Source organism: Lysinibacillus sp. COL-1 (assembly GCF_059814265.1).
In genome coordinates, this window is sequence record NZ_JCAWSJ010000003.1 from 1 (window position 1) to 115,343 (window position 115,343).

Consider the following 115,343-nt stretch of genomic DNA (forward strand, 5'->3'; position numbering starts at 1 on the left):
TACCATTTCCAGCACCACTTGAGCTTATAATTGTTTTGTTTCTTTTTGAGATGTTCCGTGAAGCTGGTCAAAGATTCCTTCCCCACTTGGTCAAACCCTTTCAGTAGTAGGCGGACTATTAATCATTCGGGATGCTGCAATCCGTTCGGGTTTTATTTCCCCATCTGTGATTGTTATTACTGCTTTATCTGCTATTGCGGGATATACCCTAGTAAACCAACTACTAGCAGGACCATATCCATACTCAGAGGCTTTGTACTATTATGTTCAATTTTAATGGGGTTATATGGTTTTATGCTTGGGGGATTTGTAATCGTTCTTTATCTTTCTAGATTGCGTTCCTTTGGGATACCTTACTTAGCTTTGGTTTTCCCCAAAATCTAGTTCTGATTTTTTCAAGGCATTATTTCGCTTACCGTGGAGAAGTTATGGGCATAGAGTAAGTTACCTTCGGACCAATGATAGTTCTAAAACTGATGAAGGAGAAGGGAAAGAGTGAAGCTGAACAAACTAAAACTAATAACCATGATACTCTTGTCTAGCACAATATTATCTGGATGCTGGAATATTAAAGAAGTACAAGATATTTATTATGTAGCAGCTCTTGGTATAGATTTTAAAGAAGGAAAATATATAGCCTATGCTCAGTTACTTGACTTTTCTAATGTTGCTAAGTTAGAAGGGGCAAGACCTGATAAACAACCACCAGTTTGGATAGGAAGAGGGGAAGGCATTACAATTACGGAAGCATTAAATCAATTATATAAAGATGCACAACAAAGACTTTTTTGGGGACATGTCTCTACGCTAATTTTGAGTGAACAACTCCTAAAACAAGATATTAAAGATTCGATTGATTTTATTAATCGATACCGAGAAATACGCTATAATATTCTCTTATATGCTACAAAGGAACCCATGAGAAATCTGTTAAAACAAAAGCGTTTTTTACATTGTCGGGATTGTAAACCATCTCCATGAACCATATGAAAGCTATAAACAGAGATCTTATATACAACCTAAACAGTTTCATCAATTTATTAGAGATAGCGATCCAATGGGACAAACAGCTTTAATTCCATCAGTTAAAATTTCGACGGAAAACTGGAAAGAAGAACAAAAAAAGCACCATTATTAAGAAATGATGGTGCTTTTTTCATAAGAAATAATCGCCTAGAAGGCTGGCTTTCTGAGACTGATTTAAACGGTCTAAGATGGATGGATGAAAAAACCGTTGGATCTCCTGTGTGGATTGTTAGAATGATAGCGCTGTTGTTTCAGTAGTGGTAGAGAAACCTAAGATTACCATTACCCCTATTATGAATAGTAAACCAATACTTTTTAATATTACAGTTGAAGTGCAAGCCGGAATCAATGAGAAAATCAAGGAAATTAATGATAAAGAGTTGGTTACAAAAACTGAAGATATTATAAAGTTAGAAATTCTAAACTCCTTTGAAAAAGGAATAGAAATAAATTCAGATATCTACAGATTAGGGGAATCATTATATCGACAAAACCCAAGTAAATGGAAAGAAGAAGTGAAAGCAGACTCGTTTTACTTAAATAAACATAGTATAAAGCATTTAAAAGTTAAAGTTAATTTAGTTAACTCAGGAAAGTTGAAGTACCAAGACGGATATTAATGTTAAACTTATAATTTTAGGGTGTTTTAACACATTCAAACTAGGTGATCCCTTATTAAATGATGGGTGATATACAGAAAGGCTTGTATATCACCCATTACTTCCAATTACCAATTAGGGAAAGCTCACTACTAAATATAAAGGAGCTCGCATACAAAAAATGACTTCTGACTTAGTTCGTTCATACCGAGGTGAATCTGCTGTATGATAAATTTTTATGATACTGAGAAATTGGACTTTTTTCTATTATAATTTCCTTAACGTTGTAAATCTGCATTTTCCTGACGGTACCCCAAACTATATATTAAATTTTACATATAGTATATCAGAAGCTTAGTGAACGAGGGGGGATATAAGTGTGTATAAATAACAACTTTATAGAAGATCAAGCTTTTCATATAACAGAAAAGATTTTGGGGAACTCCATATACAAAGTGGTGAGGATTGAAGGCTCGAGAAGCAATCTCATAATCAAAAATGGAACAGGGGAGAACCTTATAACAAAACTAATTTTAGAAGACGAGAATGGTGTATTTTATTCAATTAAACCTGATCAATTTGGTCTTATGTTCGCAAATGGAGAAGTTAGTTATAAAAAATACTGTCGATTGCAAAAAAAAGATGACTTAAAAGTAATTAGTTATTCAATCATAGGAATGGGAATCATAATTAGTATGATGATAGGTCTCATGAAGCTTCTCTTAGTTTAATAGGGTATTGGGATTTTATGGTGGAAAAGGGCTTATAAATCACCCCTCTCCAAATTCTTAATAAGTGTGGAAAAATCGACACCAAAGTTGTCTGTAATGTCGTGATCATTCACTTCATACCAATTGAAAGTATCGTATAACATAGCTTTATTGAAAGCACTTGAATTAAATCGTGGCTTACGCTTTTTATGGAGCTTCTCATTGAAAAGGATTTTGGCTCGTAAGGCATCAAACGAGTAACCTCTACCCATTCGCTCTACCTGCCTAATAATGCTGTTAATTGACTCCGTATAAGCATTAGTGAGCCTTTTATCAAAGTAGTTGAATATTTCGACATGCCAGTTGTCTACGGCTCTCACGAGGTCTTTATATGCGTCTTTAGAGTTGCTGGACATACAACGGTGTCTCCATTGACTATAACGAAGATGACCTTCATCTGGATCAGGAGTATCCCATATCCAGTAAAACTCTTCTTTGAGTTCATAGGCTTCTTTTAAAGCAGGAAGATTACCTAACCAAGTATCTAAGAGGAATGATTCACGTTCATTTAGATCGTGTTTACGCTTTAGAAGGATAAACCTTTCACGCATAAGGGTACGTCTTTCTTTTTGGCTCATATGGGCTTTCAAAGACTTTCTGACGTTATCTAAGGCTTGATTAGCCATTCTAACTACATGAAACTTATCTACGACAACTTTAGCGTGTGGAAGGATAGTGTTCACTGCGTCTTTGTAGGGCTTCCACATATCCATTGTGACGTACTCAATGTAAGTCCTGTCACTGATTTCTGAAAGACGTTGGATGACTGTTTCCTTGTTACGGTTAGGCTTGATGTCATAAATAGTCCTGCGTTCAATATTAGTCAATACAAGCCGAGGTCTACGGATAATATGTATCTCGTCTATCCCAAGCCACTTAGGAGTTTCAAACTGGTATTCACGTTCTTTGAGTGCCACATAGTCCTTAAAAACGTTCCTAATGGTTTTCTCGTCAACACCAACGCTTTCTGCGACTTCTACAAAGGTCTTAGACATGGATTGCTCTTGAATGGACTTTAAAAGCCTTTTGGTCATACTACGCTTTTCATCTACAGATATTAGGCGTTCCCAGAAGGTAGATCCGCATTCACGACACTTGTATCGTCTACGGTTCAATTGTAAGCCCACTCGCTTTAAACGAATGGGCAAATCCATAATTAGTTGATTTCTTGAACTGTGTTTGTACAACTTGTCAAAACCACATTCAGGACAACGTTCAGGTGGTCCGACTGCTTCAACTCATCATATCGGTTTCATTTTCTTGTGGCGGTTCTATTGTTTTAATGTCTGGTAGGGATAATAAGTCTGACATATTATTCATCCTTTATTACTCTGCGGTGTTAAGGTATCAATTATAGATTTGATGTCGAAATCATCAGTGTTAAATTATTTTTGTGACCACAAATGCACTTAGAAAATCCCTTAAAGCATTAGCTGGTTCACTTGAATAGGGAGTTGTAAAAAAACTTCCTTAGCCTGCACAACAAGATAATTTCGAAATATCTTTATCGAACGTAAGTGCAGCTAATTTTTAGCCCTTCAGCCATTGTTAAATATGGTGCTAGGGTTTCTGTTAAATCTTCTATCGTTAAGCCAAATTTAACAGCTAAGATGATGCTGCATAGATGACATCTCCTGCATTCTCAGATACAATATGAACCCCTAATACTTTTAGTGTTTCTGCATCTGCTACTAGTTTAAATACACCGGTTGTTTCACGGTTTACAATTGCTCTTCAAAGATAATCTAAAGGTAATACAGATGTCTTCACATCATACCCTTTCTCTTTTGCTTGTTCTTCTGTTAAACCAACCGTTGCAACCGTCGGATTCGTAAACGTAACAGCAGGAACTACCGATAAATCTATTTTTTTGTTTAATCCACCAATAGCATTATCAGTAATAATTCCACCTTCATAGGCTGCTACATATACAAATTGTGGTCCTAAAGTCACATCTCCTGCTGCATAAATCTTTTCATTACTTGTTTGACCAAAATCATTGATCAGGATTTCATTATTTTTTCCAGTTTCAACACCTGCACTTAAATTTAAAGAATCCGTATTTGGTTTTCTTCCAGTGGCAACAAGTAACTGATCTGATTCAATGACTTCTCTACTGCCATTTACTGTTACGTAAACCCTTTTTATCTCTCCACTTTGTTCAACACGCTCAAAAGTTGCCCCTTGACAAGGTTTATACCCTGTTCAATTAACGCTTTTTCAACTGACTCTGAATCTTAGGATCATACTCCTTTAAAAGTCGCTCACTTCTTTTCATAAGCGTTATTTCTGAACCTAAATGATGAAATAGTTGTCCAAGCTCCATTCCAATGTATCCTGAACCAATTACAGTTAATCGTTTTTGGTATTTTCTTTAACTCAAGAAGTGTTGTACTAGTTAAATAGTCCATTTTTTCAAGTCCTGAAATTTGGGGCAACGAAGGCGATGCACCTGTTGCAATTAAAAAGCGTTTTGCAGATAACTTTGCCCCATTGACCTCAACCGTACTAGCATCAACGAATTTTGCTTCACCTTTAATTAAATCAAAATTATATTCATCAATTAAATCCATATATTTTTGATTCCGAAGTTCGCTTCACCAATTTATCCTTTTGCGTGATTAAACTAGCTAAATCCACTTCTCCAGCGGATGTTTGTAAACCTATAAACGGATTGTCTTTTGATAAATGATTGATTTCCCCTGCCCTAAGAAGAGTTTTTGACGGAACACAGCCAATATTCACACAGGTTCCCCCAACCGTTCCACGCTCAATCATTCCAACTTTTGCACCGTATTCTATAGCTTTAATTGCCGAAGAAAAGGCAGCAGCACCAGAACCAATAATAAGAAGGTCATAATTGTCTTCATTAATTAACGCCACGTTTTCTAGTGATGATACTTCTTCAATTTCTCCGGCTTGGTAATTTGCTTCATCAATCGCCTTTCTGCACTTTCAACCTCAATATCATCGGGCAGTTCAAATACTGCTTCACCACGACGATAACTAGACTCAATATTTTTAGCACCTCTGTTTTCAAGTGCTGATTCTACGTGTTTTTCACAACCCGTACAAGTCATTCCTGAAATGTTTACCTTAAATTTATTCATAAAAAAGCTCCTTTCGTTAATTAATCTCTCATGTTAATGTTTCTATTATTGGACACGAATGTAATTGCTTTTCATCTGGACATCGTTGTTTTAAGTCGTCTAACATAGTTTCAATTCGTTTTAAATCCTCTATTTGTTTTTGCACTTCCTTTTGTTTTTTTAGAAACAAATTCGAACATATCTTGACAACAGACTCATCTTTATCTACAACACCAAGTAATTTATAAATCTCGCTTAAAGAAAAACCAAGTTCCTGTATTCGTTTAATAAACCCAACACGCTTAACGTCATCATATGAATATATCCGATAACCAGCTTCCGTTCGGTGAGGTTCTTGTAATAAATTTTTTCGCTCGTAATATCTGATCGTTTCTTTATTAACTCCACATTTATCTGCAAACTCACTAATGCGATAAATCATCTTATTTCACCCCATGAATATTATAAACCGTGTACCATAGTACACGGTCAAGTAAATTGGACTATTTTATTTTTTTCCCAAAGTATCACTCGTATGTGATTGATACTTTTATATAATACTATTGATTATCCTAACATCCCACCAGAAAATCCGATTTAAACACCAGTTGTTTTTAAACTATTAAGAAAGTAATTCCACTATATATTCCGAAGACCCGTTTAATATCAATAGGGAAGATTAGTTATGATTGAATGGGGTATATAGTAAATAGGAGTGGTTATAATAAGACAGACTAAATTAACAGGAGGTATTTAAAATTGAAAATGAGCTATGAAGAATGTATTAAAGCTTGTCTAGAGTGTATGAAGGAATGTAATAAATGTTATCATGAATGTCTAGAAGAAGATGATGTTAAAATGTTTAGTGCATTCGTACCCTTAGAGAATGTGCCGATATTTGTGCATTTTCTGCTAAATCGATGCAGTCTGGTAGTCCATTCGTAAAGCAAATTTGTCAATTATGTCTAGATTTGTCAGGCATGTGGTGATGTTTGTAAAAAACATGAACATCATAAACATTGCAAGAATGTGCAGAAACATGTTACCGATGCGCTGAAGTATGTAAAAAAATGGCTGTGTAGAAGATTTGATTTTATAAATGAAGAATCAATGATAAATAAAAGTAATTCTTCTAACACGAAAATGTTTTAAACTCTGCTTATTTAGGAGCAGAGTTTTTTGATGGACTGCTAAAAAATTTAATTAAGTCACAGTGTTTGAATGTTAAATAAACGTGATATTTAACATATACTGCATAATTAGTGACGCATATAGTAAATTAAAACACCACTTTACATACCTAACTGGGGTATGGTAACATGAATGTGTGTTTAGAGGAGGTTGATAATTTACGGTGATGATGTAATTACAAATTTATCGTTTAAAGAAAGCTTGTTTGATAATGATAAACTGCATTAAAAGTGATGAAGCCAATATAAGTTAAAATCACAATTCGAAAGTTAAAAGGAAATATAAAAAAATTATTAATACCCTTTTACATTTTATAAAAATATTTCAAAAGAGAGGGATTTTTATGGAAAATAGAATCTTAAAGGTAACTGGAATGTCATGTGGTCATTGTGTAAATACTGTTGAAAAAAGTTTAGGGAAATTAGAAGGTGTTGATCAAGTAAACGTGAATTTAAAAGATGCACAAGTTGAAGTATCGTTTAATGAATACCCAAGTATCGCTTGAGAAATTAAGGAAACAATAGAAGAACAGGGATATGAGGTAAAATAATATTTTTGAGAGTGCATAAATGCACTCTCTTGTTTTCAAAAATATATACCCCTATTGGGTATGAGGAAGGTGAACATCAGATATGAGTAATACATTAAAAGAAGCGAGCATTCAGATCACAGGAATGACCTTTGTAGCTTGTGCAACTCGTATCAGAAAGGTTTAAATAAAATGGATGGTGTGGAACAAGCGACTGTTAATTTAGCGCTTGAAAAATCATCTATTAAGTACAATCCAGCAAAATTAAGTGAAGAAGATTTCGAAAAAAAAATAGAAGCACTTGGTTATGGGGTTGTTAAACAAAAGGCGGAACTTGATATTACAGGTATGACATGTGCAGCTTGTGCAACTCGCATTGAAAAAGGGTTAAATAAGTTAAGTGGTATCTCTTCTGCCAATGTTAACTTAGCCCTGGAAAAAGCAATGATTGAGTTTAATCCATCTGAAGTGTCAATCGTAGACATCATTGCGAAGGTGGAGAAATTGGGCTATGGGGCTCATCAAAAGGCTGATGAACAGGAAACAGTGGACCATCGAGAAAAGGCCATTAAACAGCAACAACGAAAATTTATTTATCGGCTATTCTTTCTTTACCGCTGCTTTGGACGATGGTTGGACATTTTTCCTTTACATCATTTTTATATGTCCCAGAATTTCTATGAATCCGTGGATCCAAATGGTATTGGCTACTCCTGTGCAATTTATTGTTGGTAAGCAATTCTATGTAGGGGCATATAAAGCTTTACGTAATGGTAGTGCTAATATGGACGTACTTGTGGTCATGGGGACATCAGCAGCTTATTTTTATAGTGTTTATCAAGCGATTGTGACGATAGGGTCGCATCATGGTCCAAATCTTTATTTTGAAACGAGTGCTGTATTAATTACATTAATATTATTAGGTAAATTATTTGAAGCCAAAGCAAAAGGACGCTCATCTGAAGCCATAAAAAAACTAATGGGACTTCAAGCTAAAACCGCTATTGTTGTACGTGACGGTGTAGAAAAAAGAGGTTCCTTTAGAAGAAGTTATCATTGGCGATGTTATTCAGTGAAACCAGGTGAAAAGATACCTGTAGATGGTGAGGTAATAGAGGGAACAACAGCTGTTGATGAATCAATGCTTACAGGTGAAAGTTTACCAGTTGATAAAAAGCAAGGCGATCAATTATTTGGATCGACGATTAATAAAAATGGATTTATTAAAATGACAGCGACAAAGGTTGGTCGTGACACAGCGTTAGCACAAATCATTAAAGTGGTTGAGGATGCTCAAGGATCAAAAGCACCAATTCAACGCTTAGCAGATCAAATTTCGGGGGTTTTTGTACCAATTGTTGTTGGCATTGCAATTGTCACATTTTTAGTTTGGATCATTTGGGTTCGCCCAGGAGAATTTACACCAGCTTTAGAGGTCTTAATTGCAGTACTTGTAATCGCTTGCCCTTGTGCGCTTGGGTTAGCAACGCCAACCTCCATAATGGCAGGTTCAGGTCGTGCAGCTGAATTTGGTATTTTATTTAAAGGTGGAGAACATTTAGAACAAACACAAAGTATTGATACAGTGGTTGTAGATAAAACAGGTACAGTAACACATGGTAAGCCTGTTCTTACAGACGTTCTTTTAGATTCAGAGCAGGAGGAGCTCGTTCTTTATCATTAATTGGGGCTGCTGAAAAACAGTCAGAGCATCCGTTAGCAGAAGCTATAGTACAGGGCATAGAAAAACGTGGCATAGCATTAGGAGAAGTTCAATTTTTTGAGGCTATTCCAGGTTATGGTGTGCAGGCAACTGTGTCAGGTCAAGGAGTTGTCATTGTACACGAAAATTAATGCAACAATACGGAATCAATATTGATAATATTTTACCAACAATGGAGCAGTTAGAGCGAAAAGGTAAAACAGCAATGCTTGCTGCCATTAATGGTCAGTATGCAGGCTTAGTAGCTGTTGCTGATACAGTTAAAGATACGTCAAAAAGGCAATCCACCGACTACAGAATATGGGCATTACAGTCATTATGATGACTGGTGATAATGAACTTACAGCTCAAGCGATAGGAACAGAAGTAGGCGTGAATCAAGTTATCGCTGAAGTATTGCCTGAAGGTAAAGCAGACGAGGTGAAAAAGCTACAAGCACAAGGGAAAAATGTAGCGATGGTGGGAGATGGTATTAATGATGCTCCGGCATTGGCCACAGCAAATATCGGTATGGCCATTGGTACAGGAACGGATGTTGCCATGGAAGCTGCTGATATAGTATTACGTTAATTCGTGGCGATTTAGTAGTATTGCAGATGCTATTTTAATGAGTCGAAAAACAATGCGGAATATTAAGCAAAACCTATTTTGGGCATTTGCCTACAATACTTTGGGTATTCCTATTGCTGCAATAGGTCTATTTGCTCCATGGGTAGCAGGTGCGGCGATGGCATTTTTTTAGTTCTGTATCTGTAGTTTTTAAATGCATTACGCTTACAAAGAGTAAAATTAGATAATAAATAACCCTTTAATTCAATTGTAAACTTTACTCTATTGGGTTTACTTATAAAGAAATACGCAATAGTTTAACTGACATAATTTAACTTACTATTTCATCAGATAAACCATCCTTAGGTAGGTAAAGAGCAAAATTTAATTGTTTGGGAAAGTATGGAGGAAAATTGGTATGAGTAATGAAGATAAAAAAATTAAAATTGCCGTTAATGGGGGAATAGAATTTGGGGCAAAACTAAATTCTAAACAACTTTTAACGATCACCAAATATATGGAAGACGACGCACAGCTTGAGTTAACAACCTTCCAACAACTCTATCTAGAAATTCCGGAAAATAAAAAAGAAGAAATAATTGAAGAATTCAACCGTGTTAATTTATCTTGTTATCCAGTTGGCAACTTTGTAAAGAGTTTGAGAACATGTAATTTTTGCAAAGGAGAAGAAGAAGAGGGGATGCCAGTAGCAAAAGAAATAAATAATCGTATAGCAGGAAAAGCTGTACCATTCACTCTTAAAGTTGCATACACAGGTTGCCCTGTTGGTTGCGGTGAACCAATGTTAAGTGATATAGGGATTATGAAAATTAAAGACCATTACAATTTATATGTTGGAGGAAAAGCAAAAGGGAAAGATGCAGAGGTGGGATCTTTGTTGCAAGAGAATCTAACACCAGATGAATTGTACGATAAAATAGAAAAGATTATAAATGTATATTCACAGAATGGAAAAAAACGAGAAACGTTTTTCAAATTTTTAAAACGGATAGGAAAAGAAGAGTTAATAAATTAGTTTTACTCTAAGAAGTTCTGGGAAGGTTATAATGGCGGCTCTGAATAAATGAGCCGCCATTTTTAATTTAAGTCCTCGAACAAAATTTATCGAGTTAATCGTTCTATAAAGATATTTAATTGATTTAATGTTACTTTGTCGTTTACGCCAAATGTGCCATCACCTTTACCTTGCGTAATCTTATTTGATGAAAGAACTGCTATAAAATTTTTGGCCCAATGAGTACTCGTTACATCTGTAAAATTCTTTGGTTCTTTCCTTGTTGTTCTAAATCAAATGCTTCAACTAAAACCTTTGCTAATTGACCGCGAGAATCGGTGAATTTGGGTTAAATTTACCATTACTATCTCCATTAAAAATTCCAAGTTTTTTTAGTGCTACTATAGCTCCAGCTTGTTCAGAAGATGATTTAACATCAGGGAAACTTCGAGTTTGTATCACTTGTATCTAATGCTAAAGCTTTAGCAAGCTGTATGGCTACTGCTCCACGTGAGGCATAAATGGAAAAGTCTATCTCTTCACCTTTAACTTCTGCTTGAGCTATTTCATTTGTAGTAAAGTTTGCAATACGTTTTGCACCTATATAACGAGAACCCCAATAGTAAGGATCGTTTAATTTATCAATTCTAACACCGAACTTGGAGTAGCTGATATAAAATTACCATTCTCTATGTATATTCCAACGTGAGATATGCCGTTGCCTGAAGTATTAAAAAATACGAGGTCACCTGCTTTTAAACTATCTTTAGAAACAGAAGTACCTTGCTGATATTGGTCTTTAGATGTGCGCTCTAAAGAAATACCTAACTTAGAAAATATAAACTTTGTATATGCTGAACAATCTACACCTGTATTAATATCATTCCCACCATATTTATAAGGAGCTCCTATATAATCTTTCGCTGTACTCGTCAAATCAGTAACTGATGCTGCTTCAGCATCATTCATACCTATTCCTGAAAAAATTACAAATGACGCAAAAACCGGTAGTAACCATCTCTTTTTCACTAAACTTACTCCTTTCGAAAAGCAATCGCTTTTTTGATTAAAGTAAGAATAGCATGGAATAGAGATACTGAATTTTTCATTTATATTACTGATTTGTGCAGAATATTAAAATTGGTGACTTAATATACTCGGTGTAATCTCACTGCAATAATAACTAGGTGATGTTACTTGAAGATAAAATAAAACTTAAATCAAGTAATAATAAAATAAATACTCTCTTCGAGCATACCTATATAAGGTATACGGTGTGTATTTTAGACAGGCTAATTAAATTGTTAAAGGATGGATATGTGGGATTTTATCAAATGTTTGTCTTAGTATCACTAATGTTTTTATTGTTAATTGTCATAATGGTTTCAAGAATTATGAAAAAGACTATTAAGCCTATGCAAGGTATGACTATTTCAATGTTTTTTAGTATGAATGTAGGGCTAACATTAGGAATACTTTTTGGAGTTACCTTCAAGGGAACTTGTTTTACTCAACGATTATTTCAATTATTCTCGGTGCAAGCATTGGCTTTTTAAGTGGTTGCAACTTTGGATTATTACCTATGTTAGAAGGTTTAATGGCAGGTTTAATGGCTGGTATGATGGGGGCAATGTTAGGTGAAATGGTGGATGGCGGGCAATCCATTGTATTAATAAGAATTTTTCTGTTGCTATCAATTTTCACTATTTTTTTATTTGCGCTACTTCCAAGTAAAAGTCAAAAAACATTCCAAAGTCAAATGGGCTTTTTAACACCCTTCTTCTTTTCGGTTTTTATACTCTTCTACTTTTTTGGGGGCATTCCTTTTGCCGAAAAACAAATAAACTTTATTAAAGACTCTTCTTTAGTGGATCATAATCTACACTCGAACGCTCAAAATAAATTAGAAAAGAAAGAGATTAAGATTATTTCTATAGAAACAGAAAATATGAAGTATTCGCCCTCTGAAGTAATTTTGAGAGAAGAATGACGGTTTCATTAGAATTAATTAATAAAGATAATATAGAACATGATATTGAAGTTACAATACCAACATCAAATACTATTAGTAGTAATAATCATGTACATCACAAAAAGGAGGAGAATATGATTCATCTCCATGTTGGGCCTAAAAATACAGAAAAAATGAGTTTTACTCCCATTAATACAGGAGAATATCAATTTGTTTGTACTATTCCAGGACATAAGGAGCTTGGTATGGTTGGCAAGTTTATAATTAAGTAATTAGCTTTGATTTTGTAATTGATATACAAATGGAGTTGTCAAATTAAATACAATGATACTTATTTGAAAATGCCCAGTTATTATTAACAGGGCATAAGGTATATCTATATATTTAGATAAGCTCTATTTTTTGATAAATAAGATGACGGTGAAATAAAAAATGTTTAGTCTCAAAATAAAAGTAGGGTATTAATTTTGAAGCATATGGATACAATCACAAATATTATTTTGCTTCGTTTTCATTACTTTGTATAATTTCGTTTACCATTTTTAATTCAGAAATCAAATAATCTATCTGTTGTTGCAAGTAACTTGATGGCGAAGAAAAATCGCTTGTAAATTGGCCATCTTCACTACTTACAGTCTTTAAGACATTCAATGCAATTTCCACAGTTAATGCAAATAATTCATCACCTAGTTTTTCAATAGATTCAATTAATAATTGAGAATCAGAAAATGTTTTAAAAGCTTCGTTATCAATGGTTATACTGCTACCTTAAAAAATTGGTTAATCTCATTATATGAATTAATTTAAAAAAAGCCCTTACCCCTTTTGCTGTTTCAACATTTTTGACAATCCAGGTTTTAAAAATGAATAAGGAAGGTATCTTTAAAATGTATATATTAAATTTTCTTGGTGATTCTAAATAAAGAAAAACTGTATGAAATATCCCTAAAGTAAATTTATGATGATTGGGAATACAAAAATTCAAGCCTGCGAGTAGGAGGACTATGATGGAGAAAAAAATTATAATGAGTCTTGTTACTATAGTTGCTGCATTAATGCTTTCTGCATGTACAGGAAATACAAATAAGAAAGAAAGTCAACAAGAAATGCAGACAAATGAAATGGCCGAGAAAGATATGGAAGGTATGGACCATTCTGAAATGAATCCTTAGTTCAAATGAACTTCCTGAAGGTTTAAAAGAAGCTGAAAATCCTAAGTTTGGAGTTGGGACAAAAGCAATAATTCATGCAGATCACATGAAAGGCATGGATGGAGCTGAAGAACAATTGTAGGGGCATACGATACAATAGTCTATACTATATCTTACGCTCCTACAAATGGTGGAAATCCAGTAACAAATCATAAGTGGGTCATTCAAGAAGAAATAGAGAGAAGGTGCTGGTTCAGAGCCATTTGAACCAGGAACACAGGTTATTATAAATGCTAATCATATGGAGGGTATGGGAGGGGTAACTGCAAAAATTGATTCCGCAGAAGAAACTACTGTGTATGTGGTTGACTACACTTCTACTAATGGTGAAAAAATAAAAAATCATAAATGGCTAACGGAAAGTGAATTATCTTCTCCATAAAAATTAAATACTTAAAGATGTTCGACGAGTCAATTTTGACAAATTGGACATCTTTTTTAGTTTTGAATTCTATAATATCCTTTAATTTTAATCCATAATTTCTCATAATTATTCGTTATATTCATTTTTAATAATATAACAATAACTGAGGAGGCGTGGGAAATTAGAAAGAGAGGAATTATCTTCACTTTGGGAGTATTAGTAGTTTTTTTAAAGGGTTGTACAAAACGAAAATATCAATTCAAATAAAATAGCAGTTTTAACAGTTGATATTTTAGTGGAGATCCACTTAATGATCTATATGTGGAATTACTCGATGAAGAAGGGAAAGAAATAGATTCAACAATTAGTTTGGATAAAGGTGAGGCAGAATTTTATAATTTACAACCAAATGAAACTTATACAGTAAAAGTAGGGAGTCCAGACAATTTTACAACAGGGATGTATTTAACAGAAAAAAAATTTACTATACGTCATCTACACAATCCATATTGGTTCAAACATATGCAGTAAATCATAATAAAGGATTTGGAGTACCTGTAATTCTACAAAATCCTGAACTACCAAATGGGTGTGAAATAACTACTCTTACAGCAGTACTTAATTACTATGGTGCAGAAACATCTAAATTAGAAATGGATCAAAATTATTTACCTAAACAATCTTTTGAATACAAAATGAAAAAAAAAGTATGGGCCAAATCCTAATCAAGCATATGGCGGCGAGCCAAGTAATCTAGAAACGGGTACATATGTTTTTGCCGAACCAATTGTCAAAGCAGCTAATAATTTTATCACAGAGAGAAAGTTAGATTTACAAGCAAAAAATATTAGTGGAAGAACAATAAAAGAAATAACAAATTATATTAGACAGGAATACCAGTTATTACATGGGTAACATTGGACCTCACCACCAAAGGTTAAAGGGGGCTGATTATTGAAGAAACAGTAATACCATCAAATGTATCAAAATTTACATACAATGGTACTATTATCTGTGGGAGATACTACTGTGGAAGTAATGAGATCCACGTAAGGGAATTATAACATTGGATAAGGGAGCATTTTTTAATAGTTATGAAGCATTAGGCTAATAGGCAGTTGTTTTTATTAACAATAGTTCATTATATGCAAGTAATAGGTTAAAAAAGATAGCGTTTAATCATGGAAGAAAAATTACTTCATTTACTAGAACAATCTGGATTATTTGCAATTTTGGTTAGTTTAATGATAAATACTTTGGTTAGTATTATAGGTGTACTACCAAGTGTTTTTTTACAGCCACTAACCTTGTGTTTTTTGGAGTATTCAACGGTTTGCTGATTTCTATTATCGGTGAATCAATTGATGAAGTTATTAGCTTTATTTTATATAGAAAAGGAATCAATAAATGGAAAAGACCGTTCGTATTGCACCCTAAACTTTTAAAATTAAAGGAGTTGGAAGGTTCTGATGCATTTTGGATAATTGTCAGTTTAAGGATTTTACCTTTTATGTCATCAGGTCTTGTGACTTTTACTAGTGCATTTTCTAAGGTGTCTTTAGGCACATTTACGCTTGCTAGTACGATTGGAAAAATACCAGCTTTAATCTTTGAAGCAGGTGCAGTATATGGTTTTACTGCAAGTAAATTTAATATGGAAATTGTAATAAGTATCTTATTAATTTCAATTATCATTTTGATTTTGGAAAGTTAAGAAATAAAAAAAGTTATTCAAAGTTTTCTTAGATAGAGTGGTTAATATTTGTCTCATTTAATTTCAAATCCATAAATTCTCCATATTTATTTGTTATAGTGCCTATGTAAAGAATAAAAGGAGGAAACATAATGAAATCTAAACTTTTGATTACTTCATTATTAGTAGGCGCTATTATAATTGGAGGATGTAGTGCGGGTAATTCGGAATCTAATAATAATTCAAATATGGACCATTGTAATATGTCTGGTATGGACCATTCCAATATGAGTGATGAAGAAATGAAAAACATGGAGGGTATGGATAATAAAGATATACATGGAAAATGGTCATGCGAGTCATAACAATCCATTAGCATTAAATAATTCAAATGGGGAAAATGAGCTTGCGCTCCCACCTATTATTGAACCTAAAAATGGAATTGTTGATATTACTGCTCAACAAGGAACAACAGAAATCTTTAAGGGAACTAAAACAGAGACATATGGATATAATGGTTCCTTTTTAGGGCCAATCATTCGTATTAATAAAGATCAAACGGTAACGTTTAGAACTAAAAATGATTTATCTGAACCAACAACATTTCACTGGCATGGATTAGAAATCCCTGGAAATGGTGATGGCGGCCCACATCAAGTCCTAGAGCCAGGTGTAACAGAAGATGTAAATTTTACAGTTAATCAGGGAGCATCTACGCTGTGGTTCCATCCACATCCAGAAGGTGCTACAGCAGAGCAAGTATATAAAGGTTTAGCTGGTTTAATTTATATAGATGATGAAAACTACAAGAAATCAATGTACCAAATGAATATGGTGTGAATGATTTTCCATTAGTATTCCAAGATAGACAATTTACTGAAGAAAAGCAATTAAATTATCAAGCAGTCCTTAATGAGATGGTACAATTGGAGATACTTTATTAATTAATGGTACGTTGAATCCTAAACTTACAGTTGGTAAAGAAAAAGTAAGACTTCGTTTATTAAACGGTTCTAATGCTCGTAATTATATTTTAAATTGAATACCGGAGATAATTCCAACAAATTGCTACTGATGGTGGTTTCTTAAATCAACCAACTGATATGAAAGAAATTACCTTAACACCAGGTGGGAGCGAGCAGAGGTAATAGTGGACTTTTCAAAAATGGATGACAAGACTGATATAGCATTAATAGGTACAATAAATGATGAAGGTACTACCCTTTTACCATTTAAAATTGAACAAAAGACTACAAGTACAAGTAAAATTTCAGAAAAATTAAATGATTTTAGTGTTACTGAAGAAGAGAAAAATTTACCAGTTTCTAAGAAGCTTGAACTATTTGGTATGGACAATGGTTTCATAAATGGAAACCAGTTTGATATGAATCGCATTGATTTCACTCAAAAGCAGGGTGAGACTGAAATTTGGGAAATTTATAATAGAAACCTGATATGATGGGTTGGTATGACACATCCTTTCCACATACATGGCACTCAATTTAAAATCGTGTCGATTGATGGTCAAGAACCTCCTTTAAATTTAAAAGGGTGGAAGGATACTGTCTCGAATTGAAGCTGGTCAAACAGTTAAATTAGCAGTGAAGTTTAATAATAAGGGCATATACATGTTCCACTGCCATGTCCTTGAACATGAAGAAAATGGTATGATGGGGCAAGTTGAAGTAAATTAAATATAAATAGATTATTAAAACCTCCAAATACCATGGAGGTTTTTTTATTGGTTTCTATTACATAACTCTTATATCTAGGGTTATTGGTCGTGGTTCATATTAAATAACCTACCCTATAGAAATACTCAATCTTTTTTCTAAAATTTCAATTGAAATTTTTAACAACTTAACAACATTTTTATTTAGTTAATACAAAAGAATACCTTAATGATTTTATGTATTTTTTGTCCCTTTAATGGAAATGAATATAAATAAAATGAAAGGTAATATTTATGGAATTTTATAAAGAGATTGAAATCTACTGTTATAAGTGTCGTAAAAAGACCATTTTTACATGTCAAGGATTTGCATAATAAAATCGGTGTTGACAGTCATTGTAGTGAGTGTATTGGGATTTGGTTTGAATGGCAAAATCGAGCGGTAGAAAGAGAATTGGAGAAGTGGATTGTATATAATCAAGGGCTGTTAAAAACATAATGTGAATCGAAGAAAGTATAGTATTTTCTTTCTCTAAAATTAGCAAACGTCCACTCTTTAAAGGACGTTTTTTATGTGTAAACGATTGTAATATAAATACTTTTATAAAATGGAATAAATTAAACTACAATACAGCAAGTAAGTCAAAAAGTTATAATAATTTTAGAAATTATTTTTTTGAACCATAATTATGTCGACGAGGCGGTGCTTTACATGTCTAAAAGGAAATACGGTTGGTCTAGAAAAAAAGAAATGACTATATTAAAGAAGGACGAGGTCAAGGGGAACTATCAAATTATATACCTTGGATTAAAATACAAGATATATCGTCACAAGGAAATGCTTCTCATTAATAGGGTGGACCGCGAAGAGACAGCATGAATTGTTGTCTAACTTGGAAAGAGACTTTTTTCTCTTATTAGATTGGGAAGATACAGTGGTAGACATAAGAGAACAGTTTCCTTTAAATGTTGAAACAACTCATCGTATAGCTGAAGAGAAAGGAATTAAGCACTCTAAAGATAATAGTTCAGGTATACCGATAGATATGACAACAGATTTCTTTATAACAGTAGTAAAAAACTCTGAAAGAAAATATATCGCTAGAACTGTAAAACCAAGTGAACAACTTGAAGATAAACGAGTAATTGAAAAGTTTGAAATTGAACGAGAGTATTGGGAGATACAAGGAATAAGTTGGGGGGTCATAACTGAAAAGGAAATTCCTAAACAACTAGCAAACAATATTCTATGGATACATAAATCTTATTATTTAGCAGAAGAAGATATAAGCTATTCTACTTTATTATTGCATTTATTGATTTTAAAAAAAGATAGCGAAGAGAGTTTATTAGTATAGTTTGTAATAAATTTGATGAGGATTATAACTTAGAAACAGGCTCATCTTTAAGTTATATAAAACATTTTATAGCTCGAAAATATATTTCGATTGATATGAGTAAGAAAATTAACCCAAGCAATCTAACTTTAGATCAAATTATTATGAATGTTTCTAAGGAGGATAACATTGATTACAATATCAGTTAATGAATTAATTAAAGACTTGACGTGTAATAAAGTATATCGTCTACTTTGGATTGATGAAAGTAACATCGTTACATATGCAATTGATATAGAAGATTCCAATGCCTTACCATTCCTTTTAAAAGTTAAAGATATACATCAAGGATTTATAGAAAATTCATACTTCCAAATTGAATCTGATCACACAAACATACTAATTAACCACATTAATTTACCTGAGGGAATGAAACAAAAGAGAGACACAGCGTGGGCAATTATCAAAAACTTAGTGAATGATGAACCTTCAATTTATAAGAAAAAAGAACGTGGGCAGCTAATAAATGAACTTGTAAATAATAAAGTATGTACAAAAATGACTGCTTATAAATATTTGAGAAAGTACTGGCAGAGAGGGAAAAACTATGAATAGTTTGCTTCCGGATTATAGTAAAACTCTGGAGGTAAGGGAAGAAATAAAAAAGTGGTACTTTGAAAAGGGGAAAACCTAGAACCACTAACAGTGTAGGAATAAATGTAACCGATGAAACAAGGGAAATATTTCGTAAATCGATTAAAAGGTACTATTTTACAAGCAAGAGAAACTCATTGTCATTCGCATATAAAATGATGATAAAGGAGTTCTATGCAGATGAAGTTCGTTACGAAAACGGAACAAAATATATAGTAATACAGGATGAAAATAAAATTCCTTCATTAAGACAATTTAGATATTGGCACAACAAAGAATTTGGTATTGAACAAAAAATAGTAAGTCGAGAAGGTGAGAAAAAATTTGAACGAGATCATCGAGCAATATTAGGATCTTCAACTTATGAAGTCATGGGGCCAGGATCACGATATCAAATAGATGCGACTATTGGTAATGTGTATCTGGTATCTAGTTTTAATTCTGATTATATTGTAGGTAAACCAATTATATATTTTGTGGTGGACGTATATACACATATGATTACAGGAATGTATATCGGATTTGAAGGTCCTTCTTGGGCAGGAATGATGATGGCAATAGCAAATGCAGCATCAGATAAAAAGGAATATTGCAGTAGATATGGTATAGAAATTTCAAATGAAATGTGGCCATCTGCGCATCTTCCTGAAATTATTCTAGGGGATAGAGGTGAGTTGGAGGGATATAACGTGAATAGTTTAATTGAAGGGTTGGATTTGGTAGTGGAGAATAATCCTGCTTTTCGACCAGATTGGAAGGGAATTGTGGAAAAATTGTTCGATACTTCACAAAGTAAAATAAAGCCGTTCTTACCAGGTTACATACAGAGTGATTTTAGGGAACGTGGGGCTAGTGATTATCGTTTAGAAGCTAAGTTAACTATAGATCAATATACAAAAATTCTAATCAATTTTGTTTTATTTTATAACAAAAATCACTATATGAAGGATTATAAGAGATGAGCAGATGATACGGGAAAATGTAAAACCGACTCCTCTTAAACTCTGGAATTGGGGCATTAAAAATAGAGCAGGTAAGCTAAGGAAGGAACATCCTAATACTATAAAGTTTTACTTATTGCCACGAGATACAGCTACAGTAACCTCAAAGGGAATAAAGTTTAAAAATAGGTTATTTAGCTGTGAAACAGCTATAAAGGAATCTTGGTTTGTACAAGCTAGAACAAAGAAAAGTTGGACAGTTGATATTTCATACGATCCTCGAAACATGGACATTATTTATCTGCACATTAATGATAAATCACTTTTTGAAAGTTGCTTCCTTTTAGATCATCAGGAGAGATACAAAAATAAAGTACTTGAAGAAATTGAACAATTATTAATGATTGAACAAAACACATATAAAATTGAAAGTCATAGTTTGTTACAAGAAGAAATTAATTTTTATTCTAAAATTGAAGGAATAGTGGATGAGGCAATTAAGACACCAAATCAAGATGAAAATAATAAAATCACTAAAACGGAAAAAATAAAAAATATTAGAGAAAATCGGGAAGTTGAAAAAAGTTTACGAAGAGAGTATGAGGCATTTCAAATAGGTGTAACTGAGATTGATAATGATAAAAACATTATTTCTTTTGCACCTTCTGAGCAGAAAGATGAAAAAACTGAAACATCTACGATAATGGAATTATTTAAAAAGCAAAGAAGGAAGAAGAAGGAATGAAAAATGGGAAGACAATTGAATTAGAGAGTGGTATTGAAGTTCTATTGGCAGAGTATCGTGAACAAGAAATAATTGATTATAAAGGGAATCCCCTTATTGAAGCGTTACCTCCGATACTCTCTAAAGAAGAAGCGTTTGATCAACTTAGCTTTATACCTATGTTTCATAATAGTGAAAGAAATTTATCAAGTCATCATCGTTACCATGCTTTACTAAGATTATCAAGATTTTATCAGCCTATAAATCAAACCTTAAATCTAGAACAGCGTTTTTCAGGTTTCATTAGGTATGGATATGTTAATCGAAATCCATTACATAAAAAACATGTTCAAGCATTACTTGATTTACACAACAAGCTTGTTAATAAAGAGGAAATTGGATTACCGCCAGATATACGTTCTTCTGCTTCAAGTTTCACTTTAATGGGATATCCAGGAATAGGTAAAACATCTGCGATAGAAAGGGTACTATCTCTTTATCCGCAAGTAATATTGCATCAAAATCCAATCAATTTGATTCAAATTGTATGGTTAAAATTGGATTGTCCACATGATGGATCATTAAAAACTCTTTGTATGGACTTTTTCAAAAAAGTTGATTCGTTGACAGGTACTAATTATTTTGAAAAGTATGGTAAGCCATCAAATTCAGTTAGTTCAATGGTAACTCGTATGGGGCAAGTCGCTCGTTTACACTCAATAGGCGCTCTAATCATTGATGAGGTTCAGCACTCGTTATCTGCATCAGGTGCTGCATCAGAAATGATGATGAATTTTTTTGTAACGCTAGTGAATGAAATAGGAGTACCAGTAATGTTTATTGGAACCATGAAAGCCAAGGCATTATTACAAAAGGATTTCAGACAAGCACGTAGAAGCAGTGGCCAAGGCGACATGGTATGGCAGCAAATGAAACAAGATGATGATTGGGAAGTATTAATCACAAGTATGTGGGATTATCAGTGGACGAATGAATATACGGAACTGACAGAAGAATTATTAAACACGATTTACGAAGAGAGCCAAGGAATTGTGGATGTTGCTGTTAAGTTGTATTTACTCGCACAAGCGAGGGCAATCAATTCTGGCCTTGAAAAAATAACCCCTAAACTTATACAAAAGGTAGTGAAAGAAGATTTGAAACTTCTTCAACCTATGTTGGAGGCTCTTAAATCCGGAAATCAAAGCGACATTGCAAAATACGAAGATATTGTTCCAATGGATATTGAAGATTATATTCTAAATAGATTGCCAGTATTAGACCTTAAGGCCAGGGTTCAGGCGAAAAAAGAAAAGATGGCACAAGATCGTACAAATAAAGAACTTCCAATACTAGAAAAATTAATCCTATCCTTAATTAATTTAGATGTTTCAGAAAAAATTGCTGAAAACGCTGCTAAATATGCACTGAAAAATTCACCTGAGTCAACAATTCCACAACTAATGACTCTATCACTCCAATACATTGAGGGAAAGAAAGAAAAGAAAAATGAAGCGAAAGGCAATATTTCAGTAAATAAACTTCAATCAATAGTTGATATAGGAAAGAAGAATAAACGCTCTGCTTATGAGGCATTATGTGAAGAAGGATATATTAAAAATCCTTTAGATGACTTAATAATGTAAGGGTGTGTAAATAAAATAGATGTTAGCATTTTTTCCTTCAATTTATAAAGATGAACTATTATATAGTGTGTTGGCTAGATACCATAAACGTTCAGGGAATTTAAGTAATAAACATTCAACTTTAGATTTGTTTGGAAAAAAGAAAGCATATACTATTCCTGATTTACCTACTGATTTAGAGATATTATTAGAAAAAGTAAATCCTTTTTTAAATTCGAGTATTGATGAATGGATAAATTATCATACATTGTATAACTACTATACAAATTTTACTTCAAAAGAAATAAACAGAGTGTTCGAAATAAAATGTTATATGGCTGTGGCAATACTTCCTTGCATTATTCAACAGGTCAAATGGCTGGGACAGTAAAAGAGCCTATGTATTTTCGCTATTGTCCTAACTGCTTTGAAGAAGATATTCAAGTGAATGGAGAAACATATTGGCGGACATATCACCAATTACCAAGTGTATTTATTTGTTTAAAGCATTCTGTCTTGCTTGTAGACAGTTCAATCTTAATTAGGCAAGGAAACTCTTCGTATTTTTATTCAAACATTGAAAACAGTTTAGAGAAGGGCAATAAAAGTGATGTTTCAAAAGTAAACTTTGATTTGCTACGTCATTTTGCTGTAGAAAGTAGCAACTTAAATCAAAAGGATTATAAATTTGATCAGTTAAATTTATTAGAGATTTATCATTACCTATTGGATCGCGAAGGGTATGTAAAATCAAACGGCACAATCGACCAAAGGCGATTAGAAGAAGACTTTATTAAGAAGTTTAAGGTCGATTTTTTAATATTGATGCAATCATTTCCAAGTGGTGTAGAAGGACAGTGTTGGTTAAGGGCAATAACAAGAAAACATCGAAAGTCTTTTCATCCTGTACGGCATTTACTGTTCATTTATTTTTTAGGTGAATCGGTTGATACAATTGAACAGTATGCAAATAAACGATATAGTCCATTTGGTGAAGAGCCATATCTATGTTTGAATCCTGCGGCAGAACACTTTCTACAGCCTGTAATAACTAATTTAAAGGTTACTCGTTGCTATGATACTAAAAGGCCGGTAGGAACCTTCTCCTGTGCCTGTGGCTTTGTTTATTCTCGTAAGGGGCCAGATAAAACAGAAGAGGATAAAACAAATATAGGGCGTATTAAGATGTTAGGTGATACTTGGTTGAGCAAACTCCATCAATTGGTTGAAATAGAACAGTTGAGTTATAAAGCATGCTCAAAAATATTAAAAGTCGACACCAAAACAATTATTAAGTATTCTAAGCAAAGAAATAGTAAGCCTATGAACAAGGAAAATCATATTAAAAGTGATTTGAAGCAAAAATGGATTGATTTAATTAACCAATACCCCATATTATCAAGAACAGAACTTAGAAAAAAAGACCCATCACTTTATATGCGAATTTATAGAAATGATAAGGAATGGTTAAAGGAACATTCCCCAGTTGTTAAAGTAAATAGGGTTACTAATAAAAGAGTTGATTGGGTACAGAGAGACCTTCACATCTTGGGCATGGTAAAAAAAGCAGTGGAAGATATAAGTGCTAAAGAAAAACCAGTTAGAATAACCGTAAGCAGTATAGGTAAAATGATTAATAATAAATCGTTGTTAGAAAAAAGAGTAAATAAACTGCCCAATACGATGAAGTATATTGAGAGTGTTAAAGAAAATACGACCAATTTTCAAAAGAGGCGTATTAGTTGGGCTATAGATCAATTAAAAGATGAAGAACTTGAAGTTTGGAAAATAATGCGAAAAGCAGGAATCAGTGAAAGATTTTATTCTGGGTTAGAGATAGAAATAAAAAGGCAGATAATAAGTGCGAAGCAAAAATTCTGATATAAAGAATGATACCAAAAAGCCGTGTTCATAGCTGAAAACACGGCTTTTTTTGTTGTAGTCATAATGGTGTTGTTCATCTTTGAAATCGAAAAATTAAAATCCTGTGAATCCACCAAAGAAGGGAGTAAACCAAGCAATAATTTTTGTCATCATGTCAAAATAGAGTAGCACACCCATTACTATCATTAACCATCCACCAATGCTCATAATGAGATGACTTTTTGTCTGGAAAAAGACGTTGCATGCTGTGCAAATCATATTGACTAGAAGAACTTGAACAGTGAACAAGTTTGTAATCAAAGCAATATTTATTCTTCTATTTAGCAACAGAAGCACAGTAATTGAAACTACTGTGCTTCTGTTTTTTAGTTCAATACATACTATGCAACCTCTCATATTCATGTGGGGGGAGCATCTACAGAAGATTTTATAGATAATTGACATAACTATGTAACAAAATATCCCGAGGTTTATATTGATTATTCTAATTGCTGTAATAAAATGATGTTATATCTTGTTAAGTTATAACATTCAGGAGGAAACTATGCTTTCAGAGAGACAACAACTTATACGTGACATGATTCTATATAGACACAATTTGAAAATCTCAGAATTAAGTCAAACACTTGAGGTATCAGAGATGACAATACATCGAGATATAAAACCTCTGATTGAAGAAGGGCTTATTATGAAGACATATGGTGGGATTACACTTATAAGGGATCAATCTATACATCGTGTTGAGGAAGACGAGTGTGTGTATTGTCATCGTAAGTGTGATGATCGATTGGTTTACAGGATAATTCTTTTAAATGGAGAACGTGAAAATGCTTGTTGCAGCCATTGTGGAATACTGCGGCATCGACAGTTAGGTGATGAGGTAGCACAAGCAATTTGTACCGATTTTTTAACAGGGACAACGATTAGCGCTCATCTAGCTTGGTTTGTTTTAGACACTACTGTCCATATTCGTTGTTGTTACCCACAAGTGTTGGTATTTGAGACTAAAGAATATGCAGAGAACTTTGTAAAAGGATTCGGAGGTAAAGTCCTTACATTTTCCGAAATAATGAAATCATTTCCTCAACACCTTAAATTGTCCTGTAAGAACAGTTGAAGAGGGGAATTTAAATGAATGAGGTACTTCTTCAGATACATGTGTGGTTAAGTCAGTTAGCCAATTTAGTAGCAGAACCAATTTATACATTAGCACTAAAACTAGATGTATGGGGAATGAAGGCTTTCTTATTAGGGTTGGTTGGGGCAACTGCACCATGTCAACTTACATCTAATTCTACTGCTGTTGCTTTGATTACATATGAGACTGAAAAAAATAAAAGGTGGTTGAATGTAGGGAGTTATATTACAGGCAAATCTTTAGTGTACATATTGTTAGGCATAATGTCTGTATTCATCGGTAGTACAGTTGCTGATATTCCTTTCATTGGAACAATGTTTTTCCGTAAATTATTTGGCCTTACTCTTATTCTAATTGGATTAGCTCTCCTTGGAAATATTTCAGTACATTCCTCTGCATCACAACGTATCTTCCAAAAAGTCCAAAAAGGATTGAAATTGAAAAATACATCTCTTTCTTTTGGGTTGGCTATGGGTTTTTTATTCTGTCCTACGTTGTTTTGGTTATTTTTTGTCTTGTTATTGCCGACAGGAAATGGAGAATTTAATTTGATAGGTCCCATTTTTTTTGCAATTGGAACAGCAATGCCACTCATTTTATATGTGATACTACTGACTATTAGTGAACGGTTATTAAATCCAATGAAGAAGACTTTGTATTCATTCCATAATGTATCAAGGAATATTTCTGCAATCTTCTTTATATTGTCAGGATTATTCGAAACTTTAAATGCTTGGATAGGATAGAAGGGAATTTGTTTATGATATATATATTTAGTTTTAGTATTATTTTTTTGTTAACCGGTTACGTCATTTTTTCTACCTATCGTGCCAAATCGTTCTTATCAGAAATGACTGCTATGATGATTGCAATGGCTGTTTCTATGATGGCTAGCATAGTAGTAGGAACCATATTAGGAGTAATATTAGTAGGGAAAATGACTGTCCCAGTAATCTCCTCAGTACTTTTTGGCATGATAATTGGATATGTTATTGGGCGTCCCTTTAGTTTATTGGCTTCATTAGATGGACTATTAGCAGGTATCATGGGCGGCATGATGGGTGCAATGTTGGGGGTAATGGTTTTTTCTCAAGATCCTGTCGTTATGATGATATTTGTGGATGCAATTTTTATCATTGTCATGATTCTTATATTGAAATTAATTAGACAAGAAGTTAAGGGAACAGATACAATAACGGTAATATCAAATAAAAATAAATGGAGTAAAGTTATTTTTTGTGTAATTGCCGTATTATTAGTTGTTTCTGTTGTATTCTTTAAACCCATTTCTCATTACTTCAGAGATCTTTTGGGTGATACAACTCCGGTTTCAGACGATTCTTCTACAAAAATAAATGAAGTAAAAGCAGAGCAAAAAGACGGTTATCAGGAAGCCGTCATAATGGAAGAGCCATTTGGATATACACCTGAGAATGTAAAAGTAAAAGCTGGAATCCCAGTTCAACTTCATTTTCAAAAGAGTTTTTCAGGTGGATGCTTATCATACTTAATAATAGAGGATTTCCAAATAGAAAAAGATCTTGATAAAGGTGATAACTTGGTCGAATTCACACCAGAAAAACCGGGTATATATACGTTTCATTGTGGAATGAATATGTATTTTGGAAAGATAATAGTTGAATAATGGATAACAACGAAACAAAGCACAGCCATTAAGAGTCTGTGCTTTGTTTTAGTTTCACCTTTAAAATTTCTTTACTTATGTAGATTTAAAAAATAAGTATCGTGGGGTTTTATTCTTATACGAGAGATATTCTACTTTAAGCATATTCTCTAAGTGTTTTTCTTCTTGAAGAATAAGGTTATGAATTGAAACTATATTTAGTAAACAAATAATTAATGTAACTAAGTTAGGGAATGTCAAAAATAGACCTATAAACATTAAATTGAATCCAACAAATGCAGGATTTCGACTATATTTGTATAAACCATTGGTGATTAGCGAGGTTTTTGTTTCTTTATCTATACCAACTCTCCAAGAGGTTTTCATTGTTATCATTGATAAAATAAAAAACAGTAAACCAATGGTAATTGTCATTAATCCAAAGTAATGCATAACCTCATTGGTGAATAGTTTAGGTAAAATATTATCAATCGAATTATCAAATATTGACTCTAAAAGCCATGCAATTCCCCATACGAAAGTTGAAATTTTAACAAACATTTCGGAAGAATCGACGGATGTCCCCTTATTTCCTTTTCCTAACACATTTGCTTTTATCCCTGATTTCTTATTTAGAATAACTAGCTTTAATGAATAGGAAAATAAAAACAAAGCAAACAGAATCAATGAAAAAACATTTACCAGTTCCATTTTTATCTCTTCTTTCTATAATGAATTAAGTGCTATTTTAAGAAAGTAAAGTACTAGAAATAAAAAGATGGACTTTCATATAAAAAGCCCATCTATTGAATAAAGTGCGTTAATTCATTCTTTAACACGCATTAAACGTAAGCTGTTTAATGCTACTAACAATGTTGCTCCCATATCTGAGACAATGGCAATCCAAAGTGTTAGCCAACCTGGAATAACTAATAGTAATGCAGCTAGTTTAATTAAAATGGCAAATGCTATATTTGCCTTGATAATATTTAAGGCCTTACGACTTAGCTTTATTGTAAACGGTAATTTCCGTAGATCATCTGCCATTAAAGCAACATCTGCAGTCTCTAATGCAGTGTCTGTACCAGCACCACCCATGGCGATACCGACTGTAGAAGCTGCTAAAGCAGGAGCATCGTTGACACCATCACCGACCATCGCAACATTGCCATAGTCTTTTCGAAGTTGTTTTATATAGGAAAGTTTGTCTTCAGGCATTAATTCAGCTTGAATTTCAGAAACCCCTACATGATGACCAATTGCATTCGCAGTCCCTTTATTATCACCAGTTAACATGATTGTTTTCTTAACACCCATGTTATGCAATTTCTCAATAATTTCTTGGCTAGATTCACGTACCTCATCAGCTACGGCAATGATTGCTTGAATCTCTTTTTCAGTTCCTAATATCATGGCAGTTTTGCCTTCATTTTGTAACTTAAGGATGTTTCCTTCTAAATTCTCTGGAATAGGTACATTTAACTCTTGGAACAATTTTGGGCTACCGATGTAATACAAAGTACCATCTACTTCACCTTTTATTCCTTTGCCAGTAATGGCTGCGAAAGCATCAACGTTGATATTTTTGAATGAAACATTTTCTTCTTCGGCTCTTTTAATAATCGCAGAAGCTAAAGGGTGCTGAGATCGATATTCTAAAGCCGTAATTATGGCTAGAATCTTTTTTGAATCTTTTTGGGTATTCATTACATCAAAGTTTGTAACCACTGGAACACCTTTTGTAAGCGTACCTGTTTTATCAAAAGCAATTGCCTTAAGCGAACCCATTTCCTCTAAATAAATGCCACCTTTAATTAAAACCCCTTTTTTAGCAGCATTACCTATAGCTGAAACAATTGAAATTGGTGTTGAAATAACAAGCGCACATGGACATCCAACTACAAGTACTGATAAACCTTGATAAACCCAAGTTTCCCAACTACCATCGAAGAACAGTGGGGGAACAATTACTACAAGCCCTGCAATGACCATGATAATTGGTGTATAATATTTCGCAAATTTATCAACAAATGCTTGTGAAGGAGCGCGTTCACCTTGAGCTTCTTCAACTAGATGTATAATTTTTGAAATCGTTGTATCTTCAACGTATTTTGTAATTTTAACTTCTAATAAACCCTCTTCATTTAGTGTTCCAGCGAATACCTCATCATCTACTGTTTTTGAAACTGGTACTGATTCCCCTGTAATAGCTGCTTGGTTGACTGCAGAAAGACCGCTAACCACGATGCCATCCATTGCAATTTTTTGCCCAGGTATAACAATCATAATATCGCCAATCTCTATATCATCTACGTGTACCATGATTTCTTGACCATTTCGACGAATTAAAGCTTCTTTTGGTGCAATATCCATTAATGAGCGAATTGATTGACGTGCTTTATCCATTGAATAACGCTCTAAAGCTTCACTAATAGCGAATAGGATAACAACTATGGATGCTTCTGCCCATTCTCCTATAAATGCAGCACCAATGACAGCTACCGTCATTAATGTTTTCATGTCAAAATCAAAGCGAGTTAAATTTTTGAAACCAACTTTGAATAGATTGAAACCACCGATTACAATTGAAGCTATAAATAATAGGGAGGTAATAAGATTTTCTTCACCGTTTACGTATTGAGATAGATAACCGAATACGATAAATAAGCTTGCGTATAAAAGTGTGCTATGTTTTTTGTAAAATGGTACTTTCTTTTCAACTTGCCCCTCACTATTGTCAGAAGATGGAGCTTTAGATCTGTATGAAGGTGTATCCATTGATACTTTTAAATTTTCAAAAGCTCCAGCTTTTTCAAGTTCCGCAATAGTTGTTTCGCCAGTTACGGAAATTTTAGAAGCACCGAAGTTTACTTTTGCATCTTGAACCCCTGGAAGCTCTTTTACATTACGTTCAAATTTACCTGCACAGTTTGCACACGAGAAGCCTTCAATTCTATAGGTAGTATCTGTTTGGGGTGGAGTAACACGTTTTTGTTTTTCTGGCGTTACTTTTAAGTTTTCGAAAGCTCCAGCCTTTTCTAACTCCTCCACGGTCGCATCGCCTGTAACTGATATTTTAGATGCCCCAAAGTTCACCTTTGCATCTTGAACACCAGGTATTTCTTTTACATTACGTTCAAATTTACTTGCACAGTTGGCACAAGAGAAACCGTTCACGCGGAATACCTGTTTTTCCTCAGTCATTAATTTCACCTTCTTTATGTTCTTCAAATGCAACACTGATTAAATTCTTAAAATATGGGTCATGAATAGCGTAATAAACCAATTTCCCTTCTTTACGATATTCAGCTAATCCTAAATTTCGTAGTAAACGCAAATGGTGCGACGCAGTTGCTGTTGTTGACCCAATAATATTAGCGATATCGCAAACACATAATTCATCTTCTAGTGTTAGCGCATAGGCAATTTTTACACGTGTATCATCCGAAAGTGCTTTAAAAACTTTAGCAACATCCATTGATTTTTTTTCTTTTAACTTGTCTTGAACATAGTTTACTTTATCCTCATGAATACAGGTGATTTCACATATTTCTTTCATATATTTTCCTCCAGTTATCATTCAAACGTTCAAACGATTATTTGATTGTTTTTATAATAAACTTAAACATTCAAATAGTCAAACAGTTATTTGAATGTTTTATTTATTTAATGCAATTTATTATTTTTGACCAGAAAAGTATATGCAAAAGCCTAAGCTTGAAAAAAGTTAATTTTTTTGGATATGTATGGAAAAAGAAATGTAGATCATTAAATTAGAGGTTAGCTATTGAATATAATAATTATTAGTTTGAATAATAGTTGCAAATTGCAAATAAAATTGCTATATATATTTATTAAGGATAGAATATTTTTGTGTTTTACTTAGTTTTATTAATTACAGCTATTATTTTTAATGAATTTATATTTGCAAAATGCAAATAATGAAGGGGGATAAAAAATGAAAGGGATTCTTGATACAATCGTTATTGGGGGAGGGCAGGCTGGACTTGCAGCAGGCTATCATTTACTGAAAAAAGGTCTACGATTTTTAATATTAGAAGAAAGTAATCAGATCGGGGGTTCTTGGCCAAATTATTATGACAGTCTTAAATTGTTTTCTCCAGCAGGGTTTTCCTCTATGCCCGGCATGAAGTTTCCTGGAAACCAGAATCTCTATCCGAAAAGGGATGAAGTTATTCGATACTTACAAGATTATAAAAAAAAGTTCCAATTACCTGTTTTAATTAATCAGAGAGTAGATATGATTGAGAAAAATAACATAGGTTTTATTGTTCGAACTGTCACAGGCGATAAATTTCAAGTTAGAACAATCATAAATGCTACAGGCTCATTTAATAATCCTTTTATTCCTAACATTCAAGGAAGAGAAGTCTTTCAAGGGAAAACACTTCACTCTTCAGAATATCGAAATCCACAGCCATATCACAACCAAAGGGTAATCGTAATCGGAGGAGGTAATTCGGCTGTGCAAATTGCTGTTGAATTGTCTAAGGTTAGCCAAACTACTCTTTCAGTACGACAGCCAATAAAATTTGTAAAACAACGTCTACTTGGACGGGACATACACTATTGGTTGAAGGTATTTGGTTTTGATACCTTTCCTTTCTGGCGCTTTGGAAAAACGGCACCCAGATCAAATGCTGTGAATGATATAGGAGGATATAAAGATCGAATTAGTAAGGGGAGTCCGGAACAACGTTTAATGTTTACTTCTTTTTATGAAGATGGAGTTATTTGGCCGGACGGAGAAAGGGAGCCTGTAGATACCATTATCTATGCCACAGGATACAGACCACATTTACCCTATATGAAATTACTTGGTGCATTAGATGGGGAAGGAATGCCTTTACAAAAGGCAGGTATTAGCAGTATCCCTGGATTATATTTTGTGGGACTAGAAGGACAACGATCATTTGCATCTGCAACTTTAAGAGGTGTGGGAGAAGATGCCGAGTATGTTGTGAAAAAGTTACTTCACCACATGAAAAGTAGAAACTTTTGAAGTAGGAAAAACATCTTCAAAAAAAGTTAAATATATTTTAGTTGTATTTTGCAAATAAATAATATATATGTCTTTATAGGAGATGATTAAATGGAAAATAAACGTGAACTTTTTCAAGTTTTAACTCAAAAGTTTGCTCTACTAAATAAAACATGTTGTACTGTAGGATCAATTGACATCACACCAATACAGAGCCATATTCTATATGAGATCGACAAACAAAATAATCCTTCTATGCAACAAATAGCAGAGGCAATAGGTATGGATATTACTACATTTAGTAGACAGATTCAAACTCTTATTAAGATGAATCTTGTCAAAAAAACTCCTCTAACATCAGATAAAAGAGTGTACATTTTGTCATTAACTGTGGAGGGTACATTTCTCGCTACTACAATTGATGAAATGATAAACAATTATTTAAATGAAGTTTTTTCACATTTGAATGACTTCGAAAAAGAAACTGTTTTACGTTCAATTGAACTCTTAAATAAAGCTATGGCTAAATCAAATTTGTGTTGTACACCTTCTCCATAACTCGTTACTAAAGAAAAATTAATGGAGATAAATTAATCTTTATCATTATCTTTTAAAGCGTACGTTTAGGTAACTGAACGTACGCTTTTTACAAAGTATAAAAATTTTTTTAAAATGGGTAAATATCTGTTGCAATTCAAAACATTAAATCATAATATAAGAATATAGTTATATACTGATTATGTCACCTTCTTACGAGGTGATTTTATTTAAAATAATATATAAGAAAACAGTTATATAAGGAGTGCAGATAAATGGAAAACACACTAATTGAAAAACAACTAAAAGCAGCAGCGGATTTGAATCGCATTAAATTACTTGCATGCATGAAAAACGGGGAGGTATGTGTATGTGATTTTGTGGATGTGCTAGGAATATCACAACCAGCCGTTAGTCAACATCTACGAAAATTAAAGGAGGCAGGCATTATTACGGAACGGAAAGTAGGGACTTGGAAACATTACCGTTTAGTAGAGAATCAAACGCCACTGATGAAGGGCATTTTAGAACAAATTCAGCCTTTAAAGGGGTGCAATTGTGAAACCGATTGCTGCCATGTAGGGGGAAATATAAATGAGTAATGAATCTTTAACAAAACAGCTTTCTTTTCTAGATCGTTACCTTACCCTTTGGATATTCGTTGCGATGGGAATAGGTGTTGTATTAAGTATCACCATGCCTAATGTTGGGGAAGCGTTAGAGTCCATGTCTATTGGAACAACGTCCATACCGATTGCTATAGGGTTAATTGTCATGATGTATCCACCATTAGCGAAAGTAAAGTATGAAGAAATGTGGCGAGTGTTTAAGGATTGGAAAGTGCTATTACTATCACTTTTACAAAACTGGTTACTCGGCCCGTTCCTCATGTTCTTTTTAGCGATTATCTTCTTACAAGATTACCCAGAATATATGGCTGGACTCATTATGATTGGCTTAGCTCGATGTATTGCCATGGTGATTGTGTGGAATGATTTAGCGCGTGGAGATCGTGAATATGTAGCTGGTTTAGTTGCCTTTAACTCCATTTTTCAAATTGTGACGTATTCAATTTTTGCTTACTTTTTCTTAAATGTATTACCTGGTTGGTTTGGTTTAGAGAATTTCAATGTATCCATTTCTATGTGGGAGATTACAAAGAGCGTTCTAATTTACTTAGGGATACCATTTGCAGCAGGATTCCTCACACGATGGATAGGAATTAAAGCAAAAGGAAAACAGTGGTATGAAGAAAAGTTCTTACCGAAAATTTCACCACTTACTTTAATTGCACTGCTGTTCACGATTGTGTTGATGTTTGCTTTAAAGGGTGAGCAATTAGTAGAACTGCCACTTGATGTAGTGCGAATTGCTATTCCATTATTTATTTACTTTGTGATCATGTTTGCTGTGTCATTCTTCTCTTCCCGTAAAGTAGGTGCATCTTATCCTGTCACAGCAGCTCTTTCTTTTACAGCTGCAAGCAACAACTTCGAGTTAGCAATTGCTGTTGCAGTGGGTGTGTTTGGCTTGCATAGTGGCGTGGCATTTGCCGCTGTTATTGGACCACTAGTGGAAGTACCAGTCCTCATTGGACTTGTATGGGTTGCCTTACGTTGGCAGAAAAAATACTTTAAAACCATTAAATTATAAGGAGCAATTACTATGACAAATACACTTTATTTCTTATGTACAGGAAACTCATGTCGAAGTCAGATGGCTGAAGGATGGGCAAAGAAATTACTACCTACCAATTGGACAGTTAAAAGTGCTGGTATTGAAGCACATGGCGTAAATCCGAATGCTACTAAAGCGATGGCGGAGGTAGGGGTTGATATTTCAAATCATACATCCGATTTAATTGATTTTGAGACATTAAACAATGCAACATTAGTTGTCACTTTATGTGGGGATGCAGCTGATAAATGCCCAATGACACCTCCTCACGTTCGTCGTGAGCATTGGGGATTTGAAGATCCAGCGAAAGCGACAGGTACTGATGAAGAGAAGTGGGCTGTATTCCAAAATGTTCGTGATGCAATTGGTAAACGCATTGAACAATTTGTAGCTGAGGAGCTGAAATAAATTGAAAAAAATTCATATCTATGAGCCAGCAATGTGCTGTTCTACAGGCTTATGTGGACCTTCTATAGACCCAGAATTATTGCGAATGTCATTTATTATGAATAATTTAAAGAAAACAAACATAGAAGCTGAAAGATTTAATCTTACAAACGAGCCAAATGCTTTTGTAGAAAACGAAGCAATCAATCAACTATTAGTGTCAGAAGGAATGGATGCCTTACCTGCAACGTTTGTGGATGGAGAATTACTTTGCAAAGGAATCTATCCAACAAATGAACAATTTTCACAGTGGTCAGGACTTTCAGAAGACGAATTACTACAAAAGCCAAAAGTACGCTTGTCACTAAAAGGAGATGCGTAAGATGGAACGCTTTACAAGAATTCATTTCCCTGACACCCCATTCCTGTTTTTCACGGGGAAAGGGGGCGTTGGGAAAACATCGGTTGCTTGTAGCCTATCAATAGCCATTGCAAGGGAAGGGAAAAAGGTACTTTTAATTAGTACAGACCCCGCATCCAACTTACAAGATATTTTTGGCCAAACGCTTTCTAATAGTCCAACAAAAATTGAAGGCATAGACAATTTATTTGCGATAAATTTGGACCCTGAACAGGCAGCACAACATTACAAAGAGCAAATGGTTGGTCCGTACCGTGGAAAACTACCTGAAGTGGTATTACAAAATATGGAGGAACAACTTTCTGGTGCTTGCACAGTAGAAATTGCTGCCTTTAATGAATTTGCTTCACTATTGACTGATACTTCAGTGATTGGGAATTTTGACACTGTGGTGTTTGATACAGCCCCTACAGGGCATACGTTACGATTATTACAGTTGCCTTCTGCATGGTCTACGTTTCTAGACGATAACACGACTGGCACTTCATGTTTAGGTCCTTTAAAAGGGCTAGAACCACAACGTGAAGTCTATAAAGAGGCAGTTGAACGTTTAAAGAATGCTAATCAAACAACGTTAATGTTAGTGACACGCCCAGAAGAAAATCCTTTAAAGGAAGCTGCACGTGCTTCTCACGAATTGTTTGAAATAGGCATTCAAAATCAGACTCTACTAATTAATGGATATATGAGCAATGCCAATTCTACTGATGATATCGAAGAGGCTTTCATTGCGCGTCAAGCTGATGCAATAGCAAGAATTCCTGAAGAACTAAATCAATTTGAGCATTTCTACTTACCTTTTGTACCGTACTCATTATCAAGTATTGAGCGTATGCAAGCATGGATGACTGACAAAGAAGTTATACATGCAGATGAATCAAATGAAGAAACTAAGATTCCTGAGATAGAAGAAATGATTGCAGATTATTTAGAACGTAAACCGAAACTCATTTTTACGATGGGGAAAGGTGGGGTTGGAAAAACAACTGTGGCTTCTTATATTGCATTACGATTAGCAGAAGAGGATACTCATGTACATTTAACTACAACAGATCCCGCCGCACACCTCGATTGGACATTCGGAGATGACAACGTTAATAATTTAACGATCAGTCGTATTGATCCAAAAGCAGAAGTGGCAAACTATGAAGCAGAAGTGCTTGCAAAGGCAAGTGAAACGATGAATGAGGAAGGTTTAGCATTTGTGAAAGAGGATTTGGCTTCTCCTTGTACAGAGGAAATAGCTGTATTCAAAGCATTTGCTAACGTTGTAGAAAATCATCAAGATGAAGTCATTATTATTGATACCGCACCAACAGGGCATACGTTGCTTTTACTAGACGCAACAGAAGCTTATCATCGGGAAATAAGCCGTTCACAAGGGGATATTCCTCCAGCTGTTTCTAACCTGTTACCAAGGTTGCGTGATGCCTCTTATACGAGTGTTGCCATTGTAACTCTTCCTGAAGCAACACCTGTTTATGAAGCTTCGCGCTTACAAGAAGATTTACACCGTGCTGGATTATCTGTTGATTGGTGGGTTGTTAATCAAACGTTTTCATCTATCTATACAACAAGTCCAACATTAATTCAAAAACAACAAGCTGAAACGAAATGGCTAAAAGAAGTTAGATCCATCAGCAATAATCAATTTGTGGCCATTCCATGGGTAAAAACGCCACCGGTTGGAACACAAGGCTTACATGAATTAAAAGGAGAGAAAATCAAATGAAAATGAGTCTAGAAGGTAAAAATTATTTAGAACAGGTATTAGCTGATTCAGAGGTTAAAACGCTTCGTTTCTTTGGTATTGCAGGCTGCTGTGGGGTTAATTTAGGTGTAGGCTTAGAAGCACCAGCAGAAGAAGATGCAATTCAAACAATTGAAGGTATCGAAGTCGCAATTCATCCTGATATTGCACCGCAATTAACAGATGTTACGATCCATGCAGAAGAAGAGAATGGTGAGCTAGGTTTAGTATTAGTTGGATACTCACCGACATCTTGCTAACAAGTGATCCTAAATATACTGTCTGTCGTAGCAATTATTCAATCCGTTGAATGGAGGATGCAATAATGACAGTAAACCATGCTAGCGAATTAACTAAAGATTATTTTATCGCTTATTTAAAGTTAATAATGAATAGTAGAGAATACACATTGATACAGGCTAAAGAGTTTGCTTTTGATTTCTTCTTTAAAGGAGATATGGATCGTTACGGCACTTCTACATGGTTGCAATTTGAAAAAGCTATAAAAGAAATTGATAAAATCATGTGTGAAATGGAAGTGTGTTCATAACTATCACAAAAGCTTAAATAAATTACGTCTAGCTTACTGCTAGACGTAAAAAATATATTTTATATAAGGGAATGCTTATATAAAGAAAAAAGAGGAGAAGTTTATATGAAAACACTAAAAGTAATCAATCAAAATCAATCTTGTTGTACTCCTGTTCAGGACATTGAAGTCCAAGAGACTGTTAATAATTCCAATAAGAATTTACCGATTGTCATAATTGGTGCAGGTCCTATCGGGTTAGCTACTGCTGCTCATTTAGTAGAGCAAAACCAGTCATTTATTTTACTTGAAGCTGGCAATGAAATAGCACACAATATTCGTACTTGGGGGCATGTCACATTATTTTCTCCATGGCGTTATAACATCAATAGAGCTGCTAAATCATTATTAGAGGGGTCTGATTGGGTAGAACCTAACTTAGAAACAATACCTACAGGGCATGAGTTAATTGATCTTTATTTAAAACCTTTGGCAGAGTTAACACAAATAAAACCTAGTATCCGATTGAACTCAAAAGTAGTAGGTATTTCAAGACAATTAAATGATAAAATGAAATCAAAAAATCGATTAAATCAGTTCTTTAATATATATGTTGAAAAAGAGGATGACATCGATATTATTGAGGCAAAAGCAGTTATCGATGCAACGGGTACATGGGGGAACCCAAACCCAGCAAATTCTACAGGTGTTTGGCTGAAAAATGAGAAAGTATTAGCAGATCACATTGAGTATGGTATTCCAGATATAAATACGAATCCTAAGAGATATGCAAATAAGAAGGTTGCTGTCATTGGTGGTGGTCATTCAGCGATCAATACCTTATTAGCTTTGGCTGAATTACAAAAAGATAATCCTTCAACAAAGCTTGTGTGGATTATGCGTAAAAGATCTGTAGAAGAAGCCTATGGCGGGGAGGAAAAAGATGCGTTGGCAGCACGTGGCGCACTCGGTATTCGCATCCATGAATTAGTAGATACAGGAAAGATTGAGGTAGTAACACCTTTCTATATTTCACAGGTGAAAAAAGAAGAGAATATCCATATTGTAGGTACTATTAATGGAGAACAAAAAGTACTTACAGGATTCGATGAACTTATTGTTAATGCAGGAAATCGACCTGATTTTACCATGAACAATGAACTGCGTTTATCTATTGATACAGCAACAGAAAGTGTGCAAGCATTAGCGCCACTAATTGATCCTAATGAGCATAGTTGTGGCACAGTCAGAGCGCATGGTGAAGAAATACTACGCCAACCTGAAAAGGACTTCTATATAGTCGGAGCTAAAAGTTATGGACGCGCACCAACATTTTTAATGGCAACCGGCTACGAACAGGTTCGTTCAATAACAGCTTATTTATCAGGAGATGAAGAAGCGTCGAAACGTGTTGAATTAGAATTACCAGAAACAGGCGTATGTAGTATTAATCTTGTCAATCAATCAAATACATGTTGCTAATTGGGGGGATATGTTTTGTTAAATCAGTTATTTATAGTGGGAGTATATATATTAATTATCTTAATGTTATCATATATTACACATGAATATCTGGAAAATAAGTTTAGTAAGCAATGTTATTTAATATGGTTGATTTGTGTTTTTTTAACTGGACCTATAGCATTCACCATATATATTATTTGGGATAAGAAAAACAACATACCTAATACAAATGTAAAATAGGTAAGTCTAATGTGGAGAATTCTATAAAGTTTAATTAATTGACTGTTAGTGAAAGCTAGCAGTCTTTTTAAAATACTAAGGGAAATGGGATGGACAAACTTATGGAACAGATTTGGGATGACAGACATCATTACTAATTGAAATATACTTTAGGTAGCGTTTTTACTTATGAAAAAAGCTTTACTGAAAAAACATTGTAATAAATAAGAGGAGTAAGGATATGATAGGTTATTTTCCAACGCCATATGAAGATGAACTATATTACAGTATAATAGCTCGTTATCACATTCATGTAGGTAACTTGAGTAGAAAACATACAAATAAAGAACTATTTGGAAAGAAGGTAAATATTAATTTAGAATTACCAATGGGACTCGCTCATTTAGTATCCCAAATCAATATATTCTCGAAAGAATTTACTAAAGAGTATTTTATTAACCAGCATACAGTGATACCGTTTGTAAAACCCTTTAAAAGTGAAGAATGGAATGAGAAAATTTATAAAAGTGATTTTAAAAATTTATATATTTTTTTATTTAGTTACAGTAAATACAATGTAAAAAACAAGAAATATTTATATTATTGTGCAGAATGCTTAAAGGAACAGCTTAAGTCAAATGGTGAAGGATTTTGGAACAGGATTCATCAAATTCCAGGGATTTTTGTTTGTACTAGGCATAAGACTCCGTTATTAGAGTATTCGTTAAAAATATCCGAGATGGGCTTTATAAATTATTTAATTCCAACAATTGAAGATATTAGAGAACCACTTAGGAGCTATAGTGAGGAACTAATGAAATATTTGATCGATCTAGCAGAGGACGTTGAATACATTATTAGAATGAATTACAAATCGTTTTCTGAAGAGTATTATATTAGCAAATATGTAGATTTATTAGGTAAGAAAGGGTTTGCATATCCCATTAAAAAGCGAAGAGAATACTTACAAAAGTTAATAATTGAATATTATCCAACAGATTTTCTAGAGTTATTAGATTCATTTTTCAAGATAAGTGACAAGTTTTCTTGGGTTCCTAGTTTAATAAATATTGAAGAAAATAGGTCGTTACATCCGATAAGACACTTATTATTAATGAGATTATTAAGTGGATCAGCCAAAAATTATTTTGAAAAGGAGAACTCATTTAAACCTTTTGGTGAAGGACCTTGGGTTTGTATGAACCCGTTTTGCAAGAATTATTTAAAAGAGAATATAAAAAATGTGAATGTTAGAGTAAATAATTCAGATAGGAAAATTCAAGGTATCATAAAGTGTAATTGCGGTTTTGAGTACATAATTAAGGAAGGGGAAAAATCTCCTTTTGATATAAGGGATTTCCATAGAAGAATAGTAAAGCGAGGCCGAGTATGGGAACTTAATTTTAATGAATTACTTAAACAAGATCTAACACTGAACAAAATAGCGGAATTAGCAAATATATCTAGGGATACAGTAATAAGGATTAAGAATAGGGGGCATCTTTCTTCAGTTCAATTAAAAAACAAAGAAGGATTAATGAACAAACAAAAATTAAAAACGGAGTACTACAAAGAGGAATTTCTAAAAATCCGAAAAGAAAATCCAGAATATTCACGCTCTGACTTAGGTAAAGCATATACTAAAATATACGGATGGCTTTTACAATATGATAAAGAATGGTTAATTCGCAATTCTCCTTACTTGAGGAGTACTGGTAATAGAGAAAAAATAGATTACTTAGAGAGAGATAAAGAATTACTAAGCAAAGCAAAATTAATAATAGATAGTTGGTCAGAACATGAAGGAAATTTAAAGAGATTGGTTAGGAAAAGTAGGACAGGGATAATAAATTTACTTGATGTCAAAGCAAGTTATAGTTTGTTCAGTGGAAAATACCCACTTACTACTAAGTATATCAATTCGAATATAGAGACGGTTGAGGATTTTCGGCATAGAAGAATAAAAATTGTTATGGATACCAAATATAAAGACGAGATTGTAACAAAAAATATGGTTATTGAAGCAGCTAATCTTAAAAACTATATTAGAATTAATATAGAGAAACGAGAAAAATTACTAAAATATATAGAGGATTTAGTAACTATCCATAATAACAAATTCTTATAGAATAAAGCTGTGAAGAAACATATTTAAACTATAATGTAAGTACATAATTTTCGTATTGGTATACAACTTTTTTGTAACAGTTTATTGCAAAATAAGTTAATTTGATGAAAATAAGTATACGACTTTATTGTCATTTTAAAGATAAGAAAGACACAAGAATGCGGGTTTGAACATTTGTTAGTATACAACTTTATTGAAACTCTTCAGCTAGTGTAGTCTAATAAAAAATATTGATTGTTTATAACAAAGTTTGACCATTTGAAATAAAGTTTGGTTAAAAATGACCTCTTCGGATTTGGTATCCAGAAGAGGTCATTTTTGATTCTTTGGAAAAAGGTAATTTTATAGGAATGAATTTAATTGGTTAGAACATTAATATGGAAAAGGTTCTTGGTGTAGTTTTATAAAAAAGATTGATCATTTATAACAAAGTTCGCTTATTTAAAATAAAGATTGATTAAAGATCCTGTGTTGATACGTAGGATCTTTTCTTATTCCACAATCGGGCCAATATTGTTGCAGATATAAAAAGAGGCTGATATTACATCAACCTCTTTTTAATGATTTTTAGGATGCAGCGATTACTTCGCAAGATATATCAAAAAACGAATGAAGAACCTTGATATCCTATATTTAAAGGAGGTGCCTTCGTTGTATAACCATGAAATTATAATTAAGAAAATCATTTTGTATGTGGAAGAAAACCTACATGAACCACTTACTTTGGAAAATATAGCAGCACAATCAAATTTTTCAAAGTATCACTTTCATCGAATATTCCAATCCACGATTGGCATGACAGTAACTGAATATATTCGGTTAAGAAGATTGGCTAATGCTTCTTCCGCCTTACTTTATACAAGTGAACGCATTCTTGATATCGCTTTATATTATCAGTTTGAATCACAAGAATCATTTACAAGAGCATTTAAAGAGATTTATAAGCTACCACCTGGCAAATATCGCAGAATGATGTCAGACGTGCTTAAAATTAAGGAGGAAACATATATGGATACAAAGGTGAAAGGTTGGTTTTTAAGTGGATCAAATCCATTTAATTACGAAATGGGAATTGACCATGAAGTTGTTCATCAGGGGAAAGCATCAGGTTATTTAAAATCCAAAACAGTGTTAGATTCAACTGAATTCGCTACCATGATGCAAACATTTAAGGCTAATCAGTTTGTTGGAAAGCGCATTAGACTCTCTTGTTTCATCCGTACGGAAGAGGTAGATACGTACGCTGGGATGTGGATGCGAGTAGACGACACAATGGAAGATGTTCTTCAATTTGATAATATGAGTAATCGTCCCATTAAAGGAACAACAAACTGGAACCATTATTCTATTATTTTAGATGTTCCAACCCAAAGTGCTGTTATTTCGTTTGGTATCATTCTGTCTGGACAAGGAACTGTATGGGCAGATCAATTTACTTTTGAAGAAGTGAATGAAAGTATTCCAACAACTAATTTAGAGATGCATGGTGAGCTGCTGGACGAGCCAATAAATTTATCATTTGACGAGGAAATATGATTTAAGGAAGGGTGATAACATGGCTAATTTTGGTATAAAACATACCGGGGTAGTATTAAGTATTATAGTTATAATTGCAATTATGGCTGTAAAGTTTGTAGGAATTAACACACTTGTTCATTACTTAAAGTTTTGGTGAAAATATTGCTTAACTATACCGCAATAGGGCCATTTAATGGAGGAAGAATCACAAGTAATATTGAATATTTATGGTATCATTTAGTGAAAAAATTAAGGAAAGGTGATGTATGTAATGAGTACATCTGAAATATTTATGAAAAGCACCATACCAATATTCCGTATTTTTAATGAGGAGAAAGCGAAAGAATTTTATTTAACATTTTTGGGGTTTGCATTGGATTGGGAACATCGATTTGAGGATGATCTACCTTTATACATGCAAATTTCTTATGGAAATTGTATTATTCATCTTTCAGAGCATCATGGAGATTGCTGTCCAGGGGGTGCTATAAGAATTGAAGTAGAAAACCTAGAGTTACTCCATTCAAACCTTATATCAAAGAAATACAAATATACGCGTCCTGGCATCGAAACAACCCCTTGGAATTCTCAGGAAGTTTGCATTGGAGACCCATTTGGAAATAGAATTGTTTTTTTTGAGAACCTTCAAAAATAACATTGGGTAACTTATTTTGATGATACAAGTAGAAAGGATTCAAAAATACATTAAATATGGATGAAGGCACTTGGAATCGAGCAAGAGGTTGGGCTTTGCATAGTGTTGAAAAACAAAACCATCCATAGAATTTATGTGAAAGGTGAAAAAGGATTTCCGTTGCAGGCTACTTGCTTTCCTGTGGGCGAGCGCCGAGCCACTTCCTCTGCTACCACTCCGTTTAGAGGCTCGCCTGTCTCGCTATTCCCACGGGAGTCAAGTAGCCTTCCACTCCAATCCATAAAAAAGTGAAGGTATTCACTACTCTTTTGTGGAGGGGTGTTGTCACGCATCACTTCTCCAAATTGAAAGTAAGAGGCTATCCTCTCTTATAATATAAATAATGGGCTATTTTGTTCAGGAAAAGACACTTTTGCAGAATGGTTGATTGGAGTGGAGCCAGCGTCACTCCTAGGGGATTTAGCGTCACAGAGGAGACCCTGGAGCGAACGCAGTGAGTGAAGCGGCTCATCGGACGCCCCCTGGAAAGGACGCTGGCGGAACGGAAATCAACCCCTCGCCTTGCAAAATTGCTTATTATGCCGTTGACATTACCTTTTTTCAACAACATGAAAAGCATCGAATCATTTGATTCGATGCTTTGGTATTATAATCTATTATATGTTTCATCAAGAGTTCCAAAAACTCTGGAATACCTTCAATACCTTGTAAAGTATTGAAACCAGTTATCTTTTGTAGTCATTTTAAACCATATTCATAACATCGCTACCTTTTTATAAAGTATATCGCTCCATTAAAGAATTTAATTCACGATTTAATTCCGTTAGTTTTTCAGCAGCATTAGCAACATCAGCAATTGCTTTAATGTGCTCATCTATGGAAGCAGCAATTTCCTGTACGGAAGCGGCCGTCTGTTCTGATACGCTGGACGCACTTTCGATTCCTTCACTCATCAACTTATTATAGGAGGTCATAACGTCCATTTCTTTATTAACTGCTAATATCGATTCCACAATTTGCTTAACAGAATCAGACATTTGATTGAATTTACTTTGTGTTAGCACTACATCATCATTTAACTTTTTAGCAGTCTCCATTGTTCCTTCTACAGTTTCAACTGTTTTAGTTGTTTCTGAAACAATGGATGAAACCACTCCTTGTACTTGGTGAGTAGCATTTTTCGATTGTTCTGCTAGTTTCCTTATTTCATCGGCAACAACTGAAAAACCTCTACCATACTCACCAGCTCTTGCTGCTTCAATGCTTGCGTTTAAAGCGAGTAAATTCGTCTGTTCAGCGATTGTTTCAATTGTTTCCATTACCTGTGTGATTTGATTGATTTTACTATTTAAATTTTTAATCTCATAACTGACTTCTTCTGATGCTGCCAATGAATCAGTATTGGATTGTTGTAATTGATGAACTATTGCAATTCCCTCGGCTGATATTTTTTCAGCATGTTTTGTAATGTCGTACATCACTTTACTTTGTTTTTCCGTAGTTTCTATAGAACTTGATAATAGCTCTACTGTTCGGTTTATCTTGTCCAAATCATGGGCTTGTTCTTGTGTACCAGTAGCAATTTCGTTAACTGCTCTACCAACTTCATCACTACTAGCAGATGTTTCTTCTGAAATTGCTGATAAGTTGGTCGCTGAATCCAATAAATGTTCACTAGTATTTTTAGTCTTTTCGACGAGTGTACGTAATTGCTGTGACATTTTATTAAAAGCAGTCGCAAGTTGCCCAATTTCATCACTTGATTCAGGTAGATTGGTAACAATTATATGACCATCAGCAATTTTTGTTGATGCTTCAGCTACTTCTTTTAGTGTATTTAATTTCCTCCGAATACCTAAATAAAACACAATTGAACTTAAAATAATGAGTACAATTGTTGCACCAAAGATAATATATTGTAAGATGTTTAATCCTTCATAAAATTCATCTTGAAAAACAGCAATTCCAAGAGTCCAACCCCAAGGCTCAAAATATTCTGTATAGGCTGTTTTATCTTTAAAAGAACCATCTGGCTGTTTATCAGAATAAACGACATAGCGATCTGATTCATTTTCGGACTTGCCGCCTGCAACGATCTTTTCTCGATTACTTCTGTTGAGGTCATCGACAGGAGCTCCACCTATTTTAGAGGGATGGAGTTGTAACACTAAATCCTCGTCAAAAGCTAATATATAACCATTTTCTTTGTAAGTAAAATGGGAATTTTGATAATCATACTCTCCATTTCCATTTACTGGCCCATTTAGAATAATTCTCGCCTGTTCTTTACCTTCCTCTAGTGTTATTTTGCCAATTTCCACTTCTTCATTAATCAGTTCTAATGAAGTATAAGCCCCCTTGACGATGCTTTGTAGTTCTCTTTGACCGGATTCTAAGAGCTGATTTTTGGCAACAACATAACTTGTTGAGCCGATAATCACAACTGTTACAAGTATAATAATTGTGATTAGTAGCATTAACTTTCTTGAAATGCTTCGTAACTGTAAAATTCTCTTCATCATTTGCTTCCTCCCACAACTATATATAGGTATATTTCGACAGTAATCTACATAATTCAATGGTATCGGAATTATTTTTTATATTACGCTGTATATGAAAAGCTAGAAGCAAATTCTTCTTATTATTAGGGTGGGTATTATTACATGATTAACCAAATTAAAAACTGGATAAAGGATGTTAAGAAAAGAAATTCATATATAACATGTTTGGATTAATCATTCCTGTTTATCAAGTCTAATAGGTGAATATTATTGGAGCAGACTTTTTTACAGCTACAATAATTGAAAATGATTATCATTTTCAATATAATAGGGAACAATTAGTATTTAAAGGAGAAGGATTATGAATAAATACATAAAAAAAGCCGTTCTAGTAATGTTGGTAATGAGTCTACTGCTAATAATGGCAGCTTGTGGTAGTAAAACAGAAGGTACAAAGGATGACAAGGAATCTACAACGACTGTAACAACACGTATTGTAACAGATTCGGTAGGACGTGAAGTAGAAGTTCCCATAGACCCACAACGTGTTATTGTGGATTGGGATTTAGGTCACGTATTAGCTGTAGGCATTGTACCAGTTGCTTCAACGACAAAGGTCATTGATTATGGTGAATTTTTAAAGGATTACTATCAGGGGCAGGACATTGTAGATCTTGGGAATGAAGATACTGTATCTTTAGAAACAGCTACTAGTCTAAAACCAGATTTAATTATTACGTTTGCAGAGGAAAATATAAAACAATATGAAAAAATTGCACCTACTATTGTGTTCAGTACGGATAGCTACGATAGTGTGGAAGCAGAAATTTTAGCAATTGGCGAAATGTTAAATCACCAAGAAGAGGCGAAGAAGTTTATGGCAGATTATACGGCGCGTGCAAAGGTAGCTGAAGAAAAAATCAAAGCCGTAATCCCAGAAGGCATAACATTCTCACTCTTTACGTTAACAGACAAAGAGATTGTTGTGATTCCTAGTGGTAACTCAGGTGGTGAAGCGATGTATGATTTGTTAAAACTTACAGCACCAACATCTATACAAAAGCTAATTGAAGATAGCAAGGGAGATTGGCAGAAGCAACGTATTTCATGGGAAACGGTAGGTGACTATGTAGGTGATTATGTAGGTGTTTTAGATTATGGTCAAAAATACGAAACGACTTCTACATGGGATAATTTAGAGGTTGTGAAAAATAATAAAGTGATTACATTCGATGGGACGTACTTCTTCTCAGCAGATCCAATCTCTGTTATCCATCAAGCAGAGCACATGGCAGAACAAATTATTGAATTAGTACAAAAACAATAAAGTAAAACTTCAAGCAGTTGCGTTTTTCTTAAGCTCCACGAAGACCTTTCTTGCTTCAATAAAAAACCCCATTAGATAAACAGATGATTTGTTTATCTAATGGGGAAGGTATTAGCTAATTATTTATGTGTAGTTACAGCTTTATTCTTTTGTTGTAACGCTTCATTTTTTTCAGCGAAGCGGTCATTATGAGAAGATACGCCTGCCATTTTTGATTCTGTAGGGTCAATGTATAATTTGGCGCTATTGACAGCGAGGACAGCATCGTTAAATGCGCCTGCAATCAGTCTTATTTTCCCTTCATTCGTTACAATATCGCCTGCGCCAAAGATGCCTGGCATGCTTGTACCCATTTTGGGAGTAACGGAAATGCCCCATTCTTCAGAGGCCAAGCCCCAATCTAAAATGGCGCCGCCAAAGTGTCGGTCAAATCCGTGATTGACAAGCACTTCATCTACTTCAATTTTTGTCATATCATTAGAATCAACCTGCTGTAATGTGACATGTTCAATTTTATTGCCATTGCCATGTAAACGAGAAACTGTATACGGAACATAGGTTGTTGCGATAGACTTCATGCGTGTTACAGATGATTCAAAGGCACTGAAGTCATCTCGTCTATGAACAACGTATACTTCTTTGGCAATAGGAGCCATTTCAATAGCCCAATCTACAGCTGAGTCGCCGCCACCAGAAATGAGTACACGTTTATCTTTAAACCTATTGATGTTCGTTACCGTATAGTGAAGGTTGTTTAGTTCATAACGGTCAGCGCCTTCAATCGTTAATTTTTGAATGCGTGTAATACCACGTCCTGTAGCTAAAATAATCGTTTTCGTATAATGTTTCTCGCCTGTTTTAGCTGTTAAGACGAAAATGCCATCGTCGCGTTTTTCCATGCCAACAACTTCTTGACCAAATACGATTGTTGGATTAAATGTCATAGCTTGCTTGATTAAGGAATGAATAATTTCTTCACAGCGAATAGGTTCAATACCACCGACATCCCATACCAATTTCTCAGGATAGGTGCGCATAAAACCACCTAATTCCTGTTTTACTTCGATAATTTTCGTTTTCATTTCACGCATACCACTGTAAAAGGCAGCATACATGCCAGCCGGCCCACCACCGATTATAATTACATCATAAATCTCTTGTTTCATTTAAGGCACCAACTTTTCAACTAAATAATCAAGGAATAGTGGAGAGCCAATTAAACCTTCACCTACAACGTAATCTGCTGTTTTTAATGGATAAACATTGCCGATTTTCACAGCATCCATTGCTTGCCACATCGGGCTATTCTCTAAATCTTTCATAGATTGTTCACTACTATAATTTTGCATTTGACGTTGTTCGACAAAAATATGATCTGCATCAATGTCAGGTAAAACCTCTAAGGAGATGGGCGTGAACCACTCATTATTATCTTTCAACATAGTTGGAATATTTAACCCAAGTTGTGTGTATAGCATATCACTACCAGGGCTACCTTTTTCAGTGCCTAGTACACGGTATTGATTTTGTTCTACCCGTAATACAAGAATTTTTTCGTCACCTATAGCATCGTGTAGTTTTTCTTTGGTTTCTTCTATTTTTTCCCTATACTTCTCGAGAGCAAGTGTAGCTTCTTTCTCTTTCTTGAACAGTTCACCAAGCACAGGAACATATTCATCTATTGCAACGCCTGCCTCAACAGCAACAGTAGGAGCAATTTTACTTAAAGCTTCGTATTTCTTAGCATCAATCGCTGCACCCTGAGCAATAATGACATCTGGTGCAGCTTCAAGAATAACTTCTAAATTATCTTCATATTGCACAGTCGGAATAATTTTAACATTGTTGTCATTGAATAATTTGAAGCGATACTCAGGTTCAATTTCTTCAACAACTGTCACCATTTGAGGCGTTACACCGATTTCAATTAAGTTTTCAGCATAGTTAGAACTAAGAACTAACATATTTTTAGGTTCAGTAGGGATCGTGACATCACCATAGGCATCTTTTACAATACGCGTTGTAGGCTCACTTTGTTCTTCTTGACCCTTTGTCTCATTTCCGCTCTCTTTATTAGTACTTGAGCAAGCAACTAATGTTAAAGCTACTAACATAAAAAGTATATATTGCATCGTTTTTTTCATTGATTATAGCTCCTTTTTATTTGATAATGATTATCACTATCAAATAATAACAGGGAATGAGAGTGCCTACTATAGCGTAAAGTGCCTTAAAAATTGGATTATTGTGTTTTAGGGCAAACACCATCCAAAATCGACTGCTCAATCTGTTGCATAATTTTTCTTTTGCCAAACACACTGCAATTGTTTATCCATAAACCCGTATCCACATAAAACACACGTTTATTTTTCACAGCATCTAAATTTTTCCACTGCTCACTTTTTTGTAAAGTAGCTAAGCTAAGGTCGGCTGTATAATAATCCATTATGCGTTTTTCAATAAACAAATAAGTAGGATTGGCTACCACTAATTGTTGTAAAGAACATATGTTGAAACTATTTTTATTTGTGCGCAATGATTCAGGCATTTTTAAGCCAAGTTCCTGATATAAAAGGGTAGCGGAGTCACTAGAAGATTCACCGACATAGCGATAACCCAACTCCTCCACACGTAAGTAAAGTACAGTAGCATTCTTTACAAGATGGTGTTGTATTTTATTTTTTAGAACATCTACATGTGTCGTAAGTTCGTGAATAATTTGTGTAGCTTCATTCTCTTTATTAAACAATTCACCAAAGTAACGAATTGATGAATTTAAATCATAAGGTAGCCCGGTAATTACAGGTGCGATCGTTTGGAAGTGTTGTTTTGTCTCTTCCGTTAAGTCGACACCGATAATTAAATCGGGTTGCTGTTGTACAATGATGTCTTGTTGAATCACATATTGAGGCATTTCTAAGATGGTTGTACCAACTTCATGAAAAAGATTCTTTTGATATTTTGGAGTGAGGGAGCTCGTCACAGTAACACAATTTGGTATAACCCCTAATGCGATTGCAATTTCTGCGTGTGCAGGTGATAGAAAGCAAACACGATATTCACCAACGGTCTTTTTGAATTTCTTAGGTGGATGACCTACAATGCGTTTAAACTGTCGACTAAAGTGCTGCACATCATCAAAACCAACTTTTTTTGCGACATTTTGTGATAAATCATCTGTTGTTAATAGCATTTCTTGCGCACGGTAAATACGATAACTAATTAAATAAGCTATCGGTGTTTTATCATATAACTCAATGAACTTTCTCGAATAATACCATGGGCTATATCCAGCGATGGCTGCTAGTTCATCTCTTGTCATTGTTTGGTTATATTTTTTTTGCATATAAATAACTGTCTGTTCCATTCTTTCCTCAAGTGTGTATTCATCTGTTGATTGCTCTTGCTGTAGCTCCTTCAACAAACTGTATAAAATAAATTGTTTAATGGTGTTATGGAGAGGGTCTATATTTTTAGCGAGCGACATCCGAATATCAGCTATGATCGTTTCAGGCACTCGCTGAATATAGTAACCATTCATTGTATTGATAGACCATTTACGGGTTAATTTCATTGCTGTATCATACAGTGCAAAGCTAATTAAATAGCCTGAAAAATCAAGACGGTTTGTATTTGTAAGTTGGATAACCGCATCATTTTCGAGGGCAATCAAATGCCCAAAAACAATATGCTCTTTGTGCCCATTAATGGACAGGGTGGTTTGGCCATCCGTAATCAATAAGAGAGCCGCACTTTCAAGATGTATCGTAGACTTTTGAAATAAGGATTTGGCTAAATCTTTTATTTCTGTGCAATGTGCCAGCCAATTAGGATTAGAATCAAGCATTTATGTACTCCTTTAGTTTGTTGTGATAAAAGTATACTACGGAATATCACAGCAGACGGCATAAAAAAGACAAGTTCAAACATAGGAAATAAAAAATCCTTACAGAACATCAAAATGTATGGCCTCCCTTTGATAAGGGAGGTATTTTTAATGTGTACAATAGGCATCTTAAGAAGCTATTGAAATGGAAGGTATTACTTTTAGTGAACAAAATGTACGTAATAGATATAAAGAAATTAATAAACATTAATTTGAAAACGATTACATTTGCTCGATGTTGTTTTACTATAAGGTTTAATATTCGGAAAATTAGTTATTTATAGAATTGATAAATAACTTAAAAGGGTCATTGGGGGGATTAGAATGCTAGCAATTTTAGGTTTTTTAATGATAATAGTATTTATGATTTTGATTATGACTAGTCGTCTTACAGCAATGATTGCATTAATTGTAGTTCCCATTACGTTTGCAGTTATTGGTGGATTCGGAAGTGAAATGGGTCCTATGATGTTGGATGGGATTAAAAGTGTGGCTCCAACCGGGATTATGATTTTATTTGCCATTCTTTTCTTTGGTATTTTGATTGATGCTGGAGTATTTGATCCAATCATTCAAACAATTCTTAGGTTAGTAAAAGGTGATCCTGTAAAAATTGCCATCGGAACAGCCGTATTAGCCCTTCTGATTTCTTTAGATGGTGATGGTACAACAACCTACATGATTACTATTTCAGCATTTTTACCGCTTTATAAAAGAATTGGCATGCGACCAATTGTATTAGCCGGTATTGCCGTTTCAGCCTCAGGTGTTATGAACCTCCTACCTTGGGGAGGGCCAACTGCAAGGGTTATGACAGCATTGAATCTTGAAATGTCTGAAGTTTTTACACCCGTGATTCCCGCGATGATTGGCGGCGCTATCTTTGTTCTGCTCATGGCATTTATGTTCGGAAGACAGGAGAGAAAGCGAATTGGTGTTATAGAATATGATTATGAAACTGCAGTTCAGCCTGCTGCTACAGTTGAAGATGACTCTTTGAAACGTCCAAAACTAATTATCTTTAACTATGCACTAACAATCATTCTTTTAATAGCGTTAATTATGGAGCTATTACCACCTGTTACATTATTCATGCTTGGTTTTGCGATTGCGATTACTGTAAACTATCCAAAATTGAAAGACCAAAAGGAACGTATTGCGAATTATGCTGACAATGCATTATCAGTTGTTTCAATGGTTTTTGCAGCTGGGATTTTTACAGGGATTCTTTCAGGAACAGCAATGGTAGATGCGATGGCAAACTCAGTAATTCATTATATTCCAGATGCAATGGGTTCTCATTTTGCAGTAGTTACAGCCATCCTTAGCGCACCTTTTACATTTTTTATGTCCAACGATGCCTTTTACTATGGAGTGCTGCCATTACTTGCCAAGGCAGGAGCGGTATATGGCATCGACCCCGCCTTAATTGGTAGAGCTTCTCTATTAGGGATGCCAGTCCATCTTCTAAGTCCACTTGTTCCATCTACTTATTTATTAGTAGGTATGGTTGGAGAGGATTTCGGCACATTACAACGTATCTTCTTAAAGTGGGCTTTCGGTTCTACCATTGTCATGATGATCGTCTGTGTAGTATTAGGGATTTTCCCTCTTTAAATTAACATAATAAGTTTAAAATCTATTGTCCAAGGGGTTAAAGAGATGATCAAGTGAAAAATTGTTTATCTGTATTAAATCTACAAAAGTAATGGGCTTCTTTTGTAGATTGTTATTGGAGGAAATGAAAAGATTCTAAAACCACCCTTAATCAAAAATTAGATGTTTAAGGTCTATGGAGTTGTTTCAGAAAAACGTTTTTGTTCGTAAAAAGGACTATCATAAATATACGATGAAAAAGATTAAGACTTAGGATTATTAGTTCATGTTAGTTATAGATATTTGCCAATGGTGGATAGTTTGTTGAGTATAGGGGAAAAGCTATTCAACAATCAAAAAGAAATTATTAAAATTAGGAGAAAGGTGGTATGAAATATGAAAATCCGTAAGATCGATCATGTGGGGATAATCGTCAATGATCTTCCAGCAGCAAAAGCATTTTTCCTTGAATTTGGCCTTGAGATGCTAGGGGAAGGAAAAGTGGAGGGTGAGTGGGTAAAGAGGATGGAGCGGATAATAGGGCTTCAAGACGTTAAAGAGGAAACGGCAATATGGCGACTATCGGATAGTGACGCAAATTTAGAAATAGTAATGTTGCGAACGCCAGATGGTGATACAAATATTGAACTAGTAAAATTTAACGCGCCAACAAATGAAATAGGGATACGGCATCCTTTAGCAAATACGCTGGGTATCCAGCATATTGCCTTTGCTGTTGAAGATATTGAAGCCCTTGTTACCAAATTGACAAAGAAAGGCGCAGAACTAATTGGTGAGATATCTAACTATGAAAATGCTTATAAATTATGCTACGTTCGCGGACCAGAAGGAATTATTTTGGAGCTGGCTGAGGAAATTAAATAGAAAACCCAAGATTTTTTATCAAATTTGAATTGAATAATCTTATTGCTGTTTGCGTATTAGTATCCAACTTTATTGAAACTCTTCTGGGTTATTGTCATTAAACATGGCTGTGTAGAGATAATTAAATAAATGTAAAACTTCTTTCTGCTACTTAATAAGTGAAATAAGAGAACGTGCGTTTTTTGGGGGAAGCTATTGACATTTATCCAAATAAATCATTGCGTTTTTTCCATTGTTTACCCTTTTCATACAAACTATAATAGTGCTGTAAATGATAATCATTTTCAATTGAAGATAAAAAGGAAAGGGGTAATAAATGTGAAAAAGCTTCTACGAAAGCAATTTATACTATGGGGAGGGAGTTTCCTTCTGTTGCTGTTGATGCTATCGGCATGCAGTAATTCTAATGGCAGTGCGTCTGATGCGCAGGGTAAGGAAAATGAGAAAACAGCTCAATCTGATGTGCAAGCAGAGGAAAGTGAGACAACGGTTCAATATACAACGATTACAGGCGAACAAGTTGAAATACCTGCAGATCCAAAACGAGTAGTTTATATTGGTCAGACGACGGGTGATTTCTTGGCGATGGATATTCCCCTTGTTGGTAATAATCTTCCTCAAGATCCTGCAAGTTACTATGGAGATAAACTTGAAGGCATCGTTGATATTGGAAATCCTGCTAACTTAGAGACGATTCTGACTTTAAAACCTGATCTGATTATTAATGGTTATTACAAGTCCGATCCAAATCTTAACGAGGAATTGTCAAAAATCGCAACGACTATTCCCTTTAACCCAGCTCTTCCTTATACAGAACGTGTAAAGGAGATGGGCAATATCTCGGGTAAACAGGAAGAAGTGGGTAAAATGATTGCTAAGTTTGAAACGCAATCTAAAGAAATGTTTGATAAGCTTCAATTAGCAAAAGGGGAGACCGCAACGGTATTCTACCAGTTAGGTAAAATACTTTATGTTATGGGCGATCGTAACTTTGGCGCCATTATATATGGAGAAAACGGTTTTGCCGTCCCACCAGCTGTACAGAAGAATATTATTGATGTAGAAGGGGTATCTTTCCTTGAGGTTTCCGAAGAGGTGCTTCCAGAGTTTGCTGGTGATCATTTGTTTGTCATTGTACAAGAGGATGGTGAAAGTGAAGCAGAGGCGGATCGACTACTACAAAGCCCAATATGGGGAACTTTACCTGCAGTCAAAAAGGGAAATGTTTATGTTGTTCCTAATGAATGGAATACAGATAATTTATTAGCTTTGGAGCAATTGTATAAAAAGTTACCAGAATGGATGCACAAACAGTAAAAATTGTATTTACCTAATCAATTTTTTAAACTGTTTGTATTTTAAAATAGTACATACTCAAACAATAGTTGATAGAGGGTCATTATATGTTACAATAACGATAATGAGAATCATTTTCAATGGTTGGAGAGTTGCTTATGAATCTAGCACCCCTATATATTAGGCTACAACATTATGATCGATTTCAAGTTGATCAAATAATGCTAGCTAGTAGCTACAATGAGGGAATAAAGGATAATGAAATAAATGTATGCGCATTATTAATAGCACTGAGTCATGGCATACGGCTGTATGTAGACAAAATGGCTATTGATCTACGACAAGGAAGCTGCATTCTAATTTTACCTACACAAAGCTACACTGTAGAATCAAGTAACAAAGAGGCACAGCTGGCACACTTTACCTTTGAAACTTTTAAAGTGGAAGGGATGACGTTGAACCAGGTTGCCCATCCACCCCTACTTTGTGGTTATCCCTATAATCTGTTATTTTCTCAAGTCAAGCAAGTATTAGGAAATGAAGCATGGATAAATAATCAGTTTTGTTCCTCTCTATCTACATCAGGAATGGCGATGATGCAAGGTAGACTTCAGCAGATACTAGCTATGATGGTCCAGTTAGATGAGCAAGCTAACGAGTTGTTGAATGAAGAAAAGATACAATTGGTTCAAAAAACTGTACAGTACATAGAACAGCACTATGATGAGGACTTGACAGTAGAACAACTGGCTAACATGGCTGGAATGGTGAGATGGCAATATAGTCAAAAGTTTAAAACGTTGACTGGCAAAAAGCCGACTGATTATGTGGCTCATTTACGTATAAATCAGGCAAAAGAACTTCTACGTAATACGACCGATCCATTGAGCAAAATAGCTCGACAAATTGGTTTTAAAGATGAATACTATTTCAGTCGGTGCTTTCATAAATTAACTGGAAACACCCCACGTGAATATGCAAACATTCATCTTCATACGCCAGAAAGAACAGTTATTGATTCACTGGGTAGAAGGGTTCTTGTTCCTACAAGTGCAACACGTATTGTGACTGATGGAAAATTTACACTTGGGGAATTACTCATTCTAGGCATACCCCCTATAGGAGCAGCCATCTCCATCATGAGAGATAACGTGGTTTATCACAATAAATTGCGAAATATTAATAGTATCGGGGATTGGGCAGATCCAGATAAAATAGCACAGCTGCAACCAGAGTTCATATTGCTTAGCTATTATCCGCAAGACTTGCAGGAACTGGATGCGCTTGCTCCAACTGTTGTACTGGACAAGAAGTTTAGATTGTTTGAGCGGTTACGATATATCGCTAAACTAGTTGAGCGGAGTAAAGCGGCGGAGAAGTGGATTACTACATATGAGGAAAAAGTAAGAATGGTACGTAGGCAATTAGTGGATGCTTATGTTGCTGGAGAGACGGCTACGGTTTATCTCAAGCTTGGTGTAAAATTTTACGTTATGTGTCAGACCGGATTGGCTGCTAGCTTGTATGAATCACTTGGCTTCCGTCCAACTCCCAAAGTAATGCACCTAATTGAGCAAGGGCAAGCATGGATAGAAATCCAGCAGCATCAAATAAATCACTATGCTGGAGAACGTAATTTTATCTTGGCTTCTCCTCAAGAACTACAAACGATTACTCAATGTCCACAGATCGTCACTTTAGCCAAGTTAACTCCTGGTAAGACTCATTTCGTAGATTTTACATGGAATCATTGTGACCCTATCACACGTGAACGGTTGTTAGATGTGCTACCATCTATTTTCAAAAAGAACATTATTTGATAAGCAGAAGAAATAAAATTGCTGTAAAACTCGATCCATTAGCTATGGTTCGAGTTTTTTCCATTAATATTCAAATAGCGTACAAATAAACTAGTACAGAGAAAATAATTCTACTAGAAAAAAAGTTTGTTTAAAAATATCCTGGTATAAAATTTATATGAAATTTCTGGTATAATTACATATATCTATATTAATTTTAAGGAGTGATTTTGTGAAGAAGTTATTGATAATAACAAGTTATTTAGGATTTTTTATATTAGGAGGTTTGACGTTTACGTACTTCTCAACTACGGAAGCGGCAAGCGACTTGAAAAAGATCAGCGTGTATCAGGATCCAATCAATTACTATGTCAATAAGGTTGAAAAAGTGCCGCAAAAAGGTCAATCTGGATTTAATTATCAAGGTACAATATATGTTCCAATGCGCTTTGTTGCGGAATCTTTAGGTGAAAAGGTAACATGGGACGGAAAAACAAAATCCGTTTATATTGGTGAGGTTCCCCAGTTCACCTCTTTGAAAGATGTAAAACCTATTGGGCGTGATGAGGACCCATTGTTCCATAATCCAAGTTCTATCGTAATTCATACGGGTGAAAAGTTTGAGCGTTCTTATCAACTTGGTGGTTACCATGGGGGCGGTGCTGTTCAAGACCATACAGCGGAATACTTAGCCAATGGAAATTACAAAGGATTCGAAACCAATTTGGCACCAATTAAAAAGTTAGCAGCTAACTCTTTCGGAGTAGGTTTCTTGAAAATTTACGCAGATGGTAAATTGATTTATGATAGTGGAGCAATCAAAGACAAGGTAAAGGTTCATGTTAATTTAGATGGAGCTTCAAAAGTGAAATTTGAACTTGAAGGTAGTGGTTTAGGTATATTAGATCCTAAATTTATTCAATAAACTATACACAAGTAAGACGATGACATAAATAGCTGTCATCGTCTTATTTATTTGCGTGAACGGCATTAACTACGTCGCATTACGTAGCTTATAGATAACTATTTCGACATAACTTTAATGGTAATACAATTTTGTTAATTTTTTCACATTTAAGTATAATATAGTTGTTATTTATATGGTATAATTTCAAGCGGTGTTGATACATAAAATAGGAGATAGGAGAGAAAAGAGTATGATGAAAAAGATGATGAAACGAACAAGTGCAGTATTGCTTGGTGCTTCGTTAATGCTGACAACGGTTGTACCTGTGATTCATGCTGAAGAGCAATTACAGCCTCAAGTTCCATCGATTAGTCCGTGGGCTATTGAAACATTAAATGAGGGAGAAAAATATGGTATTTTCCCTATGGAATGGTATTACGATGGTTTCCTTGAAGAAATTTCGGTGGATAAAGTAAATGAATTACTAGCTTTGACAGAAAAGAAAATTGCTACTCTAGGTTTAGCTGAAAATAAACAATACAAGCCAGTGAGTGTAAAGAACGATAATACACGTGGTGATATTGTGAAGCGCATGTACAATATCGTAGCACGCTATGATTTACCTGTTGGCAAAGATGCCATTCAATTTATGAAAGAACAAAATATATTACAAGGTTCTCCAAACGGACTGCATTTAGAAAAAAAAGCAACAACACAGCAGGCTGTTATACTAGCTGTTCGTTTCATTAAAAGTACATATGCCCTTGCAGAACAAGGATCGAAGGGGGTGGCCTGGGTTGTAGAGGATGAGGATACGACTGTGTACTTATTAGGATCCATCCATCTAGGCACACCAGACTTATATCCTTTCGATAAAAAATTAGTAACAGCGTTCAATGAATCGGATGCGCTATTAGTTGAGGCAAATATTTTGGATACAAAAGCACTTGAATATTATTCAGAAAAGGCACTGTATACAGAAGGTAAAACATTGAAAGATGCTGTGGCACCAGAAACATATGCAAAGCTTGAGCAAGTTGCAAAGCTTTACGATCTTCCGATGGATCAGCTGACAATGCAAAAGCCTTGGATGCTATCTAGTGCATTATCAATGCTGGCAATGGACGATTCCTTTGGATTGACGCCACAAGAGATGACGATGCATGGTATTGATGTATACTTCTTATTGAATGCACAGTTGCAACAAAAGCCAGTCATTGAATTAGAAGGAGTAAAAGCACAAGTTGATATGTTTGATGCATTATCACCAGAAGCACAGGAGCAGTCATTAGTCGCAGTGTTGGATAGTATCATCAGTCCTTCTGATGAAAATCAATCAAAAATTCTTAAAGAGTGGTTTACAAGCTGGAATAAAGGGAATGTTGAGGAGTTCGCAAAAAGCTTCCAAGCAATGGAAGGTACATCATCAGAATTCAATAAAATGTTATTTGGTTTACGTGATGAACAAATGGCAAAGAAAATCATGAATGTACTTGAAGAAAAAGAAGGTAAGTACTTTGTTGTAGTTGGTTCTGGTCACTTCCTAGTCGATAAAAATATTCGCTATCACTTGGAGAAAAGCGGATACAATGTAAAACCATTTTATCAATAAAGAAAAACTAAAAAGGCAACCCAAAGCTATGGACCTAGCTAAGGGTTGCTATTTTTAGTTGCACCAATATTCCTCAATAGATATGATTGTCTAAAAGAGTACTTTTATGTAAAAAATGACCAAAAATCTATTTTTGAGAGCTAGAAGGGAGACCTATGCGCATTATTAGGAAATATCGTCTCATTCTGTTTGGCTTTGGTTTTTCATATTTAGGAAATTGGGTAAATCTTGTTGCGCTCAATTTATTAGTTTGGCATTTGACAGAGTCACCTACTGCCATGGCTAGTATATTTATTGTAGGGCCAATCGCTCGTATTTTAACCAGCTTTTTTGCAGGCTCTATTATTGATCGATCCAATAAACAAAAATTAATGATCTATAGTGACATCATTCGTGGGATACTGATTTTATTGTTACCATTTACGTCTTCTATTTGGCTTATTTATGGCGTATTATTTTTATCTAATATAGCGAGTAGCTTTTTTGGACCAAGTAGTACCTATTATATTTCAAAATATGTGCCAGACAAAGATAAACAATCCTTTAATGCCATTCTAGGAATATTTAGCTCAGGTTCATTTTTAATTGGGCCTGCACTGGCTGGGTTTATCATTGCTTTATCAGATGTATCCGTAGCAATTTGGTTTAATGCTTTAACGTTCTTTGTATGTGCATTGGCCATTTTCAAGCTTCCAGTAGTAGACGGTCGTCAGGACATGCACCGCCAACGGCTTACCTGGCAGATGCTAAAAGAGGATTATGGTATTGTCTATGCCTATATTAAAAAGGAGCGAGCCTTTGCCAAAGTTTTTCTCTATTTTCAAGGTGCTTTAATGATTGCTTTTGCATTAGATTCACAGGAAGCTACATTTATTAAACAGAACTTACAAGCCTCAGATAGTCTATATGGTGTAATGGTTAGTATTGCAGGGATTGGGGCGATTATCGGTGGAGCAATGGCTGCTCGGTATGCTAAAAGGTTTTCAACTAGACAATATATTATTTATGGTCTGCTTTTGACAACGATTTGCTACACCTTATTTTATTTATCACCGAATGTAGCAATGGGGACCATTAGTTTTATTGCCTTAGGGATATGTATGTCATTTTGTAATGCGGGATACAGTACATTTTATCAATTGAGTGTGCCATCAGCCATTATGGGTCGCTTCGGCAGTGTTTCCACAATGGGCGTAAATATGCTACAGATTGTCTTTACGTTAGCTTTAGGCATATTAGCGGACTGGCTTTCGCTACAGTTAGTATGTATTGTATTTGGTATCTTAGCTATTTTTATTTCTCTACTTTTATATGTATTTATGCATTCAAAGTCTGCCTATGAGGGTTTGAAGAAAGAGATTGTTTAGAATGTAATCCCTGCGTTTTAATGATAGATGTACCGAACATTGAATAGGAGCACTTTTGATAGTACTTACTATAGAGAGTTCGGTTCAACTAATAGCTTTAGTTAAAGATACTCATTATAGAATGTGGCTAATTTTTCAACAGCAATTTGAACAGGTTCTGGTTGATCGTATAAATCATAGTGACTTGCCCCTTCAACGACAAGTAAATCTTTATTCTGTGAAGCTGCTCTTTTATATAGCTCATGACCATCTTTATATGACCCGAATGCCCCTTGTACACTACCAATAATAATTTGTAACGGCTGAGTTAGTAATTCCTCAACTAAATGAAAAGCATCAAAACCAATGACAGATCCCATACTTGTAAAGTTTAACTTATTCGGAGAGTTTGGACTTTGACCTCTTGGGGTTGTGTAATAATCAACTGCTTCTATAATATCAATATCAGTAATCCCAGCTTGCTCTAGCGCTGCTTGGTTTTTAGGAATCCAATTTGTTATCATGGACTCGGCGCCCCGAGCTTCAGCAGTACGCTGTTGACCGATTGCCTCTAACGCTTTAATAGGATCACTTTCACGATTTAATCGACCAATATTTGCACCAACGACTGTACCAACCGCTTTAATGCGGCGTTCTGTCATTGCTGCATTCACTGCATAACCTCCTCCAGCACAAACCCCTAAGACACCAATACGGTTTTTATCTACATACGCAAGTGTAGTCAAGTAATCTACCGCACAACGAATATCTTCAACACGTGCAGCTGGTTCTTCTATATATCGAGGCTCTCCTTCACTTTCTCCTTGATAGGAGGCATCAAATGCAATTGTGACATAGCCTAACTCTGCTAGCTTCTCAGCATAGAGACCTGCTGTTTGATCTTTACAGCTACTACCTGGATGTACACAAACGATGGCAGGGTTTGATTCCTTTTCGTTAGCTTTCCCCGGTAAGTATAAAATACCAGCAAGCTTTATTCCCCTTGCATTGAATCTTACATTATTCTTTGTAACTGCCATATGAAGACCACCTTTATACGTTTTATATACACTTATGAGTTTTATTACACTCGTGTATATTTATAATAATAAAGACAGGTAGTCACAACGATGACCATATTCAAGAAATTGTGTGTTATGACACATAAAATGAAAACTGTGTATTAAAACGTGGAGGTTTTAACGTGGAAAAAATGGATAGAAGAAAAACGAAATCTCAACAGGCGATACAATCCTCATTTTTAGCAATGTTGATAAATGAAGGTTTTGATGATATTACTGTAAAAAATATAAGTGAAAAAGCGGACATCGGAAGAAAAACATTTTATCTTCATTACACAGATAAATATGATTTATTAGACAAAATTGTTGAGGATCATTTAGCATGTCTGAGAGAAATATGTGATCAGAAGAAAGAGAAGGGCTTTATAGAAGGAACCGTTATATGGTTTACCTACTTTCAGCAGCACAAGCTTTTTTTTGCATCGTTATTTAGAAGTGAAAGTACACTCTCATTTAGAAAAAAATTATTAGTCTTTATTATGGGAGAAATCGATAAGAAATTAGATGTAAATGCTCCTTCAAATCAGGGGATTGATAAACATATTATCTTAAAGTTTTTAGGAACAGCTGTCTTAGGTGTTTTAGAGTCTTATGTTTTAGAAGAGGTCGATGGTGATATCGAATTAGTAGCAAAACAAGTAGGAAGATTAGTGAAAAGAAATTTATAAATGCCTGTTTCACTGTTCAAAAAAGAAACAATGCAAGTAGATAAACCCTGCTCTTTCATTAGAGCAGGGTTATCGTGTTGGATCTTTAAAGTGAAGTAACGGCTTTTTCCAAAAAGATGAACCTTTTCTAGTAGTCATTTGTTTATAAAGTAGAACAATCAGAAAGGAGTGCCTTAGATTGACAGAACGTGAATTATTCGATGCATACAACAAAGATGTCTACCGTACCTGCTATTACATGCTACGGAACACCCAAGATGCAGAGGACCTCTGCCATGACGTATTTGTCACCGTTTTTCGTCAAGATTGGAGGGATGTTGAGCATACGCGTGCTTGGATTTTACGAATTGCAATGAATCAATGCTTAAATATGCTTAAAAGAAAACAGGCACAGTTAAAAAAACAAAGTCAGATTCTATTGCTTCATGAGCAAACTACAGAATCAGTTAAATCTGTAGACACCATTGTATTGGAAAAGGTAGCGGAGGAAGAATGGGAGGGGCTATTTAAGCAATTACCTGAAAAATTAATGGCTGTCGTCACCCTTCGCTATATCGGTGAGCTATCGTTAGCTGAAATTGCTGAAGCTCTAGGGATTCCAGTGGGTACAGTGAAATCGAGACTTCATAAGGCATTGAAAATAATGCGCAAAAAGTTGGAACAAAATCAAAACCTATCGTTGAAGGGAGAGAAACAATTTGGAACGCATTGAAAAGAAGCTTAACAATGAAATGAAGGCAGACCATAACATGTCGTATCCTGACTTTGATCAAATGTGGAATAGTATCCAGCAGGATAAGTTAAAGATTGCAGATGAACCCATCGAACTTCGACCTCGTAAAAGAAAAAGATTTGTTTTGGTTGCGGGACTAGCTGTCGCTTTAATGGCTACACCCGTCTATGCAGCACTGAATTATGATTGGTCCAATATTCTTTCTTATAGAGCTGGTATTCAGTCTGCATTAGAACAAGGCTTAGGGCAGACGATTGAACAATCTGTTACGAAGGAAGGGTTCACGCTAACTGTACATACAGCGTTTATCGATGATAACAGAACATTTCTGCTATATAGTTTGAAACCTGAAGCATCTTGGGATGGAAAGAATGTGAGCTTTGATCAAATTGGACTTCAAGATTCTAATGGCGATTTTATTAAAGGGAATTACTCACATCGATGGAATGAAGATCTTGGTCTTTTCCAAGGGTATTTTGAGACAGACTGGGTAGCAGATGATCAGAAATCGGACATTAAATTTTTAATGAAGAACATTCATTCCATAGGTGATGAAGAACTGCCTATTCCTTACAACCCTAATGACTCTCATACGCAGAATTTCGCTATTCAAAAGGATGGAATCGGCAATGTAATTCTACAAACCTTTGAACAATCAGAAGGGAAAGTAATGCTTCAGTCAGCGGTTAAATTTACAGATTCTGAAATGAAGAACAAATGGGTACGTATCAAGGCTATTGATGATAAAAATCAGCCTATTAAAGAAGAGGAAACACCTGTATTTGGAACTCCTGGTGCAACAGGTGAATACTTTAGTCAGCAAATTTTCACATCACACAACTTACGAGCGAAAGGTACAAAGTTCCAACTAACTTATGAACATACATTAAATATTGCAAAGGATAGTTGGAATATAGAGATGAAGTTATCCAAAGAAGAATTGAAGAAGGGGTCATTTAAAAAAGTAGTCAATATTCCTTTAGAAAATGCATCTGAGGGGATAAAAATTCATGAAATGAAAGTTACTCCAACACAAGTACGTTTAATACTGACACATAAGGAGAAATATGCATATATTCCTTACATTGATTATCAGCTGGATATTGGAGGAGTATTTTTGGATGGAGGGAGATGGGATATAGAAAAAGATCCGTATAAAACAGAGCTTCGTTTTGAATTGACGGGAGTGGATGTGTCCTCGTTGTCGAATCAATCTGTGACATTGGTAGCTAAACATCGTGTTGATGTAAAAGACGGTGATCAACAACCGATTCGGTTAACTGACATATCAGAGAAACCTCAAAGTAAGACATCTACGATTGGAGAGTATTCAATAACGTGGACTTACTATAAGAAAGATAGCAACCTCTACGTTGAATCCTTTAGCACTGATCCTACATTTGGTGGTGTCTCTCAAACCTATTATCTAGATCATAAAGATCGTAACTATGGAATGCCTCTGATTGCTAAAATACTTGGTAATGGGAATAATAAGCACGTGGATGAGTATAAGAACTTCAAGGATAAAGAGCTCGATATTTATATTTGGAAATATACTACGAATGATCCAGATGCAGAGCTACGTGTGCCGCTTACATCTGGGAAATAATAAATACTTAAAGTATGATAGTCTAACCCCATCTATTTGGCTCATCAGTATTCAAATAGATAGGGGTTTTTATTTTCTTGTAAAGATAAAACGGCTTTACATAAAAATAAATTTATCATATAGTTTAGTTAACTTAAATAAATTATTGTACAGGAGAAGACATATGACCTCTAATGAAAAAACACAAAAATCCTTTGCTTATAAGCTTGGAATAGGCATTATTATTTTTTCCCTTTCACTGTGGTTAATCCCAATCATTACACCATTCACACCGATACCTACAAAAGTAAAAGCAGGTATAATACCAGGAAGTATTATAGTTGCTGAAATCATGTTTTGGCTGGGTGCTTTACTTGTTGGGAAAGAAGTAGCGAACAAATTTAAAAGCTATCTAAATCCTAAAAAATGGCGTGAAAAAGGTGATACTCAAAAAAATGAAGACTAACAATGTAGCGGAGCAAATTAATCAAACGATAGAAGATATTTGGATCATCCTTGAGAAAATGGAAAGGGCCTATACTAAATTCTCCTTAAATAATCAGCAATATGTTCTTTTAACATTAGTGATTCGACATCCATCCTGCTCACCTTCGGAACTAGCTGAAAAAATGGCAATTACGAAAAGTGCAGTGAGTCAGCAGTTAGCAAAGCTTGAAAAGGATGGCTACATTACAAAAAAGCAGCATGTTGAAGATAAGCGAGCATTTTCTATAGAATTAGGTGAAAAGGGATTACTTTATCAACAAGAAGTGGAAGCATTTAACCAACAGATTACTGAAAAATACCATGCCTATTTATCATCTGACGAGCTAGCCGAAATGTTAGACACTCTTGAAAAATTAAACATAATACTGCATAAATTTTAGTGAAATGTTACATTTTAACACCCGTGTTTATAGTAACCCTTAATATTAAAGGGGGAATAAACATGACCATTAGTCTTCATGAAATCTTTTTAGCAGATGAGAAGACGAGGAAGAAATGAAAGCATTTATATTTTAAGTTTTAGGGCATATAGTCATTCATTAGGCTATATGCTTTTTTGGTGTTTGCAGGTAACTATCTTCTCAGGTTAACTAAAAGGAAATTTTTACTTGCAAATAACTGTAAATGTGTATATATTGTATATAAAGTATATATACAATATTTCAAAAGAGGTATTTGCATGCAAATTATTATTTCTAACAGTTCAAAAGAGCCTATTTATGAACAAATATATGCACAAATCAAAAAACGAATCTTAACGGGTGAATTACAAGAGGGCCAACCATTACCCTCCATGCGTCAACTAGCAAAAGATTTGGAAATTAGTGTCATCACAACAAAGCGTGCTTATGAAGAACTTGAAAAAAACGGCTTTATTTACTCTATTGTTGGGAAAGGCTCGTTCATCTCTGAACAAAATACAGAAATGATGAAGGAAAGAAAAATGAAGGCCATTGAGGAAAAGTTGTTGGTGGCGATTCAAAATGCGAAGGAAATGAATATTAGCTTAATAGAGTTAAAGGAAATGCTTACTTTATTGTATACGGAGGATGAGTGATGGAAAATGTTATTGAATTACAACATATACAAAAATCCTTTAATGGGTTTGAAATAAAAGATCTTTCGATCAAAGTTAAAAAGGGTTTTGTGACAGGGTTTATTGGTGGAAATGGGGCAGGAAAATCGACGACGATTAAAATGATTATGAATTTAATGCAGCAGGATAGCGGGACTATCTCTATTTTTGGTAAGCCCTATAAGGGAAACGAAAAGGAAATAAAAGAACGCATCGGTTTTGTCTATGATGACAATATTTTTTATGAAAATATTACGCTAAAGGATATGAAAAGGATCATTAAACCAGCTTATAAAAACTGGGATGAAAAAACATTTCAACATTATATTAATCAGTTTGAACTGCCATTGAACAAAAATATGAAGACATTCTCAAAGGGGATGAAGATGAAGGCATCATTAGCCATGGCTTTAGCTCATCATGCTGAATTAATCATTATGGATGAGCCAACATCAGGTCTTGATCCTATATTTCGTAGAGAGCTTCTAAATATTTTACATGAGTTAATGCAAGATGAACACAAAACTATATTTTTCTCTACACATATTACAACAGATTTAGATCGTATTGCAGATTATATTACCTTTATTCATAATGGCGAGCATATCTTCACGAAGGAGTTTTATAAAATTGAAGAGGATTACGCTATCGTCAAGGGAACGCTTGAGCTATTAGATCGTGAAACAGAGCAGGAGTTCTTGGCCATTCGCAAAACAAACAGAGGTTTTGAAGCACTAACAGCTCATAAACATAGAGTGGCCACAATATTTGGTGATGCCGTTGTCGTCGAAAAACCTACGCTTGAAGACATTATGTATTATACAAAAAAGGGGAGATAAGGATATGGTGAACCTTATTCTGAAGGATATTTTAATTCAAAAAAACATGCTTATCATCTACATAGCTACTATTATACTTTACTTATTGGTCAGTGTTTCTCCAGTATTTATCGTATTTGTTTACAGTATTGTTTTTATTATGAATGCATTTTCCAGTGATGAAAAAGATAATGCTAATATTTTACTGAATTCATTACCCTATACAAAGAAGGAAATTGTCAGTTCAAAATATATTGGGGCATTCATTTTTACAGGGTTATTTATGTGCTATACGTATCTGCTCGACTTTCTTTTGAACGGGCAAGAAGTATTAGTACTGTGGAAAGAAATACTACTAATTATGGGATTAGTCATGATTGCGATGTCATTTATTCTGCCGATATCCTATCAATTTAAAACAAAGCACTTAGCTATTGTTAGTGTAACTTTATTTGGAATTTATATGGTGATGGTAAATTATTTTGTTCCGGACTTTAATAATCAAGTAAGAGCCCTTGTACAAAAATTTATGGCGGTACAGGAACTACAACTATATCTCATTGCAACAGTCATCATTATTATCTTATATACGGGGTCATGGTTACTGTCTATACGTATTTATGAGCGAAAGGCTTTTTAATGAAAAAACGGCTGAATCCTATTAAGGGACTCAAGCCGTTTTGTAGTTATTTTTCCGATTTAAAAACCAGCTTCCATATCACGATATTGATGAGGAGAAGCACAATGAAATATACAGTAGAGCCGAATGGTACCTGACTAGCAATTAAATAATGTAGACCTGCCAGCATACCTAAAGGGATGAATAACAACATAGTTTTCCAGCCTTGAGCATCTCCAACTTCATCATATGGTTTAGTAAAAGGTATTTTATTGCTCATCGTGACGAAACAAATAATAGTATACAACCAGCTTGTTACTAAAACTACTAGTAAATCTGGGATAATTCGAATGCCGTAAATATAGCTAAAGATTACACTTAGTACTAAAAATAACGGAATATACAATTTGATTAAAAATGCCTTCAAGCTACCTTTTTGTAAGTCTGTATAATCTTTAAGCGGGAGTGTTTTATAAATCCACGCCGCTTTATATTTAGCAGAGTGACCAAGAAAAAGCACAGCAGAAGGAATAATGAGCATACTAAAGTAAATATTTAAGTAACTCATACTAATAGCATAATCAACTTCTTCGGACCTATTAAACGTAAACATGAAAATAAAAGGAATAATAAATGAAAAACCTAAAGACGGATAGACCTTTAGCTTAAACTCTCGCTCCTGCTTCATCATAAGAGTGGCAAAGCGATAGAAAGCTCGTTCTTCATGTGTGCTACACACGAGTGTTAATAGAAAGGACTTAAGTCGGTTGTTCTTCTCTTTTTTTGATTTACTTGTACTAAGTAGCTTTTGAAGATTGCGTTCAAAGGTTGGAATGAGCTTGATATAGATTCCTATTGAGATTATAGGAATAATCAGTGCTAAAATACTGTATATGACTGTTAATAAAGATGTATCACCATGTAGTATTAATTCATATGGAGCGGCAAACCACATCGGTACAAGGAAGAGGCTCCACCAATGAAATGTTACGGTCATATTTAAATCGACGAATTCAAAGGATCGAATAAGAACCTGATAGCCAATCATCAGCATGAGTGACAAAGCAATTTGTACATAGTTAATCATATCCTTCAGTTTTTCGCCATCAAAGAAGCGTAAAATAGCAATATATAAAATGGCTGTGAATGCCACAATCAGTAAATTCATGAGTAGAATCTCAAGACCCGTTAAAATAAAAAATACAATTCCTTGAGTAAAAAGGCTGACTATCAGTGGGATAGCTGTTAAGGCAAGTGTTAAATAAGATAAGTAAATAAAAATATGCATAAATTTAGCTGCATTGATTGTTTTAGCTGAAATAGGCTTGGTTGAAAGTATGCTTTTATCCCGTACATCTAAAAGTACAGAAGAAAAATCAGAAATCAGGGATGTCATAATTAAAAATATGATCATGGCATAGGCAATACTCAGTTGAAAAAGAAAGTTTTCACCAAATCCCATAAGTGGGATGAGTACAAGTCCAAATAAAACATAAATCCACAATGATTTAATATAGCCGTATTTTTGGTTCTCTTTCTTTTTATTCTGATTAAATATTGTTGGTACTTTACGTTCATCCATCGTTAATTTAATATGAAGGATTTTTCTCATCACGTCATAATCAATGCCCATTTTTACAAAGAGCAGTCGGAATTTATCAAGCAATTGTAGCGTTTTGAAATCTGTCATGATTGAACTCCTCGGACGATGGACACAAATTTCTCTCCGATTTCCTGATGCTCATGAAATCCAGTTAACTGGTTAAAAATTCTTTCTAATGTTCCTTCGGTATTATCTGCTTGTAGTTGGGCAAATGTTCCGTCTGCTGCAATTTTTCCATCATACAGAAGAATGATACGGCTACTGATTTTTTCAACCACATCCATAATATGAGATGAGTAAAATATGGTTTTTCCGTTGGCAGCCAGCTGCGTTAAAATTTCTTTAAAAATCATGACACTGTTTGCATCTAAGCCATTGATAGGTTCGTCTAAAAATAGTAGGTCTGGATTATGTATAAGGCTTGCAATGATGAGTAGTTTTTGGCGCATACCCTTTGAATAGGAGGAAATTCTAGAATGGTATGCTTCACCAACCCCGAATAATTCCATTAGTGATTTGGATTTGTCAGCTGCCTCTTCTAGCTCTAAACCATAAAGCTGTCCAATAAAGGTTAAATACTCATAGCCTGTTAAATTGTCATAAACATCAGCGATTTCGGGAACGTAGCCAATTTTTCGTTTATAATCAATATGATCTTGCCCTATGCTTTTTCCAAAGAGCTTAATTTCTCCGCCATAATCACCTTCTAGCCCTAGAATAAGTTTTACAGTCGTACTTTTACCAGCGCCATTAGGACCAATGTAACCGATGATTTCCCCTCTAGCTGCATGAAGGTCAATCCCCTTCAAGATTTCCTTGTTTCCATAACTCTTCGTTAAATTCGTAATCGTTAAAATTTCATCCATTTCATAGCTCCTTTCTAATTTTTGAAAAATTACCCATAAATACACTATAGCATAATAAACAGGAGGTTATTCCTCTTGTTAAAATGAAAACAGTTCGTTTCTAGCTTTGTCTAACTGTATATGATAAATTTTAAACTCCTATATTTCATGCTACATAGCGTAGGGCTTTTTTGATATACACACCATACTATTGAAATATGATAGAAAGAGGAACAACCACTCTAACTGGAAATTACATATTAGGTGGACCTTTTAGGTTGGCAAGGGTTATGAAAAAATGAAGCAAGGGGGTTAGGAAGTGTTTAGTGATTTTAAGCTTATGGATGAACGTCCGGTTTATGTACAATTGAAGGATTATGTTCAAGATATGATTGTCAAAGGGCATCTGTTAGAACATCAAAAGCTTCCATCTACCCGTGAACTTAGTAAGCTATTATCAATCAGTAGAAATACGGTCTTGAACGCATATGCCGAATTAGAGCTAGATGGCATCATCTATGCAAAGAAGGGAATAGGGCATTTTGTAGGGAAGGTCACGCCATTGAAAACAGCGTCTATTGAAATGGACTGGAAGCAAAGGCTGAATGCAACCACTTTATTAGCAGATGAAATTGATTTATTACGACAAGATATACAGTGGCAAAAAGGAATGATCTCCTTCACTAGTATTGCCCCGGAAGAAAAGCTTTTTGATGTTGAAAATTTCAAAAGGGCGTTTCTTACAAGAATGTCGATTGAAGGAGATGTTGTCTTAAACTATGGCTATGCAAAGGGCTATAAGCCTTTAATTGACTATCTTCTCAGTTATATGGAATTGAAGGGTGTAGACATTTCTAATAAAGATATTGTCATTACAAATGGTTTTACAGAGGGGCTAGATATTTTATTGTCCTCTTTAGCTAAAAAATCAGGGCGTGTACTATGTGAAAATCCTACACACCACGCAGCATTAAAGCTTTTCCGTTTGCATGGGTTAGAGATACATGGCATTGATATGAAAGATGATGGCATTGATATGGATCAGGTGGAAAAAGCCTTAGCAGCAAAAGAATTTGATTTTGCCTATCTCATTCCGTCTTATCATAATCCTACTGGAATTGTTACTTCCTCAGAAAAACGGAATGCTATTTTTCAGCTTTTTGCAAAATATCAAATTCCCGTCGTAGAGGATGGCTTTAATGAGGAATTAAGGTATTTAAGCGCTCATTTGGCGCCGCTGATCGCTTTTAGTGGTAAAGGTAATAACATTGTCTATATTGGCAGCTTTTCTAAAATACTTTTCCCAGGCTTACGTGTTGGCTGGATTTTAGCAGATAAGGCGTTAATCGACTGCTTAGAAAGCATGAAAAGAGCTCGAACGATTCATACGTCAACACTCGATCAGGCGGTATTATATCAATATTTGCAGGATGGCTATTTTGAAAAATATTTAAAGAAGGCAAGGTCTGTCTATAAAAAAAAATATGAGCTTGCTCGTCAAACCTGTATGCAATTCATTCCGTTTAGTAGAATCACAGGAGATGGTGGGCTCCATCTTTTTATAGAGCTAGAAGAGGGAATTGATGCACGTCTGCTACTGGAGAAGTGCTATGACAAGGGCGTAGTGTTTTACCCAGGAGATGTATTTTTCACAAATGGGAAAGGCAGTAATACATTTCGTTTAGGTTTTTCTCGTTTAGCAGATGACGATATTGTTCGTGGTATTCAAATCATAGGTGATACATTGAAAAATGATATGAGGGGTTGAGAAAATGAAGGTTGGCGTAATTATGGGAGGTACTTCCTCTGAAAAGGAGGTTTCCATTATGACAGGTAAAGAAATGGTCGCTCAATTAGATAAGCAAAAATATGAGGTTGTTGCCATTACTTTAGATGACAACAAAGAGGTAATTGATAAGGTGCGTGGCATTGATGTCGCTTTGTTAGCACTGCATGGAAAGTTTGGGGAGGATGGTACGATTCAAGGGGTACTAGAAACATTGGGTATTCCTTATACAGGAAGTGGTCTTCTAGCAAGTAGCTTGTGCATGGATAAAAATATGGCTAAAAAAATACTTCGTTATGAGGGTGTCGCAACACCAGATTGGATACATCTCATCAAAGGAGAGGAGCTGCCCTTACAGGATATAGAACTTATTGGTTATCCGCTTGTAGTGAAACCAAATGCTGGTGGCTCTAGTGTAGGTGTTCAAATTGTCCATAATCAGAGTGCCCTATTGACTGCTGTAGCAGAGGTATTTAGGTGGGATAACGAAATCATTATTGAGCAGTACTTGATTGGTGACGAAATTACATGCCCAATCCTCAATGAGAAGCTTTTGCCAGTCCTTTCAATCAAACATACGGCAGTATTTTTTGACTACCAGGCGAAATATGATGATGCTTCTACAATAGAGGAGCCTGTGGAACTCCCACTTGCGATTCATGATCGTGTGGCAAAAGCTGCGATGCTAAGCTACAAGACTTTAAGATGCAGTGTTTATGCTAGAGTAGATATGTTAATTAAGGATGGCGTCCCTTATGTGTTAGAGGTTAATACATTGCCTGGGATGACGCAAAATAGCCTTCTACCAAAAAGTGCACTGGCTGCTGGCATCAGTTATCCAGCACTATTGGACAGTATTATTGAAAGCTCCTTACAGATCGATAGAAATAGGTAAATAGAAAAAACACCTTTTTGTTGTAACTTACAAAAGGTGTTTTGACTGTCTTAAGATTTTGCTAGTTCAATAAAGCCTTCTCCAAAAACGTCCCTTACATCATGAATGGCAATAAAGGCATCTTTATCGACTTCTTTGACAATTTTTTTGAGCTTCACAACTTCTTGTTTACTAATGACGATATACAGAATTTCTTTTTGTTCCTTTGTATAATAGCCATGACCTGAAAGAACTGTAACTCCACGGTTCATATAAGCAGTCACCTGTCCAGCAATGTCTTCTGGTTTCTTTGAGATAATGGTAACAGCTTTTTTAGGGTTAACGCCCTCAATCACAAATTCCATCACCTTTGTACCAACATAGAGCATAATAATCGTTAGCATTAAAGCCTCTGCACCGATGATAAAATAAGATGAAAAAGCAACAATTAAATCAAAGAATAAAAGTCCATAGCTAATACTCCAACCAAGATATTTGTTGGTAATTCTAGCTAAAATCGTAGAACCTGCTGTTGTACCACCAACTCTAATAATTAAGCCGATACCAACCCCGGCAAATACGCCACCAAAAATCGTATTTACGATAATCTCATCTGAGGAAATAGACCAAGATTCTGTTAAATGTAAGAATAAAGAATGGAAAGAGACCGCAATGATAGTATAGATTGTTGTTTGTCTATTTAGGAATTTATAGCCAACCATTAGTAAAGCTGCATTCATGATAAAGCTGACAATACTCGGAGACCATCCGAAAAGATAATAGGCAATAATTGTTAAGCCTGTTACGCCGCCTTCACCCAAATCATTCGGAATGACAAATAAGTTAACTGCAAGGGCAAAGAGCAGTGATCCAAGCATAATCATTAAAATATCCATTACGTATTTTTTCATTCACATAACACCACCATATCAATTTAGATTTTTTCTTAAATCCATACTATATCAGGTTTTCACCAAATGATATACTTTTTGTAATGTTCATTTATGATATATCGACCTTTTTTTGTATGTCTTTAGTCTGGGAGACCTTGACTAATTGGGAAAAATATTTATAATAATCATAACACTTTTAAGGAGGATTAAAAAAATGGGCTATTCAATGAGACTACGTTTTACCGTTTTGAACCAATAACTGAATAGGGTCAATAACTCTGTTTGTGAAACCAGAGTATACGGGATAGTCTGTCCTTTTTTAATCATCTTTCATAACACAACAAAGGGAGCTCACGCCTTTATTTAGTGAGACAACTTTCCTAATATATCTCAGTTACTTAGATCACAGGCACATTGTCTGTGTTTTTTATTTACCCAATAAGGGGGAAGATATAATGCATATGCTATTATTCTTTTGATACGGGCTTTAACTAAAAGCTCGTATCGATACCATAGCTATCGATACGAAATGATTTATTTTCGGGAGGTAGCAATATGGAGAAAATTTGCTTTGAATTAGAGCATGTAATCGTAAATTATTTAGATAAAGAAATTTTAAACATTGAAAAATTAGCTATTCACCAATTCGATCGGATCGGCATCGTTGGGAAAAATGGTGCTGGAAAAAGTACATTAATGAAGTTACTTGCTAGCAAAATTCAGCCGACGAGTGGGATGTTAAAGAGTCATGTTCATTTTGGATATTTTGAACAAATGGAAGCACCAATGTTCGTAGAGGTAGAGGCACAGTTATTAGGAAAATTAGCTGTTCCTCCATATTCTGAAGGACTAAGTGGTGGGGAGCAAACGAGATTGAAGTTAGCACAATTACTTTCTTCTTATGAGGAAGCACTGCTCATTGATGAACCAACAACACATTTAGATCAAGAGGGTATTTCGTTTTTACTGGATGAATTGCGTTATTATTATGGCGCGCTTGTACTAATTAGCCATGATCGTGCTGTACTAGATGAATTGGTCACAACGATCTGGGAGGTTGATGGGGGCAGAATAAATATTTATTCTGGAAATTATAGTAATTATGCTCAGCAAAAGCAGGTAGAGCGAGATCAACAAAGTCAGGCGCATGACTTATACTTGAAGGAAAGAAGTCGTCTTGAACAAGCTGTTGATAAAAAAATGAGAAAAGCTGAAAAAATTACCCAAGCAGGGAGCATGTCAAAAAGAGAAGCTCATGCAAAACCGAATCGTATGTTTATGACAAAGTCCAAAGGTACGAGTCAAAAAAGCGTACAACGTGCAGCCAAAGCGATAGAACATCGAATAGAGAAGCTTCAGAAAGTAGATGCGGTACAGGTAGAGAGAAAAATAGTTTTTCGACAATCGAAAGCTTTGGAACTACACAATAAATTTCCGATTATGGCAGAGCAATTCACTTTACACGTACCAGGGAAACTACTATTGAATAAAGTAAACTTCCAAATACCATTAGGTAAAAAGATTGCGCTTGCAGGTAGTAACGGTTGTGGAAAAAGTACATTACTACAACATATTGCAAACTATGGGGATGGGTTAACCATTTCCCCTAAGGCCAAAATAGGCTATTTTCATCAGATGAGCTACCAATTTAAAAGTGAGGAAACGGTCCTCCAATTTTTAAAAAATCGCTCTGATTACGATGAGGGTTTTCTACGAAGTGTTCTAAATTCCATGCAGTTTGTAGGAAATGATATACAAAAAAGTGTGAAGTTATTAAGTGGTGGTGAAGCGATACGACTCCAGCTTTGTTATCTGTTTTTGGGGAACTTTAATATACTGTTACTGGATGAGCCAACCAACTTCTTAGATATTCAAGCATTAGAGGCGCTAGAGCAATTTATAATGGCTTATGAGGGAACAATCATCTTCGTGACACATGATAAGAATTTTATCGCAAATGTAGCAGATTTACAGTTTACTATAGAAAGTAATAAAATATTTTAAATGGGAAGGTGCGATTCTATCAGCAGGAGAATCGCACCTTTTTTTATTGAATTTATATTCATAAGAAGAGTATATAAAAAAGTCAATACACTATAAAAAGGAATGATGATCAATATTCAAAACAAATGTGTCAGCGAAATTTTGAACATTATAGGAATGTAAAAGAAATCATCGATTATTATAAAATCTAACCTTCCTCTAACCTAGCAATCGATATACTTGGTCTGTAACTATTGTTACAAATCATTTTCTTGGAGGGATATTTATGAAATTAAGAGCATTAGGGGTAGGAACACTAGCATTAGGTTTATTAACAGGTGGTTTTTCATTTTCTGCATTAGCTTCTTCAAATGATGAGAATGAAAAAGGGGCACAATCAATCAAGGCTGATGTGAAGATACTTAAGCCTGGGGAGAAAAAGGAGGTTCCTAAAGGCTTGTTAATGAAAAAAACAAAAGTAGATGAAAAAGAATCAGTCAAAGTGAGCGTAAAAACCTTTGAACCTGGTGAAATGCCAGCTATTCCTGAGGGTGCTGTGATGATGACAACTACAATAGTTGATAACGGGGAAAAGGATAAGTAATGAAAGGAAGCTTGTTTTGATCTTTCAAAACAAGCTTCTTACTATGTAAAGGTAAAAGAGACAAGTGTTAGTTGACTTAAATTATTTTAAAAGCTCATTCAAGTAGGCTATTCTAGTACAAAGGGGTAGGACTTGTTTGTTAGCAAAATTTATGAAACTCACGGGTCGTTAAAAAAGTCTGATTTTTAAAGGTGGATAGAACGAATGAAACTTTTATTGGTCGAAGATGAGGCTGTCTTATCCAGGATCATCTCTAAAGGGTTAAAGAAATCTGGCTATGCCGTTGATACAGCTTTTGATGGTAAGGAAGCATTAGAATTATTCGAAATCAATGAATATGACCTTATTATATTGGACTTAAACCTACCCAAAATGGATGGCATAGAGGTGTTAGAGCAGATTCGAGTTCAGAGCGAGGATGTGAAAATACTTATCCTTTCAGCACGTTCAGCTATTCATGATAAAATATTGGGTCTTGATTGTGGAGCCAATGATTATTTAATAAAGCCCTTTGATTTTCAAGAGTTGGATGCGCGTATACGCAACTTATTAAGGCGGTCTTTTAGTCAAAAAAGCGCCATTATATCTTTTGAAAATATAACACTTGATAGCTCAAAGAAAATAGTTTTAGTGGATGGTGAGATGATACATGTTACCAAAAAGGAATATGCTATTCTAGAATATCTCATGCTACATCAAAATAAAGTCATTAGCTCAGAGGAGTTGATAGAGCATGTATGGGACAGTGAAACGGATTTATTTTCAAATTCACTCAAGTTCCATATCCATTCATTACGAAAAAAAATGGCAGATGTTTTGGGGGAAATAGAAGTGATTCAGACAATCCGAGGACAAGGTTATATCATTGCAGAAAATGATAGAGGTTCATATGAATAACTTAACATTAAGAATGAGGCTGACCCTTTTAACTGGCTGTATTTTTGTAGTGGTTACAATTTTGTTAACGTTCCTATCCATTTATAGTGCCGAGGAAAAAATTGTTCAACCTATTACGACAACGATACTCAATCAAGAAAATAGGCTTCACAAAGAAATCATAGATGAGGCGACAGTAGAAACCAAGATGAATCATGATATTGTTGCTCAGATAAAGATTACGGATGTAAGAGAAGCGAAAAAGAAATTTATCAATCAGAGTGTCATATGGATGTTAATTATTATTGTAGCAGGGATAGCTACCATTTATGTAGTGGCTGGTCGAGCTTTAAAGCCAGTTCATGATCTTAGTCAAAAAATCGGAAATATAAGCGAACATAATTTAGCTCAACGTATCGAACATATTTCTACAAAAGATGAAATAGGGGATCTTACAGCTTCATTTAATCACATGCTAGATCGACTAGAAAAATCGTTTCTGTACCAAAAGAGCTTTGCCGCAAATGCAGCACATGAATTGAAAACACCACTAACAACCATGAAGGCAGGTATCCAGGTTTTAAAACTGGAAAAATCACCAACAGTAGAAGATTATAAGGAAAATTTAGAGGTGACAGAGCAAGGCACACAAAGGCTCATCCAGGTTGTGAACGATCTGTTAACATTAGCTTATGAGCAAACGGAACATTTTTCTGATGATATTGAGCTCAAAGCAATGTTAGACACGATTACACAAGAATTACAGCCTTTATGTATAGAAAAAAATATCGCTATTTCTGTAGATATTGACGTGAAAACGATAACGGGAAATCAAACATTACTCTATAGAGTTTTTTCTAATATGATTGAAAATGCGATTAAGTACAACCACAAGAATGGAATGGTTGAAGTTCGTGGACAGGTTAAGAATGGAGCTACTCATATTACAATTACAGATTCAGGAATTGGGATACCAAATGATCAGCTACACTATATTTTTGAGCCGTTTTACCGTGTCGATCACTCCCGAGCCCGTGAGTTGGGTGGCTCTGGGTTAGGTTTATCTATTGTCAGAACCATCGTTGAAAAGCATCATGGGAAAGTAAACGTCCAAAGTACATTAAATGTCGGTACAACATTTGAGATCATTTTACCAATATAAAAGTGTGATTTTACCATTAGGGGAATCACACTTTTTTAGTTAATTTTTATTATTAGAGAGGTAAAAGGGAAAATTTGGCGAAGAATGTGTAGATAAATATTACAAAAAGGATGATGATCGATGATGAATACGGATGTGACGGCGAAATTAAAAATCAGGCAGCCAGTCCATAAAGTTTTTGAAGCCATTATTTCTCCTACTGAAATTGGGCATTATTGGTTCTCTGATAGCTCTGAAAGATGGGGAGCGGGTAAAAGGATTACGCTTAGATATGATGAGTATCATGCTGAGGGTGTAATCACTGTGCTGGAAATGGAGGCTAATGAAAAAATTATGTTTGTATGGGGTGAAGAGCATGGTGAAGTGACGATGGTTACCATCACTCTTGAAGAATTACAAGGCGAAACCATTATTACTGTAGTAGAGTCAGGGTTTAATGCCCATGACCCAGAGATTATGGCAAAAATGATGGGGCAAAAAGAGGGTTGGGTTTATATGTTAACATGCCTCAAAGGATATTTAGAAAATGGCATTAGCAGTTTAAGAGCTTCGTTAATTCATTAGTGTATGTAGCTTACAATGCAATGACCTTAAACTTTATTAAATGCTGCTACCACTATAGGAGAGATGAGTCTTGGGAGTGGAGTTGCAGGAAAACTAGTGGGAGCATCTTATTCAAAAACCTATAGATACTTCTGAACAGAATTGGTAGGTGATTTTTTGGATAAGAAAATGTTTTCAAGTTGTATAATTGTTATCGCTGTTATTTCGTTATTTAGTCCAACAATTATTTCTACTTTAATGCGACAACAAAGTACAATACTTAATACTCATTATTACATTCAATACATTGCTAATTTGGTTAGTTTCCATCTAAGTTTATTCTTTTTGGCTTCATTAGCATTAGTCTTATTTCTCAAGAAGGGTCGATGACTAAATTGAAACATTTAAAACCACCTAAATGAAGATTAGAGATGGTTTTTTGTGTCTTACTATCAAATTGAAAAAGGTGCTATCCGTCGATAACACGTTCTATATACCTAAAGCAAGTTAAAGGAGATATTCATAGTTATGATGCCTACCGGAGACTTTAGTAGAGGAAATTGTTAATGCTGCAAGAAAATCATTTCTGAATTTATTTAAAAATGGTGAGCGGGACTATTACTGTACGCTATATACAACTGGCGAAGGGCATGCTCCGAACGTTTCAGCTTGGTCGTGGGAAGCATTGGAGCGGGAAGCTACTAAACAGGCAAGAAATAGCAACAACTCTCAATCTGAAAAGGCTGCTCTTATCAAATGGTCTTATGCAGATTCTCCTTATTGTTGCTTCGGTGAAGAGTATTTTACAAATGTATGTCAGTACTTGAATGACCGACCTAATATCAATGTCCTTGGGGGTGAAAAATGGCAGCAAGAATTGACATTCCGGCTAACAGCAATGGAATTAGCCATGAAAAAGCTTGATGAGGAGGGACTATTTGCCTTGAATCAAACAAGAGACGCTATTTGTATACTCGTGGAAGTGATGCCCCCAGATGAAGTAAACATAGAAATAGCGTTGCAATTAAACCAGTCGTCTACAGCATTGCAGCAATGGTTGGTGGAAGCAGACGAGTGATGGAGGGATGAAAGTGAAAAAATTATATTGGATGATGGGTGGCATTTTAATTTGTGCAGGGTTAGTAATAGGTATTGTCTTTTGGAAGTTTCAAAAAGAGATTAAGAAGGACGACCCAGAATATATTGTTCAATTTATAAAGGAACATAGAGCTGATAAAAATGTTTCCGTAGCCATTCAACGCAATCAACAATATTGGGTGGAATTAAACACTAAGGAACAGCTGCCATTAGCAAGTACAGTTAAAATCATCGTCGCTATAGCCTATGCACAGCAAGCAGCAGAGGGTCGCATTAATCCTCAGCAACAGGTTGATCTAAAGGAGTTAGAGGTATTTTATATTCCTAAAACGGATGGAGGTGCACATGAAGCATGGTTAGCGCAGTTAAACCTTCAGGGTGTGGATCATGTGCCTTTAAGTGAAGTCGCAAGTGGTATGATTGCTTATAGTTCCAATGCGAATACGGAATATTTAATGCATGTATTAGGTTTTCAAGCGATTAATGATGTGCTTACACAGCTACATGTAGAGGATCATGAACCATTATATCCAATCGTCAGTGCACTCCATATCCCGGTTCAAGTCTTGAAAGAAAAAAATTTAACGAAAAAAGAAACATTAGCGGCTTTGCAAGAAATGGATATGGCTGAATATCGTGAGCGTGCATCGTCTATTCACGCCAGTTGGATAGAGCAACCTTTGACTTACGAGGAGAAAGCAGAGGCACAAAAACTGCTCAATATGGATTTTCAAAAGATATGGTCTGACCGTTTAATAAGGGCCACTACAAACGATTACATCTCTATTTTAGAAAAATTGAATAATAAAAATTTCTTCAGTGCAGAGGTACATAAATACTTAGATCCCGTAATGGAACAGTTGATGCAGAATCCTAAAAATCAAGAATGGCTAACACATGCAGGTCAAAAGGGTGGATCGACTGCATTTGTCTTAACACTAGCAGCCTATGCGGAAGATAAAGAAGGGAATCAAACGGAAATTGCCCTTTTTGCTAACGACTTAAATACAATGGAACAAATTAAACTATCTAATAGTATGAATAGTTTTCAATTGAAATTTCTGACAGATGATAAGTTTCGCAAGCGTCTTAAAAGGGAGTTTTCTGAGTTGTGAGTTGCCTCTATAGATATGGCAACTCACACTATTAGCTCCGTTCATCCATTAGTTTTTCGAGAAACTTTGAGAAAGTAGAAGCATATTCATAAATCATGTCATTCAATAAGTCAAAGCACATAACTGAAAACTCACCATGTTCATCTTTTGATGATGTATTAAAAAAATATAGTTCGTCTGCGTCTGGAACAAATAAATCTAACCTATTCGGATATTGTTTACACCAATCCTTGTCAGCCAAGTTAAGACGATGTATATAAAGAATATCTGTATGATCGATGTCTCTGTATGCTGGTTGACCGATTGTGAGAATAGATCCACCATTCAGTTGCCCATTGCCATAATTTTTTAACCACCAGTAATAGGATGGTGGTAAGCTGAACCCTAATTCAACTTCAGCTTCTACAATCCAATCATCTTCAACATCATGTCCAGGAAACCATTTAATCGCCGTAGTACTTGCTAGCATTTCTGCTAATCTAGCGTACATGGCAGCTACCTCCAATCTGTTTATAAATAGCACTCCATTAATAATTCAACGTGCAAACGGAGTACCTTCTTTCATTCAACTGCATAATATAGCGTTATCATGTATGAGAGGATTGAGTTACATGTACCACCCTTATTACGGTAATTATCTACTGTATAATTACGGTTATCAACCTGTTTATTGGGCCTATCCAAATCAGGAAGAACGAGTGCCAAGAAGTAATGTCCAGAATGATTTTGGATCAGGACCATTCGTTGTCAACATTGAAGAGACTACAAAGCATAACAAAAATTATCGAACAGTACTATGGACAGGGCCACACTTACAAGTAACTGTGATGAGCCTTAACGTTGGGGAAGATATTGGCTTAGAAGTACACCCTCACGTCGATCAATTTATTTGTATTGAGGAAGGGCATGGCGTTACACAGATGGGACCAAGTAAAGATTATTTAAACTTCCAAAGACACGTGTCTGAAGATATGGCCATTATGGTGCCAGCAGGGACATGGCATAATGTTACGAATATAGGCAATAAACCGCTAAAGCTTTACACAATTTATGCACCACCAAACCATCCATTTGGAACTGTGCATATGACAAAGGCTGATGCCATGGCTGAAGAAGAAGGCTATGGGCAGCGTGAATAAGAAATCATAAAGCGTGTTTTTCTGCAAAACATGCTTTTTTCTTGATATATGGTAGAATGTGTTTTAATTACAGATAGTAATAGTCCTGAATGGAGGTGATTAATGATGAAATATTCAAAAGCAACAAATTATGCGTTACATACGATGGTGTTTTTAACGCTCAATCCTAAAGGGAAATCAATGAGCGTAGAGTCTCTAGCAGAAATGCAGAAATTATCACCAACCTATCTTTCGAAAATATTAACAAAGCTTGTGAAGGCAGGTTTAATTGAGTCGAATCCAGGTGTCAACGGTGGTTACCGTATTTCTAAGCGTCCACAAGAAATTTCTTTCTTAGATGTGATTTATGCGATTGAAGGACAAACCTCATTATTTAGTTGTGCTTCAGATCATGAAGATGTCTTTCATCATCAAGGCTGTCTTATTGAACAAGTGATGGTGGATGCTGAGAATAATATGAAAGAGGAGCTTAGTAAGCAATTTATTATAGATATAGCTAATAAAATCGATAGAAAATCGATTTAGATGGATAGCATGCATAAAGCGGTGGATACAGCACTAAATGTGATGGATAAAACGTTCAAATTGGTGGATAGGAACTAGGGAAGACCCCTAGTTCCGTTATTTTAATTGCATAAGAGCACCAAAATATTGCTGTGCTGTCGCGAAGCAAATAAATGCTAGTAGCTCGCTAATCTCGGCTGCTGTTAAATAATCCTTTAATACAGCTGTGACATTGGCCGCAGTGTGACCTTTTGAAGCTAAGAATGCTTCTGCAAAACCTGTACATACGGCTGTTTTCTCATCATAGTATTGTGGATCTGGTTTGCCTTTTGCCTTACAATACTGACAGCCATTTTTTTGAGCTAATGTTTTTCGAACCTCTTCTTTTAATGAAGCGGATAGATGCCCGTCTTTTTCGAGTACCTCCCCCAACTGTTGCCAGTGCAGCTGAATTCCCTCGTTATAGCCTAATAGTTGTTGAAATGGCGTTAAGCCCTTGTCGTGTAAATGAATAAGTGTCATCAAACATCCCTCCTTTCATTAGTGTAAAATATGAATAACGAAGTTAACATGCGAATTCGAAGGAAATTATAATCGTTTCCTTTTAAAAAGAAGGGGTATTGCCATAATGGATTTCATTAATGAAAGGATACTGAAAGAATTAAAGGAGGATAGTCGTATTTCTATGAGTGAATTAGGGAGACGAGTACATTTATCGGCACCAGCTGTTCGTGAAAGAGTACGGCAATTAGAGGAACAGGAAGTCATAAAAAAATATACTTTGGCTATTAATAAAAAGGCATTAGGCTATCCAGTTGAGGCTATCATTGAGGCGACAATAAAAAACAACCGCTATGCAGATTTTAAAGATCTTATTAAGACGTATACAACGATAGATTTTTGTTATCGAATATCAGGTGAGGCATGTTTTTTATTAAAAGGGCATTTTCAAACTTTTTCTGATGTTGAGCAGTTTATTGATGTATTACAGCCATATGCACATACAAAAACCAATTTTATTTTTTCTGATATATGTGAGGACATTTAAGAAAGGAGCTATTAATGGAATTCAAATTATTTGAAGAAGAAATTGATGATTTAGTACAGTTACTCACTCAAAATAAATGGTTGTATCACACGAATCCACTGGTAAAAGAAGAGTCCATTCGAGCTGCATATGTGGAGGGTTACTATAAGAACGATCGTGAAACACATTGGCTACTTGAGGAAGGGGAAAAAGTCGGGATTCTTTTTATTCATGTGGAAGTAAGGATATGGTGTTAAAGCACTTCATTGATCTATTTGGCGAAAAAGGTAAGATTCGTATTGAGGGCTATACTAGAGCCGATAATATGGGGATGCGAAAATGCTTTAGTAAGGCTGGCTTTGTGAACGAGGGCTATTTAAGAAATGCTTGGGAAAATGAGGACGGTACCGTGACAGATAGTATTGTCTATAGTGCTATTAAAGATGATTGGATTACAGGGAACTCAACACCAATAAAAATGGATGAAGTCCCATTTTAAAGTGTTTGAGAGGAGTTATAGCATGAAAAAAGACATTTTAAACGCTTTAAGAAAATTATGGTCAAGCCAATCAAGTTCTAAATGGAGCTTGGATAACCCTGCAAAAGGGCAATGTGGCGTTACTTCATTAGTGGTGCAGGATATTCTTGGCGGAGAAATTAGAAAGACATTTCTCAAGGAGGGCTGGCACTTTTATAATGTCATTAATGGCGTAAAAATGGATTTTACGGAGGAGCAATTTTCATACATAATCGACTATCAGGATATTGATTCAAATAGGAATGAGGCTTTTCATGATACCAATGATGGGCAATATAGCTATTTAAAATCACAGGTTTATAAGCTTTTAGGGAAGGCAGAGAGTTAATTTTCTCTGCCTTTTTAAATTTAAAAACAAAGTTGTTGACGTTGATAAAAATATCGTGTTATTATTATCTCGAATTCAAGATAAATAATTTCAAGATAAATGAATTCGAACCTTTAGCTTTCGTCAGGAGGTACAATTATGGGTTTTTTGAATAAATTATTTAGTTCAAAAAAAGAGGAGGAACAAACAATGGCAGAATTAAATATCGGTATTATTATTGGATCGACACGTGAGGGACGTGTAAGCCCTCAAGTAGCACAATGGGTAAAGGAAATTGCAGATCTACGTGGTGACGCAAACTATACAGTGATCGATATTGCTGATTATAAATTGCCATTATTAGGCGAACCAGGGCAAGATGCTTCGGGTGCACAGGCTTGGTCAGAAATTATTGCTAAACAAGATGGATTTGTGTTTATCGTACAAGAATATAATCACTCTATTACAGGGGCCTTAAAAAATGCACTAGACTATTTACGTGTTGAGTGGAATAACAAGGCAGCAGGAATCGTTTCATATGGTTCTGTAGGTGGAGCTCGTGCAGCAGAACATCTACGTGGCATTATGGGAGAGCTATTAATTGCAGATGTACGTGTTCACCCAGCATTATCCTTATTCACAGATTTTGAAAATGGAACAGACTTTAAACCAAAGGAAGTACAATCAGATTCAGTGAACCAAATGTTAGATCAATTAATCCCATGGTCTAAAGCTTTATATACAATTCGCTAAGCTTATCCAGTTTGAGGTAGGACGTAGTTGGGCACAGTAAAGGTGAGAAAAATAGTCGAAAGGGCTTGTTAACATGAAAAAACATACAGCAGGTATTCACCATATCACAGCCATCGTAGGGCATCCACAAGAGAATATTGATTTTTACGCAGGTGTGTTGGGCTTACGTTTAGTGAAGCAAACTGTAAACTTTGATGATCCTGGCACATATCATTTATATTTTGGCGATAAAGGTGGAAAACCAGGCACAATCATTACCTTCTTCCCTTGGGCAGATGCTTATCAAGGACGTATTGGTGATGGCCAAGTTGGCGTTACAACGTATGTCGTACCAGAAGGGGCACTTCCATTTTGGATTAATCGCTTAGCAAAATTCTCGATTCCCTTCCAAAAAGCTGAACGCTTTGGTGAGCAAGTCATTCAATTGGACGACCCACATGGTTTGCATATTGAACTAGTTGCACGTGCGGAAGGCGAGCTCAATGAATGGACATTTGGTGAGGTAACACCCGAGGTTGCTATTAAAGGTTTTGGTGGAGCTACACTATACTCAAGTCATCCTGAAGAAACGGCAAAAGTTTTAACAGAAGTGATGGGCCTTGAACAGGTAGCGACAGAGGGTGACTATACTCGTTATAAATCAAGTGCAGCTATTGGTAATACTGTAGATTTAAAAACAGTAGCAGGTGTACGTGGTCAAATGGGTGTAGGAACGGTTCACCATATTGCGTGGAGAGCTCAAGATAATACGGATCATTTAGAATGGCAAGAGTATGTGATGAACCATGGACAGCATGTAACGGAAGTCAAAGATCGTAATTATTTCAATGCGATTTATTTCCGTGAGCCTGGCGAAATTCTATTTGAAATCGCTACAGATCCTCCTGGATTTGCTCATGACGAAACACCTGAGACAATGGGTAGCCAATTAATGTTGCCACTTCAGTACGAACAGCATCGTGAACAATTAGAAAGAACATTAATCCCGATTAAAGTGCGTAAATTGGATTAAGAAGAGGAGTCGCTTAATTTCCAATAATCCAAGAAAATGACAGGCTGTTAGCAGAATTGCACAGTCAAACTACGCTAAAATTGCGATAGAGCACAAAGCTAAAATATAATAAAAATGAGAAAAGAGCGAATTTGCAAAAATCCTCTCTTTTCTCATTTTTTATTATAAAATTCCTTCTATTTTCATTAAATCTTCATTTGTTAACAGGACATCCGTTGCTTCCACATTGATAGCTACTTGGCTTTTATGCTTTCCTCCTGGGATAACGGCATCAACACCGTCTTGGGCTAATAACCAAGCAAGAGCCAGATTTGGTAATGTTGTTTGTTTTTCTGCTGCTACTTCCTTTAACGCCTCTACTTTAACTAATGTTTGTTCAAACAGTTCACCGTGGAATAAGGGGTTTGAAACTCGCCAGTCCCCTGCGCCTAGTTTAAAATCTTTTGTATACTTGCCACCAAGTAGACCATATGAGAGTGGTCCATAAGGAATAAATGAAATATCATTTTTTATACAGTATGGCAGTAAATCTTGTTCGGCTGAACGGTTTAACATATTATAAGGAGATTGTAAGACTGAAATATCATTATGCATATTTGCTTCGATTAATTGATCTAATGTTACGTTAGAAATTCCTATTGCTCCGATTTTACCTTCTTCTTTTAAGCGCGATAATTCTCCAATCGATTCAACAAGGGGTGTTTCGTTATCAGGGAAGTGCAAATAGTATAGATCTACATAATCCAATTGGAGGCGATTTAAGCTATTTTCAAAAGCTTGTCGTAGATATTTTGGATGATTATCTACTGTTACTGTACCATCTTCAAACCAACGTTTAGCTGCCTTTGTTGCCAAAACGAAATCTTCCCTACGATAGTTTTTCAAAACATCCCCAACGATTTCCTCTGAACGCCCTTTACCATAAATGTCTGCTGTATCAATAAAAGTTATTCCAAGATCTAGGGCTGTTGTCACTAGCTCCTTTCCATCTTGTTCATTTAAGCTTTCAAATAAATTATGACCACCAACAGCATTTGTTCCAAGACCAATTTCTGAAATACGGATATTAGTTTTCTTTAATGTATGGAATTTCATCTTCTTACCTCCTCGTTTTTCTATAACAAGAATAGGATAAAAACCTATTTTTACAAACATCTATACTAATAGTTTCATATATAGAAACAAAAGCATTTTTATTGCAAAGGAGCATAGCTTATTAATCTTCTAAGATACAAAACTATGTTAAAAGATAATCAATTTCCGCTGTTAATTTTTTACTTGCCTCGACTAATTTTTTTACAAAAGAACGAATGGCCGCTTTCTTTATTTGCTCCGTCGAACCGTGTAGGGCAATGGCACCTATTACTTCTTTATTGACATAGATAGGTACTGCAATACAACATTTACCTAGATTGGTTTCTTCATTATCAACAGCGTATCCTTGTGCTTTAATAACCTGTAAGTGAGGAATTAATAAACCATAATCATAGAAGGTTTTTGTTGTAAGTGGATGAAGTCTTATACTATTTAACATGTCATGTTGCGTTTCTGTGGGTAGGTGAGCTAAGACTACTTTTCCAAGTGCACTTGAATGCATGGGTGTTCGAGTATCGATTGCTTGAAAAAAAGGTTGTTCAAATGGCTCCCTGATGACATTTTTTATCACCATTTCACAATCTTCTAAAATACCAATATAAGTAGTTATTTCTTCTTGTCGGGCTAATTGATAGGGTGCTACAAGGGAAGTCCATTCAATATCTTGATGCCAATATAGATGTTCATCTCTAAAAATATGAGGATTTAATTGATAGTATTTATTATATTTATTAACATAATTCATTTTTTCCAAAGTATAAAGCATGCGAAAAACCGATGTCTTATTCAGTGATAACTCTTCCATAATTTCAGTCAATGTAAGAGCATGCTTTTGTCGTAATACATCCAATATCAAAAGGCCCTTTTTTAATGTCGATACTTCATAGGAATCCATTTCTGTCCTCTCCTAACTTCTAAAATAATTTAACCTGTACCTGTGAAATATTCATAGTTCTTTATTGATATTATAAAGACAATTTTTTATAACTGCTCAATTTTTATTTTAATAATATACAACCTTAAATTTGTAAAATGGTGGACAATTATAAAAAATGTCAGTGTTTTTTTGTATTGATTGTTGATTCTCCTCTTACTGGAGGTAATACACTTTGATTTGAATCAGCAAGATCAAAAAAACAAGGAGGTTTTTATTATGAGGTCTATTGAATTGTTTTATGTCATCTTTAATATTGTTTTACTAGGTTGGTTAGTTTTTGGTAGAAACAAGTCACAGCGAGGAATACTGATAGCTGGTGGTATGTCTATGCTATTTCTACTTGTCCATGGAATCATTGAAGGGATGCGGTGGCAAATGATACCGACTTATTTGATGACATTATTTTTTCTCGTTGTTGTTGTGATAAGGCACTTTTTTAACCCAAAAGTTCAAAAAGAACAACAATCAAGTATGCGCCGATTACGCGTTGTTCTGAATTCAACATTAGCTGTACTTTATTCTGCCATAGCAGTTAGTCTGCCTATCGTTCTTCCGGTATTTACCTTTGAAAAGCCAGCGGGTCCGTACCAAATTGGAACAGTCACCTACGATTGGGAAGATACTAAGAGGGAAGAGACTCTCACACCAGAGCTTGGCGACAAACGCGAATTAATGGTACAGATCTGGTATCCTGCTGATACGAATGTTAAAGGTAATACGGCTCCTTATATTTCGGATGCTGCTGTTTTTGCAAAGGGGTATAGTAAAATTCTAAATTTACCGAAGTTTTTATTCACAAATTTTGGTTATGTCAAGACACATGCTATTGAGAACGCTGAGATTTCTAATCAGGAAACAACCTATCCGGTACTCCTTTTCTCTCATGGCTTTAGTGGGCATAAAAATCAGAACACTTTTCAAATTGAGCAACTAGTCAGTCAAGGCTACATCGTGGTAGGTATAGATCATACTTATAGTAGCACTACTTCCGTTTTTTCTGATGGTCGTATAGCAAATTACGTCCCACAAAAAACGGAATCAATCGTATATTTAGATAAAGCAAATGAGGGTTGGGTTGAAGATGCTAAATTTGTGCTGGATCAAGTAGAGCAGTTGGCTCAAAACGATCCTGAAAACCGCTTTACAGGTCGAATGGATATGGAGAATATAGGTATGTTTGGCCATTCCTTTGGTGGGGCAACGAGCACCCAAATGCTAATGACAGATTCAAGAATAAAAGCAGCTCTTAATATGGACGGCGTTCTATATGGAAAACTCCGAGTTCCTACGGAGGGGCTGAAGAAGCCATTTATGATGATGAGTGCTGATGACTCAATCAGAGAAGCGAAGGAAACGGATAGTGAGGAGTTCATCGAGTTTGTAAACGAAACTTTGCCACGGTATGAGTATGTAACTGTGGGTGGGAACTATTGGATGAAGATTAAAGATATGAAGCATATGGGCTTCTCTGATTTATACCTGTTTTCACCACTTTATGAACGGATGGAAGGGGTCGACATCCAAAAGGCTTATCATCTGATTAACGACTATTCATTGGATTTCTTTAATCATTATTTAAAGCAACAGCCATTTAAACTATTAGAGCAAAATATTGGGGATTATCCAGAATTTACGTTACAGAAAGGTTGACAGCTAAGGTGAATAGTTGAGGGTGTTTAGCCCCTCAATTATTCGCCTTCTGAATTTTCCATATGTTCAAGTCGCCATTCTATTCCTTGAAATAGTAATTGATTAGCTTTTGAGAGTTGGTAGTATTGTGGACTTAGAATGGCACATAATATTTCGCATCGTTCGAGTCGTTTGGTTTTGGTTCTTTGAATATATTTTACAAAGTAATGGAAGTAATCTTCTTTATTGTCCAAATGCTCTGAGTTCGCATACAGCCTAGCAGTATCATCGACAATGGCCTGTACAACCGGACTGCTGGCAGGCGATTTTTGTTTCAACGCCTTATTCAATCGATCATGGATGTTTTCGAGCTTTCTGACCAGTGTTGTAGCATTGTATTTTGGCTGATGAACAATATTCATGTACAGAAATTCAGTATTTTTCAGGTCTTTTATAAACTGCGGATCATTTATGAGCTCCTGCAACTCATGCCAAGCAGCGGTTTGTTTGGCGGAGCCTTTCACCTGATTAATAATGTATTTGTCAAAATAATAAAAAAACGAATCTTTCCACTCTTTTGGAATGCCATTTAAGAATTGTATTTCTTGCACTTTTTTATCGATAAATTGTTTTTTATTTTCAGCTTTAATTGTTCGTGCATTCACTAAATCATGAATACACTGCAATGAATCCCCATTATGTTCCTTTGCTTGACGCAAAATTGATATCATATCCATAAGCGTATTAACCTGTGTTTCCATCGATTCAATCTGCCAATCAAGTATTCTAGTGACTGATAGCTCCTCAGATATCATTTTGCTTATATCATCAATTCCAAAATCCAAATAACGCAGGTTTGTAATCATTTCAAGACGCCATATATCTTTCACTGTGTATAATCGATGTCCACCATCAGTATAACTTGTAGGTTTTAGCAACCCAATTTCATCATAGTAACGAACTGTTTTTATAGTAGAACCTATTATTTTAGCTGTTTCACCTATAGTATATTTTTCTTCCAAATGATTACACCTCCTGATTGGATCACTTTATAGTAATTTTAACATCATAGTTCATTTGATGATAAAAAAAGTCATTATTTTATTTTACGATAAACTTGCCATAAATTGAGGAATTGGACTTGCATAGCTGTGAAGTTTTTATCAACAAAGTCATCATAACTAAATTGTTATAATTATAAAATGCGAAAATACCGTCAAAGCATTTTCGCATTTTAAATTTTCATATTCAAACATTCCAAGAGCAGCAACTTTCATTTAGAAAATTATGCCCCTACCAATTATGATTGCAACTGAACTACTTAACGACTATGATAAGGGCTATTTCACATTCTCAGTAAGGTAGATTAAGGGTGAAGAGCGCGAGCCATTGCATCTAAATAGTTCTGACTTGCACGCTGACTTACCTCGGCTTCAGGTACAAAGACTTCAAAGCAATGAAAGCTACCAGGGTAGAGATTTATTTCAACATCTACTCCTGCTTGGGCAAGACGTGTTACATAATCAAAGGTTTCATCTCGAAATAAATCAAGTTGACCTATACATGTATAGGTTGGTGGTAATCCTGCTAAATTATCTGCTCTTGAAGGAACCGCATACGGAGAAAGTTCGTTGGTGTCCTTTTCTTCTCCTAAGTACATACGCCAAGCGGTCAAATTATTTGATCTACTCCATGTTGCATGAGCATCGGTAATCTCATAGCTAGATGGCGTTTCATTTCGGTTATCAAGCATTGGATATAATGGCATTTGAAATATAATTGAAGGCCCTCCCTTATCGCGAGCCATTAATGCTAGTGCTGCTGTTAGCCCTCCACCACCACTTGCACCAGCAATTGCCACTCGTTTAACATCAATGCCTAGTGATGGAGCCTCAGCTGTCATCCATACTAACCCTGCATAACAATCTTCAATCGCGGCTGGATAAGGATGCTCAGGAGCAAGTCGATAATCAACAGAAACGACAACGCAGTTAGCGGTCTGAACAAAACGTTCACATAGAAGATCATCCATATCAGGGTGTCCCATAACGAAACCACCACCATGAATCCAAAGCATAGCTGGAAGTTTATCACGGTTTCGTTCAATTGGTTCATAAATTTTAACTAGCATTTCACCTCCATCTCCTCTAGGAATCATGCAATTCGTCGTGTGCACAAGTTTTGACTTTTCTAATGGTGGCTGGACTAAGAGGCTGCGACTCCACGCTAAATCTTCCTGCAGACGAAAGCCCGGAAACTGTGAGTAAGCCTGTCTTAATTCTGGTAGTACACGATTATTAATCGTCATATAAATTCCCCTTTAAAATATAATGAAATCCTAAAGAAATGGATGTCCTTCTAGTACCATTTCCGCCTCCCATTTAGCAACTTCCTCACGCACACGGGGTGCCACTTCTGTTCCAAGAAGTTCTATCGCTTGCATGACTTGATCATGTGGCATTGTACTTAAAGGTACGTATAGCATAAACCGTGTGATCCCTACATGTTTACGAAGATGAATGATTTTATCTGCAACTGTCTTTGGATCACCTACATATAATGCCCCTTCAAAACTTCGTGCAGCATCATAACTAGAACGATCATAATACGGCCAGCCGCGTTCTTTGCCCAGTTTATTCATGCCCACCTGTGTAGATGGGAAAAATGTATCTGCTGCCCACTCGTTATTCGGGCCAACGAAACCTATCGAATGGGAGCCTACCCGAAGCTTAGATAAATCATGACCTGCATGAGCAGCAGCTTTTTTATAAAGTTGTACGATTGGAGCAAACTGCATAGGACTGCCACCAATGATTGCTAGCATAAGGGGTAATCCTAAAATTCCTGCCCGAATGGCTGATTGTTGATTTCCTCCACTACCAACCCAAATGGGTAAAGACTTTTGAACAGGTCTTGGATACACACCTAAATTATTGATCGCTGGTCGATGCTTCCCTTCCCATCCTACTTTTTCTGACTCGCGAATTTTGAGTAATAAGTCCAAATGTTCTTCAAACAGCTCATCATAATCATTTAAATTGTAGCCAAATAGGGGGAAAGATTCGATAAAGGATCCACGGCCAGCCATAATCTCCGCACGCCCATTTGATAGTCCGTCTAAAGTAGAAAAATCCTGAAAGACACGTACGGGATCGGCAGAAGAAAGAACTGTCACGGCACTTGTTAATCGAATTTTTTTCGTTTGTGGAGCGGCAGCTGATAACACCATTGCTGGGGAGGAAGCAGCATAATCTTCTCGATGGTGCTCGCCAACGCCAAACACATCCAATCCTACTTGATCTGCAAGAATGATTTCCTCCACTACTTCACGTAAACGCTGTGCATGACTAATTACCTCGCCACTATGAACATCTGGTTTTGTTTCTACGAAAGAAGTAATTCCTATTTCCATTTGTTATCTCTCCTAAGTTAAATCAATATTTTGTGAATCGTCTAGTCATTACCCAAAAAATAAGGGCAATTGTACTGATAGAAGCTCCAAGTAAGCAAACCCCTTCCCAGCCAAAGTGTGCATATGTCTGTGTAGAAGCGATTGAACCGCCAGCGCTGCCGATGGAGTAGAACACCATGTAACCAGCGGTAAGTCGACTTCGCGCTTCTGCACGCAATGGAAGAATCATCGTCTGATTAGTGACATGAATTGCCTGTACGGCCAAATCCAGCAAGATAATACCAACAACTAATGCAAATAACGACTTTTCTAGATAATTTATAAACAACCATGAAATGAGTAGTAGCACTAAAGCAATCCCTGTTGTTTTTTGTCCATAACCCCGGTCAGCAAATTTCCCTGCCTGTGCGGCAGCTAATGCACCAGCCACTCCAATAAGACCAAAAGCACCAATGACACTGTGTGACAGTGTTAACGGTGGGGCACTAAGTGGCAGAACAAGTGGCGTCCATAAAATACTGAAATCAGCAAAAATTAGCATGGCTAGAACCGAGCGGATACGTAAAGTTCTTTCTTGAATGAACAACATAAATACGGATTTAATTAGCTGAAAGTAGGATAGGGCTTTTACTTCACGCTCCACTTTAGGTAACACTTTTAGAAATATACAGACCATTAAAAACATAAGAGTGGCAGAGACTAGATAAACGGACCGCCAGCCAGCAAGATCAGTTAAGAGACCAGCGAAGGTCCGAGCGAGCAGTATGCCAATGACGATTCCGCTCGTGACAATGCCAACAACACGACCTCGTTCTGTAGGGGAAGCCATAGTAGCCGCAAATGCCACAAGTGTCTGCGTCACAACTGCAAGTAGACCTACCAAAGCCATACCTGTGAAAAGTACTGCGCTATAGGAGGCAGTGCCTACTATAACCAAAGCCGTTATGGACAGTAGCATCTGTCCAATAATCAATCGGCGCTGATTGAGTAAATCCCCTAGAGGCACTAAGAGTAATAAACCTAAGCCATAAAAGATTTGCGTGATGGTAATAACAACACCAATAATCGAGTGATCAATAGTAAACTCATTTGACAATTGATCGAGCAGCGGCTGTGCAAAATAAATATTGGCTACAGACATTCCACAGGCTGTTGCGAATAATAATGTTATAGCTCGAGACATGGAAGACTGTTGATTTATAGTAGGCGCATCGTTTTCTCGCTTCAGATCATTGTCCACACGATATCCTCCATTCATAATTGAATTGTCATTATAACTTACCGTTCGGTATGAAATAATTATTGGTAAATATATCTTAGTTTTATTTGCTGTGTCAATGTATTTTTTGAATTTATTTTTATAAATAAAACGGAAATTGACAATATAAAGAGCAGGTTATACAATTATTACATACTGTTTGGTATTTAAATTGTAGTGACCAGCTTATTAATCCTTACATAAAGGAGGTGGGTTTTTTATGGCAAGAACCCGTGAATTTGATGAAGAAAAAGTATTAGAGGCTGCCATGCAGTTATTTTGGGAGAAGGGATATGAAGCTACTTCTTTAAGTGATCTCACTGCTAGAATGGGCATTCAACGTCCTAGTATTTATTCAACCTTTGGTGACAAAAAAGAGCTTTTCGAAGCAGCACTTCGAAGATATACGACATCTCGTGCAGCTGATATACGAGCAAGACTCCAAAGCCATACGTCTGTAAAGCAGGCATTTGCTACCTTTTTTGAAGAAGTGATTGCAGCTGAATATACGAAAGATCTTAGTAACGGCTGTTTTTGTATCAATACAATGGTTGAATTAGCTCCTCATGACGAGAGATTTGAAATTTTAACGAGAGAGCATCAACTTTATTTAGCTGTTATTTTTCAGGAGACGATTGAGCGAGGAATCCAATCAGGCGAGTTAGATGCTGACACGGATGCGAAATCTTTAGCACAAGCACTACTTGTGGCACTAATCGGATTAACGGTCATGCTGAAATCACAGCCGCAAAAAGCCTTTGTTGATAATGCAATTGCAACAACGCTCACATTACTTAAATAATACTTTACTATCTATGTAAAAGTAGATGAAACTGTACCCCTTTAGAAGGGTTAAAGGGGTACTAGAAAAATACATAATTACAGCACATCTTGATTATATATAACATAGTATGATTTATAATTCCTTACAAGCCCATGCGTCTATCTCAACCTTTAAGGCAGGAGTAGCGAGTGCAACCACATATATCAATGTTGTGCATGGAAGATGTCCCCCAAAAAAGTTATTGATGATTTGCTGTCGTTGACTTGCATCCATTTCTCCTACCAAATAGAAAACGATCTTCGTCAGATCTTGAACCTCCATATTGGCGCTTTCTAAATTTTTTTTTATATTTTCTAGTGCTACATTCAATTGTACTGCTGCATCTTCAGGGATAGTCCCATCTGCCATCATACCGATTTGACCTGATAGGGTTAACCACCTATGGGGGCCAGTGACTTCAATTTGATGTACATAAGGAGCAACAGGTGGGTGAATGTTCTCAGGATTCCTCGCAATTTTCATAGAATCAGTCCTTGTCTATTTTTAATTTGTTTCTGTAATCAAAATAGCATAATGTACCATCTGATAAAAGTTCTATGCAAATACCATTATAAAAGAACTTTCAAATTGGATATGCTGGTTTTATAGGGTTATAATAGATTCATAGAATTTAGGCTTATACGCTGATAAAGCTTTCAAAAAGGATAAAAGTATTGATTTTTTAATTTGACAAGACATACAATTCACTTCACCCACGCCTAAGGTTTTATACAGACACTTCTAAAGAAACATGAATTTCGTCTTATTTTGAAGGTAGATGGCTATACTCATTAAATGAGAGGGAAATTTTTACATAAGAATGATGCGTATTGTTGTAAATCAATTTTATACTGCTTATGTTTAGTTGATAGTGTAGCCCTAGGTAGCAGAGGCAGCGAGGCCGTTTTGTAGAAGGAGTGAATAAATGAGTAATTTCTTTCGGAGTAATGGATTTAAACGTATTATTCTTCTAGTTGGGATTGCAGTTGCATTGTATTTAATGCGTAGTATGATCAACTTAATTTTGCTGACGTTTATTATTACCTATTTGATGAATCAGCTTACTACGAAGACAACGAAAAGCATAAGAAAATATACACCGATGAATGAAAAGGCTGTTACAGTAACATTGTACCTTTTACTTGTCGCAGGTATTGTTGCGGTAATTTACAAGTATTTGCCGATTGTAACCCAGCAAATTACCCAGCTTTTCGATCTTATTGCCAGCTTTAATCTCGATCCAGATGACAATGAGATTGCCAGATATTTAGCGCCAACTTTTGAGAAAATCGAACTTGGAAAATATTTAGAGCAGGGTGTGGATTTAACTCTTAAAAATATTACGAATATTGGTAAAATCATTATGCAAATTTTGATTTCTCTAATATTGAGCTTGTTCATCTTGTTGGAAAAGAAACGCATTATTGAGTTTACAGCCAAGTTTAAGGATAGTAAAGTTGGACCACTTTATGATGAACTTCATTATTTTTCAAGAATTTTCATCCGCTCATTTGGTAAAGTAATTGAGGCTCAATTTATTATTGCTGCTGTCAACTGTGTGTTATCAGTGATTGCCCTTTCTATAATGGGCTTTCCACATCTGATTGCTCTTGGGATTATGCTCTTTATTTTAGGTTTAGTGCCAGTCGCAGGAGTTATTATTTCACTAATTCCACTAAGTATTATCGCATATAGTATCGGTGGCTTAATGTACATTGTCTATATTTTAGTCATTGTCATGGTATTACATGCCATTGAAGCTTATTTCTTAAATCCAAAGCTGATGTCCGCAAAGACAGATTTACCGATTTTCTATACGTTTATGGTCATCCTCTTCTCAGAGCATTTCCTTGGTGTATGGGGGTTAATCATTGGTATTCCGCTGTTTATGTTCCTGCTCGATATTCTAGGTGTAACCTCCTCGGAAGAGCCTGTAAAGAAATCGGTACCAATACCCAATGAAAAGTAAATGGAATAGTTTTGACAAAGGAATCATCTACGTACAAGATGGTTCCTTATTTCATGTGAAAGAGGAGTCTATCATGATAAAAGGTCAAAGAGTCTATTTAAGAGCCATTCGTGAGGATGATATCGATCGTATTGCAAGGTGCTTTCAAAATGAAGAAATCATGTATATGACAGGAACGCGTAACATATTTACAAAAGAACACATTAAAGAGGCGATTCAACGTTTTAAAGAAGATGCCTCGCGCTATGATTTTGCTATTTGTTCAATTGACAACGATCAAGTAATTGGCGATTATCGAGATCGACTTAACTAATAAAAAAGCAATGTTTCATTATAGCCTTACATAGTATCGAGGAGTGCGGTAGAGGATATGGCTCTGAAGCCGTACAACTTGCTCAAAAATTTATATTTGAGGAGCTAAACCTGAACCGCTTAGAATTACAGGTGTATTTCCATAATAGTAGAGCCATTAAATCCTATGAGAAGGTCGGTTTCAAATACAGAAGTTATTTTAAGACAGGCTTTGTTTATGAACAATGCATTTTCGGATGGGATTATTATGAGTATGTTGCGTGATGAATATTTGAATAAAAAGTAAGAAAGGGGCCATGATGAGGCCCCTTTCTATTTAAGCATTTTTTAGAGAGGAAATGGTTCTTGGATTTTTTTTAATATACAAGTAAATGAGCAATGCTGTAATGCCCTCTGCTACCGGGAAGGTCCACCAAATGGCCTGAGAGCCAAGTAGTTTGGGTAGTACGATGAGGGTAGGGATAAATAAAATAATACTGCGTAGTAACATAATGGTTGTGGCAATACGAATTTTTTCAATGGATTGAAAAAATTCTGCGAACACCATATTGATTCCTAAAAATACATAGCCAATGGCAAAGTGAACAAAGCCCTGTGCTGCCAAACTACGAATTTCAAAGGAGCTATCTCCAAATAATGCCATTAATTGAGAAGGGAAAAGCATTGCGATAAGTGCCGTCGTTAACCCTAAAATAAATGCAGTAGCTAGCCCTATTTTTAATAATGCTGTTAATCGTTCTAGTAATCTCGCCCCATGGTGATAGCTCACTAATGGTTGTAGTGCCATACCGATGCCAAGGAAAATCGTTAACAATACAGTATGGATATAGTTGACCATTGCATAGGCTGTTACGCCATTTGCCCCTAAGTAGTGCAAGAAGGTAACATTATACAAAATAACGATAACTGCTACGGAAGCTTCAACGATAAAGCTAGGTAGTCCAATAGCAAATATTTTTCTGAGATCTGATAGATTAAAAAATGAAGAGACAAACTTTAACTCAGATTGTGGACGGAAAAAATGAAGACAAAGTACAGACGTACCTATAATAGTGGCGATTGCTGTTGCTAAGGCACAGCCAGTCACACCATAATCTAGTACGAAGATAAAGATATAATTTAAGAGTATATTCAATACTGATGTTGTAATTAAGCCCAGCATAGCAAGCTTTGGGTTACCATCATTTCGAATAAAAATACTTAGTAGATTTTCTAGTGTGTAAAACACGCCAAACAGTAAAATAACATGTAGGTATTCCTGTACATAGGGATACGTATCATCGCTTGCCCCAAATATATAAGAAATATCTTTTAAATTGAATGCAAGGAATCCGATAATCGTTAGCACGACTAGTAACATCATTATAAATGCTAATGTAAAGAGCTGATGGGCTCGTTGCCTATTGCCCTCCCCAAGAGAAATTGAGAAAAGCGTAGCTCCTCCCATACCAATCCATAGAGAAATAGAAAGCAAAATAGAGAAAATGGGAACGGCTATATTAACCCCAGCTAACGCTGTAGGACCCACGCCATGACTAACGAAAATACCATCTACCAAAATATTGACGGACATCAAAAGCATACCGATCATTGCGGGGAATAAGTATGAAAGAAATAATGGTTTCAGTGGTCTTGTTTCAATAGGATTAATGGTTGTCATGTCCATGCACCTCCAACACCATTACTTTTTCCCCTTTGTCATCTAGTTCACCATTAAATATAAAACCAAATCGTTTATACAGCTGAATAGCTACTGCGTTATTGTCATAAACACTTAAATATATTTGTGAACAGTTGAACTTTACTGTTAAGTAATGAATAAGTTGCTGTAAAAAATGTTTACCTAAACCTTGCCCTTGGTATTGTTCATCAATTAGATAGCGATCGAGCCAAACGCGTTGACTGTAATCTTCATGAGGGAATAATCCATACATAGCGAAGCCTATAACAGTGTTATCTTTATACAGACCTAAAGGAGTAAAGCGTCGATCCATTTCTGCCTCTGTTAAGCATTGGTCTGTCGTTTCAATAAAATGTTGCTGATTGTCTGCGATGCGTAAAGCTAAAATTTCTTTCTTGTTGAAAGCTGTAATGTCACGAATCTCCGTGAACATAATGTCAAAACCTTTCTATTTTTATTGTGAATAGGTACAATTTAAAGTATATAGTTACTATATAGTCAAGGGAGGAAGCTCAAAAAATGCTTAATAAAAATGTAAAATATTTTACAACTGGGGAATTTGCTAAAATTTGTAAGGTTAATAAGCAAACACTCATTTATTACGATCAAATTGGATTATTATCTCCCATCATGAAGGATAGTAAAGATTATCGGTATTATTCACTTGCTCAATATGATTTTTTTAGTGTTATTGAGTTATTAAAAGCAGTTGGAATGTCCTTGAAGGATATTCAGCAGTATATGGCAGAGAAATCACCAGAGAATTTTTTAGAATTGATGCATCAACAAAAAGAAATTGTTGCGAAGAAACGTCGAGAGCTCGAAATGATTGAAAATATTATTGATGTCAAAATCAAAACGACTGAGGAAGCTCTACATCTACATTTTGATGACATCACGATTGAGTACTTTCCTGAAGATACATTATACCTAAGTAAAAATATCGAAGATTCTACTGAAGAGCAGTTTGTGAAGGCTGTATCGGATTTTATCGAGGAATTAGATCGCTCTCAATTAGATACAGGTTATCCAATCGGAGGGATTACGAGGAGAGAACAAGTATTAGCTGGCAATTACGATAATTACAGCTATTTATATATTGAGCAGCCTAATCCAAGAGAAGGTCATCCTTACTTTAAAGCAATAGAGGGGGAATTCGTTATTGGTTATCATGTTGGGCCCTCTGCGAAGCTTGGAGAGACCTATACACGTTTATTTAATGTCATGCATGAAAAAGGCTATGAGCTTGGTCAATACGTTTATGAGGAATACGTTTATGATGCTGTTATAAAAAATCGAGAAGAAGAGTATGTGACAAAAATTATGATGGAAGTAAAGAAAGTCAAATAATTCACTGTTACTTACTAAAAAAGACCGTATAGAGTTAAGTAATTTAGCATATTTGAAGGCTTATATATCAGTAAAATAATAGCATTTTTTATTGCGTTGGAAATGAACCTAATCAGTAGATGATTTTCTGACGATAAAAATAAGACGAAAGAAATCATTTTAGCCTATGTGGAGGTGAGCTGCAATGTGGATTGAGCGTTGGCAACATTTAATAAAGCGATTGAAGTGGCAAGGAGCTTATGTACATCCGATTGAAATACGAGCAGTCGCTACTGAACATGATTTACAGCAGGTAGAGGCACGACTTGGCGTACAAATCCCTAATGAGTTCCGTCATCTCTTACTAAATTGCTCGCAGCAAGTAACTATTTATTGGTCTCTCCCTGACGAAGCTATCTTGCCTACAGAATTGCTGGATACGCCTTCTGGAGATTTTGGCTGGAGCTTAAATGATTTGGATTTCCCCTATTTTGGAGGGGATGATGAATTGCATGAACAGCAATACTTACAATTTTTTACGGCAGGTAACGGAGATGCCCTTCTCCTCAAACTTGAGGACGAATCGATTTGGTATTGGAGTCATGAAGAAGATGAATTTAATTTGCTTGCCTTAAGCTTTCCTGCTTATGTCGACATTGCGACCACGCTAGGCTGTATTGGTGTAGACTGTGGACAGCATCAACAATTTTGTAGTGGGGAGGGATTGGATGTTAATCTGACTAGGTCACAAATATGGTTAACGTGGCTGGAACAATATTTAAGCTCTAATTTACAGCAGGCTAAATCAAGCTTAGAATCTTTACTTCATTATGTTTCCATGCATGGCGTAAGAGAAACAAGCATTCAAGAGGCTTTTTGGCAATTTGATAAGGTAAGGATATATGAGGCACTTCAACAAAGAGTTGAACAAGCACAGACTTCAGCACAACAAAAAGCTTGGGGTGAAGTTCTAGTAACGGTGTGTACTGACGAGGCTGAAAGATGGGTAAAGGAACTTTGGCAAGGGAATGCTGAACTTCCAGCCTGGCTACGTGATTATTTAACGGCGCATTGTTTACCAGTAGACGAAGGGCTGGCTCTTATCCTACAGGATATTGAAAAAGATAACATGGATGCCTATACGGCATTACATCGATTACGCCATTTCCAGCACCCAAACATTATTACATGGATGAAGCCCTATGTTGCATTTCCGATCGATGGCTGGGACTCGCTTTTAGCAGTATCACAGCCAAGTGCAGGGACACTATTTGAGTGGTTAGATGGTAGTGAAGTAGAGAGACTGACAGCTATCCGAGCTGTTTGCTATATGATGCAGCAGGGAATCACACCAACAACAATGATAAATGAGGAAGAATGGCGCTCTTTGCTGGCTTATTGGATGGAACATGAGGTATTACGAAAAAATAAACAATTATTTAGCCAAGTACTGAATGGTTTGGAAAATTGGATACTGAAATGCTATATGTTACAAAGGAGAGAGTAGTTTGAATCATTTTACGATATTTGCTTCCAAAAATGATCTAGATGATATGCATGCTAAAATAGCCGACGTATTTGCCAAAGGCTTTGCTATTGAAAAACAAGATAGCGGATATTTATTGAAATCTAAAGGGCTTTTTAAAAAATGTAGATGCTCGATGAACATTTTAACTGAAGATATGAACCCTGATTATTTTGCAAAAAATATCCCTGGGATGATGGGCTATTACGATACTATTCCCTTTAAAGATGAACAGCTAAAAGAACGAGTAATGATTCAAATAGCTGTGCTCAATACAGTCATTGCAATCGAGATGGATAGGGCTATGACAGACGAGCATATGCAGCTATTTACAAGACTACTAACAAGGATAGGCGGTATTGGTTTTCTACCAGACGGTACTTTGCTGGATCAAAACGGTAGCGTGATTGTTTATCCTAACGGGGAATCGGGTCCATCTGACTTTAGACCCCATGCTTGTACAAGAAAAATAAATACGCATGAGGTAGCATCAGCACAGGGAGAAGTGCGAAAAAATAAAACGATCGCTTTTTTAACAGAACGAGAGATTCCTTACGCTGCTTCTCTTCCTCAGCTATCACCATTAGAAAATCTCCACTTTAAAAGTCAAGAGGATATCGCAAGAAGAGCAGTTGCCCTATTGATTGTTATTCAATTCGCCTGTGACGTAGCACAAAATGGCGATATTGAAGGGTCTAGGGAATTCTTTACCGATATGCTACATAAATATAAAGTACAACCATTCTTAACGGAGCAAGAAAGGCTCTTTCTGGGGGCGCAGCATCCTAGTACGCAAGAGGCTGTCAATATTTCATGGCAATATGAAGCCTATTGGACACTCATTTGGGCATTAGGTATGGTGGAAGAGTTAGATTTTCCGGAAGATGTTTGTGATTGTGAATATGCGATTCAAGCTGTTTCAAGCTGCGAAACGTTTGAACAGTTTTACCAACAAACAATTATGCGCAGTAAGGAAGAAATTTTAGACGAGGCTGATAAAATTTATAGATTGCATTGGGCTTGTGTAGATAGTTGAATTAATGGACAGACAGCTCCTTTAGCGTTAAATGAAAGTGTTGTGATGGAAAGGCGTAGAGGCTTATTTTGGATGATTGGGTATCAAGACGAGGAATGGGATACGATATCCATGGATACATAAAGTAATCGCAAACTAGGGAATCTAGTTTGCGATTATTTTATAAGAGAGGTTATTTTACATAATGCGGTTTACTTACTTTATCGATCAAGAGAATACCATCGTATTGATCGCGTGGAACAAAGCTTTCCTGCATAACGCCCCAGCTATAGCCTATGCGAGGCTCAAACATCCATGAGTTGCCTCGCTCATTTTGACGATTGCGCATATCGATGAATGTATATGGTTTATTTTTTGTAGACAGAATATCCTCAATAGATCCCTTGATAGGTGGTAATACAGCCATCGGTTCACCCATATTATTTGCTGTCTCGCCACTTCCCATGTATAGGCCTAGTACATAGCTATATTTCTTGTAGATGTCTGGTAAACGTTCGCCCATTAATTTGACTGGATAAGGGGAACCCATTACATCCGATTGTGCTTTACGAATATGGTCATTATGTGCCCACACGATAAACTTTTCTGTTGGATAAACCTTTTCAGCTAACCAAAGTAAGTTTTCACCCATTGCCTGATCTCGCCATTCCATTGTTTGTAAAAATGACTCTATATTATTTTGTTCAAGGTCAATATTGGCCTGAATAGTTAGTTCAACATATTCATTTGCTAAACGAATACGATCTGCTAAAGTACGCTCCATCAGTTTTACAATGTGGGGTTCATTTGGATATGCTGTTTGCAACTCTTTTTCTTTTAACTGTACTTGTGCCTTTACTTGTTTATACACATTGATAATTGTTGCCTTTTCTTTTTGATAGCCCTTTAAATCTTTTCCTGAGCTCCATTCAGCGAGTTGTTGCTCTGCTTCACTGAATTGTTGAGCTAATTGAGGATTGTGCAGCCAATCTCCATTCGTGAATGCCCCTTGTTGTTGAATATCAAAGCCCGTGAGAACAAGGGGTTGCTTTGTTGTATAAGTTGTTTTGGCGTATTCAAACAGAGGAAGGGTTTCTTTTGTCCACCATACACCGAAAATACCATCCTTCATTGTTTGTAGAGCCGCTTGTTTGTCAATTTTTCCTTGGGCGTTCATCACATTTCCCATGCCACTTTCAAAAGCGAGAACATTATAGCCCATTTCTTGATGTAAAAATTGTATTAAACGTGTTTTAGCTAGATTAAATTGTGCAACACCATGAGAGCTCTCTCCTAAAAAGACAATGCGCTTATCATGTAATAATGGCTTTAGCATCTCTAAATCCTCAAATTCACTAGATGGAATTTTTTGTCCATTAAATGTTTCAGGTTGAATGGAGGACAGGCTATAGGCATGATCGTTTACCCATTTTTTCCAATCTAATAACGTTTCATTAGAAGACCTAACCTGTTTGACTGTTGAATTAAGTTCAATATTGAGCTGTTCTTCATTTGCAGTGACAGCCGCAGAGACACTAGTTACTCCGTTTAGTGTCATTAAACTTGTCAGTGCAATACTTAATAAAACCTTACGTTTCCTATCTTTTTTCATTAATAATCAGCCCTTCTTCTTATATTGATACTTATTATAAGGAGCGAAGTTTAAAGCTTAGGAAGAGTTTGTTTAAATTTTGTTTAAATTTGCCTATATTGGCAAAAAAACATCCCCATTTGTAAAGTGGAGATGTTTTATCATTATTTATAGTGATAGGTGCTTGCTCTAACATGGTTACGTTGAATTTGATTGAACCATGCACGATCCTTTTCTTCTTGCTTTAATGTACCAACAATGGAGGAGGAGCAGCTCACACAAATTTTAGCTTGTGTAATTTGTCCACATCGTTCACAGGGCGCTCCTAAATTAGGGAAAATGGACTTTTTTAACTTTCCTGCTTTTACCCATTTGTAAAGGAGTTCAGGTGACACTCCTGTTAAAGCGACTATCTCATCGTTTGTTAAGTAGCGATTATTTTTTCTTAATAAAAAATGATGTAACTCTGAAAATATGTCCTCTTCTCTCACATCAATTCTTTTATGGAATAGCAACATAACTAGTCCTCTCCTCGTCAAATCAATTAATGATTTCATTAACTGTTATAGGTTGTTCGTCATATTTATAATTTTCCCAACGATTACGCGCAAGCTTTCGATATTTTGGTGATACATTTCGATCGGCAATTAAACGTGAGAATCCTTTTTTAGCTTCTACAATATCACCGAGTCGAAGGCTTAATTCAGCATGTAAAAACTGGATTCTTTCTCCACCCTCCTGATTGGATGCAAAGGATTTACTATAAAAGTCTCTAGCTGCAAAAAGGTAACGCTTTTCGGATTCCTCATCGGTTTTTAAACGATAAAGCCAAGCAATTTTCAAGGCGAAATTCGCCATTAAAAGGGATTCCTCCATGGAAGCACGTGATACCAAATAAGCAAGCTTAAAACTGACAATGGCATCATCGATTGTACGTTCCTGACAAATATCCATCGGCTTCTGGAGCTCTTTAATGTAAATTTCATCAATGAGTTGCATGAAAGGTCCATATGTCCGTGTCATAGACTTATGGTAGGCATAGCCGCAATGGGGACAAACAGCAACCTCATACAGCAAAGGATTTAAGCCATCATAAACAGGCATGAAATCTGTTTGCTCCTCGATGATTTTATATCGATTAGGGCGTACTTTATAAGTTGTAAAATGCTTTTTGCAAAATTTACAATCTACACTACTTTCATAGTAGTAAATGTTAAATGCCATAAGAATCAACTCCTTTGCAGGCTCTAAAATTTTGTTTCTTTTGCTCTATTTATACGTAAATGTTTATCGTTCAATGTATTTAAGTGGATATCTTTTATTTTAACAATTCTGTGTTCTTTGGTATACTCCTTTAGAATTATTAAAATAAAAATATTCATCTGTTTTATAGTTAATTGTCATTAAATCTATGCTTGTAATAGTATTTATCGGTGCTGTTAATGTAAGTTATAGAGTTTGCTGAAAGTTTGTCAAAATACTTTCATACTTTTCATTAAGTATAAGGAATGAATTAAATGTTTGTGATTCTAAAGTACTGTTTTATAAAGGCGGCTTAAGATGAATTATAATATCATATTTTTTGATGTGGATGGAACACTGATTAATTACGAGGATGGCTGTGTGGAAGAAAGCACAAAGCAGGCCATTCAACTTTTGCAGGAGAGAGGAATTCACCTTGTAGCGGCTACAGGAAGACCTTTATCGATGTATCAGGAGATACAAGCGCTGGGGATTGAAACCTTTATTACAGCAAATGGGGCATATGTGAAACACAAGGATTTAATCATACATAAAACACCTATTGCTAAAGATATTGTTCAAAATGTACAAGCTTTTGCACGTGAACAGCAGCATAGCCTCACATTTTTTACAGAGCAACTATCGATGAATGGCATCCAGCATCCAGCTGCTTTCAATGCGATGCAGGCAACTCTATCTTTACGAAATTTTCCGGTTGTGAATGAAAAAATTGTGGATGAAGAAGTTTTTCTCATGTGTCTATATGCAGATGAGGAGGCTGAAAAAAGATATGCTAGCCAATTTCCGCATATATTTTGGCAGCGATGGCATCCTTATATTGTGAATGTATTACAGCAGGATGTTGCCAAATCGATAGCTGTTGAAGCGGTACTAGACCATTTTAACATTGATCCTGAGAATGCTATTGCTTTTGGAGATGGGGATAATGATATTGATATGTTAGAGCATGTAGGGCTAGGTATTGCTATGGGAAATGGTAGTGCAGCTCTAAAAGCAGTTGCGAATTTTGTTACAAAGAGTTCCACTGAAGGTGGTATTGACTTTGCTTTACGGCAGTTTCAAATGATATAAAGCTGCTGAAGGTCTTAAAGTCGATGCCTCAGGTTCTCTTAGATCTATTGAAGGAACTTGTTAATCAATGCGTTTTAATAAATTTTGGGTGGGATGTTATATGGCACATCATGTGCAATCTCTAATTGAACATTACGGGTATTTGGGTATTATCGTGATCCTAATTGGAGGCATTGTTGGGTTGCCACTTCCTGATGAGGTCTTTCTAACATATGTTGGCTACAGCGTTTATATAGAAAGCCTTGAACACATTCCCGCTTTAGTAAGTGCAATGATTGGTGCAGTTGGCGGTATTACCTTAAGCTACTATATCGGCTATCGTTTTGGCTTACCATTATTGCAGAAATATGGACCCAAAATTCATATTACGGAGCAAAAAATTGATTTTACAAAACAACTGTTTACTAAAATTGGGCCAACTTTATTATTAATAGGCTATTTTATACCTGGTGTACGGCATCTGACAGCCTATATTGCGGCAATTAATAATTATCCATATAGAAAGTTTGCTTTTTTTGCCTATACAGGGGCATTTATCTGGACTTTCACATTTATAACGTTAGGGAGGATGCTTGGGGAGAAGTGGCGGTTTGTTGGTTATTATTTATCCCATTATAGTATTTATCTTATCCTATTGTTTGGCCTCGTAATGCTCATCGTTTACTATCTATTCAAAAAAAGAAATATACGAAAATAAAGGTCTGTATGATTCAACATATGAATCGTACAGACCTTTGTGTTATGGCAAAATAGCAAATGAGCGTACAGGGAATCCAGATGCCTTTTCAGGCTTAGGGACGATATTGAAGATAATTGCCCCCTTCGCAGGTAGCTTGTCCAAGTTAGTCATCAACTCAATTTGATAGATGTTTTGTTCAAGCACGAAGTATTCGCCATCTAGCTTACCATTTTTGTGAAAATCAGCGGCTGAATCAGTATCAAATGTTTCATGGCCAAGTGCACTTATTTGACGTTCCTTCAATAAAAATTGTAATGCCTCTAAGCCCCAGCCTGGTATATGGTTATGTCCATCCATATCTTGGTTACTAAATGCCTCTTTATCTGGCCAGCGCTTACTCCAATCTGTACGTAGCGCTACAAAGGTACCTGCTTCAATTACTCCATGTTGTGCTTCAAAATCAAAAATATCTTGCACACTTAGCGAGAAGTCATGATTGTTAGCAGCTTCTCGTGATTTATCAATGACGACAAGAGGAAGAACTAGTTCTTTTAGTTCTAATTCTTCTAGATAGCGGGAGTCTCGCACAAAATGAATGGGTGGGTCGATATGTGTGCCATATTGTCCTGGGAACGTGAATTGTTGTGCGAAGAACCCGTCATCATGAGAGAATAATGTTTCAAATTTAGCATCTTCAAACATAAAAAAATGTGGGGAATTAGGGCCGAATGTATGTGTTAAATCAACCCATTGTTTTGATTTTAATAATTGTAATGCTTGTAAAAGTTGGTTTGACATTGATTTCACTGCTTTCTGTTAAAATTAGTAGAACATAAAAAAGAGTCCCCTTAGAAGAGGACTCCAGAATAAGCAACGGTAGTTCTTCTTCTCATCTTTCAGGCTTAAAATTTTGCCAATTGGAATTAGCACCATACTGTTGAGCTGGTTGCTGAGACTTCATCGGGCCAATCCCTCCGTCTCTCTTGATAAGAAAAGTGATATAAGAATTTTCAGAAATAATAATAAAAACACTTTAGCATAGAATTTTATAGTTTACAAGTTCGATAGAGATATAAGGGTAAATTTTTTTACCAACTTAAATTTATGGTTATGCCACAACAACCATTATCCATAAGACGTATTCTGAAATTGTCTGGTGTATAATTTGCATCAAATTTCATCGTAATGCCTGTTGATGTGATTAATTTATCAACCTCTGTTTTATTTGAAAGCTGTGCAGCATTCATTAGATCATGTGCAAATTGTTGAGAGCTATCAATTTTATCCGTAAGCAATTGAGCCTGTTGCATGATCGCCTTTATCCGTGTAGCTGACATTTTTAATTTATGTGTGTCGACAGGTGGAAAGGGGGTAGTGTTCGGCATTGCTAAATGTTGAGGAATAGGTCTAACGGCAAGCTGCTGGGCAAGTGGCGACGTTGGGTAATGATAAGGATGAACAAAGTACGGATAAGGATTGTAATACAATGTAATTCCTCCTATCCTATAGCTGATATCTTATCTTATGTAGCTAAACGTCTTTAGGTGTTATTTTGCAGTGCAATGTCTGTCCTAATCATTTAAAAAGGAAGCCAAAGTGAGCTTCCTCTTTTAGCCGAGAACATGTAAGACATCATCAATTTTTTTACTATGAGACAGAATACCGTAATTCATCCATGTTAAAAAATCCACTTCATATACACAGTTGGTTTTAACTGCAGCTAGATTTTTCCACATAGAAGTTTTTAAAATCGTACGCTCCTCGTTCTCGTAAATGGAATGTTGTTTATCAAAAGTAATAAATAAATGATCCGCATCTAATTGCAGCAATTGATCAAATGTCAGTGGTGCTTTACGTTGATTGTGCGGAATACTCCAGACAAGTGGATGTGGCATTAAACCGAGGTCACGATATAAAATTGGCCCCGTATAGCCACATTCAGGACCCGCATATAGAGTAATGCCAATGGCTGAAATGCGAAGAAATGCCACACTTTGCCCATAAACGGATTTACTAAGAATTCCTTTTGCTTGCTGTACCTTATCCTCATATTGTAGGATCACGTCTTGCATCAAGGCGGTTTTTCCTGTTAAATCAGCAATCTTAAACAAAGTAGACTGCCAGTTCTCTCCAGGATGTGAGATATGACAGATGGGAGCTACTTCATTTAAATGATGACAGGATTCCCATCGCTCTATACCTGCATCTAGCATAATTAATGTTGGTTTATAGTGAAGGAGTCGATCCATTTCTCCATTTTGTACATCGATATCAGGCACTTCTTGAAGACCTAAATAGTCTTGTTTTCCCCATTTTGGATGACTGAATTGAGCAATTGGTGTAATCCCAAGGGCGACAAAGAAGTCTTCTAAGAATGGTGCAAATACACGTAGATTGCTGCTTTGGTTTCTTCTATATTGTCCTGGAGAGATGCCGACATGTTCTTTAAAACGACGATTGAAATAATACTCATTATTAAATCCGATAGACTGACTAATTTCAAATACCCGATCATTTGTTGTCATTAATAATTGCTTGGCTTTTTCAATGCGAATGTTATTTAAATAGTGAAGAGGGATTTGCCCTGTAATCTCTTTGAACATACGGGTATAATTCCATCTTGGAACATCAGCTAGCTCTGCCAACTGCTCGACAGTCCACTCTTTTTCAAAATGTTTATGCAAATAGTTAATGGATTGCTCAACAGATTGACGATCATTTTTTTGCACCAGCTTGGGTATTGTTTGATGTAAGAGCAATAACATCAGCTCTTGAAAGTGTACATGCTGCTCAAAGATGGTGTGCTCATCCTCCGCTAGACGGTTCTGATAAATGGCTTCTAGCAGTCTACGACATTGCGAAAAGGGGAGGAGACGTTGCTCTTTGACACGCTTAAAAGGGCTAGTAGTCTGTTTATTGCTAAGATGGACAATGTTGAACTGTAATTGATAAAAACAAAGGTGCTCGTTTTGAATGCGTATATTAGCCGTGTTATTAGGAGGAATCGATATGCACTTTTCTTCACTAAGATGAATGGTGTTATGATCTATTTCTAGCTTTCCGCTGCCACTCATTACGATGAAAAGTGTATAGAAATCACTATTAAACTGCTGCTTGTTCGTTGATTGAATCACATAAGAAATAGTTTGTAACGTATAGACATGTGTTAAGTTACCCATTGATGATTCACCCCTTTATAATTGAATTTGGAGAACAACACAAAGAAAGCTCTCTGAAGAGCTTTCTTTCATGTTGTTGAAAAAAGATGATGTCAACGGCAGAAAAAGCAAATTTGCAAGGTGAAAGGTTGATTTCCGTTCCGCCAGCGCCCTTTCCAGGGGGCGTCCGATGAGCCGCTTCACTCACTTACGCTCGCTCCAGGGTCTCATCTGTGACGCTAAATCCCCTACAATCAACCATTCTGCAAAGTGTCTTTACTTTTTTTCATAGTAGTATAGCGATCAAATAGCCCATTATCTGTATTCTTAGAGGGGATAGGCTCTTATTTTCAATATGGAGAAGTGATGAATGACAATCATCCTCCATAAAATAAGTAGCAAACACCTTCACTTTATTTGAAAACCTTTGCTAAAAAGGTACCATTTTTGTGGGTTGGAGTGGAAGGCTACTTGACTCCCATGGGATAGCGAGACAGGCGAGCCCCTGCACGGAGGAAGCGGCTCAGCGCTCGCCCACAGGAAAGCAAGTAGCCTGCAACGGAAATCCATTTTCATCTTTCACAAAAATTTTATGGATGGTTTTGTTTTTCAACGCTATGCAAAGAAAGCCCTCATAGAGCTTTCTTTTGAAAATTATTTCACGAACCATTTTTCAAGATCATCATATTTCAGCAGGTTAGCTGTGATAGCTCCAGACTGCCAATATGTTCGATCCGCAATATAGACATGCCCATTTTTAACAGCAGGTACTGTTTTCCATAGTGTACTATCTAACCATTTAATCGCTTCTTGATTTTCTTTCGAATCCCAAGTGCCATTTGAAGGGAAAAGGATGATATGATCCGCATCTAGCTCTGGAATAGCCTCTTCAGATAAGACTTCATGAAACTCTGTCATATCACGTGCTAATGGATGTGGTGTCAAGCCCGTTTCTGTGTAAATATAGCCAGTGTAGCGATTTTGAATGCCAAATAAAGCTAATGTATTATCTGCGACATTTAGACGTACAACAGCAACTGTTTCGTCTCCAATTGATTCATCTAATTTTGCTTTTAAATCGGATACACGTTGCTCATATTTATCAACGATTTCCTTTGCTTTATCAGGAATATTTAAAACATCAGCTATTGTTTTTACAATTTCACGTGGATTTTGTAGAATATCTTCTTTTAAGCGGTAAGTAGGTGCAATCTTTGAGTATTCTTCATATTTTGCCTTATCCGCGGCGCCATCCACAATGATTAAATCAGGCTTAGCTTGTAGTAATGTTTCCATACTACCAGTAATGTCGAACTCAGGAACATCTAATCCTAAATAGTCCTGTTTACCCCATGATGGGTGATACCATTGCACAACAGGTTTTACATCCAAGGCAGTTAAATAATCTTCCATATAGATAGCAGCTACACGCTGTGGGTTTGTAGGAATTTCTACTTTTCCAAACTCATCTTCTACAATTCTTGTATCTTTAGTTGATTGATCTTCTTTCGCTGTATCCTCTTTTACTTCATTTGAGCCACAGGCACCTAACACGAACATTAGTGCAAGTAAAAGGACAAATGAAAAATATCGACCTCTACACATTGCTATTCACTCCTATTAATTTACTAAAACAGTAAGAATGTCATCTTAACCTAGAATGATAATCATTCTCGTTTGATTCAAGTAAATTATAGGACACAACATATCAACAAACAATACACATTCTCTACTTCTTTTTTATACAAAATGAAATTTGACTTCCTATTGTTTTTTATTATCGAAAATGTACCAGACTAATGTAACAATTGCTGCCAGCATAACCATTAAAAATCCATACAAGGGAGTATGCGCTAATGATTGATGGTGAATAATAAAGCCCCCAATATAGGACCCTAAAAATATACCAATGTTGAAGGCAGAAATATTTAATGCTGAGGCCATAGAAATAGCTGATGGTACATATTTTTCAGACAGTAGAACAGCATATAGCTGCAATCCTGGGACATTCATAAACATAAATAAGCCCATTACTAATACCATGATTAATCCGATAATAGGTGATTCGAGCATGAAGCCAATGCCGAGCAACGCCAAGGCAAGTCCTACAAAAATAATAAAGATAGAACGTAGCGGATTATGATTAGCAAAATGACCACCTAATGTATTACCGATCGCAACGCAAATACCATAGACCACTAAAATAATGACTACTGCATGAGGAGAATACCCCATATATTGCTCTAAAATAGGTGAAATATATGTGTAGACAACAAAGGCACCACCGTATCCAATTGCGGTAATGAACAATATTAAAATCATGCGAATATTGCCTAATACTTTGCCAATATCACGAATAGAGATAGGATTGCCTTTCGACAATTGGTTAGGTACTAAGATCGCATTACTAATTAAACCGATAATCCCAATGACGACGATAAAGATGAACGACATCCGCCAGTCTGTTACTTGACCAATAAATGTACCAAGTGGAACACCTGTTACAGTAGCCAAAGTTAAGCCTGTAAACATAAAGGCAATAGCACTGGCTCGTTTATTTGGTTCCACTACATCAGCCGCTATAACGGAAGCGATGGACATAAACACACCGTGTGCTAATGCTGAAATAATACGTCCGATTAATAATAAAGAGAAATTAGGTGCTAAAGCGACTGCTAAGTTACCTACTATAAAGATGGTCATGACAAGCAATAATACGGTTTTTCGACTAAGGCGTGATGTTAAGGCTGTTAATAATGGAGCTCCAACAGTTACCCCTAGTGCATATATAGAAACGGTTAAGCCAGCTGTGCTTAGAGAGATACCAAAGTCATCTGTAATTAATGGTAGAAGTCCAACGCTGATAAATTCAGTGGAACCTATACCGAATGCACTGATTGCAAGAGCTAGTAAGGTTAATTTAGCACTTGACTCTTTTGATTTTGACATACTATTAAAATCTCCTTTGATTTTTTTTATTGTGTGTAGTACTATTCATACATACCTAAAAGATATGTACGGTACTTTTAGTTACTTTTGAATATTACAGGGGGTCACAATGCAAAAAGTTTATAATATTGGTGTTGAAGCTACGCTTGAAGTTATCGGCGGTAAATGGAAACCAGTCATTCTTTGTCATTTAAACCACCATGGTAAAATTCGAACAAATGAGTTTCGCCGATTAATTCCGGGTATTTCTCAAAAAATGCTTACAAGTCAATTAAGAGAGTTAGAGCAGGCTGGATTAATTCATCGAAAGGTCTTCAATCAAGTACCACCAAAAGTCGAATATTCATTAACGACCTATGGACAAGGGATGGAACCTATTCTGAACATGCTTTGCACTTGGGGCGAAAAGCATGTTGAATTATTACAGGATAAAGGTGAAGATGTACTGTTAAAACAACGTGATGAAGATATCGCAATGCAGCAAACATCGTAATGAGGGGAGAAAGAGACTGTCACATGTAAGATAGTCTCTTTTCCTCTTTTTATGCTTATAGAGCAAAGTCGAATTCATTTGGATTCGGTCCGACACGCTGTTCAAGATTCATCGCATTGATTGTAGCCATTTCTTCGTCTGTTAGAAGGAAGTCGAAGATATCAGCATTTTGTAGCATGCGTTCTCGACGCACAGATTTTGGAATCGCAATAATGCCGTTTTGTACATCCCAGCGCAAAATAACTTGAGCATTAGATTTTCCATATTTTATTGCGATTTTCGAAATCGTTTCATCTTCAAGAAGCCCACCTTGCATTAAAGGTGCCCAAGCCTCCAGTTGAATTTGGTGGTTATTACAGAATGAATGAAGCTCAGCTTGCTGTAAGCGTGGATGAAATTCCACTTGATTGATAACAGGCTTAATGCGAGCAAATGATAGTAAGTTTTGTAAGTGTGAGGCTGTGAAATTACATACGCCAATTGCTTTTATCTTACCTTGATCATATAAGTCTTCTAGAGCCTTCCAAGAGTCAGTATATTTATCTTTACCTGGCCAATGAATAAGATAAAGATCTAGATAATCTAAACCCAGTTTTTCTAAACTCTTTTCATAGGCTGTAATAGTTTCCT

The 115,343-nt window shown here is 35.6% G+C and carries 115 protein-coding genes, 11 pseudogenes and 1 riboswitch (1 of these 127 running past the window's edge); of the genes and pseudogenes, 89 read left to right on the forward strand and 37 right to left on the reverse strand.

Annotation, left to right across the window (positions count from 1 at the left end; all coding sequences use genetic code 11):
- Positions 1-124: 124 nt before the first annotated feature.
- From AC6BKE_RS04300 to AC6BKE_RS04310, 3 genes and pseudogenes are all read left to right on the forward strand, one after another.
- Positions 125-384, forward strand: a pseudogene (locus AC6BKE_RS04300) (spore germination protein).
- Between the two features lie 111 nt (positions 385-495).
- Positions 496-981, forward strand: coding sequence for a Ger(x)C family spore germination protein (locus tag AC6BKE_RS04305; RefSeq protein WP_499855960.1), 486 nt, complete (start codon positions 496-498; stop codon positions 979-981).
- Positions 982-1,283: 302 nt separating this feature from the next.
- Entirely contained in the window at positions 1,284-1,646 is a 363-nt protein-coding gene (locus tag AC6BKE_RS04310) for a Ger(x)C family spore germination C-terminal domain-containing protein (protein WP_499855962.1), read from the forward strand.
- 114 nt (positions 1,647-1,760) lie between these two features.
- Here AC6BKE_RS04310 and AC6BKE_RS04315 read toward each other — a convergent pair whose 3' ends face one another.
- From AC6BKE_RS04315 to merR, 4 genes and pseudogenes are all read right to left on the reverse strand, one after another.
- Entirely contained in the window at positions 1,761-1,868 is a 108-nt protein-coding gene (locus AC6BKE_RS04315; RefSeq protein WP_434801665.1) for a sunset domain-containing protein, read from the reverse strand.
- A 520-nt stretch (positions 1,869-2,388) separates the two neighbouring features.
- A pseudogene (locus tag AC6BKE_RS04320) lies at positions 2,389-3,706 on the reverse strand (ISL3 family transposase).
- A gap of 159 nt (positions 3,707-3,865) precedes the next feature.
- Positions 3,866-5,505 (reverse strand): annotated as a pseudogene (gene merA, locus AC6BKE_RS04325) (mercury(II) reductase).
- Positions 5,506-5,533: 28 nt separating this feature from the next.
- Positions 5,534-5,926, reverse strand: a complete 393-nt coding sequence (merR, locus tag AC6BKE_RS04330) for a mercury resistance transcriptional regulator MerR (RefSeq protein WP_499855964.1) — start codon at positions 5,924-5,926, stop codon at positions 5,534-5,536.
- A gap of 323 nt (positions 5,927-6,249) precedes the next feature.
- On the opposite strand from merR, the pseudogene AC6BKE_RS04335 reads away from it, so the two are divergent.
- The 7 genes and pseudogenes from AC6BKE_RS04335 (at position 6,250) to AC6BKE_RS04365 (ending at position 10,512) form a co-directional block, all read left to right on the forward strand.
- A pseudogene (locus tag AC6BKE_RS04335) lies at positions 6,250-6,566 on the forward strand (four-helix bundle copper-binding protein).
- Between the two features lie 452 nt (positions 6,567-7,018).
- Positions 7,019-7,180 carry a cation transporter gene (locus AC6BKE_RS04340; protein ID WP_499855966.1) on the forward strand — a complete coding sequence of 54 codons (162 nt, stop codon included), beginning with the start codon at positions 7,019-7,021 and terminating at the stop codon, positions 7,178-7,180.
- Between the two features lie 216 nt (positions 7,181-7,396).
- Positions 7,397-7,939 carry a heavy-metal-associated domain-containing protein gene (locus AC6BKE_RS04345; protein ID WP_499855968.1) on the forward strand — a complete coding sequence of 181 codons (543 nt, stop codon included), beginning with the start codon at positions 7,397-7,399 and terminating at the stop codon, positions 7,937-7,939.
- Entirely contained in the window at positions 7,908-8,888 is a 981-nt protein-coding gene (locus tag AC6BKE_RS04350) for an HAD-IC family P-type ATPase (RefSeq protein WP_499855970.1), read from the forward strand. Before AC6BKE_RS04345 ends, AC6BKE_RS04350 begins: the two co-directional genes overlap by 32 nt.
- Positions 8,889-9,057: 169 nt before the next feature.
- A complete protein-coding gene (locus tag AC6BKE_RS04355) occupies positions 9,058-9,249 on the forward strand; it encodes a hypothetical protein (protein ID WP_499855972.1) in 192 nt (63 codons plus the stop codon).
- Entirely contained in the window at positions 9,246-9,497 is a 252-nt protein-coding gene (locus AC6BKE_RS04360; RefSeq protein ID WP_499855974.1) for an HAD-IC family P-type ATPase, read from the forward strand. The genes AC6BKE_RS04355 and AC6BKE_RS04360 overlap by 4 nt, the downstream gene beginning before the upstream one ends.
- A gap of 397 nt (positions 9,498-9,894) precedes the next feature.
- Complete coding sequence (locus AC6BKE_RS04365; protein WP_009374077.1) at positions 9,895-10,512, forward strand: NAD(P)/FAD-dependent oxidoreductase; 618 nt, start codon at positions 9,895-9,897, stop codon at positions 10,510-10,512.
- A gap of 86 nt (positions 10,513-10,598) precedes the next feature.
- Here AC6BKE_RS04365 and AC6BKE_RS04370 read toward each other — a convergent pair.
- Positions 10,599-11,520, reverse strand: a pseudogene (locus tag AC6BKE_RS04370) (C40 family peptidase).
- A 472-nt stretch (positions 11,521-11,992) separates the two neighbouring features.
- Here AC6BKE_RS04370 and AC6BKE_RS04375 point away from each other — a divergent pair.
- The 19 genes and pseudogenes from AC6BKE_RS04375 to AC6BKE_RS04465 all read left to right on the forward strand — a co-directional run bounded on the left by AC6BKE_RS04375 (position 11,993) and on the right by AC6BKE_RS04465 (position 24,565).
- A complete protein-coding gene (locus AC6BKE_RS04375) occupies positions 11,993-12,481 on the forward strand; it encodes a hypothetical protein (RefSeq protein ID WP_499855976.1) in 489 nt (162 codons plus the stop codon).
- A complete protein-coding gene (locus AC6BKE_RS04380) occupies positions 12,478-12,735 on the forward strand; it encodes a plastocyanin/azurin family copper-binding protein (protein ID WP_499855978.1) in 258 nt (85 codons plus the stop codon). Before AC6BKE_RS04375 ends, AC6BKE_RS04380 begins: the two co-directional genes overlap by 4 nt.
- 732 nt (positions 12,736-13,467) lie before the next feature.
- Positions 13,468-14,056 (forward strand): annotated as a pseudogene (locus tag AC6BKE_RS04385) (YdhK family protein).
- 303 nt (positions 14,057-14,359) lie between these two features.
- Entirely contained in the window at positions 14,360-14,569 is a 210-nt protein-coding gene (locus tag AC6BKE_RS04390) for a hypothetical protein (protein ID WP_499855980.1), read from the forward strand.
- Positions 14,548-14,763, forward strand: coding sequence for a C39 family peptidase (locus AC6BKE_RS04395; RefSeq protein ID WP_499855982.1), 216 nt, complete (start codon positions 14,548-14,550; stop codon positions 14,761-14,763). The genes AC6BKE_RS04390 and AC6BKE_RS04395 overlap by 22 nt, the downstream gene beginning before the upstream one ends.
- Before the next feature lie 578 nt (positions 14,764-15,341).
- Positions 15,342-15,752 (forward strand): annotated as a pseudogene (locus tag AC6BKE_RS04400) (TVP38/TMEM64 family protein); the annotation flags it as partial.
- Between the two features lie 131 nt (positions 15,753-15,883).
- Positions 15,884-16,096: a hypothetical protein gene (locus AC6BKE_RS04405; RefSeq protein ID WP_499855984.1), complete on the forward strand. Its 213-nt coding sequence runs from the start codon at positions 15,884-15,886 to the stop codon at positions 16,094-16,096.
- Positions 16,071-16,571, forward strand: a complete 501-nt coding sequence (locus AC6BKE_RS04410) for a multicopper oxidase domain-containing protein (protein WP_499855986.1) — start codon at positions 16,071-16,073, stop codon at positions 16,569-16,571. The genes AC6BKE_RS04405 and AC6BKE_RS04410 overlap by 26 nt, the downstream gene beginning before the upstream one ends.
- 310 nt (positions 16,572-16,881) lie before the next feature.
- Entirely contained in the window at positions 16,882-17,190 is a 309-nt protein-coding gene (locus AC6BKE_RS04415; RefSeq protein WP_499855988.1) for a cupredoxin domain-containing protein, read from the forward strand.
- 9 nt (positions 17,191-17,199) lie between these two features.
- Positions 17,200-17,307: a multicopper oxidase domain-containing protein gene (locus AC6BKE_RS04420; protein WP_499855990.1), complete on the forward strand. Its 108-nt coding sequence runs from the start codon at positions 17,200-17,202 to the stop codon at positions 17,305-17,307.
- A complete protein-coding gene (locus AC6BKE_RS04425) occupies positions 17,303-17,425 on the forward strand; it encodes a multicopper oxidase domain-containing protein (protein WP_499856431.1) in 123 nt (40 codons plus the stop codon). Before AC6BKE_RS04420 ends, AC6BKE_RS04425 begins: the two co-directional genes overlap by 5 nt.
- An 862-nt stretch (positions 17,426-18,287) precedes the next feature.
- On the forward strand, positions 18,288-18,761 hold the full coding sequence (locus tag AC6BKE_RS04430) for a TnsA endonuclease N-terminal domain-containing protein (protein ID WP_499855992.1): 474 nt from the start codon (positions 18,288-18,290) through the stop codon (positions 18,759-18,761).
- Entirely contained in the window at positions 18,758-18,949 is a 192-nt protein-coding gene (locus tag AC6BKE_RS04435; RefSeq protein ID WP_499856433.1) for a TnsA endonuclease C-terminal domain-containing protein, read from the forward strand. Before AC6BKE_RS04430 ends, AC6BKE_RS04435 begins: the two co-directional genes overlap by 4 nt.
- Positions 18,930-19,355: a hypothetical protein gene (locus tag AC6BKE_RS04440; protein ID WP_499855994.1), complete on the forward strand. Its 426-nt coding sequence runs from the start codon at positions 18,930-18,932 to the stop codon at positions 19,353-19,355. The genes AC6BKE_RS04435 and AC6BKE_RS04440 overlap by 20 nt, the downstream gene beginning before the upstream one ends.
- Before the next feature lie 59 nt (positions 19,356-19,414).
- Entirely contained in the window at positions 19,415-20,356 is a 942-nt protein-coding gene (locus AC6BKE_RS04445) for a TnsB C-terminal domain-containing protein (protein WP_499855996.1), read from the forward strand.
- 4 nt (positions 20,357-20,360) lie between these two features.
- A complete protein-coding gene (locus tag AC6BKE_RS04450; RefSeq protein ID WP_499855999.1) occupies positions 20,361-21,080 on the forward strand; it encodes a Mu transposase C-terminal domain-containing protein in 720 nt (239 codons plus the stop codon).
- Positions 21,077-22,705, forward strand: coding sequence for an ATP-binding protein (locus AC6BKE_RS04455; protein ID WP_036079781.1), 1,629 nt, complete (start codon positions 21,077-21,079; stop codon positions 22,703-22,705). Before AC6BKE_RS04450 ends, AC6BKE_RS04455 begins: the two co-directional genes overlap by 4 nt.
- Before the next feature lie 19 nt (positions 22,706-22,724).
- A complete protein-coding gene (locus AC6BKE_RS04460; RefSeq protein ID WP_499856001.1) occupies positions 22,725-23,075 on the forward strand; it encodes a TniQ family protein in 351 nt (116 codons plus the stop codon).
- The gene (locus AC6BKE_RS04465; protein ID WP_499856002.1) at positions 23,060-24,565 is read left to right on the forward strand and encodes a TnsD family Tn7-like transposition protein; all 1,506 of its coding nucleotides are present in this window, start codon (positions 23,060-23,062) and stop codon (positions 24,563-24,565) included. The genes AC6BKE_RS04460 and AC6BKE_RS04465 overlap by 16 nt, the downstream gene beginning before the upstream one ends.
- Positions 24,566-24,661: 96 nt before the next feature.
- On the opposite strand, the pseudogene AC6BKE_RS04470 reads toward AC6BKE_RS04465, so the two are convergent.
- Positions 24,662-24,775 (reverse strand): annotated as a pseudogene (locus tag AC6BKE_RS04470) (cytochrome c biogenesis protein CcdA); the annotation flags it as partial.
- 337 nt (positions 24,776-25,112) lie between these two features.
- Between AC6BKE_RS04470 and AC6BKE_RS04475 the strand changes: the two are divergent.
- Genes AC6BKE_RS04475 through AC6BKE_RS04485 form a run of 3 tightly spaced genes read left to right on the forward strand, consistent with a single transcriptional unit; the run spans position 25,113 to position 27,351 of the window.
- Positions 25,113-25,685, forward strand: a complete 573-nt coding sequence (locus tag AC6BKE_RS04475) for a DeoR family transcriptional regulator (protein WP_009374044.1) — start codon at positions 25,113-25,115, stop codon at positions 25,683-25,685.
- Positions 25,686-25,699: 14 nt separating this feature from the next.
- Positions 25,700-26,452 (forward strand): urease accessory protein UreH domain-containing protein, encoded by a 753-nt coding sequence (locus AC6BKE_RS04480; RefSeq protein WP_009374042.1) that lies wholly within the window; start codon positions 25,700-25,702, stop codon positions 26,450-26,452.
- A gap of 14 nt (positions 26,453-26,466) precedes the next feature.
- Positions 26,467-27,351, forward strand: coding sequence for a cupredoxin domain-containing protein (locus AC6BKE_RS04485; protein WP_499855430.1), 885 nt, complete (start codon positions 26,467-26,469; stop codon positions 27,349-27,351).
- A 75-nt stretch (positions 27,352-27,426) separates the two neighbouring features.
- Here the strand turns inward: AC6BKE_RS04485 and AC6BKE_RS04490 are convergent, their stop codons facing one another.
- From AC6BKE_RS04490 to AC6BKE_RS04500, 3 genes are all read right to left on the reverse strand, one after another.
- Positions 27,427-28,041, reverse strand: coding sequence for a methyltransferase family protein (locus AC6BKE_RS04490; protein ID WP_009374040.1), 615 nt, complete (start codon positions 28,039-28,041; stop codon positions 27,427-27,429).
- 114 nt (positions 28,042-28,155) lie between these two features.
- On the reverse strand, positions 28,156-30,534 hold the full coding sequence (locus tag AC6BKE_RS04495; protein ID WP_009374038.1) for a heavy metal translocating P-type ATPase: 2,379 nt from the start codon (positions 30,532-30,534) through the stop codon (positions 28,156-28,158).
- Entirely contained in the window at positions 30,527-30,889 is a 363-nt protein-coding gene (locus tag AC6BKE_RS04500; RefSeq protein ID WP_009374036.1) for an ArsR/SmtB family transcription factor, read from the reverse strand. The genes AC6BKE_RS04495 and AC6BKE_RS04500 overlap by 8 nt, the downstream gene beginning before the upstream one ends.
- Before the next feature lie 399 nt (positions 30,890-31,288).
- Here AC6BKE_RS04500 and AC6BKE_RS04505 point away from each other — a divergent pair, with 399 nt between their 5' ends.
- From AC6BKE_RS04505 to AC6BKE_RS04570, 14 genes and pseudogenes are all read left to right on the forward strand, one after another.
- Entirely contained in the window at positions 31,289-32,353 is a 1,065-nt protein-coding gene (locus AC6BKE_RS04505) for a flavin-containing monooxygenase (protein ID WP_009374035.1), read from the forward strand.
- A gap of 90 nt (positions 32,354-32,443) precedes the next feature.
- The gene (locus tag AC6BKE_RS04510) at positions 32,444-32,890 is read left to right on the forward strand and encodes a MarR family winged helix-turn-helix transcriptional regulator (RefSeq protein ID WP_009374034.1); all 447 of its coding nucleotides are present in this window, start codon (positions 32,444-32,446) and stop codon (positions 32,888-32,890) included.
- 254 nt (positions 32,891-33,144) lie between these two features.
- On the forward strand, positions 33,145-33,471 hold the full coding sequence (locus AC6BKE_RS04515) for an ArsR/SmtB family transcription factor (RefSeq protein ID WP_036079775.1): 327 nt from the start codon (positions 33,145-33,147) through the stop codon (positions 33,469-33,471).
- Positions 33,464-34,522 carry an ACR3 family arsenite efflux transporter gene (gene arsB / locus AC6BKE_RS04520; protein ID WP_016993623.1) on the forward strand — a complete coding sequence of 353 codons (1,059 nt, stop codon included), beginning with the start codon at positions 33,464-33,466 and terminating at the stop codon, positions 34,520-34,522. Before AC6BKE_RS04515 ends, arsB begins: the two co-directional genes overlap by 8 nt.
- Before the next feature lie 12 nt (positions 34,523-34,534).
- Positions 34,535-34,954: an arsenate reductase (thioredoxin) gene (gene arsC / locus AC6BKE_RS04525; protein ID WP_016993624.1), complete on the forward strand. Its 420-nt coding sequence runs from the start codon at positions 34,535-34,537 to the stop codon at positions 34,952-34,954.
- Between the two features lies 1 nt (position 34,955).
- Entirely contained in the window at positions 34,956-35,315 is a 360-nt protein-coding gene (gene arsD, locus AC6BKE_RS04530; RefSeq protein WP_009370518.1) for an arsenite efflux transporter metallochaperone ArsD, read from the forward strand.
- 1 nt (position 35,316) lies between these two features.
- A complete protein-coding gene (gene arsA, locus AC6BKE_RS04535; protein WP_009370516.1) occupies positions 35,317-37,086 on the forward strand; it encodes an arsenical pump-driving ATPase in 1,770 nt (589 codons plus the stop codon).
- Positions 37,083-37,364, forward strand: coding sequence for a HesB-like domain-containing protein (locus AC6BKE_RS04540; RefSeq protein ID WP_009370515.1), 282 nt, complete (start codon positions 37,083-37,085; stop codon positions 37,362-37,364). Before arsA ends, AC6BKE_RS04540 begins: the two co-directional genes overlap by 4 nt.
- Positions 37,365-37,429: 65 nt before the next feature.
- Positions 37,430-37,654, forward strand: a complete 225-nt coding sequence (locus AC6BKE_RS04545; protein WP_009370514.1) for a hypothetical protein — start codon at positions 37,430-37,432, stop codon at positions 37,652-37,654.
- Positions 37,655-37,759: 105 nt separating this feature from the next.
- The gene (locus tag AC6BKE_RS04550; RefSeq protein WP_009370513.1) at positions 37,760-39,115 is read left to right on the forward strand and encodes an FAD-dependent oxidoreductase; all 1,356 of its coding nucleotides are present in this window, start codon (positions 37,760-37,762) and stop codon (positions 39,113-39,115) included.
- 442 nt (positions 39,116-39,557) lie between these two features.
- The gene (locus tag AC6BKE_RS04555; RefSeq protein WP_009370511.1) at positions 39,558-41,444 is read left to right on the forward strand and encodes a TnsD family Tn7-like transposition protein; all 1,887 of its coding nucleotides are present in this window, start codon (positions 39,558-39,560) and stop codon (positions 41,442-41,444) included.
- A gap of 609 nt (positions 41,445-42,053) precedes the next feature.
- The gene (locus tag AC6BKE_RS04560) at positions 42,054-42,980 is read left to right on the forward strand and encodes a helix-turn-helix domain-containing protein (protein ID WP_499856004.1); all 927 of its coding nucleotides are present in this window, start codon (positions 42,054-42,056) and stop codon (positions 42,978-42,980) included.
- Positions 42,981-43,224: 244 nt separating this feature from the next.
- Complete coding sequence (locus tag AC6BKE_RS04565; RefSeq protein ID WP_330493673.1) at positions 43,225-43,617, forward strand: glyoxalase superfamily protein; 393 nt, start codon at positions 43,225-43,227, stop codon at positions 43,615-43,617.
- A gap of 9 nt (positions 43,618-43,626) precedes the next feature.
- Positions 43,627-43,715: pseudogene (locus AC6BKE_RS04570) on the forward strand (aminoglycoside phosphotransferase family protein); the annotation flags it as partial.
- Between the two features lie 675 nt (positions 43,716-44,390).
- On the opposite strand, the gene AC6BKE_RS04575 reads toward AC6BKE_RS04570, so the two are convergent.
- Complete coding sequence (locus AC6BKE_RS04575; protein ID WP_342504332.1) at positions 44,391-46,139, reverse strand: methyl-accepting chemotaxis protein; 1,749 nt, start codon at positions 46,137-46,139, stop codon at positions 44,391-44,393.
- 340 nt (positions 46,140-46,479) lie between these two features.
- On the opposite strand from AC6BKE_RS04575, the gene AC6BKE_RS04580 reads away from it, so the two are divergent.
- The gene (locus AC6BKE_RS04580) at positions 46,480-47,445 is read left to right on the forward strand and encodes an ABC transporter substrate-binding protein (RefSeq protein ID WP_340809604.1); all 966 of its coding nucleotides are present in this window, start codon (positions 46,480-46,482) and stop codon (positions 47,443-47,445) included.
- A 119-nt stretch (positions 47,446-47,564) separates the two neighbouring features.
- On the opposite strand, the gene AC6BKE_RS04585 is transcribed toward AC6BKE_RS04580, so the two are convergent.
- The 3 genes from AC6BKE_RS04585 to AC6BKE_RS04595 all read right to left on the reverse strand — a co-directional run bounded on the left by AC6BKE_RS04585 (position 47,565) and on the right by AC6BKE_RS04595 (position 51,292).
- Positions 47,565-48,611 (reverse strand): NAD(P)/FAD-dependent oxidoreductase, encoded by a 1,047-nt coding sequence (locus AC6BKE_RS04585; RefSeq protein ID WP_499856007.1) that lies wholly within the window; start codon positions 48,609-48,611, stop codon positions 47,565-47,567.
- The gene (locus AC6BKE_RS04590; protein ID WP_051891781.1) at positions 48,612-49,589 is read right to left on the reverse strand and encodes an ABC transporter substrate-binding protein; all 978 of its coding nucleotides are present in this window, start codon (positions 49,587-49,589) and stop codon (positions 48,612-48,614) included.
- A gap of 98 nt (positions 49,590-49,687) precedes the next feature.
- Entirely contained in the window at positions 49,688-51,292 is a 1,605-nt protein-coding gene (locus AC6BKE_RS04595; protein ID WP_499856009.1) for an AraC family transcriptional regulator, read from the reverse strand.
- A 363-nt stretch (positions 51,293-51,655) separates the two neighbouring features.
- On the opposite strand from AC6BKE_RS04595, the gene AC6BKE_RS04600 reads away from it, so the two are divergent.
- From AC6BKE_RS04600 to AC6BKE_RS04630, 7 genes are all read left to right on the forward strand, one after another.
- The gene (locus AC6BKE_RS04600; RefSeq protein WP_340809601.1) at positions 51,656-52,948 is read left to right on the forward strand and encodes a CitMHS family transporter; all 1,293 of its coding nucleotides are present in this window, start codon (positions 51,656-51,658) and stop codon (positions 52,946-52,948) included.
- Between the two features lie 375 nt (positions 52,949-53,323).
- Positions 53,324-53,812, forward strand: coding sequence for a VOC family protein (locus AC6BKE_RS04605; RefSeq protein WP_036128833.1), 489 nt, complete (start codon positions 53,324-53,326; stop codon positions 53,810-53,812).
- Between the two features lie 318 nt (positions 53,813-54,130).
- Positions 54,131-55,129 carry an ABC transporter substrate-binding protein gene (locus AC6BKE_RS04610; RefSeq protein ID WP_340809600.1) on the forward strand — a complete coding sequence of 333 codons (999 nt, stop codon included), beginning with the start codon at positions 54,131-54,133 and terminating at the stop codon, positions 55,127-55,129.
- 137 nt (positions 55,130-55,266) lie between these two features.
- Positions 55,267-56,928 (forward strand): helix-turn-helix domain-containing protein, encoded by a 1,662-nt coding sequence (locus AC6BKE_RS04615; protein WP_499856012.1) that lies wholly within the window; start codon positions 55,267-55,269, stop codon positions 56,926-56,928.
- Between the two features lie 211 nt (positions 56,929-57,139).
- A complete protein-coding gene (locus AC6BKE_RS04620) occupies positions 57,140-57,832 on the forward strand; it encodes a stalk domain-containing protein (RefSeq protein WP_036128827.1) in 693 nt (230 codons plus the stop codon).
- Between the two features lie 232 nt (positions 57,833-58,064).
- The gene (locus AC6BKE_RS04625) at positions 58,065-59,426 is read left to right on the forward strand and encodes a TraB/GumN family protein (RefSeq protein ID WP_082673780.1); all 1,362 of its coding nucleotides are present in this window, start codon (positions 58,065-58,067) and stop codon (positions 59,424-59,426) included.
- Positions 59,427-59,581: 155 nt separating this feature from the next.
- Positions 59,582-60,793: an MFS transporter gene (locus tag AC6BKE_RS04630; protein ID WP_499856015.1), complete on the forward strand. Its 1,212-nt coding sequence runs from the start codon at positions 59,582-59,584 to the stop codon at positions 60,791-60,793.
- Between the two features lie 101 nt (positions 60,794-60,894).
- On the opposite strand, the gene AC6BKE_RS04635 is transcribed toward AC6BKE_RS04630, so the two are convergent.
- Positions 60,895-61,812: an alpha/beta hydrolase gene (locus AC6BKE_RS04635; RefSeq protein WP_499856017.1), complete on the reverse strand. Its 918-nt coding sequence runs from the start codon at positions 61,810-61,812 to the stop codon at positions 60,895-60,897.
- Between the two features lie 164 nt (positions 61,813-61,976).
- On the opposite strand from AC6BKE_RS04635, the gene AC6BKE_RS04640 reads away from it, so the two are divergent.
- The 8 genes from AC6BKE_RS04640 (at position 61,977) to AC6BKE_RS04675 (ending at position 67,883) form a co-directional block, all read left to right on the forward strand.
- Positions 61,977-62,522: a TetR/AcrR family transcriptional regulator gene (locus AC6BKE_RS04640; RefSeq protein WP_036128821.1), complete on the forward strand. Its 546-nt coding sequence runs from the start codon at positions 61,977-61,979 to the stop codon at positions 62,520-62,522.
- 178 nt (positions 62,523-62,700) lie between these two features.
- Positions 62,701-63,234, forward strand: coding sequence for an RNA polymerase sigma factor (locus AC6BKE_RS04645; RefSeq protein WP_036128819.1), 534 nt, complete (start codon positions 62,701-62,703; stop codon positions 63,232-63,234).
- Positions 63,221-64,864 carry a DUF4179 domain-containing protein gene (locus AC6BKE_RS04650; protein WP_058845231.1) on the forward strand — a complete coding sequence of 548 codons (1,644 nt, stop codon included), beginning with the start codon at positions 63,221-63,223 and terminating at the stop codon, positions 64,862-64,864. Before AC6BKE_RS04645 ends, AC6BKE_RS04650 begins: the two co-directional genes overlap by 14 nt.
- Positions 64,865-65,027: 163 nt before the next feature.
- Complete coding sequence (locus tag AC6BKE_RS04655; RefSeq protein WP_036128815.1) at positions 65,028-65,309, forward strand: transporter suffix domain-containing protein; 282 nt, start codon at positions 65,028-65,030, stop codon at positions 65,307-65,309.
- A complete protein-coding gene (locus tag AC6BKE_RS04660; RefSeq protein WP_036128813.1) occupies positions 65,299-65,730 on the forward strand; it encodes a MarR family winged helix-turn-helix transcriptional regulator in 432 nt (143 codons plus the stop codon). The genes AC6BKE_RS04655 and AC6BKE_RS04660 overlap by 11 nt, the downstream gene beginning before the upstream one ends.
- Positions 65,731-66,029: 299 nt before the next feature.
- Positions 66,030-66,407, forward strand: a complete 378-nt coding sequence (locus tag AC6BKE_RS04665) for a GntR family transcriptional regulator (protein ID WP_036128812.1) — start codon at positions 66,030-66,032, stop codon at positions 66,405-66,407.
- Positions 66,407-67,264, forward strand: coding sequence for an ABC transporter ATP-binding protein (locus tag AC6BKE_RS04670; protein WP_058845232.1), 858 nt, complete (start codon positions 66,407-66,409; stop codon positions 67,262-67,264). The genes AC6BKE_RS04665 and AC6BKE_RS04670 overlap by 1 nt, the downstream gene beginning before the upstream one ends.
- Before the next feature lie 4 nt (positions 67,265-67,268).
- On the forward strand, positions 67,269-67,883 hold the full coding sequence (locus AC6BKE_RS04675; RefSeq protein ID WP_499856022.1) for an ABC-2 transporter permease: 615 nt from the start codon (positions 67,269-67,271) through the stop codon (positions 67,881-67,883).
- A 46-nt stretch (positions 67,884-67,929) separates the two neighbouring features.
- Here AC6BKE_RS04675 and AC6BKE_RS04680 read toward each other — a convergent pair whose 3' ends face one another.
- Together AC6BKE_RS04680 and AC6BKE_RS04685 are read right to left on the reverse strand one after the other, a co-directional pair.
- Positions 67,930-69,552: a hypothetical protein gene (locus AC6BKE_RS04680; protein ID WP_340835440.1), complete on the reverse strand. Its 1,623-nt coding sequence runs from the start codon at positions 69,550-69,552 to the stop codon at positions 67,930-67,932.
- Positions 69,549-70,331, reverse strand: coding sequence for an ABC transporter ATP-binding protein (locus tag AC6BKE_RS04685; RefSeq protein WP_036128805.1), 783 nt, complete (start codon positions 70,329-70,331; stop codon positions 69,549-69,551). Before AC6BKE_RS04685 ends, AC6BKE_RS04680 begins: the two co-directional genes overlap by 4 nt.
- 298 nt (positions 70,332-70,629) lie before the next feature.
- Between AC6BKE_RS04685 and AC6BKE_RS04690 the strand changes: the two genes are divergently transcribed.
- Positions 70,630-72,078, forward strand: coding sequence for an aminotransferase-like domain-containing protein (locus AC6BKE_RS04690; protein WP_499856025.1), 1,449 nt, complete (start codon positions 70,630-70,632; stop codon positions 72,076-72,078).
- A gap of 4 nt (positions 72,079-72,082) precedes the next feature.
- Positions 72,083-72,991 (forward strand): D-alanine--D-alanine ligase, encoded by a 909-nt coding sequence (locus tag AC6BKE_RS04695; RefSeq protein ID WP_089933688.1) that lies wholly within the window; start codon positions 72,083-72,085, stop codon positions 72,989-72,991.
- A gap of 50 nt (positions 72,992-73,041) precedes the next feature.
- On the opposite strand, the gene AC6BKE_RS04700 is transcribed toward AC6BKE_RS04695, so the two are convergent.
- A complete protein-coding gene (locus tag AC6BKE_RS04700; protein WP_036128798.1) occupies positions 73,042-73,881 on the reverse strand; it encodes a YitT family protein in 840 nt (279 codons plus the stop codon).
- A gap of 537 nt (positions 73,882-74,418) precedes the next feature.
- Between AC6BKE_RS04700 and AC6BKE_RS04705 the strand changes: the two genes are divergently transcribed.
- From AC6BKE_RS04705 to AC6BKE_RS04735, 7 genes are all read left to right on the forward strand, one after another.
- On the forward strand, positions 74,419-75,867 hold the full coding sequence (locus tag AC6BKE_RS04705; protein ID WP_036128796.1) for an Msr family ABC-F type ribosomal protection protein: 1,449 nt from the start codon (positions 74,419-74,421) through the stop codon (positions 75,865-75,867).
- A gap of 265 nt (positions 75,868-76,132) precedes the next feature.
- Positions 76,133-76,450, forward strand: coding sequence for a hypothetical protein (locus AC6BKE_RS04710; RefSeq protein ID WP_342504339.1), 318 nt, complete (start codon positions 76,133-76,135; stop codon positions 76,448-76,450).
- A 204-nt stretch (positions 76,451-76,654) separates the two neighbouring features.
- Entirely contained in the window at positions 76,655-77,347 is a 693-nt protein-coding gene (locus tag AC6BKE_RS04715) for a response regulator transcription factor (protein WP_036128792.1), read from the forward strand.
- Entirely contained in the window at positions 77,340-78,488 is a 1,149-nt protein-coding gene (locus AC6BKE_RS04720) for a sensor histidine kinase (RefSeq protein WP_058845238.1), read from the forward strand. Before AC6BKE_RS04715 ends, AC6BKE_RS04720 begins: the two co-directional genes overlap by 8 nt.
- Before the next feature lie 120 nt (positions 78,489-78,608).
- Positions 78,609-79,052 carry an SRPBCC family protein gene (locus tag AC6BKE_RS04725; RefSeq protein ID WP_499856031.1) on the forward strand — a complete coding sequence of 148 codons (444 nt, stop codon included), beginning with the start codon at positions 78,609-78,611 and terminating at the stop codon, positions 79,050-79,052.
- A gap of 538 nt (positions 79,053-79,590) precedes the next feature.
- On the forward strand, positions 79,591-80,109 hold the full coding sequence (locus AC6BKE_RS04730; RefSeq protein ID WP_342504458.1) for a DUF4303 domain-containing protein: 519 nt from the start codon (positions 79,591-79,593) through the stop codon (positions 80,107-80,109).
- A 13-nt stretch (positions 80,110-80,122) separates the two neighbouring features.
- Positions 80,123-81,244, forward strand: coding sequence for a serine hydrolase (locus AC6BKE_RS04735; protein WP_036128786.1), 1,122 nt, complete (start codon positions 80,123-80,125; stop codon positions 81,242-81,244).
- Positions 81,245-81,275: 31 nt separating this feature from the next.
- Here AC6BKE_RS04735 and AC6BKE_RS04740 read toward each other — a convergent pair whose 3' ends face one another.
- Complete coding sequence (locus AC6BKE_RS04740; RefSeq protein ID WP_499856034.1) at positions 81,276-81,734, reverse strand: SMI1/KNR4 family protein; 459 nt, start codon at positions 81,732-81,734, stop codon at positions 81,276-81,278.
- 121 nt (positions 81,735-81,855) lie between these two features.
- Here AC6BKE_RS04740 and AC6BKE_RS04745 point away from each other — a divergent pair, with 121 nt between their 5' ends.
- Complete coding sequence (locus AC6BKE_RS04745; RefSeq protein WP_445299956.1) at positions 81,856-82,383, forward strand: cupin domain-containing protein; 528 nt, start codon at positions 81,856-81,858, stop codon at positions 82,381-82,383.
- A 102-nt stretch (positions 82,384-82,485) separates the two neighbouring features.
- Positions 82,486-82,908 carry an Rrf2 family transcriptional regulator gene (locus tag AC6BKE_RS04750; protein WP_338652106.1) on the forward strand — a complete coding sequence of 141 codons (423 nt, stop codon included), beginning with the start codon at positions 82,486-82,488 and terminating at the stop codon, positions 82,906-82,908.
- Positions 82,909-83,004: 96 nt separating this feature from the next.
- On the opposite strand, the gene AC6BKE_RS04755 is transcribed toward AC6BKE_RS04750, so the two are convergent.
- On the reverse strand, positions 83,005-83,409 hold the full coding sequence (locus AC6BKE_RS04755; RefSeq protein WP_036128779.1) for a carboxymuconolactone decarboxylase family protein: 405 nt from the start codon (positions 83,407-83,409) through the stop codon (positions 83,005-83,007).
- 106 nt (positions 83,410-83,515) lie between these two features.
- Here AC6BKE_RS04755 and AC6BKE_RS04760 point away from each other — a divergent pair, with 106 nt between their 5' ends.
- From AC6BKE_RS04760 to AC6BKE_RS04785, 6 genes are all read left to right on the forward strand, one after another.
- The gene (locus AC6BKE_RS04760) at positions 83,516-83,935 is read left to right on the forward strand and encodes an Lrp/AsnC family transcriptional regulator (protein ID WP_036128778.1); all 420 of its coding nucleotides are present in this window, start codon (positions 83,516-83,518) and stop codon (positions 83,933-83,935) included.
- Positions 83,936-83,949: 14 nt separating this feature from the next.
- The gene (locus AC6BKE_RS04765; protein WP_230593986.1) at positions 83,950-84,171 is read left to right on the forward strand and encodes a hypothetical protein; all 222 of its coding nucleotides are present in this window, start codon (positions 83,950-83,952) and stop codon (positions 84,169-84,171) included.
- Entirely contained in the window at positions 84,162-84,413 is a 252-nt protein-coding gene (locus AC6BKE_RS04770; RefSeq protein ID WP_230593984.1) for a GNAT family N-acetyltransferase, read from the forward strand. Before AC6BKE_RS04765 ends, AC6BKE_RS04770 begins: the two co-directional genes overlap by 10 nt.
- A gap of 22 nt (positions 84,414-84,435) precedes the next feature.
- Positions 84,436-84,780 (forward strand): YunG family protein, encoded by a 345-nt coding sequence (locus AC6BKE_RS04775; RefSeq protein ID WP_499856039.1) that lies wholly within the window; start codon positions 84,436-84,438, stop codon positions 84,778-84,780.
- Positions 84,781-84,918: 138 nt separating this feature from the next.
- On the forward strand, positions 84,919-85,512 hold the full coding sequence (locus AC6BKE_RS04780) for an NADPH-dependent FMN reductase (RefSeq protein WP_036128773.1): 594 nt from the start codon (positions 84,919-84,921) through the stop codon (positions 85,510-85,512).
- 73 nt (positions 85,513-85,585) lie between these two features.
- Positions 85,586-86,524, forward strand: coding sequence for a ring-cleaving dioxygenase (locus tag AC6BKE_RS04785; RefSeq protein ID WP_089933692.1), 939 nt, complete (start codon positions 85,586-85,588; stop codon positions 86,522-86,524).
- Positions 86,525-86,686: 162 nt separating this feature from the next.
- Here the strand turns inward: AC6BKE_RS04785 and AC6BKE_RS04790 are convergent, their stop codons facing one another.
- Complete coding sequence (locus AC6BKE_RS04790; protein ID WP_036128769.1) at positions 86,687-87,619, reverse strand: aldo/keto reductase; 933 nt, start codon at positions 87,617-87,619, stop codon at positions 86,687-86,689.
- A gap of 142 nt (positions 87,620-87,761) precedes the next feature.
- Entirely contained in the window at positions 87,762-88,514 is a 753-nt protein-coding gene (locus AC6BKE_RS04795; protein ID WP_499856042.1) for an IclR family transcriptional regulator, read from the reverse strand.
- Between the two features lie 258 nt (positions 88,515-88,772).
- Between AC6BKE_RS04795 and AC6BKE_RS04800 the strand changes: the two genes are divergently transcribed.
- On the forward strand, positions 88,773-90,206 hold the full coding sequence (locus AC6BKE_RS04800; protein ID WP_499856044.1) for an alpha/beta hydrolase family protein: 1,434 nt from the start codon (positions 88,773-88,775) through the stop codon (positions 90,204-90,206).
- Positions 90,207-90,244: 38 nt separating this feature from the next.
- On the opposite strand, the gene AC6BKE_RS04805 is transcribed toward AC6BKE_RS04800, so the two are convergent.
- The 4 genes from AC6BKE_RS04805 to AC6BKE_RS04820 all read right to left on the reverse strand — a co-directional run bounded on the left by AC6BKE_RS04805 (position 90,245) and on the right by AC6BKE_RS04820 (position 94,780).
- Positions 90,245-91,207 carry a MerR family transcriptional regulator gene (locus AC6BKE_RS04805; RefSeq protein ID WP_271911344.1) on the reverse strand — a complete coding sequence of 321 codons (963 nt, stop codon included), beginning with the start codon at positions 91,205-91,207 and terminating at the stop codon, positions 90,245-90,247.
- Between the two features lie 344 nt (positions 91,208-91,551).
- Positions 91,552-92,493, reverse strand: a complete 942-nt coding sequence (locus AC6BKE_RS04810) for an alpha/beta hydrolase (RefSeq protein ID WP_499856047.1) — start codon at positions 92,491-92,493, stop codon at positions 91,552-91,554.
- Between the two features lie 30 nt (positions 92,494-92,523).
- Positions 92,524-93,597 carry an LLM class flavin-dependent oxidoreductase gene (locus tag AC6BKE_RS04815; protein WP_499856049.1) on the reverse strand — a complete coding sequence of 358 codons (1,074 nt, stop codon included), beginning with the start codon at positions 93,595-93,597 and terminating at the stop codon, positions 92,524-92,526.
- Between the two features lie 22 nt (positions 93,598-93,619).
- Complete coding sequence (locus tag AC6BKE_RS04820) at positions 93,620-94,780, reverse strand: MFS transporter (protein ID WP_330493705.1); 1,161 nt, start codon at positions 94,778-94,780, stop codon at positions 93,620-93,622.
- Positions 94,781-95,075: 295 nt separating this feature from the next.
- On the opposite strand from AC6BKE_RS04820, the gene AC6BKE_RS04825 reads away from it, so the two are divergent.
- Positions 95,076-95,657 (forward strand): TetR/AcrR family transcriptional regulator, encoded by a 582-nt coding sequence (locus AC6BKE_RS04825; RefSeq protein ID WP_499856051.1) that lies wholly within the window; start codon positions 95,076-95,078, stop codon positions 95,655-95,657.
- 114 nt (positions 95,658-95,771) lie between these two features.
- On the opposite strand, the gene AC6BKE_RS04830 is transcribed toward AC6BKE_RS04825, so the two are convergent.
- A complete protein-coding gene (locus AC6BKE_RS04830; RefSeq protein ID WP_499856053.1) occupies positions 95,772-96,161 on the reverse strand; it encodes a RidA family protein in 390 nt (129 codons plus the stop codon).
- Between the two features lie 442 nt (positions 96,162-96,603).
- Here AC6BKE_RS04830 and AC6BKE_RS04835 point away from each other — a divergent pair, with 442 nt between their 5' ends.
- On the forward strand, positions 96,604-97,647 hold the full coding sequence (locus tag AC6BKE_RS04835) for an AI-2E family transporter (protein WP_058845249.1): 1,044 nt from the start codon (positions 96,604-96,606) through the stop codon (positions 97,645-97,647).
- Between the two features lie 73 nt (positions 97,648-97,720).
- Positions 97,721-98,245: pseudogene (locus AC6BKE_RS04840) on the forward strand (GNAT family N-acetyltransferase).
- A gap of 30 nt (positions 98,246-98,275) precedes the next feature.
- Here AC6BKE_RS04840 and AC6BKE_RS04845 read toward each other — a convergent pair.
- Both AC6BKE_RS04845 and AC6BKE_RS04850 read right to left on the reverse strand, forming a co-directional pair.
- Entirely contained in the window at positions 98,276-99,619 is a 1,344-nt protein-coding gene (locus tag AC6BKE_RS04845; RefSeq protein ID WP_058845250.1) for an MATE family efflux transporter, read from the reverse strand.
- On the reverse strand, positions 99,606-100,073 hold the full coding sequence (locus AC6BKE_RS04850) for a GNAT family N-acetyltransferase (RefSeq protein WP_036128746.1): 468 nt from the start codon (positions 100,071-100,073) through the stop codon (positions 99,606-99,608). Before AC6BKE_RS04850 ends, AC6BKE_RS04845 begins: the two co-directional genes overlap by 14 nt.
- Positions 100,074-100,159: 86 nt before the next feature.
- On the opposite strand from AC6BKE_RS04850, the gene AC6BKE_RS04855 reads away from it, so the two are divergent.
- The 3 genes and pseudogenes from AC6BKE_RS04855 to AC6BKE_RS04865 all read left to right on the forward strand — a co-directional run bounded on the left by AC6BKE_RS04855 (position 100,160) and on the right by AC6BKE_RS04865 (position 103,653).
- Positions 100,160-100,990, forward strand: coding sequence for a MerR family transcriptional regulator (locus AC6BKE_RS04855; RefSeq protein ID WP_036128745.1), 831 nt, complete (start codon positions 100,160-100,162; stop codon positions 100,988-100,990).
- 184 nt (positions 100,991-101,174) lie between these two features.
- The gene (locus tag AC6BKE_RS04860) at positions 101,175-102,476 is read left to right on the forward strand and encodes an SMI1/KNR4 family protein (protein WP_499856057.1); all 1,302 of its coding nucleotides are present in this window, start codon (positions 101,175-101,177) and stop codon (positions 102,474-102,476) included.
- A 1-nt stretch (position 102,477) separates the two neighbouring features.
- Positions 102,478-103,653: pseudogene (locus AC6BKE_RS04865) on the forward strand (DUF4272 domain-containing protein).
- Between the two features lie 49 nt (positions 103,654-103,702).
- Here AC6BKE_RS04865 and AC6BKE_RS04870 read toward each other — a convergent pair.
- The 3 genes from AC6BKE_RS04870 to AC6BKE_RS04880 form a co-directional block, all read right to left on the reverse strand.
- Entirely contained in the window at positions 103,703-105,121 is a 1,419-nt protein-coding gene (locus AC6BKE_RS04870; protein ID WP_499856059.1) for an erythromycin esterase family protein, read from the reverse strand.
- Between the two features lie 143 nt (positions 105,122-105,264).
- Positions 105,265-105,618, reverse strand: a complete 354-nt coding sequence (locus tag AC6BKE_RS04875; RefSeq protein ID WP_036128737.1) for a hypothetical protein — start codon at positions 105,616-105,618, stop codon at positions 105,265-105,267.
- 22 nt (positions 105,619-105,640) lie between these two features.
- Positions 105,641-106,324, reverse strand: a complete 684-nt coding sequence (locus tag AC6BKE_RS04880) for a DUF2225 domain-containing protein (protein WP_036128736.1) — start codon at positions 106,322-106,324, stop codon at positions 105,641-105,643.
- A gap of 336 nt (positions 106,325-106,660) precedes the next feature.
- On the opposite strand from AC6BKE_RS04880, the gene AC6BKE_RS04885 reads away from it, so the two are divergent.
- Together AC6BKE_RS04885 and AC6BKE_RS04890 are read left to right on the forward strand one after the other, a co-directional pair.
- Positions 106,661-107,434: a Cof-type HAD-IIB family hydrolase gene (locus AC6BKE_RS04885; protein ID WP_499856062.1), complete on the forward strand. Its 774-nt coding sequence runs from the start codon at positions 106,661-106,663 to the stop codon at positions 107,432-107,434.
- A 100-nt stretch (positions 107,435-107,534) separates the two neighbouring features.
- Positions 107,535-108,131 (forward strand): DedA family protein, encoded by a 597-nt coding sequence (locus tag AC6BKE_RS04890; RefSeq protein ID WP_036128732.1) that lies wholly within the window; start codon positions 107,535-107,537, stop codon positions 108,129-108,131.
- A gap of 42 nt (positions 108,132-108,173) precedes the next feature.
- Here AC6BKE_RS04890 and AC6BKE_RS04895 read toward each other — a convergent pair whose 3' ends face one another.
- The 5 genes from AC6BKE_RS04895 to AC6BKE_RS04915 form a co-directional block, all read right to left on the reverse strand.
- On the reverse strand, positions 108,174-108,911 hold the full coding sequence (locus AC6BKE_RS04895; RefSeq protein ID WP_342504348.1) for a cyclase family protein: 738 nt from the start codon (positions 108,909-108,911) through the stop codon (positions 108,174-108,176).
- 88 nt (positions 108,912-108,999) lie between these two features.
- A riboswitch (SAM riboswitch) is annotated at positions 109,000-109,106 on the reverse strand.
- Positions 109,107-109,201: 95 nt separating this feature from the next.
- Complete coding sequence (locus AC6BKE_RS04900) at positions 109,202-109,600, reverse strand: YuzC family spore coat inner layer protein (RefSeq protein ID WP_036128728.1); 399 nt, start codon at positions 109,598-109,600, stop codon at positions 109,202-109,204.
- A 123-nt stretch (positions 109,601-109,723) separates the two neighbouring features.
- Positions 109,724-111,292 (reverse strand): helix-turn-helix domain-containing protein, encoded by a 1,569-nt coding sequence (locus AC6BKE_RS04905; RefSeq protein ID WP_036128726.1) that lies wholly within the window; start codon positions 111,290-111,292, stop codon positions 109,724-109,726.
- Between the two features lie 633 nt (positions 111,293-111,925).
- Positions 111,926-112,876, reverse strand: a complete 951-nt coding sequence (locus AC6BKE_RS04910) for an ABC transporter substrate-binding protein (protein WP_342544420.1) — start codon at positions 112,874-112,876, stop codon at positions 111,926-111,928.
- A 159-nt stretch (positions 112,877-113,035) separates the two neighbouring features.
- On the reverse strand, positions 113,036-114,220 hold the full coding sequence (locus AC6BKE_RS04915; protein ID WP_141904202.1) for an MFS transporter: 1,185 nt from the start codon (positions 114,218-114,220) through the stop codon (positions 113,036-113,038).
- A gap of 109 nt (positions 114,221-114,329) precedes the next feature.
- Between AC6BKE_RS04915 and AC6BKE_RS04920 the strand changes: the two genes are divergently transcribed.
- On the forward strand, positions 114,330-114,713 hold the full coding sequence (locus tag AC6BKE_RS04920) for a winged helix-turn-helix transcriptional regulator (protein ID WP_036128717.1): 384 nt from the start codon (positions 114,330-114,332) through the stop codon (positions 114,711-114,713).
- A 55-nt stretch (positions 114,714-114,768) separates the two neighbouring features.
- Here the strand turns inward: AC6BKE_RS04920 and AC6BKE_RS04925 are convergent, their stop codons facing one another.
- Positions 114,769-115,343 carry the 3' portion of an aldo/keto reductase gene (locus tag AC6BKE_RS04925; RefSeq protein ID WP_499856067.1) on the reverse strand. Its footprint extends 271 nt past the window's final position, so only the last 575 of its 846 coding nucleotides appear in the window; the start codon falls outside the window, past its right edge; it ends in the stop codon at positions 114,769-114,771.

Excerpts from the sequence above, each read along its gene's own strand:
- merR (WP_499855964.1), bottom strand. The coding sequence starts at position 5,926 with ATGATTTATCGCATTAGTGAGTTTGCAGATAAATGTGGAGTTAATAAA.
- AC6BKE_RS04340 (WP_499855966.1), top strand. The coding sequence starts at position 7,019 with ATGGAAAATAGAATCTTAAAGGTAACTGGAATGTCATGTGGTCATTGT.
- AC6BKE_RS04345 (WP_499855968.1), top strand. The coding sequence starts at position 7,397 with ATGGATGGTGTGGAACAAGCGACTGTTAATTTAGCGCTTGAAAAATCA.
- AC6BKE_RS04355 (WP_499855972.1), top strand. The coding sequence starts at position 9,058 with ATGCAACAATACGGAATCAATATTGATAATATTTTACCAACAATGGAG.
- AC6BKE_RS04360 (WP_499855974.1), top strand. The coding sequence starts at position 9,246 with ATGATGACTGGTGATAATGAACTTACAGCTCAAGCGATAGGAACAGAA.
- AC6BKE_RS04365 (WP_009374077.1), top strand. The coding sequence starts at position 9,895 with ATGAGTAATGAAGATAAAAAAATTAAAATTGCCGTTAATGGGGGAATA.
- AC6BKE_RS04380 (WP_499855978.1), top strand. The coding sequence starts at position 12,478 with ATGACGGTTTCATTAGAATTAATTAATAAAGATAATATAGAACATGAT.
- AC6BKE_RS04405 (WP_499855984.1), top strand. The coding sequence starts at position 15,884 with ATGAAATCTAAACTTTTGATTACTTCATTATTAGTAGGCGCTATTATA.
- AC6BKE_RS04410 (WP_499855986.1), top strand. The coding sequence starts at position 16,071 with ATGGAAAATGGTCATGCGAGTCATAACAATCCATTAGCATTAAATAAT.
- AC6BKE_RS04420 (WP_499855990.1), top strand. The coding sequence starts at position 17,200 with ATGACACATCCTTTCCACATACATGGCACTCAATTTAAAATCGTGTCG.
- AC6BKE_RS04450 (WP_499855999.1), top strand. The coding sequence starts at position 20,361 with ATGATACGGGAAAATGTAAAACCGACTCCTCTTAAACTCTGGAATTGG.
- AC6BKE_RS04455 (WP_036079781.1), top strand. The coding sequence starts at position 21,077 with ATGAAAAATGGGAAGACAATTGAATTAGAGAGTGGTATTGAAGTTCTA.
- AC6BKE_RS04460 (WP_499856001.1), top strand. The coding sequence starts at position 22,725 with ATGTTAGCATTTTTTCCTTCAATTTATAAAGATGAACTATTATATAGT.
- AC6BKE_RS04465 (WP_499856002.1), top strand. The coding sequence starts at position 23,060 with ATGGCTGGGACAGTAAAAGAGCCTATGTATTTTCGCTATTGTCCTAAC.
- AC6BKE_RS04475 (WP_009374044.1), top strand. The coding sequence starts at position 25,113 with ATGCTTTCAGAGAGACAACAACTTATACGTGACATGATTCTATATAGA.
- AC6BKE_RS04480 (WP_009374042.1), top strand. The coding sequence starts at position 25,700 with ATGAATGAGGTACTTCTTCAGATACATGTGTGGTTAAGTCAGTTAGCC.
- AC6BKE_RS04485 (WP_499855430.1), top strand. The coding sequence starts at position 26,467 with ATGATATATATATTTAGTTTTAGTATTATTTTTTTGTTAACCGGTTAC.
- AC6BKE_RS04490 (WP_009374040.1), bottom strand. The coding sequence starts at position 28,041 with ATGGAACTGGTAAATGTTTTTTCATTGATTCTGTTTGCTTTGTTTTTA.
- AC6BKE_RS04495 (WP_009374038.1), bottom strand. The coding sequence starts at position 30,534 with ATGACTGAGGAAAAACAGGTATTCCGCGTGAACGGTTTCTCTTGTGCC.
- AC6BKE_RS04500 (WP_009374036.1), bottom strand. The coding sequence starts at position 30,889 with ATGAAAGAAATATGTGAAATCACCTGTATTCATGAGGATAAAGTAAAC.
- AC6BKE_RS04505 (WP_009374035.1), top strand. The coding sequence starts at position 31,289 with ATGAAAGGGATTCTTGATACAATCGTTATTGGGGGAGGGCAGGCTGGA.
- AC6BKE_RS04510 (WP_009374034.1), top strand. The coding sequence starts at position 32,444 with ATGGAAAATAAACGTGAACTTTTTCAAGTTTTAACTCAAAAGTTTGCT.
- AC6BKE_RS04515 (WP_036079775.1), top strand. The coding sequence starts at position 33,145 with ATGGAAAACACACTAATTGAAAAACAACTAAAAGCAGCAGCGGATTTG.
- arsB (WP_016993623.1), top strand. The coding sequence starts at position 33,464 with ATGAGTAATGAATCTTTAACAAAACAGCTTTCTTTTCTAGATCGTTAC.
- arsC (WP_016993624.1), top strand. The coding sequence starts at position 34,535 with ATGACAAATACACTTTATTTCTTATGTACAGGAAACTCATGTCGAAGT.
- arsA (WP_009370516.1), top strand. The coding sequence starts at position 35,317 with ATGGAACGCTTTACAAGAATTCATTTCCCTGACACCCCATTCCTGTTT.
- AC6BKE_RS04540 (WP_009370515.1), top strand. The coding sequence starts at position 37,083 with ATGAAAATGAGTCTAGAAGGTAAAAATTATTTAGAACAGGTATTAGCT.
- AC6BKE_RS04545 (WP_009370514.1), top strand. The coding sequence starts at position 37,430 with ATGACAGTAAACCATGCTAGCGAATTAACTAAAGATTATTTTATCGCT.
- AC6BKE_RS04550 (WP_009370513.1), top strand. The coding sequence starts at position 37,760 with ATGAAAACACTAAAAGTAATCAATCAAAATCAATCTTGTTGTACTCCT.
- AC6BKE_RS04555 (WP_009370511.1), top strand. The coding sequence starts at position 39,558 with ATGATAGGTTATTTTCCAACGCCATATGAAGATGAACTATATTACAGT.
- AC6BKE_RS04560 (WP_499856004.1), top strand. The coding sequence starts at position 42,054 with ATGAAGAACCTTGATATCCTATATTTAAAGGAGGTGCCTTCGTTGTAT.
- AC6BKE_RS04565 (WP_330493673.1), top strand. The coding sequence starts at position 43,225 with ATGTATGTAATGAGTACATCTGAAATATTTATGAAAAGCACCATACCA.
- AC6BKE_RS04575 (WP_342504332.1), bottom strand. The coding sequence starts at position 46,139 with ATGATGAAGAGAATTTTACAGTTACGAAGCATTTCAAGAAAGTTAATG.
- AC6BKE_RS04580 (WP_340809604.1), top strand. The coding sequence starts at position 46,480 with ATGAATAAATACATAAAAAAAGCCGTTCTAGTAATGTTGGTAATGAGT.
- AC6BKE_RS04585 (WP_499856007.1), bottom strand. The coding sequence starts at position 48,611 with ATGAAACAAGAGATTTATGATGTAATTATAATCGGTGGTGGGCCGGCT.
- AC6BKE_RS04590 (WP_051891781.1), bottom strand. The coding sequence starts at position 49,589 with ATGAAAAAAACGATGCAATATATACTTTTTATGTTAGTAGCTTTAACA.
- AC6BKE_RS04595 (WP_499856009.1), bottom strand. The coding sequence starts at position 51,292 with ATGCTTGATTCTAATCCTAATTGGCTGGCACATTGCACAGAAATAAAA.
- AC6BKE_RS04600 (WP_340809601.1), top strand. The coding sequence starts at position 51,656 with ATGCTAGCAATTTTAGGTTTTTTAATGATAATAGTATTTATGATTTTG.
- AC6BKE_RS04605 (WP_036128833.1), top strand. The coding sequence starts at position 53,324 with ATGAAAATCCGTAAGATCGATCATGTGGGGATAATCGTCAATGATCTT.
- AC6BKE_RS04615 (WP_499856012.1), top strand. The coding sequence starts at position 55,267 with ATGAATCTAGCACCCCTATATATTAGGCTACAACATTATGATCGATTT.
- AC6BKE_RS04625 (WP_082673780.1), top strand. The coding sequence starts at position 58,065 with ATGATGAAAAAGATGATGAAACGAACAAGTGCAGTATTGCTTGGTGCT.
- AC6BKE_RS04630 (WP_499856015.1), top strand. The coding sequence starts at position 59,582 with ATGCGCATTATTAGGAAATATCGTCTCATTCTGTTTGGCTTTGGTTTT.
- AC6BKE_RS04635 (WP_499856017.1), bottom strand. The coding sequence starts at position 61,812 with ATGGCAGTTACAAAGAATAATGTAAGATTCAATGCAAGGGGAATAAAG.
- AC6BKE_RS04655 (WP_036128815.1), top strand. The coding sequence starts at position 65,028 with ATGACCTCTAATGAAAAAACACAAAAATCCTTTGCTTATAAGCTTGGA.
- AC6BKE_RS04660 (WP_036128813.1), top strand. The coding sequence starts at position 65,299 with ATGAAGACTAACAATGTAGCGGAGCAAATTAATCAAACGATAGAAGAT.
- AC6BKE_RS04665 (WP_036128812.1), top strand. The coding sequence starts at position 66,030 with ATGCAAATTATTATTTCTAACAGTTCAAAAGAGCCTATTTATGAACAA.
- AC6BKE_RS04670 (WP_058845232.1), top strand. The coding sequence starts at position 66,407 with ATGGAAAATGTTATTGAATTACAACATATACAAAAATCCTTTAATGGG.
- AC6BKE_RS04675 (WP_499856022.1), top strand. The coding sequence starts at position 67,269 with ATGGTGAACCTTATTCTGAAGGATATTTTAATTCAAAAAAACATGCTT.
- AC6BKE_RS04680 (WP_340835440.1), bottom strand. The coding sequence starts at position 69,552 with ATGACAGATTTCAAAACGCTACAATTGCTTGATAAATTCCGACTGCTC.
- AC6BKE_RS04685 (WP_036128805.1), bottom strand. The coding sequence starts at position 70,331 with ATGGATGAAATTTTAACGATTACGAATTTAACGAAGAGTTATGGAAAC.
- AC6BKE_RS04695 (WP_089933688.1), top strand. The coding sequence starts at position 72,083 with ATGAAGGTTGGCGTAATTATGGGAGGTACTTCCTCTGAAAAGGAGGTT.
- AC6BKE_RS04700 (WP_036128798.1), bottom strand. The coding sequence starts at position 73,881 with ATGAAAAAATACGTAATGGATATTTTAATGATTATGCTTGGATCACTG.
- AC6BKE_RS04705 (WP_036128796.1), top strand. The coding sequence starts at position 74,419 with ATGGAGAAAATTTGCTTTGAATTAGAGCATGTAATCGTAAATTATTTA.
- AC6BKE_RS04710 (WP_342504339.1), top strand. The coding sequence starts at position 76,133 with ATGAAATTAAGAGCATTAGGGGTAGGAACACTAGCATTAGGTTTATTA.
- AC6BKE_RS04715 (WP_036128792.1), top strand. The coding sequence starts at position 76,655 with ATGAAACTTTTATTGGTCGAAGATGAGGCTGTCTTATCCAGGATCATC.
- AC6BKE_RS04720 (WP_058845238.1), top strand. The coding sequence starts at position 77,340 with ATGAATAACTTAACATTAAGAATGAGGCTGACCCTTTTAACTGGCTGT.
- AC6BKE_RS04725 (WP_499856031.1), top strand. The coding sequence starts at position 78,609 with ATGATGAATACGGATGTGACGGCGAAATTAAAAATCAGGCAGCCAGTC.
- AC6BKE_RS04740 (WP_499856034.1), bottom strand. The coding sequence starts at position 81,734 with ATGTACGCTAGATTAGCAGAAATGCTAGCAAGTACTACGGCGATTAAA.
- AC6BKE_RS04745 (WP_445299956.1), top strand. The coding sequence starts at position 81,856 with ATGTACCACCCTTATTACGGTAATTATCTACTGTATAATTACGGTTAT.
- AC6BKE_RS04750 (WP_338652106.1), top strand. The coding sequence starts at position 82,486 with ATGATGAAATATTCAAAAGCAACAAATTATGCGTTACATACGATGGTG.
- AC6BKE_RS04755 (WP_036128779.1), bottom strand. The coding sequence starts at position 83,409 with ATGACACTTATTCATTTACACGACAAGGGCTTAACGCCATTTCAACAA.
- AC6BKE_RS04760 (WP_036128778.1), top strand. The coding sequence starts at position 83,516 with ATGGATTTCATTAATGAAAGGATACTGAAAGAATTAAAGGAGGATAGT.
- AC6BKE_RS04765 (WP_230593986.1), top strand. The coding sequence starts at position 83,950 with ATGGAATTCAAATTATTTGAAGAAGAAATTGATGATTTAGTACAGTTA.
- AC6BKE_RS04770 (WP_230593984.1), top strand. The coding sequence starts at position 84,162 with ATGGTGTTAAAGCACTTCATTGATCTATTTGGCGAAAAAGGTAAGATT.
- AC6BKE_RS04775 (WP_499856039.1), top strand. The coding sequence starts at position 84,436 with ATGAAAAAAGACATTTTAAACGCTTTAAGAAAATTATGGTCAAGCCAA.
- AC6BKE_RS04780 (WP_036128773.1), top strand. The coding sequence starts at position 84,919 with ATGGGTTTTTTGAATAAATTATTTAGTTCAAAAAAAGAGGAGGAACAA.
- AC6BKE_RS04785 (WP_089933692.1), top strand. The coding sequence starts at position 85,586 with ATGAAAAAACATACAGCAGGTATTCACCATATCACAGCCATCGTAGGG.
- AC6BKE_RS04790 (WP_036128769.1), bottom strand. The coding sequence starts at position 87,619 with ATGAAATTCCATACATTAAAGAAAACTAATATCCGTATTTCAGAAATT.
- AC6BKE_RS04795 (WP_499856042.1), bottom strand. The coding sequence starts at position 88,514 with ATGGATTCCTATGAAGTATCGACATTAAAAAAGGGCCTTTTGATATTG.
- AC6BKE_RS04800 (WP_499856044.1), top strand. The coding sequence starts at position 88,773 with ATGAGGTCTATTGAATTGTTTTATGTCATCTTTAATATTGTTTTACTA.
- AC6BKE_RS04810 (WP_499856047.1), bottom strand. The coding sequence starts at position 92,493 with ATGACGATTAATAATCGTGTACTACCAGAATTAAGACAGGCTTACTCA.
- AC6BKE_RS04815 (WP_499856049.1), bottom strand. The coding sequence starts at position 93,597 with ATGGAAATAGGAATTACTTCTTTCGTAGAAACAAAACCAGATGTTCAT.
- AC6BKE_RS04820 (WP_330493705.1), bottom strand. The coding sequence starts at position 94,780 with ATGTCTCGAGCTATAACATTATTATTCGCAACAGCCTGTGGAATGTCT.
- AC6BKE_RS04825 (WP_499856051.1), top strand. The coding sequence starts at position 95,076 with ATGGCAAGAACCCGTGAATTTGATGAAGAAAAAGTATTAGAGGCTGCC.
- AC6BKE_RS04830 (WP_499856053.1), bottom strand. The coding sequence starts at position 96,161 with ATGAAAATTGCGAGGAATCCTGAGAACATTCACCCACCTGTTGCTCCT.
- AC6BKE_RS04835 (WP_058845249.1), top strand. The coding sequence starts at position 96,604 with ATGAGTAATTTCTTTCGGAGTAATGGATTTAAACGTATTATTCTTCTA.
- AC6BKE_RS04845 (WP_058845250.1), bottom strand. The coding sequence starts at position 99,619 with ATGACAACCATTAATCCTATTGAAACAAGACCACTGAAACCATTATTT.
- AC6BKE_RS04850 (WP_036128746.1), bottom strand. The coding sequence starts at position 100,073 with ATGTTCACGGAGATTCGTGACATTACAGCTTTCAACAAGAAAGAAATT.
- AC6BKE_RS04855 (WP_036128745.1), top strand. The coding sequence starts at position 100,160 with ATGCTTAATAAAAATGTAAAATATTTTACAACTGGGGAATTTGCTAAA.
- AC6BKE_RS04860 (WP_499856057.1), top strand. The coding sequence starts at position 101,175 with ATGTGGATTGAGCGTTGGCAACATTTAATAAAGCGATTGAAGTGGCAA.
- AC6BKE_RS04870 (WP_499856059.1), bottom strand. The coding sequence starts at position 105,121 with ATGAAAAAAGATAGGAAACGTAAGGTTTTATTAAGTATTGCACTGACA.
- AC6BKE_RS04875 (WP_036128737.1), bottom strand. The coding sequence starts at position 105,618 with ATGTTGCTATTCCATAAAAGAATTGATGTGAGAGAAGAGGACATATTT.
- AC6BKE_RS04880 (WP_036128736.1), bottom strand. The coding sequence starts at position 106,324 with ATGGCATTTAACATTTACTACTATGAAAGTAGTGTAGATTGTAAATTT.
- AC6BKE_RS04885 (WP_499856062.1), top strand. The coding sequence starts at position 106,661 with ATGAATTATAATATCATATTTTTTGATGTGGATGGAACACTGATTAAT.
- AC6BKE_RS04890 (WP_036128732.1), top strand. The coding sequence starts at position 107,535 with ATGGCACATCATGTGCAATCTCTAATTGAACATTACGGGTATTTGGGT.
- AC6BKE_RS04895 (WP_342504348.1), bottom strand. The coding sequence starts at position 108,911 with ATGTCAAACCAACTTTTACAAGCATTACAATTATTAAAATCAAAACAA.
- AC6BKE_RS04905 (WP_036128726.1), bottom strand. The coding sequence starts at position 111,292 with ATGGGTAACTTAACACATGTCTATACGTTACAAACTATTTCTTATGTG.
- AC6BKE_RS04910 (WP_342544420.1), bottom strand. The coding sequence starts at position 112,876 with ATGTGTAGAGGTCGATATTTTTCATTTGTCCTTTTACTTGCACTAATG.
- AC6BKE_RS04915 (WP_141904202.1), bottom strand. The coding sequence starts at position 114,220 with ATGTCAAAATCAAAAGAGTCAAGTGCTAAATTAACCTTACTAGCTCTT.
- AC6BKE_RS04920 (WP_036128717.1), top strand. The coding sequence starts at position 114,330 with ATGCAAAAAGTTTATAATATTGGTGTTGAAGCTACGCTTGAAGTTATC.